Genomic DNA, 112,288 nt, shown 5'->3' on the forward strand with positions numbered 1-112,288 from the left:
TCAACACCGACATGATGCTCGCCGCCGCCACCGCCCTCGCCGACGTCGTCACCGACGACGAACTCAACGCCAACTACATCATCCCCAGCGTCTTCCACCCGGGAGCGACCGAGGCGGTCGCCTCGGCGGTGAAGAAGGCCGCCCTCGCCCTCGGCCAGGCGCAGTGACGGACGCGGTGGAGTGACCGACGGCGTGAGGCGACGGACGCGATCAAGTGACCGGCGCGACGGGGGCCTTGGGGGCCCTCGCCGGTAGGATCCCGCCATGCTGAAGGCCTTCGCGGATCTGTCCACACCCCTGCTCGCCGACGCCTGCGTCCGCGAGAACGTACCGCTGCGCGCCGCACCGCCCGGCATCGGCGCGGTCGTCCCGGGACAGCGCGTCGCCGGGCGTGTGCTGCCGGCGCGGCACTACGGCAGCGTGGACGTGTTCCTGGAGGCCTTCGGCCGGGCGCGGCCCGGTGACGTCCTGGTCGTCGACAACGGCGGGCGGCAGGACGAGGCGTGCGTCGGCGACCTGGCGGTCCTGGAGGCCGAGGCGGCGGGGCTGGCGGGGCTGGTGGTGTGGGGGTTGCACCGCGACACTCCGGAGCTCGTCGAGATCGGCGTTCCGGTGTTCAGCTACGGCAGCTTCCCGCCCGGCCCGATGCGGCTGGACGAGCGGGAGCCCGAGGCCCTGGAGACGGCGCGTTGCGGACCGCACCTGGTGAGCGCGGACGACATCGTCTTCGCGGACGACGACGGTGTGCTGTTCATCGGCGCCGGACACGCCGAGGCGGTGCTGGAGACGGCACACCGGATCCGGCGGACCGAGCGCGACCAGGCGCGCAGGATCCGCGCGGGCGAGACCCTGCGCCGGCAGACGGCCTTCGACGACTACCTCGCGCGGCGGGCCGCCGACCCGTCGTACAGCTTCCGGCAGCACCTGCGGCGCGTGGGCGGGGCGATCGAGGAGTAGCGGTTCGCCGGGGAACAAGCAGCTCAAGCCGGCGTTCCGTCGCGGCGCCGGACGAGCAGGCTGCCCAGGGCGGTGCGCCGGTGCGCGACGGCCCGTCCGGCGCGGACCGTGCTGATCAGTCCCGCTCGGCGCAGCGCGGTGGCGTGGGCGGACGCGGTGGCGTTGCTGACGCCCAGTCGCCGGGCGAGCTCGCTGGTGGTGTGCTCCCGGGCGAGCAGGAGCAGCATGTCGGCGCGGCTGCGGCCGAGCACCGCGGACAGCGCGTCGTCGCTGCCGTCGGGCCCGGCCGGCTGCGGCGGCAGGCCGGGACCGGCCGGGTAGGTCAGGTACAGGGGGCCCTCGGGCGGGTCGGCCACGACGGGGTGGCCGGTCCAGTGGAAGGTGGGCTGCAGCACCAGGCCGCGGCCGCGCGGGTGGACGTCCCGCTCGCCGGGTGCTTCGAGGCCCCAGACGCCGTCGTGCAACCGGCTGCCGGGGACGAGGGTGGTGAGGGCCGTGCCGATGCCGTGCTCGGCGACGGTCAGGGCGTGGCGGGTGAATTCCGCCTGGTGCAGGTCCTGCACCAGGGACCAGACGGGGCGCAGGGCGGTCTCGAAGGCCGCGTGCTGTGCGCGGCGCAGTACCTGCCAGGCGTCGGCGTCCCCGCGGTGCAGGCCGCGGATCCACCGGGGCGCGGGGACAGGGGACTTGGCGTACACCCGCTCGAGTTCGGAGCGGACGAACCGCGGGCTCGAGGCCCGTACGGAGTCCAGCCCCTCCCCCAGGTCGTCGCTGAACTCGTCGAGGAAATGGGGGGCTTGTCCGGCGGGCACCAGGTCTCCCAGTGGCTCGGCGGCGGCCGGGAGGGAGCGCAGCAGCCGGTGTCTCCAGTGGCCGAGGAGCAGGTCGTCGTCACGGTGGAAGAGCGTCATGAAGACGGTGTTCAGCTCCTGCAGCGGGGCCGGCCGGGAGGCGAGGCGGACCCGGGCGAAGTCGTCGGCCGTGAAATGGATCCGGATCACTGCTCTCCCCTGCCCGGCACGCACGTCATGCCCTGCGCATTCACTCAGGGGCCGCCGACGGGCGCAAGGAGCGACGTCACAGGGAACGCGAGGGGAGAGGGAGAGCGTGCGGCCGGTGGGTCACGGCAGCGCGAGGACGCTCGCCGCCAGCAGGAGGCCGATCACGCTGCCCGCCTCGGCAACGGCCCCTGACCGCGCGGCACTCACGGCGTCGGCGAGGGGCATCCACCGCACGGTCATGCCGGCCTCGGCGGGATCCCTGCGCACCTCGCCGCGGTGCAGGTCGGTGGCGAGGTAGAGGTGGGTCACGGCGGACGTCCTCGAGGGAAGCGGATAGTAGGTGGTCAGCAGGCGGAGGGTGGCCGGGCGCCAGCCCGTCTCCTCCTCGCACTCGCGACCCGCCGCCGCCCGCGGGCACTCCCCCTCGGCGACGGCCCCTCCCGGCACATGGAGGAGACGCTCCCCCAGCGGGTAGCAGGCGTCCTCGACGAGCGCGGCCCGGCCGCTCGCGTCGACGGCGACGATCCTGGCGCCGTCGGCAATCGTGAGGTGTTCGTATGTGCTCTCCGCGCCGTCGGGCTGCAGGACCCGGTCGCGGTGCAGGGTGAGGTGCTCGCCGCGATGGACGGCGTGGCCGCTCAGCCGCGTCCATCCGCGCCGCGGCCCGTGGTGGTCGTCCGTCATCTCCCCCGGCCGTTCCTCGTCCCCCGTGCCGGCGCACTCTCGCGCCGCACTGGTGTAACGCCCCGGGACGGGATCCGTTGCGCGCGGAATGGTTGGCTCCGCCCCGGGCCGGCGGTGTCAGTGGTGGCCCGTAGGGTGTGGCCCGACGATCAACGCAACGGGGAGAAGGACCATGGGTCGGCGTGTCGAAAAGGACGGCTACACCGCGGAGCTGACGGACGATCTGGACATCGTCTACCGCAATCCACGAGGACGGAAGCTCCAGCAGTTTCCCGATCGGATCTCCGGTGCACCGGGCCTCGGCGCGATGGTCAGCGCTCAGCAGCACCTGAGGAAGCAGCGCGAGACGTGCCGCGACCGGGCGCGTGAGTGGGCGTCGGAGGGCGTGAGCGTCCCCCGCGCGCTGGCGGACGCCGACGACCAGTGGCGGGAGGCGCTGGCGGACGAGGGCGTCCAGCTCACCGGAGATCCGGGCGAGGGCGGGCTGTTCGCCCGTACCTACACCGGGTTCGACGGCCGCACGGTGACCCAGCTGCTTCCCGAGCAGCTGATCCGCTACCGCGACCTGCTGATGCGCGAGGAGGGGTGGGAGCCGGACGGCCTCTTCTCCACGGGCATACCGGACCGCTCCGACGGTGAGCTCCCCTTCCCCGAGCGGGTGATCGCCGCCCACCCGGGCCGGGAGGAACTCGCCGCCCAGAAGCTCCACGCCCTCAAGCGCGAGACCATCAACTGGAAGTACGTCTTCAAGGACGACGTCAACAAGGTCCTGCTCCCGCTGGAGACGACCGCGCCCGCCCTGCTGGTCTCCCTCCTCGACGAGATGGCCGACTTCGCCCTGCGCGAGAACGACAAGCCCACGGCCACCGCCTGGTTCGGACGTGCACGCAAGACCGAGCGCCTGCAGATGCTCGAGCCCGACCCCGCATGGCTGCGGGACCGCTACCTCGCCTGGGCCGGGAAGGGCGTCCTCTCCGCGACGGCCCTGCGGGCCTGGGCGCGCGAGCTGTCCGTCGCGGGAGTGACGACCGAGGCCGATCTCCGGCGCTTCCGCGAGGTCGCGCTGTGTCACGCCCGAACGACCGGCGAGGCCTACCCGCAGCTGGCCGTCGACGTCCGCAAGCTCGCCAAGGCCGCCGGCCTCGATCCCGAACGGGAGCTTGCCACGCTGCTCTCGGAAATCTTCGCGTCCGGCCCGGTGTCGCTGTCCGACGAGAAGTTCTGGACCGACTGCCTCAAGGGCCGGGCCATGGACCTGCTGGTCGATCGCGGCCCCGAGGCCGCCCGGCGGGTGCTCGGGCTGCGTCCGGGCCGCTTCGGCGACAGCCGCGAGCTGTGGCCGAAGCTCCTCGAGCGCACCGGCGCGCTGGCGCTGCTCACCGGCGAGGTCCCGGGTCTGCCCGACGGCGAGGCCGCCGCCTGGCTGAGCGACTGCGCCCTCAAGGGCGGTGAACGGGACGTCCTGTGGGCCGTCGTGTACGAGCTGGCCGAGAGGATCGCGCCCCGCCTGGCCGCCGACGGCGTCCCCGTCGAGTTCCGCTTCTCCCGGATGGAGGTGCGGCACACCGGGAAGACGCCGCTCGACCTCATCGACCTCCTGCTCGAGCGCGGCGTTCCGGTCGCCGATCCGCCGGCGGCTCTCGGGCCGGCCTCCCTGCGGTCCCTCACGGCGGACCGCCGGCCGGAGCTCACCTACCTGCTCGCGGACGAGCGTTTCGCGCGCGAACTGCGGGCCCGGCTGCGCGCCGTTGTGGAGATGACCATCGTGGACACCGCGTCCAACCGCTGGTACGAGCCGCAGCAGACCAAGGGCTGGCAGCGGATCCCGCAGCTGTTCGACAACCCGGTCGGGCACGAGGAGTTGCGCGCCTGGTGCGAGCGGGAACGCGCCGCGCTACGCGGGGGCGTGGACCTCGACGGGCTGGTCCTGCTGCTGGGCCGCTTCGTGCACGTCGGCGTGGCGGTGGACCTGCTGCTCAAGGACGCCGGGGCGGCGGCCCAGTTCGCGGCGGTGGACGTCCTGCCGCTGGTCATGGCCGAGCTGCCCGAGGGCGTCACGCGTGCGCAAGCGGAGGAGCTGCTGCGGCGGCTCCGGCCCGAGCAGACCACCGGTGACCGGGTGAGCAACCGCACGGTGCTCGCCGCAGCGCTGCCGCAGCTTGCCGAGGCGGACCGCCGGCCGGCCGCCCAGGCCCTGGTCCAGGCCGTCAACTGCCGCGCCGGCCTCGAGCGGCTGGTCAGCCGCTTCTCACCCGCCGAGGAGGAGAGGAGCCCGGCGCCGCAGACGCGGACGGACGATCCCGAGGTGGCGGCGAGCCGCCGGCTGATGGAGCTGGCGACGTCCGACGGCCCTGTCTGGGCAGGCGACCTGTCCCGGCCCAGCGCCGAGTTCGACGGCATCGTCGGCTCCTTCCGGTTCCGCCGCACGCACGCCGATTCCGTGGCCCTCGCGCTGTGCGCCGTCTCGTCGGCCAGCCGCACCGGGACGGGAGGCGACGCGGCGCGGGCGCTGCTGAAGTACGCCGCCTACCCGTTCGTCTCCGGCGAGCCCGGCCGCTGGCGGGTCGTCGACTGCGAGGTGCCGGGCGACCGTGATCCGGTCCGCGATCCGGTCTCCGGCAGCGCGTTCAGGACGGCCACGTCCGCCGCCCTCGTCCTGAGCCGCGGTGGCGCCGACCCTCAGCGGACCCTGTGGGAGTACGCGCCCGACGGTGTGTTCCCCGAGGACGGTCCGCTGGCCGCGTCGGGCGCGAAGCTCACCCGCGCCTGTGTGCTCGAGCCCCGGCGCCCCGGCAGCTGGTTCGTCCGCTTCGCCGCTCTCTACCGCGAGCACGGCCCCGCGCCGGCCCGCCCCGAGCTCGCCCGCGCCCTCGCCGAGCGGCTGGGCCTGTCCGTGGTGGAGGCGACCGTCCTGCTGATGGCGTACGTCCCCGCCGCCGCGCACCAGGTGCCGGAAGCGGGCCCCTACACCCCTGGCCAGCGCTACTACGACTTTCAGCCGTGGGGGATCCGGGAGACGGAGGCCGATCAGGCGGTGGCCGCGCTGACCGCCGCCCTCCCTCCGGAGGCCGTCACCGCCTTCTACGACAGGCTGCTGCCCGACGACCCCGAGCAGCTGTGGACGGCAGGCCCCGACGTGGACCGGGCCGCCGCGTGGTGGCTGGGCGAGCTGGGCCGCCCTCTGCCGGTGCCCACCGCCCTCCTTCCGCTCGCCGCGAAGGAGACGCAGGCGCCCAAGGGCGAGGCCGCACACGCCTGGCGCCGGAGCGAGGACGGCTGGTGGCCGGCCCTGCGGCTCGCGGCGCTCACCGGCCGCGTCGCCGCCGGCGCGGGCTGCCTCGACGCCGACCCCTCGGGCCTGGCGGGCGAGCCCCGTCCCCTGGCCCTGCCGAGGATCGCCGCCTGGCTTGCGTACCGCACCCCGGCGGGCGACCCGCTGCGCCCGGCGATCGGCGCGGCCGTCACCCGGCTGCGGGAGGAACTGGCCTCGGGCCCCGGCCCGCTCACCCTCTTCTCGCTGCAGAGCAATTACCTCATGGGTTCCGCGCCCTCCACCGAGGCCCTCACCGCCCACCCGGCCGTCTCGGAGGTGAGCGACGTCAGCCACGCCATGCGCCACCTGCGGGTGGACCCCGCCCTGCTCAAGGGTGCCGACGACCCGCTGCTGGACGCCCTGGACGCCTACCTCGACACCCCGCTCCCCTCGCAGTGGCTGCCGAGCTCGTCCGGGCTGCCCGCCGTGGCGGATCTGCGGCTGCTGCTGAGCGAGGACTTCGCCGCGCTCGGGGAGCACCTGGCCGCCGACGGCAACCGGCAGCCGGGCTGGGAGCAGCACCCGGGACGTTCGGTGCCGCATCTGGTCGAGGAGTGTGCCGAGGTGTGCGGTCTGGGTGAGGACGCCGCCGCGCTGTATCTGATGCTGCTCGCCCTGCCGGACCCGACCGATCGCAACGTCAAGGTGTGGACGGGCTGGAAGCCGGCCCGCTTCAAGGCGGCGGTGGCGGAACTGGCCGGGGCGCCGGGCCTGGTCGTGCGCGCCGACCGCGCGCGGGCGGGCCGTTCCCTCTTCCTGCCGGGTGCCTGGCAGGAACGCAAGGCGCCGCGCCTGCCCGTCGAGTCGTCGAAGCTCGCCGTGCTGCCGCTGGCCCGGGAACACCGGTCGACGTCCCACATGGCCGCGGTGCCGTCCGGTCCGCTGCCGGCGTTGTTCGCGCGGGTGTGGAAGAGCCTGGGGCAGGGTCGGGCACGCGCGTGAACGGCGAGAGGGGCCGTCATCGCTGACGGCCCCTCTCGCCTTCGCTGTGGAGCTAAGGAGAATTGAACTCCTGACCTCCTGCATGCCATGCAGGCGCTCTACCAACTGAGCTATAGCCCCTTGTTCTGTTTTCGCCCGGTTTCCCCGGCGACACAGAGAACATTACACGGATCTCCCCGCCGTCCGCCAAACCGGGCCCCTCCACCGGCCGGGGCGGAGGGGCCCCGGCAGCAGCGGGGTCCGGGCGGGTCAGGAGGAGGGCGTCGGGCCCGCCATCCGGTCGCTGATCCACTTCATGGGGTCCGCCATGTTGGAGAGGTAGGTGGCGCCGTTGTGGGTGCCGCCCGGTATCTCCCAGAGCTGGGTGTGGACCGGCCCCTTGCCGTACGTGGCCATGAACTTCTTCACGCTGTCGATCATCGTCTTGTTCTCCTTCGTGCCGTACTGGAAGGCGATGTAGACGTCCGGTCCCTTGGCGGCCGCGAGCTGCTGGGCCAGCACCTCGGGGTTGTTCTCCGCCTTCTCCTTCTCGTGGCCCCTCCACAGCGGGGAGTCGGGGACGATGTCCGGGCCGTTGGCGATGGCGGTCTTGAACTTGTCCGGGTGCTTGAGCACCGCCTTCAGGCTCGCGAAGCCGCCGGTGGAGGAGCCCATGTAGCTCCAGCCGTCACGGGACTTGATGGTGCGGAAGTTGGCCTTCATCAGGTCCGGTACGTCCTCGGTCAGCCAGGTGCCCATCTTCGGCTGGCCGGGGATGTCACTGCCGTCCCAGTAGATGCCCTTGTCGTCCGGGCCGGGATTGAGGATCGGCATGGCCAGCAGGAACGGCTTGCTCCTGCCCTCCTGATACCACTTGGAGACGCTCTTCTCCAGCGAGATCTTGTCCTTGCCGAACTCGCCGAGCGACCAGTAGTTGCCGTCGTGGCCGGGGCCGCCGGGCAGGGCGATCATGACGGGGAAGCCGCTCGCGGCGAACTTCGGGTCGTCCGTGTACTCCTTGGGCGCCCAGACCCACACCTTGCCCTTGAAGCCGGACTTCTTGCCCTCCAGGGTGACGACGCTGACGTGGGTGCCGTCGCCCAGGGTCTTGACGTTCTTGAAGCCGGCCTTCGGCCCCGTGGGCATCAAGGTGCCGGAGTCGCCTGCCTTGCCGCCGTTCGATCCGTTCGACCCGTTCGCCCCGTCGTAGCTGACGGGGTCGCCCTTGTCGGTGAAGGGCGGTATCTCGTAGTAGCTCATCACGGGCCAGGCGATCAGCCCGAGCCCGACCAGGGAGGCCACCACGACCAGCCATCGTCTGGCGCGGGATGCACGTCGGTGGCCCCGTGACCGGTAGGCCGCCCCGGTGGGTGTGTTCGTCATCGCGTTGCTCCGGCTGCTGCTGCCCCGAGGGGGACAAGAGGATCAGTTCCGTCTTTCCGGATGAGCGAACCGAGGCCCTGGGTTCCCGACGTATCCGGCAATCTGTTCTTTGGCACGAAACCATCACATGGCGAGCGGCCGGCCTCGTCGTCCGTCGCTGAACCGCAGGGCGTGCTCAGCCGTTCTGCTGCTGCGGCTTCGCCTCGCTCGGCCGGACGATCACGAACCCCTCCCCCTCGAGCTTGAGCTGGACGACCTCGCCCGAGCCGCCGCGCAGCATGGAGCCGAGGCTCTGCGAGCGGTGCATGGAGGTATGGAGGGCGGCCGACCAGCCGACGACGGCGTCGGTGTCCACATAGACCGGGGACTGCGGGGAGACGGGGATGACGATGGGGTTGCCCTCGCATATGACGCCGAGCTTGCCGTGGCCGGTGAAGACGCTGTTGAACAGGCCGCCGCCGCTGATGCCCGCGCCCTTCACGACCTTGATCTCGTAGGAGAGGGTGGGGTCGAAGCACAGGACGTTGCGGCCGTTGACGGTCAGGCTCTCGCCGGGGGCGATGTCGACGACGAAGCAGTTGGCGGCCTCGTGCGCGAACCAGACCTCGCCCCGGCCGCGCACGGCCATCAGCGCCAGCCCCTCGCCGGTGACGGCCCGCTTGATGAACGAGCCCACGCCCTGGCCCAGCTTCTCGAACCGCAGATCGCCGCGGTAGGCGACCATCGACCCCTGCCGGGCGTAGCACTCGCCGTTGACGGCGTAGACGATCGACTTGGCGTTGTGGACCGTCATGCCGGGGGCGGCGGCGGGCTTGGCCATGTTCTCGTGAGCGAAAAGTTCACTATGCATGGAATGCATGATCGCCTGGGGCGCGGGTGTACGGCAACGGCGGACACTGGCGCTCGGGGAGCGCCGCCGGCCTCCCGCACCACCCCTGGGCCGACCGCCGTCTCACGCGTGGTCGTAGACGGTGACGGCGATGTCGCGGGCGCTCAAGGTCCTGCTGATGATCGGTTCGATGCGTTCCCACTTGCCGCCGGCGAGTCCGCAGCCGATGCGGGGCATGTGAACGGAGGCGCCGTGCTCGAGGGCGTGCTCGGCGACGGCGTGCAGGCAGCGCTCGAGGGCGTCGTAGCGGATGGGCGGGCCGCCGCTTCCGGTCTTCATACCGCGCTGGGCGACCATGTTGGCGACCCGGATGTCGGGACGGACCTCGACGACCTGCACCGCGCCGAGGGCGAAGTCATTGCCCGCGCGCTCGCGGTGCCAGCGGCGGTACTCGCGCTCCGGTCCGGGCCAGCGGCGGGAGATCGCCAGGACGAATCCCTTGCCCCATCCGCCGAGGTCGTTGCATATGTGGGCGATGACCTTCGGGCCCTTGGCCTGGGGGTTGGTCGCGTCACCCGCGATGATCTTCAGTGGCTGCACCGCGTCATGCTCGCCCGGCCCCCGTGGGAAGTCCACCGCTTTACCGCCCGGTGCGGCCGGGCGAAGGGTGGTCGTGTCAGCTGACCGCGTTGTAGCGCAGCAGGTAGCCGGCGAAGCGGTCGAGGTCGGTGTCGTCCCACTCGGTGAACCGCTCCTCGAACGCGGCGCGGCGCTGCCGGTGCGCCTCGGCGAGCAGCCTCAGTCCTCCGTCCGACGGGCGCAGGATCTGGCCCCGGCGGTCCTCCGGGTCCTGCTCGCGGACGATGAGGCCCAGCCGGTCCAGGACGGCGATCTGACGGCTGACGGTGGACTTGTCCAGGAGGAAGTGCTCGGCCAGGTCCGTGCCGCGGCAGCCGTCGCTCGCGTCCATGTGGTCGAGCATGCTGTAGGTCACCAGCGACAGTTCCGGGTGGATCTGGGCGGCCTTGTGCCGGGCCCGCCGGGCGAACGCGGTCAGTTCGCGCTGGATGGTGCTGATCGTCACATCGCGGTCGGGCATCGCGACTCCTCCCTATTCAGTTGCATAATACATCCGTAATTGGTTGTATTTACCAACAGAGGAGTCCCCCACCCCATGACAGCTCACGCCGCCCCCGGGCCGCGCCACCACCTCAAGCACGTCGCCGTCCACCTGCTGACCCCGCTCCTGATGTGCCTGGGCATGGGGCTGGCCTACCTGGGCGCCTTCCACGCACCGGAGCCGCACGGCATGAAGGTCGCGGTCGTCGGCGGCTCGGCGCAGGCGCACGCGCTCGCCCGGACCATCGAGGAGCGGGCCGGCGAGGCCCTGGACGTCACCACGGTCGCCGACCGCCGCGAGGCGGTCGGCCTGCTGGAGGACCGGGAGCTGGCCGGGGCCTACGTCCCCGATGCCAGGCACCCCGAGGCGCTGATCGCCAAGGCCAACTCCGACACCACCGCCGTGGCGGTCACGACCGTCTTCCGCTCGGTGTCCGACCGGCAGGGCGTGCCCCTGAAGGTCACCGACCTCTCGCCGCTCACCGAGGGCGACCCGACAGGCCAGGGCATCTTCTTCCTGCTCGTCGCGCTGAGCATCGGTTCGTACGGCAGCGTGGCCGCCATCGGCGCGGCCGGAGCGGCGCTCAGGCCGGGCCTGCGCGCGGCGGCGGGCCTCGCGGCCTCTCTCGCGGTGAGCGTCATCGGCATCGTGCTGGCCGCCCCGGTCTTCCACATCGTCGACCACGACTACGCGACCGTGTGGGCCATGTCCTGGCTCTACTCGGCGGGCGTCATCACCTTCGGCATCGGCCTGCACACCTTCCTCAAGCGCTGGACCACGCTGGCGATGGTGGTGCTGTTCGTGATGCTCAACTTCACCTCCTCGGGCGGCGTCTTCCGGCCCGAGCTCCAGAACGGGTTCTTCGGCGCCCTGCACGCCTTCTGGAACGGCGCGGGCTTCGTCGAGGGGGTGCGCAGCCTGCTCTACTTCGACGGCGGCGCGGGCTTCGGCGGCCGCCTCGTCTCGCTGGCGCTGTGGCTGGTCGCCGGCGCGGCGCTGCTGGCGGTGGCCGCCGCGGCGGAGCGGCGGCGGGCCGCGAGGGCGGTCGCCCCGGCGACCGCCTGACACCGCGGGCGGCGCGGGCGGCCCCGGTGGGCGCCGGGCGCGCTCAGGAGGTAAGCAGGAACCATGCCCCTTCCGCGGAGACGGTTCGGATCCGGCCAGTGGCGGCATGCCGGCCGCTCCCTGGTCTGGGTGCCGCTGGGCATCATCGCGCTGGTCGTGGTGGTCGATCTCCTGACGCCCCCCGACATCCACCTGGGACCGCTCCTGGTCGCCGCCCCGGCGATCAGCGCGGCGATCGGCGGCCCGGCGCTCACCGCCGCCGTCGGGGCGCTCGCCGTGACGGCCCAGGTGGTCGTCGGGATCTTCCACGGCGGCCTGACCACGCCGAACCACCAGGCGCAGGTCGTCGCCCTCCTGCTCATCTCCGTCTTCCTGGTCTTCTTCCGCCGCGTCCACGAGCGTCACGAGCGGCAGCTGAGCCGGGCGCAGTGGGTGGCCGAGGTCGCGCAGCGGGTGTTCCTGCGGCCGGTCCCGGAGCGGATCGGCCCCTTGCGGATCGCCTCGCTCTACGCCGCCGCCGAGGCCGAGGCCCGCATGGGCGGCGATCTGTACGCGGCCGCGCGCACCGAGCAGGGCACCCGCCTGATGATCGGCGACGTGCGCGGCAAGGGCCTCGCGGCGATCGGGGACGCCGCCCTGCTGCTCGGCGCCTTCCGCGCGGCGGCGCACCGCAATCCCCCACTGCCCCGGCTGGTGGCGCATCTGCAGAACGCCGTGTACTGGGACATGGCCGAGTACCCGCACGGCCGTGCGGACGGCGAGGGCTTCGTGACCGCCGCGGTCGTGGACATCCCCGACGACCAGCCGCTGATCCGGCTGGTCAGCTGCGGGCACCCGTCCCCGCTCCTGCTGAGCCGGGGCGAGGTCACGGCCCTGGACGTGACCGACCCGGCCCTGCCGCTGGGCCTGAGCGGCCCGCTGACGGAGGAGGACTACACGTCGGAGACGTTCCCCTACCGGGTGGGCGACGTCCTGCTGCTCTACACCGACGGGGTCGTCGAGACCCGCGACCGCGAAGGACGCTTCTACCCTCTCGCCGAGAGCGTCGCCGCCTGGCAGGAAGCCGGCGAGACCGACGTGCGACGGCTCGTGAAGCACATCCACCACAGCCTCCTCGTGCACGCCGGGGGCCAGTTGGACGACGACGTGGCCATCATGGCCATCGAACGCCTTCCCGCCGCCGGGCCGTTCGGGCAGCGCCCGTCGGCGGGGTTCATGCTGCCCCGGGTGGCGGCGGGCGAGGCCGGGCGGGCGCCCCGGCCCGGACCGGGCGCCGCGTAAGAAAGTTGTAACACGGTGCGTGATGACGTGCTCCGACCTGCGTGATTGGCTTCCGGCATCACCTGACCCGTCACGCTTTCCTTCCCCGGGAGTACCGTGTCCACCGTCTGTCGCCCTGTCCTGCGCCTGCCCGAGCACCGCGCCACCCTCGATGACGTCGTGTCCCACATGGGACGGCAGCACGCGGGACACCCCAGAATCGGCACGGCGTTACAGCTGATGCGCAACACCTCGGTGCGCACCAGATCGCTCGTCGACCCGTTCGAGGAGGTGACACGTCGCAGATCGTTCGGCGAACGCATGCGCCGCTATGCGGAGGCCGGTACGGATCTGGGCGCCGGGGCCGCGGAGGGCGCCCTCGCCGCCGCGGAGACCTCCCTGGAGGAGGTGGACCAGCTGATCCTGGTGTCGTGCACGGGCTATCTGCTGCCCGGCCTCGACGCGCACATCGCCAACCGGCTCGGACTGCGCAGGGACGTGCGCAGGCTGGCCTTCGGCCACGTCGGCTGTGCCGGCGGCGCGTACGCGCTGGCGCGTGCCCGCGAACTGGCCCTCGCCCGCCCGGGATCGGTGACGCTCGTCGTCGCGGTCGAGCTGTGCTCGTTGTCGTACCAGCCGGACGACGACACGATCGCCTCCTTCGTCTCCACCGCGCTCTTCGGTGACGCGGCCGCCGCGTGCGTGGTGCGGGAGGACCGGCCCGGCCTGCGGCTGGACGCCTCGTACGAGGACATGGCGCCCGGCACCCTGGCGCACATCTCCTACGACGTGGACGAACTCGGGTTCCACTTCGACACCAGCCCTCGGATATCGCGGGTGATAGCGGAATCGATGCCCCGTCTCAAGCGGTGGCTCCAGGAGGAGACGGCCGCGTTCGCGCCGCAGCCCGACGTCCTCATCAGCCACACCGGCGGACCGCGGGTGATGTACGAGGTCAGCAAGGGGCTGGGGATACCGCCGGCCATGTTCGAGCTGAGCGAGAACTCGCTGGCCCGGCGCGGCAACACCGCCGCCGTCGTGGTCCTCGACGTGCTGGAGCAGACCTTCGCCGAGCCGCCGCGGGACGGGGCCACGGCACTGCTCGTGGCCTTCGGACCGGGGGTCTCCACGGTCGCCCTGGTGGGCACCTGGACCGACTCCTGACGGGTCGGTCCGGCCGATGCGCGCGAAACGCCCGGCCGCCGTCCCCCGGTGGGGTCGGCGGCCGGGCGGGCCCGGAAAAGTGCGGGCCACCGGGTGCGTACTACCCGGTTACGGCACGACCTTGAGGAGCTTGTTGGGGGTTCCCGCGCCGGGGTTGGTCACCTTTCCGTCGGTGGCGCCCTGTGTCAGCGCGCCCGCGACCTGGTCGGGGGTGGCGTCCTTGTGGCCGCCGAGGTAGAGGGCGACGGCACCCGCGACGTGCGGGGTGGCCATGGACGTTCCGGAGATGGTCTTGGTCCCGGAGTCGCTGTCGTTCCAGTCGGAGGTGATGTCCGAACCGGGGGCGTAGAGGTCGACGACGTCCCCGTAGTTGGAGAAGTCCGACTGCTGGTCGTCCTTGGTGGTGGAGGCGACGGTGATGGCCTCCTTCACCCGGGCCGGGGAGCCCTTGCCGGCGTCGGTGGACTCGTTGCCCGCCGCGACGGCGAAGGTGACGCCCGAGGCGATGGCCTTGCGCACGGCGGCGTCGAGCGCCTCGTCCGCGGTGCCGCCGAGGCTCATATTGGCGACGGAGGGGCCCTTGTGGTTCTTGGTGACCCAGTCGATGCCGGCGACCACCTGCTCGGTGGTGCCCGAACCCTGGGCGTCCAGCACCCTGACGGCGACGATCCTGGCCTTCTTGGCGACGCCGTGCGTGGCACCGGCGATGGTGCCCGCGACGTGCGTGCCGTGGCCGTTGCCGTCCTCGGCCTTGTCGTTGTTGTCGACGGCGTTGAAGCCGTACGCGGCGCGGCCGCCGAAGTCCTTGTGGCTGATGCGCACACCGGTGTCGATGACGTACGCGGTGACGCCCTCGCCCCCGCCGTCGGGGTAGGTGTACTTGCCGTCGCCCTTGGTCTCGGCCTGGTCGATACGGTCCAGCCCCCAGGAGGGTGGGGCCTCCTGGCTGCCGTTGATGCTGAAGCGGTGGTTCTGGACGACCTTGTCGACGGCGGGGTCGGCGGCGAGGCGCTTGGCCTCGTCGCGGTCGAGGCCGCTGGCGGAGAAGCCGTGCACGGCGGAGCTGTACGTGCGGTTGAGCTTGCCGCCGTACCGCTCGGCGAGGTCCTTTCCTTGCGTGGATATGGAGTGCTCGGCAGCCGCCCGCTGACCGTCCTTCAGCAGGACGATGTAGCTGCCGTCGATGGCGCCCTTGGCGTTCGCACCGTAGACGGTGCCTTCGGCGGGCGCCGTGGCACCGGCGGGCAGGGCCAGTACGGTGGCTCCGCCCGCGACGGCCGTCGCCAAGGCTGTCGCCAGCACGAGCCGCCGTTTTCCGGTGCGCTTGTGAGTCGGCATAACGAGGGTTCCTCCTCGTGAGGTTGTGGGGGGGGAATCGCGCGTCGTGGCGTACTGCCGCACGACGTCACCCGGAGCGAAGGGCTCCGTTCCGGGTGTGCAAAACCCTGTCAGCCTTGACGCGCTCAGTTCAACTCCCGCCGGGAGGTGTGTGACATACGCAACGTCCCTGCGTAACTGCAAACACCAATGAACGACGGCAAATTGGACGGGCGCGTCAACGCCCTTTCCTCACAGGGGAATTGGGATCCGGCCAGGAGCGGCCGGATCTTTGTGTTCGCTCGCCGGTATGCGTTCGCCGGTGTCCGCCCGTCAGACCGTGGCGATCGCCGGGTCGCTCACTCCGGGCTCGCCGTTCTCGACATGGCCGGCGAAGCGGCGCAGGAAGGTGCCGTCCGTGTCGGACACCACCGACACGTCGTACCAGCGCTTGCTGCCCCGCAGGTCCACGGTGTGCACCACGCGTCCGCCCCGCCGCACCGTGAAGGTCTCGCGCCGCCCGCCGTAGGCGTTGGTGACCGTGAGGTGACAGTCGGCGCCGCCCGCGTTCGTCATCGTCAGCTCCACGCTTCCGCTCGCGGCGAGGTGACGGGCGGTCACCTCGGGGCCGGCGGTGGCGCCGGGGCCCTTGAAACCGCGCAGGAAGCCGTTCGGGCCGTACACCGTCAGGTCGTAGGCACCCTTGGAGTAGGCCGTGTTCCAGGTGTCGGAGATCTTCCGGCCGGCCTCGGTGGTGTACGTCCACGGGCCGTCCGTGCGGTTGGCGGACGTGACGGTGAAGGACGCGCCGGCCTCGTTCCCACCGCTGAAGGTCAGCGTGAACCGCCCGGTCGAGGGGGTCGCGGCACCGTCCACCAGCGGCGCGTAGCGCAGCGGCCGGGTGGGCCTGGTGCCCCGCTCCTGGCGGGGCAGCGAGGGGTTGGCGGGCGGCTTGGGCACGTAGTCGGGGTGCCGCTCGCGGTCCTTGGGCTCGTAGCCTCCGGTGCCGGGCAGCGCGGCGGCCCCGGTGTCCTTCAGCCCGAAGTCGAACGCCGAGGTGAGGTCGCCGCACACCGCGCGCCGCCAGGGCGAGATGTTGGGTTCGCGCACCCCGAAGCGGCGCTCCATGAACCGGACGACGGACGTGTGGTCGAAGACCTCGGAGCAGACGAATCCGCCCGTGCTCCACGGCGAGACCACGATCATGGGCACGCGCTGGCCGAGGCCGTAGGGGCCGGCGGCGTACCGGGCGTTGCCCCCGAACACGTCGAGGCGGGCGTCCGCGGTCGACAGGCCCTGGGCCGCGGAGGCCGGCGGGAAGGGCGGCAGGACGTGGTCGAAGTAGCCGTCGTTCTCGTCGTAGGTGATGAACAGGGCCGTTCGGCTCCACACCCCGGGGTCGGCGGTGAGGGCGTCGAGGACCTGGGCGATGTACCAGGCGCCGTAGTTGACGGGCCAGTTGGGGTGCTCCGAGAAGGCCTCGGGGGCGACGATCCAGGAGACGGCGGGGAGCCGGCCGGCCGTGACGTCGGCCTTGAGCACGTCGAAGTAGCCGTCGCCCTTCTTGACGTTCGTGCCGGTGCGGGCCTTGTCGTGGAGCGGCTCGCCGGGCTTGGCGTTGCGGTAGGTGTTGAAGTAGAGCAGGGAGTTGTCGCCGTAGTTGCCGCGGTAGGCGTCGTCGATCCAGCCCCAGGAGCCGGCCTGGTCCAGGCCGTCGCCGATGTCCTGGTAGATCTTCCACGAGATCCCGGCCCGCTCCAGCCGCTCCGGGTACGTCGTCCAGTCGTAGCCGGCCTCCTCGTTGCCGAGGACGGGGCCGCCGCCCTTGCCGTCGTTGCCCGTGTGGCCGGTCCACAGGTAGTAGCGGTTGGGGTCGGTGGCCCCGATGAAGGAGCAGTGGTAGGCGTCGCACACGGTGAACGCGTCGGCCAGCGCGTAGTGGAAGGGGATGTCCTCGCGCGTCAGATAGGCCATGGTCCTCGCGGACTTGGCCGGAATCCACTGGTCGTATCTGCCCTTGTTGCGGGCCTTCTGCCCGCCGGCCCAGTCGTGGTTGAGGCCCGCGATGAACTGCATGCCGAGGTTCTCGGCGTCGGGACGGAAGGGCAGCACGTCTCTGCCGCCGTCCGGCTGGTGCCAGACCGTCCGTCCGCTGCCCAGGGTCAGCGGACGGGGGTCACCGAAGCCGCGGACGCCCTTCAGCGAGCCGAAGTAGTGGTCGAAGGAGCGGTTCTCCTGCATCAGGACCACGATGTGCTCGACGTCCTCGATGGTGCCGGAGCGGCGTCCGGCGGGAATGGCCGCGGCACGGTCGATGCTGTTCGACAGCGCCGCGAGGCCCGCGGTCGCACCGGCGATCTGCAGGAAGCGCCGGCGGTTGAGTTCGGCCATGAGTCTCGAGACCTCTTGGAGTCGTGGGGAGGGGGCTGACCGTAATCAGCGGTGTGGTCCAAGACGAACGAGTGCCGGGGAAGGGCCGGTGTCGCCCGCATGACGGGACACGGTCATGGTGACGAACAACCGCGGCGGCGGAAGGACGAGCCGGCGGGCCGGGCCCTACGAGCGGTCGGCGCGGAGGAAGTCCTCCATGACCCGGATCAGTTCGAGGGGGGTCTCGTCCATGGCGTAGTGGCCCGCCGACGGCAGTTCGCGCAGCACGCCGTTGACGAACCACCGCATCCAGGTGAGGTGCGTCAGCTCGGCTGTCACCGCGGGGTCCAGCGCCCCGACGACCGCGAGGGCCGGGGCCTGGGCGCCCTCGACCTCGGTGTGGAAGTCCTCCGTGCTCCAGGACTCCAGCCAGGCGCGGAACGCCTTGGCGTCACTGCGCTCCAGTGAGCGCCGCACCATCCGGTCCAGCCAGTGGGCCGGGCGCTGGCCGCCGGTGGTGACGTCGATGATGACCCGTCGGTTCTCCGCCTCGTGCGCCGCCTCCGAGAACAGCTGCCGTTGCTCGGGCGGCAGCGGCAGTCCCGAGGCGGGGACGGGGGAGATCCCGACGATCCTGCGCGCGCGGCGCGGTGCCGCGGCCAGGACCCGCTGGGCGACGCTGCCGCCCATCGAATGCCCGACCACCGAGAACCGGTCCCAGCCCAGCCGGTCGGCGAGCGCCAGGACGTCGGCCGCTCCCTCGGCGGTGGTGTACGTCCCGCCGGCGTCCCTGGCCTCGCCGTAGCCGCGCAGGTCGACCAGCGCGTACTGGAACGCCACGGGATCCAGGTCCCGTACGACCACGTCGTAGGCCGATCTGTCGGCGAACCAGCCGTGCACGGCGACGACCTTGTGCGGACCGTCGCCGTGCAGGGTGTGGGGCAGTTCAAAAGGGGGCACCGTGACTCCCAACGCGTGAGGGGGCACCTGTCGAGGCGGCTCGCATCGCCGGCTCACCGTAGAGGGTCGGCCGACACGGAGGCGAGGTGCCATTCCGGCCACGCTGCCGGACGGGTGGAGTGTGTAGATCATCCTGTTCACACCTGGTGCGTCCCATTGGTGACCGGGCCACCGCGACGTCGTTAACGCAAGCATGACCAAGCGCATCGCATCCGCTGCCCTCGCCGTCGCCGCTGTGGCCCTCGCCGGGAGCGCCGCCTCGGCCACGGCCGCGCCCCAGCCCGCCCCGGCCCCCGCACCCGCGAATATCTCGGAAACCGCTCAGCAGGCCGCCCCGGCACCCGATGGCGGGCCCGAGAGCGCGCCTGAGGGCGCGCCTGACGGCGTGTCCAACCCCCTGGACCCGGTCCTCGGCCTGCTGGCCCCGGTCACCAGGATCCTGCCGTTCTAGTGCGGGAGCCGTCCCTCAGGGGATCCCGCTCCTGAGGCGGAACGCCCGCACCGTCGCCTCGAAGGCCGGGTCGGCGAAGTAGTTCGAATGCCCCCGGACGGCCGGGTACGACGGGTCTCCCGGTTGGCGCGCGAAGTGCCGCGGGTCGAGGAGTTGCCGGTCGACGGGGGCCGGAACGGGATCGACCGGGTCGCCGGCGCGCGGGAGCCTCGCCGGTTCGAGGACCCAGCTGCCGATCGGGTCGCTCGGACGGTAGAGGTTGCGCCACCGCCAGCGGTCCGGGCCGTCGGCCGGGCCCGGGGCGGTGAGCAGCGCGCCGAGCCGCCCGAGGCTCGTCGCGTTGAAGTAGGCGGGGAAGAACCGGACGAACAGGGGGGTGATCGGGCTGCCGTAGGTGAGCAGACGGACCCGTTCGTCGGCTTCGGAGACGGTCTGCAGCACCAGGGCGGCCCCGATCACCGTCCCCTGCGAGTGGCAGGAGAGCACGACGTGCCCCTGCCGGCCCGGTGCCGCGTTCTCGCCTCCGGTCAGGTACTCCAGCCTGGACAGCAGGTCGGGGACGGTCCGTTCGGCGTAGCAGGGGGGCGCCAGCGGGTGGGTGGCGCGCGGCCAGAAGGTGCCGATGTCCCACAGGATGCCCACCGTCCGGCGGAAGCGGGGGCTCCGATATGCCTGCCGGCCGGCCCACAGCAGCGCCAGGACGCCGATGCTGAGCACGAGGTTGGCGACGAGCAGCAGCGCGGGGTGGTCGACGACGAGGCTCGGGCCGTGACAGAGGAACAGGACGACGCCCGCCACCGTCACGACCCCCGTCCCCACCAGGAAGCACCCGAGGGCTCGTTGCGCCGCTGATTCGAGGGTCTGTGCCCGCGCCCAGGCCTTGGCGATGCCCGTGCGCCGCCGGGGGTCGTCGCGCGTGCCGTCGTAGGCAGCGTCGACCTCGAGGGCGAACCGGCCGCGCGCGCCGCGCAGCGACCGGCACGAGGCCCCCACCAGGGCGATGGCGAGCACGATCAGCAGGAGGGCGCCGGTTCCCTCCCAGAAGTAGGCGTCCGGCACGGCCAGTCGGATCTGCTCGCGGCCGGCGTTCGCGGCGGCGGCCGGTTCGCCCAGGGTCTCGGCCGTGCGCAGCGTCACGCCCGCCGCCAGGGCCTGGGCCATCGCCCACCCCAGGAGCGCGGTGCCGGTGAGCACCAGCCCGTACCACGGTGACCGGGGCAGCCGGGGGAACGAGGGTGCCGGGGCGGGCCGGCGGACGCCGGTCTGCGAGAGGAGCAGCAGGAGCAGGAGTGCCAGCTGGGCGATCAGCAGCACGTGGATCCACGCCACCTCCCACGGCAGTTGCCCGGCGGTCGCCGCGTCCGTGCGCCCGGCGCCCCATGAGGCGGCCACCGCCGCGCCGACGACGAGGGTGAGCCCCGCCCAGGGCAGGATCCGGTATCCGTCGCGCTCGCGCTCGCCGGACCCCGGTTTCCCCGCTCGGGGCCGTGCGCGGTGCGCGGGGCCGGGGAGCGCCACCATGACGACGGCGCATGCCAGCAGCGCCAGGGCCAGGACCAGGGCCAGGCTGCGGAAGAAGGCGGTGCCCATGGTCCAGTTGGCGCCGTCGAGCACGGCGGCCGCGCCCCGCTCGGGTCGTTCGAGCAGCGGGGCGAGCAGGAAGACCGCTGTCAGCGCGAAGGCCCCCGACACGTGCAGCGCGCGCAGGCGGCGGACGGGGCCCCGGCCGTTCCACAGGCGGCGGTCCTCGAGCGGCGTGCGGACGTCGGGGGGCCGATCGCTCGTGCTCTGCGGCACGATCCGCGCCTCGGAGACGCTCCAGGTCTTGTTGCCCAGGTACCAGAGCAGGGCGACGAGGGCGACCGGTACGAGGGCGGTGGCGGCGAGGTGGCGGCCGGTCGTGTCGAGCCAGCCGTAGTGCAGCCACTGCAGCCAGCCCGCGCCTCCCGCGCACTGCGGAACGGGCGTTGTGCTCAACGCCGCGTGGCCGCACTGCCAGCCGATCAGGCCCATCGAGGCGGAGACCGCGGCGAGGACGTAGGTCCCGGTGAGGGAGAAGGCCAGCAGCCGCTGGACGCAGGCGCGCAGGCGCACCCGCCGGCTCGGGCGGTCGACGGTGTGGCCGGGGTCGGTGTAGTAGGCCATGTTGAGGAACATGAACGGCAACAGCAGCAGCCACAGCGCCCGCTGTCCGTTCCCCGAGGTCAGGCCGCCCCACGAATAGGCCTCGCGCCGGAACTCGGCGGTGTCCTGTGCCGTGTCCTTGTTCTCCCACTCACGGCGGTAGAAGCCCGCTCGCGCGTCGCCGGCGACGAGGGTGACGCGGGGGTGTCCCAGCGACGCCTCCGGCGGGGTGCCCGACACCCCGTGGACCCGTAGCTCGGTCCACTCGGTGGTGTCGTGATTGGTGTAAAGGTCCATGACCGCCTCCCGACGAGGCAGACCCCACACCTTCAGGCTCACGCACACCCTCCGTGCCCGCCAGCCGGGTCCGGTCCGGTGGGCCGGTGACGTGTGGTTACCGGCGGCCCGGCCCAGGGGTAGACCGGGCCACCGGGGGGCGTCCGAGGGGAGCGGACGCCCGAACGGAACACTGCCGGGCCGACTGAGGAGGGTTGTCGTCCCATGGCGTTCGTCCACTGGCCCCGGGGCTCGCCGTCGCGAGCGCATCTGCCGGCTGCAGCCCTTCGCAGGCCCGAGCGCCACGAGCAGTAAATATATTTACTGCCGAGTACGCAAGGGTATGAAAAATTTCATGCATGAGAGGGCCTGTGAAAACCCTTGCGGCGGAGCGGGCCGCAAGGGTCAGGGCTCGAGGAAGAAGTCGTGCTGGTCGGCCGCCTGCTCGTACTTCTCCAGCCGCAGCTGCGTGCGCTCGGGGTCGGCGTCCGCCATCGCCTGGAGGATCGCCGCGGACAGCACGCCCGGGGCCGCGTAGGAGTCGAAGACCAGGCGGGATCCGGGGCCGGCGGTGAAGGCGACGTCGGCCTCCTCGGCGAGCGGCCCGAGCGCCATGTCGGTGATCAGCGCGACGCGCAGCCCGGTGCTGCGGGCGGCGCGCAGGGCCGCCAGTGTCTCGTTGGCGTGCCGGGGCATCGCGAAGGCCAGCACCCAGGTGCCGCCCGCCTCCCGCGACTGCAGCAGCGCGTCGTAGGCCACGCTGCCGCCGCGGGAGACCAGGCGCACGTCCGGGTGGATGCGCTTGGCCGCGTAGGCGAAGTACTCGGCGAGCGAGACGGAGATCCGCAGGCCCAGCACGGTCAGGGGGACGGACCTGGCGAACTCGCGGCCGATGTCGAGCACCCGGTCGGTGTCGGCGAAGACCCTGCGCAGGCTCTCCAGGTTCGCGATCTCTGCGTCGACGGCGGCCTGCAGTTCGTTGCGACGGTCCTCCTTGCCCGCGCCGGGGGCGCCGGCGACCGCGCTCAGCGCGATGGGCTGCAGGGCCTCCCGCAGGGCGGGGTACCCGCTGAATCCCAGGGAGGAGGCGAAGCGGGTCACCGACGGCTGGCTGACGCCCACGCGGTCCGCGAGGTCCGTGATGGACAGGAACGCGGCCTCGGTGAGGTGGTCGGTGATGTACTGGGCGATGCGCCGTTGCGCGGGGGACAGCCGGTGGCCGCCGAACAACGCGCGAACCTTGTCCGCCGGGGGCGGCTCCACGCCCCGGGACGGCTTCCCCGGCGTGATCGCGGACGCCTGGGCCCGCGCCCGCTGCTGCCCTGCCGGCACCGTGTGCCCCCTTCTCGCATCTCCCGCTCAACATAGCCCACGGGCCGGCCCCACCGAGCGCGAGCCTCTCCCCCGGCCGTCTCGGCCCGGCGTCCCGTCGGGCCGTCGCCGAATTGCCCGGTCACCGGCCCCGTCCGACGGCCACGAGTGCGACGTCGTCGTCGAGGGAGCCGCCCGCGTGCGCGAGCAGGTCCTGGTGGATGCGCTCGACGAGCCGGTGGGGTTCGCTCTCGCGCCATGTGGCGAGGCGCCGGGCGAGGGGGTAGAAGAGCCCGTCCGCGTCGCGGGCCTCGACGACTCCGTCGGTGTAGAGGAGGAGCAGGTCGCCGGGCCGGTAGGCGAAGGACTCGGCCCGGTAGTCGTCCTCCGAGACATCACCGGCCAGGCCGAGCGGCAGGGCGGGTTCGCTCACCGTCAGGGTCAGGACCTCGCCGTCGCGCACGAGCAGCGGGGGCGGGTGACCGCAGCTGATCAGGTGGACGACGGGCTCGTCGTCCGGGATCTCCAGGACCGCGGCGGTCACGAAGCTCTCCCCCGCCCCGTCCCCCTCGTCGTCGACCCCTTCCACGTCCCAGTAGACGGTGTTCTGCAGGTGGGCGACGAGCCGGGCGAGGGGCGGGAAGCGATGGGCGGCCGCGCGGAAGGCGCCGAGCAGCAGGGCCGCGTCCCCGACGGCCGTCAGTCCCTTGCCGCGTACGTCGCCGATCAGGACGCGGGTGCCGTGCCGGGCGCGTACGGCCGCGTACAGGTCGCCGCCGATCAGGGCCTCCGCCTCGGCGGCGACGTACACCGACGCGATGCTCAGCGGACCGATCCGCGGCGGAAGCGGCCGGAGCAGGACCTTCTGGGCGACGTCGGCCACCAGGCGCGCCTGGTCCAGCTCCTGCTCGTGCCGTTCGTGGACGATGCGGAAGGCCACGATGAGGACGGTGGCCAGGAAGAGGGCACCGGTCTGCGCCAGGTGGTCGGGGGTCGTCGCGCGGCCGAAGACGAACCCCAGCATGATCTGGGCGGCGAGGGCGAGCGCGCCCATGACGGCGGTCAGCCGGGCGCCGCCGAACGCGGCGGTGAGGGCCGGGGCCGCGACGAGCAGGGGTCCGAGGTGGATGTCCGGGCCGGTCGCGAGGTCGATCGCCACAATCGCCACGACGGTCCCCACCGGCACCGCGACCAGTGCGGGGCGGTGCGGACGCGGCCGACCGGGGCGCTGCGGGCGGGACGGAAGGCGCATCCCTCCTGCTTACCTTCCCGGCCCCGGCGGTGCCCCCGCGACACGTCCGGCCGAAGTGTGCACCGTGCGCGGCGGGGCGGGTACCGCGCTGGTCCGGGGGTTTAGACCAGGGTTGAAACACCTGGCAGGGCCGGTGCCGCTCCCCCACCCTGTTGGCCGGGGCCGGGCCCTCCGGCCCGTCGACCGGTACATCCGGCATGTCCGGCACATCCCGAGGGGATCTCATGGCATTGCGCAAAGCGGCCGCGACCCTGTTCGCCGCCGGGACACTCGTGGGAGCGTCGTTGTTCGGTTCCGCTTCGGCTTCCGCCGAGCAGCGGGGCGGCGCCGCGAAGGTCAATCTGGACTGTCCCTACTATTTCGTCTGCGGACAGGCGGCCAACGGCAGCTATTTCCAGTTCAAGACCTGCAACTTCGAATTCCAGCTGCCCAACCTGGTCGGCTCGGGACCGCTCGTCAACAACCAGACCGCGGGCACGGTGGCGAGGTTCTACGGCAAGAACCGCAATCTCCTCTTCACCTCCAGGGCCTATGACTCGCGCACGGTCGACTGGACCCCGGTCTGGTACGTGAGAGCCTGCTGAGGCCACGACTGACGTCGTGTCCGCGCACAACACGCGGCGGGCCCCGCCGGAGGCGGGGCCCGCCGGTCGTGCCCGGGGGACCGTCAGGTGCGGTAGGCGTAGTAGACCGCGTCCGGGTTGGACGCGATGATGCTCGCCACCGACTTACGGTAGGTGTTGGTCGAGTGGTACGTCAGGTACGGGATGCCCGCCCTGCTGCGGTACGTGGTGATCATGGAGTGGTCCTTGGACCCGTCACCGTCGAAGTCCATCTGCATGATGTCGCCGACGTCCATCTTGTACACGTTCGACAGGTTGGTCGCCCGCTTGGCGTTCAGCGTGAACCACGACCACTCGTTGGCGCCCACCCAGGAGGTGGACTGGGCCTTGGAGTCGTACCACCAGGTGCGGTAGTCGGAGGCCGAGCCGGGCGCGTTCTTCCAGCCGCCGGCCCTGAGGGCCTGGCTGATGAAGTTGGTGCAGTCACCGCCGGCGTCGTTGAACTTCCGGTACTCCGGGTTGTAGTTCCGCCAGTACTTCTCGGCGTAGGCGGCCATGGCCCGGTAGTCGTAGCCCGAGCCCGCCTGCTTCCCGGACGGCGTGCGGCCGGGATAGCGGATGGAGGCGGGCGTCGCCTTCGGCATCGAGTTCGCGCTCGGTGCCGCCGCGACCTTCGCCACGGGGGCGTTGACGGGCCTGGGCCCCTGGTCGGTGGGGCGGATGGCCGTCAGCTCCCACTTCCCGCCGGACGCGGCGGTGAAGGTGAGCTCGTGGTGAGCCTTGAAGCCGGTCGTGGCCGGCTCGTCGCCACGGATCTTCTTGTACGTCAGCGTCGTGGTCTCGGTGACCTCGACCGTCACCCGTCCGTCCTTGACGCTGGTACGGCCCGTGGTGACCTTGGTGTCGGCGGCGGTGTACGCCTCCCCCAGGCCGGCGAGCCGGGACTTGCGGGTCCGCAGCGAGGACAGCGCGCCGTCCTCACTGTGCGCCAGGTCGGCGGAGAGCCGCACCTTCTTCTCGCGCTGCGGGGCTATTCGCCCCGAGGACCGGCCGTCCAGGAGCGCCGTCGTGCGGTCGGTCAGAACCGCGCCGGCGAGGCGGCCGAAGGAATCGACCGTCGCGTCGTCGACCTTGACGGGCTTTTTGCCCTCGGCGCCCGTACCGATGGCGGACGGCAGGAATACGGCCGAGACGGCCACGGTGAGTACCGCTCCGATTGCGCATCTGAGCGTTCTTTTGTTCACGAAGTTTCCCCTTGTCACCCGGCCCGAACGGCCAGGGGACGGAATCTTCGCACGAACTTCCACTTCTCCGTGTATGTGTTTGATTCACGCATCCAACGGGAAGTCAGCCGACATTCACGACACAGCCGCCGCGGGGATCTCGCGCCGTCCCACTGATGTCGCGCGGGCACTCTGGCGCCACGGGACCCCTCGCCCTACCGTGACCGCGGCGGACACGCCACCGCACTGGCTTGTCATGCCCCCGTCCGTACGTTCTCGTCAGCCGACCCCAGACAAGAGGTGAGTGGTGTCACCGCACCGCAGACCCGTCCGGCGATTACGCCGGCCGCTCGTCGTCGCCCTGCTCCTCGGCCTCCTGGCCACCGTCGCCGCCGGTACCGCGGGCGCGGCTCCCGACGTCCTCCCCCGGCCGCCGCGCCCCCTCGTCCAGCCGATCGACCCGCAGAACTGGCGCAACCCCGACGACATGACCTGGGCCGAGTACCGCCCGGTCCCCGGCACCGACTGGGCCAACCCCGCCGTCAAGCCCACCAAGCGCATGTTCAAGGGCGCCCTGGTGCTCCTGGACTATCCCGACGAGGAGTTCTCGGTCAGCAAGCCGCCCGGCTCGAGCATCTTCGGCAATCCGCTGCCCGCGGCCTCCAACGTCCCCCGCGACCGGCTGCCGCGCTTCTACCAGGACTTCCTCAACACACCCGGCGCGCTCAACCACGGTCACACCATCAACGAGTACTGGATGGAGGACTCCGGCGGCCGCGTCGGCGTCGACCTGACCGCCTTCGGCGTGTACCGCATGCCGTGGAAGTCCTACCAATACGGCATCGAGCCCGACATGAACCCCGGCGCCTGCCCCCGGGGCGACACCTGCGGCAAGGACATCCGCGCCGACGGCAAGCGCTCCTGGGTCGCCGACGTGGGCGCCGAGAAGGCCGGGCAGTTCGACTTCGTCTTCTACCTCACCGCAGGGGTCGACGAGTCCTCCGCCTGGCAGGAGTTCGGCGCGATGAAATTCGCCTCCGCGCAGGACGTGCCGGCCGCCTGGGGGCCGCCGTCCCCCATCGCCTCCGGGAGCAACGCCGCCAGGACCCGGTACGTTCCGTGGACGTCCTGGCGGGCGGCCGCCCGCATCTGGCCCAACGCCACGAGCGGCTCGTCCACCCAGGCCGAGAGCTCCGGCATGGCCACCTTCGCCCACGAGCTCAGCCACATCCTGGGCATCGGGGACAACTACAACAACCCCTACGGCACTCCGCTCAGCCGCGCGTACACCGGCATCTGGGGCATGCTCTCGCGCGGTTCGTTCAACGGCCCCGGCGGGCCGCACACCCGGTGGCGGATACCGGCCGCCGCCGGCGGCTCGATGGGCGCCCAGCACGTCCTGCGGGACAAGCTCAAGCTGGGCATAGTCGACGAGAAGAACGTCCTGCGCCTGGACCGGGACGCCCTCAAGGACTCCGGCCTCGTCGTCGCCCGCGTCACCGCGCGCTCCGCGCCGCCCGGCGAGAAGGGCCTGACCGGCGTCAACATCACCATGGGGCGCGACCTCTCCCCGGCCTGCGACCGCGCCACCGACCCCCTGTGCGACGGCGGCGGCTACGACAACTACACCGTCGAGGTCGTCGACCGGATGGGCATGGACTCGTTCACTCCGGACCACGGGGTGCTGCTGAGCAAGACCAAGAACGCGGACCGGGCCCCGTTCGCCTGGGTGATCGACGCACACCCCGAGGACATCGGCCTGGTGGACTTCACCCGCCCCGACGGCACCCAGCAGAAGATCACCATGGGTGACTACCGGCAGCTCAGCGACGCCCTCTTCCACGCCGGGGCCGACTCCGGCAGCTCGTACGAGTACGTGGACAAGGCCAACCGTCTGCACTTCTACGTCCTGGACGTGCGGCGCGACGCCTCGGGGGTGCTCTCCTACAGCGTCGGCGTCAAGTCCCTGGACGGCGCCGGGCCGCAGTCCCGCGGAGTGGCGCTGGGCAGGGGCTCGGCCAAGGGCAAGCCGGCCGGCGGCCGGGCCATGTGCACCTTCGCCCTCGCCAACACCGGACGCGCCGCCCCGGCCGGCGGGACCGACCGTCCCGGGTCCACCGGGCCGTACCTGAACTCCGACGTCTACCGGCTGTCCGCCGAGGCCTCCGGTAACGGCTGGTCCGCCTGGCTGCCCAACCGGCTGACCACCGCGGCGTCCGGCACCACGGTCCCTGTCGACGTCGCCGTGACCGCGAAGGCCGGGGCCGACCGCACCGGCAAGGTCACCCTGACCGCGCGCTCGGAGAGCGACCCCGGGAAGACGGCCGAGGCCACCTGCTCGCTCAGCGCGGCGGGCAGGTGAGAAGGCACCGTCCGGCCGGCTGACACCGGTCCGGCCCCCGGGAGGCTCGGGCAGCTCCCGGGGGCCGGTCGGCGGGCCGCGCCGCCACGCGTTCCCCTCGCGGTGACGGGACAGGTGGTGGGATAAAGGAACATGGCCCATGCGATCGAGGACGCCGACGTCGAGATCAAGTTCATCGTTCCGGACGAGGCGGCCGAGGCCGCGTGCCGGCTGCTCGGACTGGAGGCGGACGAGGGAAAGCGCTTCACCGTCTACTTCTGGGACAAACCGCGCGGCGACGGCGGCGAGATCCGGCTCCCGCTGTCGGAGGCCGGAGTCATCATCCGGCTGCGCAAGGCCGCCAAGGGCGACGATGACGACCTCACGGCCAAGCTCCGGCCGTGCGACGTGCACACGCTCCCCGACGGCTGGCGCGCGAACCGGGACGGCGAGGGGTGGGAATTCAAGATCGAGCAGGACTGGACCGGCGACAGCCGCGTCTGGTCGGCCTCGCTGAAGGTGGACGGCGCCTTCGAGCGGCCCGTCTCCCGTGACGGCGGACGGTCACGGCAGCCCCGGCTGACGGAGGATCAGCGCGCCTTGCTGATGAGTGCCGGAGCGGGAGGCGACACCCTGGAGGGGCTCGTGGCACTCGGGCCCGTCGAGGCGCTCAAGTGGAAACCGGCGCGCCGGGACCTGGTCCACCCGCTCACCGCCGAGCTCTGGAGCACCGGGGACGGGACGCGCTTCCTGGAGCTGTCCCTGCGGGCACGGCCCGCCGACGCCCCCGCCGCACAGGACCTGCTGCAGCGGGCGCTGCTGGAGCGGGGCCTGCGGCCGCCCTCGCGGCAGCTGTCCAAGACCCGCACCGTCCTGACCTCCCTGGCCCGCGCGCACCTGGGCACCCCCTAGCGGCGGGCTCAGGCACGCACCTTCAGCGACGTGCCGTCGCAGTGCAGGATCTCCAGGCGCCGGCCGGGGCGGTCCGTCCCGGGGAAGGTGATGTCGAGCGAGCGGCCGCCGGCCGTCGCCGTCCACCGGCCCGGAACGCTGCCGGAGACGTCGCGGCTGCCGATGGGGTGGTCGACGAAGGTTCCGTCGGCGGCGATCTCCATGCCCCGGCGGCCGCGAGCGGGCGGGAAGGGGTAGCCGGCCGGCCGGTAGAACGCCACGCCTTCCGTGTCGTCCTCGTAGGAGTGGACCCAGTGCTGGAAGAGTTCGGCGGGCAGCTCGCTCACGTCCACGTCCGGGCCTTCCTGTCCTCGAGTCGTCCTCTTCACATGATGAGGACCGTTACCGGCATAAGGTAAAGCCCACCATCGGCCACCGGTCAGCGAACCTGGTCGCTCTTGGGCCCGATGCCTTTGATCCTGGTCGGAGTTCCGTCCGGGGCGAACGGGTGGTGGAAGGTGAAGGCGTGCGGCGCGGAGCCGTGGTCGTGGAGGTGCTCCAGCCGGGAAACCCCGTCCTGCCAGGTGGGTATCGCGCCGTCGGAGACCCACCAGAACACGTAACTCGGGTGTCCTGTCCTCTCGAACCAGTCGTAACGCCTGTTCAGCGCCTCACGGTGCAGGCCGGTGTAGATGGCGTCGAAGGCGGGGCGCAGGTCGGTCCAGAGCGAGAGGGTCGCGTCCAGGGCGGCGGTTTCCACCGTACGGCCCTTGTCGTACCAGGTCGGTACGGCGAACGCTCCCCAAGCACCCCAGTCCAGGTCGAAGTGTGAGCCCCGGCTGCGGTCTGCCGCTGCAGCACGAGCGAGGTATCCGGGGTGCCGGCTGATCTTCCGGTAGACGGCCTCGCCGCTGTCGCGGAGTTCGCGCGTGAGAGGTGCGGGATCGGCGAGAGGTGACTTCAGGACGCCGAATGTGTACAGCGCAAGATGGGGCATGCGTCTCTCCCTGGTCGGGGGTGCCTGGGCGACCGTGGGCGATCGCCGAGGACCAGGTGAAGGTAGCTGCCTCCGCGGGCCATGTCGAAGTTGCGTTTTCCCTGTCCAAGTGCCCTCCTGCACCGGTCATTGCGGGGGCCGGGGCGGTGGCCGGCGAGGCGGTCAGGCCTCCTCGAGTGCCTGCTTCCAGTGGCCGGGGATGGTCGCGGTGCGGGCCAGGGCCGCGTCGTACATCAGGGCGCACCGCACGGTGTCCGGTGTGCGGGTGAGGGAGAGGTAGGTGGGCACGTTCTCCTGCATGTTGTAGAACATCGACGCCGCGGTGAGTCTCGCCCCGAAGCAGCTGAACGCCTGGGGGAAGGTGACGCTGCTGGCGCCGAGGGGGACCGACCGGCGGTTGCCCATCGTGCGGACCGTCCAGTCCGCCAGCCTCGGCACCAGCGGCCTGGCGAGGGCGGCGCGTGCGGCGTCGCGCCTGCGGGTGTCGCGGACGGCGGCGGTCTGCCGGTTCACTCGCCCGACGGCTTCCCCGAAGCCCTCCTCGGAGCAGGGCAGCAGCAACCGGTGCGCGGCCACGCGGTTGCCGGGGGTGTGGCGCTCGTGGGGCTGCCGGGTCGACATGGGGATCAGCACGGGCAGGTCGGGGCACGGCCGCGGGTGCGCCGGCTGTTCGTCGCGCCAGGAGCGGAGCGCCACCGCGAGGGCGGCGAGGCAGACGTCGTTGACGCTCGCGCCGTGGGCGTCGGCCAGAGAGCGCAGGTGGGATGCCGCGACGTCCTGGTAGGTCCACGAGGATCGTCCCGTCGACTCCGCTTGGAGGCCGGGCCATTTCCCCTCCGGGCGCAGTGACCGCAGCACGTCCCGCCCGGCGCTGAGCATGCCGGCCACGGTGGGGCGGCGGGCCGGGTGCAGGCGGGGGCCTTCCGTCGCCGTGTCGGCGAGGAGGGCGAGTACGGAGTACGCGGCGCCGACACCGTCCTGGACGGCGTGGTGAATGCGGAAGCAGATCCGGAACGTACCGGAGGTGTCGCCGGCAGGGGTCTCGGCGGGGGTGAGGAGCCAGACGTCCCAGCGGGGGTGGGGCGCGTCCGGCAGCTGTTGGTGCAGCAACTGCCCCGTCGCGGCGTCGAGGCCCCGCTGCCCGGTCAGGGCCGGGCGGTGGTGGAAGTGGACGGCCGGGTCGAGGGCGTCCCCGCCCGCGGTCCACCGGCGCCGGTCCGGGTCGGGGTGCAGCGCGTGCAGTGCCGGAAGGCTTCTGGCGCGGAGCAGGGTTCTGGCCGCCAGTTCTTCGGGGCCGGGCGGCGGGCCGTCGAAGTCGAGGAAGAACCCCGTGGTGGGCAGGTTGGTGCTGACGCGTGACAGGAAGCCCCGGTCGGCCGGCCCGATCCGGTAGCCGGGCGCGTCCCGCGCGTCCCGCGCGGCCCGGCGGCCCGGGGCGCCGGGCGGTCGCGCCGGGTGCCGCCGGTCGGGGGCCAGGACCGTCTCGTTCCGACTCACTGACATGGGCCATCCTCGCGTCGACGGAGATCAGCCCACTGTAGGACGAAATATGCCGATTATCGGTCAACGCGTGTCGCGTCACTCGTCCCGCCCACCCCTTTCGCCCCGCTCATTCCTCCGAGGCGATCGCCTCCTTGGCGACGATGTGGCCGGAGCCGCCGTTGACCCCGTGCCCCGGCCAGGTCGCCGCGCCGACCATGTAGAGGTTGGGCACGACGGTCCGGTGCGACGGCTGGCCCGGCAGCGGCCGCAGCAGGAAGCTCTGGGCCAGTTCGTGGCTTCCGCCGTACGGGTCGCCCGGCCCGCAGTTGGGGTTGAAGCGGGCCAGGTCGGCCGGTCCGATCACATGTCGTCCGGCGATCGTGTCCGGCAGGCCGGGCAGGTGCCGGGCGGCGAGCTCGAGGACCCGGTCCGCGAAGGCGTTCTTCACCGGCTCGCTCCAGCCGTCGCGCGTGTCGATCTCACCGGCCGCGTCCCCGCGCGGCCGCAGCGGCACGTCGAGGATCTGCAGCCTGGCCACGGCCGCCCCCGGTGGGCAGCGCGTCGGGTCGGCGGTGGAGGGGGCATCGAAGGAGATGGTCGGTTCGCCCGGGAGCAGGCCCCGCGTCGCCTCGTTGACCGAGCGGGACAGGGCGTCGAGGCCACCGGTGAGATGGAGCTGCCCGGTGCGGGCGAGCCGTTCGTCGGCGAAGCGGGGCGGCCTGTCGAGCGCGAGGTGGATCTGTACGCAGCCGCGTCCGTAGCGGTACTCGCGGGCCTGCCGCCGGAGTTCCGGTGGCACCTCGGCGTCCGCGTCGGCGAGCAGCTCGAGGTAGAGCTGGTCGGGGTTGACGGAGGCGATGACGGCCCGACCGGCGTGCAGCACCTCGCCGTCGGCCGTGCGCACGCCGGTGGCGCGGCCTTCGCGGACCAGCACGCGATCCACCCAGCGGCCGGTCTCGACGCGGCCGCCGTGCCGTTCGACGAGGGCCACCAGCGTCCGGGCGAGGCGCTCGCTGCCGCCTTCGGGGGTGGGCATTCCGGCCGAGGTCACGGCCAGCAGCACCAGCACCGTCCAGAAGGCGCTGTTCGCCTCGTCCGGACCTCGGCCGAGGTGCAGCGCCCACGGGGCCAGCAGGCCGTGCATCACGGGGGACGAGAAGCGGTGTTCGAGCAGATCCCTGGCGGTGCGCAGGAACAGCTGCGCGAACGTCGAGTAGTGCCCGTCCTCGTGCATCAGGTCGTGGATGACCCGCGCCGAGGCCGGGCTGCTGAGGTCAGCGGCGAACAGGCCGAACACCGGGCCGGCGTACGGCTCGAAGTCCCTCAGCAGGACCGCGAGGGCGGCGCCGTCGCCCGGTGCGAGGCGTTCGGCCTCGGCGATGTTCTCCTCGGTGTTCGTCGACAGTACGGCGGTCCGGCCGTCCGGCATCGACACACCGGTGCAGTAGCGGGAGTCGCGGTATGTCAGGCCCAGCCCGGTGAGCTCGGGGCCCAGCTCGGCATAGGCGGGGCCGCTGGTGAACAGGGGGTGTGCGGAGGAGTAGGTGTCGTGCAGGAAGCCGGGGACGGTGAGTTCGTCGGTGCGGACGAGCCCGCCGGGGCGGTCGTTGCCCTCCAGGACGAGGACGCCCCAGCCCGCACGGGCCAGATACGCCGCCGTGACCAGTGCGTTGTGGCCGCTGCCGACCACGATCGCGTCATATCGCCGCATAGTGGATTCTCGCCCCGGAGCGGCCACGCGGTGAATACGGCGATCGACGCACCCGGCCGGGCGCGCCCGTCCACGCGAAACGGCCGAGGACGACGACCGTCAATCCCCCTTGCGGAACAGCTCCGACATGCGGTTGCCGGTCTCGTGCGACAGCGGACCGGGCGACTCCATGCCGATCAGCCCCGCCAGCTCGCGGGCGTGCACGTCGGCGGCGGCCTCGACGAGGCCGGCCAGCGCCTCGAGGGCGTCCCGCGCGCGGAACCGCGCGACCGTCGCACAGGCCAGCGCCACCAGCGCTGCCGGCCACCACCAGACGGCGACGACCGCGTACATCAGGGCCCAGGCTGCCAGCCGCGCGCCGGCGGCGAAGGAGTCGCGCGCCGACGCCACCTGCTGCTGCGCGGACTCGGCCAGGACCAGCCACAGGCGCGGCCACAGTGCGGCGAGGTCCACCCCGTAGGCGGCGTCGACCCGGGCGGCGGCGGCCTCCATGCGGTCGCCGTACCAGGTGGGGCGGCTGGGCGGGACGAGCGCGACGCGGTCGCGGGCACGGGTGCGGCGTTCGATCCCGGCGCCATCGACACCGGGATCCCTGATGGCCTCGGTGCGTTCACGGTCCCTGCGCTCCCAGCGCGCCCGGCGCCGGCGCGCCTGGGCGCGGGAGAGCGGGTCGGCGGCATCGCGCAGCAGGCAGCGTTCGATGGCCGTGCCGAGGAACTGCGCGGCCATCGACGCCGCCGCGGAGAGCAGCAGGACGGCCGCGACGAGCAACGCGGCCGTGCCGGGCCGTTCGGCGGCGGGCCGGCCGGCCAGGTGGTCCAGGGCGGCGCGCAGCCGGCCGGCGTCGTGCCAGTGGCCGTGGCCCAGCGTCCGGCCGGCCACCGCGATGCCGAGGAAGAGCGCGCCGGGCAGCACGAGCAGGTTCAGCCAGCGCTCGGTCAGTTTGGTGCCGACCGTGGCGAGGAGCGGGTTCATGGCGTGGGCGCGTTCAGGGCGTCAGGGGGCTCGTGCGGAATCGGGGAGGTCATGGTGTCAGCGGTCCCGGGCCAGGCGTTCCTTGCGCATGCGGGCGCCGTGGAGCGGGCACTGGGGGGCCGGCCACAGGTCCCGGGCCGGTTCGCGCCGGGTGCACGGCACCTCCCCCGGGCACAGGGCGACCCTGATCGCCGGCCGGAGGCCGGGAAGCCCCGGTGCGACGACGGCGGCCCGGCTCACGGGCGCGCCGCGGAAGCGGCCGAGCAGCCCGCGCGCGTCGCCCGCCCTGCGCAGCGCGTCGTCCACCGCCCGGAACGCGACCGCCAGTTCCTCCTCGGATCGGGCCGGCGCCCTCAGCAGCGCCACCGCCCTCGCCACCGCTTCGCGCACCCGCGCGTCGCCGTGGCCGTGCCCGTCGGACTCCGCGAGCAGTCCGCACAACGCGGCTGTGCGTTCGGCAAGTTGAAGTTCCCCCTCTGGTGCCACCATGGTCACCAGTGTGCCGGAAAACGCGTGCGCCGGAATGCCGTTCGAGGGGAAGGCGAGGTGGCGGACATGACCGACACGGACCGGGACCGGTCGGTGCGCGCGGTCCACGACCGGGTGCGGCGGGCGGTGGAAGGGGAGGATCCCGGCGCGCTGTTCGGCCAGGAGGCGGACGCCGAGCTGCGCGCGCTGATGACCGCCGCCGACCTGCGGACGGACATGGAGGCGCGGTGGTGTGCCGGCTGGTTCTTCTGGTGCCGCTGCGCCGCGCTCGGCGAGGGGCGGGGCGCCGTCGAGGGCGGTTGCGCGGGCACCCTGCTCCTGCCCGTCTGGGCCGCCGATCCGGAGGCCGTACCGGAGGAACTGGCGGCGGGCTACGCCCGCGCGCCCCGGGACCGCATACCCGATCCCCGGGACGCGGACGGGCCCGGCGAATGGCACGGGCTCTGCGTGGTGTGCACGAGCGCGGTGGAAGGACGGCTCGCGGAACTGCCCTCCGAGGCGCACGGCCTCCTGGCGGAGCTCCGCGCGGAGGCCGAGGCGATCTCGCCTCCGGGGCAGGTGCCGGAGCAGCCCGAGGAGGTGACGGTTGCCATCGCCTGCGGCACCCTGGCCGCGCTCGCCACCCCCGTCGCCGATCCCGCCTATCCCGTCCGCGTCGCCGCCCTCGCCTCCGCCCTGTCGGCGGCCGGCCGCCTGCTGCGCGAGCCTGCGAGCCTCGACCAGGCCGTGCAATTCACCCATCACGCCCTCAAGCACACTCCCGCGACCGATCCGGAACGACTGGACCTGCTGAGCAATCTCGGGCTGGTGCTGCGGGAGCGCTACGAACTCGCGCACGACCCCGGCGACCTGGACGAGGCCATCGGCATCGCCCGCGACGTCGTCGCCCAGGCCGAGGACCACCGCGCCGAGACCCACCGCGCCGGCGACCGCCGCACCGGCCCCGGGCACCCCGGCCTCGCCCGGTACCTCAGCTCTCTGGCGTACGTCCTCCAGCTCCGGCTGCGGCACGAGGGCGACACGCCCGACCGGTACGACGAGGTCGTGGGCCTGTTCCGGCGTGCCGCGCCCGGCGATCCCAACGGCCGTGAGGCGGGCCTGCTGAACCTGGCCGGCGCGCTGGTCCAGCGCTCCACGCGCACGGGCTCGGTGCGCGACCTCGACGAGGCCGTCTCCTTGCTGACCGAGGCGCTGCGGCTGCCGTGCCGCGATCCCCGGCTGCGGGCCGGCCTGACCGGCACCCTGGCGATCGCCCTGCGGACGCGCCACGCGCGCACCGGCAGGGCCGAGGACCTCGAGCGGGCGGCCGCGCTGGTGGGCCCGGACGCGCGGAACGGCCACGCGCGGAAAGGCCACGCGCAGGCAGGCCCGGACGTGGTGGCACGGACGCCCGCGCAGCTGGCCAATGCCGCGCTCGTCCTGCGCGCCCGCTACGACCACGACGGCGACGTCGCCGCACTGCGGGAGGCCCTCGCGCTGCTGCGCGAGGCCGTCGGGGCGCTTCCCGCCGGGCACCCGGACCGGCCCTCCGCCCTGAGCAACCTGGGGAGCGTGCTCTTCTCCAGCCATCAGCACTCCGGCGCCGAGGAGGAACTGGCCGAGGCCGTCGACGTGCTGCGCGAGGCGGTGGCGCGCACCCCGCGGGGGCATCAGCTGCTGGCCGTCCGGCTGCTGAACCTCGGAGGTGTGCTGCGCCTGCGCCACGACCTGACGGGCGACTCGGCCGACCTGCGGGAGTCGCTGCGGTGCCGGCGCGATGCCGCCGGGCTGCCGGATCTGCCGCCCACGGAGCGGGCCGCGATCCTGTCGGCGACCGGCATCGCGACGCTGCGGAGCGCGGGACGGACGCAGGACCCGGCGGACGTCGAGGAGGCGATCGACCGGATGCGGGCCGCCGTGGAGCTGACCCCCGAGGGGGACCGGCGGCTGCCGGCGCGGCGGCTCAACCTGGCCGGCTGCCTCCTCGCCCGCTTCGGCAGAACGGGCCGCCGCAGGGATCTGCGGGAGGCCCGTGCGCTCGCGGACGCGGCGCTCGCGGCACTGCCGGCGGGCAGTGAGGAGCGCAAGGCCGCGCTGGTGGTGGCCGCCGAGGTCCGGGCGGCGGGCTTGCGGGTCCTGTGGTCGCCCGGCGCGCAGCAGGAGGTGACCGGGCTGCTGCGCGAGGCGGTGGACGGCACGCCGGAGGGGCACCCGGCGCGGGCACGGCGGCTGTACGCGGCGGGGAGGGTGCTGCGGGCCCGGCACGACCGTACCCGGCGGCCGGCGGACCTCGAGGAGGCGGCCGGGCTCTTCCGCGACGCGGCGCGGGCGGCGCAGTGCCCGCCCTCCGAGCGGCTGGAGGCGGCCCGGGAGTGGGCCGTCGCCTGCGGGGAACTGGGCCGGATGGAGGCTGCGTTGGAGGGCTGGGTCCTGGCCGTCGATCTGCTGCCCTCCCTCGCGCCGCGCCACCTGGTCCGTCACGACCAGGAGTTCTGGCTGGGCCGGGCCGTCGGGCTCGGCGCCGAGGCGGCGGCCTGCGCGGTCCGGTGCGGTGACCCGGCGCTGGCGGTGACGCTGCTGGAGCGGGCGCGCGGGATCCTGCTGGCGCAGGCCTTCGACGCGGACGTCGATCTCGCGGAGCTGCGGGCCGCGGCACCGGAACTGGCGGGTCGTTTCGTGCGGCTGCGCGAGTCGCTGGACGCCACGACGGGCGCCCACGACCTACTGGACGAGAAGGCCCCGGGCGCGACGGCCGAGGGGATGCCGAGCGCCGAGCCCCGCCGGCGGCTGGCGGCCGAGTGGCGGGAGCTGACGGCCCGTATCCGCGCCGAGCACCCGGAGCTGGGACTCTTCCGGCCGGTCGGCGCGGAGGACGCGGCCGGTCTGCGGGCCGCGGCCGCGGAAGGGCCGGTCGTACTGGTCAACGTCTCGCGGCTCGGCAGCGCCGCCCTGATCGTCACCGAACGCTCCATCGACGCCGAACCGTTGCCGGACCTGACGCCGCAGGAGGTGGCCGCGCGCACGCGGCGCTTCCAGGACGCCCTGGCCCGGCTGGAGTCGCCGGAGTGCACGGGGGACGAGGCCCTGCGGGCCCAGCGGGAGGTGCGGGGGACGCTGGCGTGGCTGTGGTCGGCCGTCACCGGCCCGGTCCTCGCCCGGCTCGGGCTGACCGCTCCGCCCGCCCCCGGCCGGCCGTGGCCGCGCCTGTGGTGGTCCCCGGGCGGGGCCCTGGGCACACTGCCGCTGCACGCCGCCGCTCCCCCCAACGCCTCCCCCGGCGCACTCGACCTGGTGGTGTCCTCCTACACGCCCACCGTTCGGGCGCTGCGGCACGCCCGTACCCGCGAGCGCAGGGCGGGCCGGGAGCCGGCCCGTCTGCTGGCGGTGGCGGTGCCGGAAGCGGAGGGGCTGCCCCCGCTGCACGAGGCGCGGGGCGAGGCGGCGTGGCTGGGCGGGCTGTTCCCCGGCACCACGGTTCTCGAGGGCGCCGCCGCCGGCCGCGCGGCGGTGGAGGCCCGGCTGCGTGACCACTCCTACGCGCATTTCGCCTGTCACACGGTCGGCGATCCGCACGGGCCGTCGGCCGGCCGGCTGGTGCTGCACGGACCCGCCGGGCAGTGGCCGACCGTCCGTGACCTGTCCCGGCTGCGGCTGCCCGCCGCCCGGCTCGCCTATCTGTCCGCGTGCGACACGCTGCGCACCAGCCCCGGCCTCGCCGACGAGGCCGTCCATGTCGTCAGTGCGCTGCAGATGGCGGGCTTCGCCCATGTCGTGGGTTCCCTGTGGCACGTGGACGACACGGTGGGGGCCCGCATCGCCCGGACGGTGTACGAGACGCTGGGCACCGGCGGCGGGGGGCTCGACGCGGGCCGGACCGCCTGGGCGCTGCACCGTGCGGTGCGCCAGGTGCGCGAGGAGTATCCGGCGACGCCCAGCCTGTGGGCGTGCCACGTGCACGCCGGACCGTGAAGGGCGCTGGGCCGGGGTCAGCCTTCGACGCCGGTGGCGTGGTGGGCGGCGCCGACGGGTTTCGATTCGGGTGAGCCGCGCTGGCGGAGGTAGATGGACAGGACGGCCATGGAGGCGACGGCCAGCAGCTCGGACTGCCAGTTCTGCAGGGTGCGGCTCCAGAACTCGGCGCGCAGCAGGTATTCGCTCCAGCTGAGGGGAGCCTGCAGCTGGCGCAGCTGGCGTTCGTTGAACGAGGAGGCGCCGGTGACGGACTGGCTGTACCAGGACAGCAGGAAGAGGCCGCCCATGACCAGGCCGAGCGAGCGGGAGTACACCGTCCGGCGCCAGCCCCGGGCGGCGGCCCAGCGGGGTGAGTCGGCGTGCGCGTGGTCGCCGACCATCTGCCGCTCGTCGGATTCGAGGCCGGCTTCGTGGGTCTGCTTGGACTCGGGTGAGCCGCGCTGGACGAGCCAGACGGTGACGAAGACGTAGAGGAAGAACTGCAGGTACTCCGACTGCCAGTTCTCGGTGACGTCGACCGCGAAGTCGGAGGACGTCAGATAGGCGCTCAGGCTGACCGGCTCGAGGCCGTCGACGATGAGTTCGCTGTTGAACTCGGCCCGGCCGGCGGCCGCCTGGCCCGCGATCGCCAGGACGAACGCGCCGCCGAAGGCGAGGCTGAGCCCGTTGTCGCGGAGGAAGCGCGTGACGCGGCTCATCGGTGCATCAGCCCGAGGGCGATGAAGTAGGCCAGCCCCACGGCGATGACCAGCAGGCACGAGCCGAACACCGTTCTCATGGCGGTGTCACCCCCCTTTGAGTGCGCATCGGTAGGGCTGTTCGCCGCGCGGCCGGCACCCCGCCGCGGTCACCTTCCATCCGTCGGTGAAGTGGGCGAGGAAGAGGGTGTCGTGTGCGAGGACCGCCCGTGCCTGGTCGCCGTAGACGTCGATGTGCCGGACGGGGCCGGCCGCCGGGAGGTCCTCGTCCTCCAGCGCCCGGTCGCAGGGGGTCTTGGCCGACTCCTCCAATTCCTCGCGGGTGCCGGGGGCGAGCTCGGCGCACATCACCGCCCTCTGCCGGGCCTCGAGGGCCTGTTCGAAGCGGTCGGCCGCCGCGCGTGCGTCGTCGCGCCGCTCGGCGACGGTGCCGCAGGCCGTCGTGGCGGCGAGGAGCGTTCCCGCGAGCACGGCGCCGTACGTCCTGGCGCGGCGGCGGGGCCCGTTCACGACGCGATCACGCGCACCACCCTAGAACGCGAGTCCCGGCATTCGGGACATCTCACCCGTGGAGCGTGGGGCCCGTGTCGCTGCTCACGGGCCCCCTGCCGGTCATGGGGTCAGCACCGGCCTCCGTTGACGCCGTCGATCCGGCCGCCGAAGTCGCCCCGGTAGGTGCGGCGCCAGTCGCCGTTGTGCACCTGACGCGTCTCCTTCGGGTTCCAGTTGATGAAGCAGGCGTCGGTGCTCGCCACGAAGGAGCCGACCTTGTCGTGGAGTGAGGGTGGCAGGTCGCGGTAGCCGCTGCTTGCCGTCCACTCCCAGCTGCTGCCGCTGAAGTCCGTTCCGCTGAAGAAGCAGACCGAGCCGCCCGGACAGGGTGGCGGGCCGGCGGGCGGAGCCGCCATGGCGTTCGCGGCCGGCATGAGCAGGGCGGTCAGGGACAGGGCGGCGGCGACGGACCACGTGCGCGGCGCGATGCCGAGGTTCCGCAGCCGGGTGCTGATCATTCTCATGTTCTCTTCCCTTCTGACGGCGGCTCACCGGGAAGCCGCTGGCGATGGAACCGTCCGCGAGTGACGAGGGGTGGCCTGGGGTCCACCCCCGCATCACGGACGGCAACATCCTCCCCACCCTCGGTGATGCCGGCGAAGGGCTTCGAGCGTGATCGAAGGGACGGGCCGCGGGCGGCGGCCCGTCCCCCCGGTGTCAGCGCCGGAGCCTGATCCGGTACACGCGCCGCCGCTCGGGGTGCTCGGCCAGGCACCAGAGCCTGCCCGCGTCGTAGCTGAGGTCCTCGGGCCCGATGGCGAGTGTTCCGCTCCTCGTCGGGCTGCCCCGGCGGCCCTTGTGCAGCCACAGCTGTCCGGCCTTGGGGGCGGCCGGCCCTCTGCCGTCCCCGGGGCCCTTCGTACCGCCGACGTTGGCGGCGTAGTAGGCGTCGTCGCCCACGGCGACCGCGCCCTGGACGTAGGGCTTGGACGTCCAGTCCTCGTCGGACTGCCCGTCGGTCAGGTAGCCGGACGGGCTCAGGTTCCAGCGCACGACCTTGCCCCTGCGGTCCTTGTAGTACTCGCTGACGACGAGGGAGTGGGGTGCGTCGCGGCGTGTGCGGTCCAGCGACAGCTGCGAGTGCCGCAGTGTGCTGCTGCCGCCCCGGTTCTCGTACAGGTGGTGCAGCGGCAGGATGTAGTCGTAGCCGAAGGCCTTGCGCTTGTCCGCCCCCTTCACCTTGACCATCCGGGCGAGGTCGAAGGCGCTCACCCCGCCCTGCTTGAAGGGGGAGAAGTAGCCGGGCAGGTTGGCGACGTAGAGGAAGTTGCCGACCCAGGCCACGCCTCCGGCGTGCATGATCACCGGGTTGAAGCCGGCGGTGTCCGAGCCGTGCAGTTGGGTGGGCTCGACCAGCAGCACATGCTGGTAGCGCGGCCGCTTCGGGTCTCCGGTCACGTCGATGAAGCTGATGCGGGCGCCCCGGTGTTCGTGGTTCTCGTTGCCGTACCAGCTGACCGCGACGATCTTCCTGCCGCCCAGGGTGCCGCCGTAGCCGTCGACAGTGGTGCTGATGCCCTGCGGGTACCACTGAGTGGTACTGCCGTCGAGCTTGCCGTGCGGGTCCTCGGTGTCCGGGTCCCAGGAGAAGCCGTAGTCGAAGCCGGTCGGCTCGATGCCGCTGCCGGGCCCGTCGCGCCAGTTGCCCACGGGGCCGCCGGCGCGCTCGGGACGGCGCAGCACGTCCCCGACCAGGTCAGCGGGTTCCAGGCGGCGGCGGAGGGTGTCGGCAGCGGCGGACCAGTTGCGGTGGTAGTCGTCCGTCGGGCCGAGCCGCATCACGAGGGTGAAGCCGCCGGGTGCGGCGTGTGCCGCGGACGGTGCGAGCAGGCCGCCGGCGGTCGCCGCCAGGGGTGCTGCGGCCAGGCCGCGCAGGATCGCTCTTCGTGTGGTGTCCATGGCGAGGCACCGTAGGGGCGGAGCCCGCCATTCGGTACGGGCGTGACGCCGGCGGCGTCGAGCGGCGTCAGGCCACCGGCGCGGCCCGTGTCACGGCTTGGGGCATTCCTTCCAGGCGAAGTGGTAGAGGGTGTTGATGCTGCCGTCCGTGGAGTCCATCGCCAGGAAGCTGGTGGTCTTGGTGGGGTCGGAGGTGCCCGCGTCGACGCGCAGTTCGGTGTTGATGTTGAAGTAGCGGATGGCTCCGCAGGGCGCGTAGATCAGCTGGTCGATCTCCGTGGTGTCGGTCGTCTGCCAGTTGTCGTTGAGCGGCCCGCCGAAGTGGTGGTTGACGTAGGCCGTCTGCGACATGCCCTGGAAGTAGTAGTTGGCCCGCTCCAGCCCCGTGGCGCCCTTCTCCAGGTGGGCGAAGCCTCGGTAGTCGGCCTGGGCGATGGCGTAGGTGAAGCCCTGGGGGACGTGCACGTTGAGGCTGAGCTGGCAGTTCTTGCGGAAGTCGGTGGGCTTGGCACCCAGCCCCACCTGGGCGACGTAGTTGCTGTAGGAGACGGTGAACGCGGTGTTGTCGGGTGAGACATTGACGTTCGCCGTCCCCGCGGGACAGCCCGATCCGTTGACCGTGACCACATCGATGACGATCTTGTCGGGCGGCGGTACGCCGTCCGTGGCCGCCGAGGGCGACGGGGTCGCGGTGGCCAGGAGCGCCACGGCCGCGCTGGTGATCACCGCCGGTCTGTACATGGCCGGTCCGAACATGGAGCTTCCTCCCACTGGCTGGGCCCGCGCGGCATGGCGCTGCTGACGTTGGGTGTGCCGTGCGGAACCCCGTCAGGGGCATTCCTTCCAGGCGAAGTGGTAGAGGGTGTTGACGCTGCCGTCGGTGGAGTCCATCGCCATGAAGCTGTTGGTCGTCGTCGGGTCCGAGGTGCCCGCGCCGACCCGCAGTTCGGTGTTGACGTTGAGGATCCGCTGCGAGCCGCAGGGGGCGAAGACGAGGGCGTTGACGTCGGTGATGTCGGACGTCTGCCAGTTGTCGCTCATGGGGCCGGTGAAGCGGTGGCTGACCGTGGTCGTGTTGGCCGAGCCCTGGAAGTAGTAGCTGGCCCGCTCCATGCCGGTGGCGCCCGGTGCGAGGTGGGCGAAGCCGCGGTAGTCCGCGCGGGCGATGGCGTAGGTGTAGCCCTGGGGGACGTGCACGTTCAGGCCGAGCTGGCAGTTCTTGCGGAAGTCGGTGGGGCCGGAGCCGGCCCCCACCTGGGCGAGGTAGTTGCTGTAGCTGACGGTGAAGGCGGTGTTGTCCGCCGCGACCGCGACGGCGGCCGTCCCGGCGGGACAGCCCGAGCCGTTGACGGCCACCACGTCGATGACCACCCTGCCCGGCGGGGGCCCGCCGTTCGGGGCGGCCTGTGCCGGGGAGTACGAGGCGGCCGTGAGCACGAGGGCCGCTCCGGCGGTCAGCGCCGGTCTGAGCATGGGAACCCCTCCCACCGTCTGTGCGGGGTCGATTGGTGCGGTCCATACGACCACCACCCTGGGGGCATGTACAGGTCAATGTTTGGCCGACCCCGTACGCCCCCGTCACCCCGCCGGAGCAGGCAATTCCGCCGGATCGGGCCGGAAAGGCACCCTTGCGTGCTACGACAGGGCCATGCCCTCCCCCCTCTCCTCCCGGCGGCGCTTCCTCCGCGCGGCCGCCACGGCCGCCGCCGCCCCGCTGACCCCGGCCGGCACTCCCCCACCGGCGGCCGCCCGCACGCGCGACGACGACCGGTGGACCGGCGACTGGCCGCACCCGCTGCGCTCCGCGGTGCTGCGGGCGATGCCCGCGGCCGTCGAGTACGCCCGCGCGTCGGCCAGATGGCGGTTCGGGGCGGTCCTGGTCGACGCCGCCACGGGCGCGGTGACGGCCGGGGCCGGCAACACCACCGAGAGCGGCGACCCCACGGCCCACGCGGAGGTGAACCTCCTGCGTTCGGCCTCCGCCGCCGGTCTCCACCTGCCCTCGCACGTCCTGGTCAGCACGGCCGAGCCCTGCCCGATGTGTGCCGGTGCCGCCCTGTGGGGCGGGGTGCGCGCCGTGGCGTACGGGACGTCGATCGCCAAGCTGATCGCCGTGGGGATGCCCCAGATCGACGTTCCGCTGACCGAGGTCGTCCGCCGCTCGCGCCTGCCCCGCCCCGCCCTGGGCCGCGATGTGCGGCCCGAGCTCACCGATCCCCTCTACCGCTGAGGCGGCCGACCGACGGCCCGGCCGTCGGTCGGCCCGGCGAACCAGATGTGGACCTGGCCGGTCCCGATGCCGTTCTCGTACTCGCCGTAGCGGCGGCCGGGCGCCTGGCACCCCTCGCCGCCCAACGCGCCCGCCAGCATCAGGTAGTGGCCGAAACGCGCCTCGGGGGCGAACCTCAGATACTCCGGCATGGACGCGATCACCCGGTCGTGCCGGCCCGCCTCGAGCCAGGCGATCCGCCGCTCGTCCGCCGCGCGCGCCTCGGGAGTGACGATGTTGCCGGGATCCCCCGCCATACGGCCGCGCAGCTCCGCCAGCGGCCAGAAGCGGTGGGACAGCCCGCCCGAGGCGATCAGCAGCACCTTGCGGTCGAGCCCGGCGACCGCCTCCCCGACGGCCTCGCCCACGCGCAGGAAGTCCTCCGTGGTGGCCGTCTGGCAGACCGACACCGACACCCAGGGCCTGCCCTCCTGGCCGAGGTAGGTCCACAGGTTGAGCGTCGCGTAGTGGATCGGCAGGTACGGGTCGTCGTTCGCGCTGACCCACAGCGCACGTTTCCGGCCCGTCGCGGCGACGGCGGCGGCCAGTTCGGGGTCGCCGGGGATGTCGTAGGGCAGCCGGCTGATCGCCCCGGGCATCTCGTCCGAGGTGAACAGGCCCGCGCGGCGCGGATGGGCGGTGATCACCACCTCGGTCGTGGTGGCCCAGTGGGAGTCGAACACCACGACGGTGTCGTAGTCGGCCGCCTCGATCTCCTCGGTCCGCAGCCGTCTCAGACCGGTCGCGAGCGTGAAGTCGCGGCCCTTGTTCTCCTTGATCCTCACCTCTTCGGGGAACATGATGACCGGTGCGTGCGAGACCAGGCCGGCACCGACGATGTCGCCCATGGAATGACCTCCTTCGCGGTCGGGGGCATGAGGGGACGAACGGCTACGGGACGAGCAGCAGCTTCCCGGTGGTACGCCGGGCCGCGAGGTCCGTGTGCGCGCGGTGCGCCTCCGCCAGCGGGTACGTGCCGCCGGCGGTGAACCTCAGCGTGCCGTCGGCGAGACCGGCGAACACCTCCCCGGCCCGCCGCTCGAACTCCTCGACGGTGGCCCGGAAGTGCTCGAGGTAGGGGCGCGTCAGCGTCAGCGAGCCGCCCCACAGCAGCCGCATCACATCCACCGGCGGCACCGGCCCGCCCGCGCCCCCGTAGAGGACGAGCGTGCCCCGGGTGCGCAGCGATGCCAGGCTCGCGTCGAAGGTGGGGGCGCCGACGCCGTCGTACACCGCGTGGACCCCCTCCCCGCCGGTCAGGCGGCGCACCTCGGCGGCCAGGTCCTCGGTCTCGGTGTAGCGGACGATCTCGTCGGCGCCGTTGTCCCGGGCCTGCTTCTCCTTCCACTCGGTGGAGACCGTGCCGATGACACGGACGCCGCGGCGCTTGAGGAACTGGGTGAGCAGCAGCCCCACTCCGCCGGCGGCGGCGTGGACCAGCACGGTCTCGCCGGTGCGCCCCGGGTAGGAGTCGTTGACCAGGTAGTGGGCCGTCATGCCCTGGACGAGCACGCCGCCGGCGGTCCGCAGGTCGATCGAGTCCGGGACGAGGATGGCCTTCTCCTGCGGGACGACCACCCGGGTGGCGTAGCTGCCCAGGACGGTGGTCCAGGCGACCCGGTCGCCCGGCTCGAACCGGGTCACGCCGGGGCCGACGGAGAGGACCACTCCCGATCCCTCCTCGCCGGGCACGCTGGGCAGGGGCAGCGGATAGCGGCCCTCGCGGCGGTAGAGGTCGATGAAGTTGACCCCGGCGGCGGCGAGTTCGACGAGTATCTCTCCCGCGCCGGGCCGCGGTTCGGGCTTCTCGACGTAGAGCTGGACCTCGGGTCCGCCGGTCTCGCGGATCTCGATGGCGTGCATCAGTTCGTTCCCTTCACTCCGGTCAGTGCGACCTGGTAGGTGCGTGCCCAGTCGTCCAGGCGGACGGTGGACTCGACGAGGATCCGCTCGAATTCCGACAGGCTGCCGGTGGCGGTGCGCCCGGTGAGCCGCCGCACCGCTTCGCCGTCGAGGAAGGGGCGCAGCGGTGCCCCCTCCTCGCCGGCGGCCGTGGTGAGGCCGGTGATCAGGGCGCGGTCGTAGGCGGGGTCCTGGATGGAGGGGTAGGCGGCCTTCTTGCGGCGCAGCACCGACTCGGGCAGCAGGTCGGCGGCGGCCGCGCGCAGCAGTGCCTTCTCCTCGCCGCTGAAGGTCTTCATCTCCCAGGGGACGTTGAAGACGTACTCGACGAGGCGGTGGTCGCAGAACGGCACCCGGCCCTCCAGGCCGCTCGCCATGCCCATCCGGTCCTTCTTGTCCAGCAGGATGGGCAGCCACCGGGTCAGGGTGAGGTAGCCGAGCTCCCGGGTGCGCCGCTCGGCCGCGTTCTCGCCGTCGAGGTGCGGGACCTCGGCGAGCGCGGTGCGGTAGAGGTCGGCCTCGTAGGTGCCGAGGTCGATGCCGTCGACGAACCAGGGGTGGAAGAGGGAGCGGGGGTCGAGGCCGCGGTGGGCGCCCAGCTTGAGCCAGGGGAAGGTCTCGGCGCGCCGCGCCTCGGGGTCGGAGAACCACAGGTAGCCGCCGAAGACCTCGTCGGCGCCCTCTCCGGACAGGGCGACGGTCGCGTGCTCGCGGACGGCGGCGAAGAGCAGGTAGAGGGAGACGTCGAGGTCCGCGAAGTTGAACGGCAGGTCCCAGGCCCCGAGGACAGTGCGGCGGACGTCCGGGTCGAGGAGCCGGGCGCGGTCCAGGACGACGGGGTGGTGGTCGCTGCCGACGTGCCGGGCGACCTCGAGGGCGTAGGGGCCGTCGGGGGTGGGGCGGATGGCGTCGGCCCGGAAGTTCTCGGTGTGGCCGGTGAAGTCGACGGAGAAGGTGGAAAGGCGGCCGCCCCCGGCGGCGCGGGTGCGGGCGGCGAGCGCGGTGACCGTGCTGGAGTCGAGCCCGCCGGACAGCAGCGAGACCAGGGGCACGTCGGCGACCATCTGGCGCGGGACGATGTCGTCGAGCAGGTCGCGGACGGTGGCGACGGTGGTCTTCAGGTCGTCGGTGTGCGGGCGGGACTCCAGCGTCCAGTACCGCCGTTCGGTGATGCCGGCGCGGCTCACCCGCAGGAGGTGGCCGGGCTTGAGCTCGCGCATGCCGCGGAAGGGCACGCGTCCGGGGGTGCGCAGGAACAGCAGCGCGTCGCACAGCTCCTCCGCTCCCGCCTCGGCGCTCGCCAGGGGGTTGGCGAGGATCGCCTTGGGCTCGGAGCCGAAGAGCACGCCGCCGGGCGTGGGGTGGTAGTAGAGGGGCTTGACGCCCAGCCGGTCGCGGACCAGCAGCAGTTCCTCGCGGGCGGTGTCCCAGATGGCGAGGGAGTACATGCCGTTGAGGCGGTGGACGAAGTCCTCGCCCCACTGCAGGTAGGCGCGCAGTGCCACCTCGGTGTCGCTGCGGGTGGCGAACCGGTGGCCGAGCAGGACGAGTTCCTCGCGCAGCTCGGGGAAGTTGTAGATCTCACCGCCGTAGGTGATCACCGCTCGTGGCAGGTTCCTCGGCCCGTGTTCGGGGGTGCGCATCGGCTGGGCGCCGTGTTCGAGGTCGATGACGGACAGCCGCCGGTGTCCCAGCGCCACGTGCGCGTCCAGCCAGGTGCCGCGGGCGTCGGGGCCGCGGGCGGCCAGGGTGTCGGTCATGGAGTCGACGACCGCGGCCGCCGAGGGGTCGTCGGTGAGGTCGCGGGTGAAGTCGACCCATCCGGTGATGCCGCACATTGCCTTGGTTGCCTCTCGTCTCAGTCGGTGTGCGCCGCGTCGCGCCACGGGCCCCGGCGCCAGCCGTCGAGGTCGTAGTCGTCGAGGCACTGCTGCACCAGCGCTTCGCAGCGGGCGAGGCCGCCGCGCCGGGTCGCCCACTTCAGGGCGTCCAGCCGGACCTGCTCGCCGTTGCCCGAGTAGTTGCGTTCGTAGAGCTCGTGGCGGCCGCCGAACTCGGTGCCGATGGCGTCCCAGGCCAACTTGAGCAGCTTGATCCGGTCCAGGGCGCCGGTGTCCGCGCCGCGGTAGAAGCGGTCGATGAGCGGGCGCAGTTCGGGGTTGGCCAGGTCGCGGGCGCTGGAGGGGACGGCGAGCGGCGCCCCGCCGAGGGTGGTCTCGAACAGCTCGTGGACGCGGTCCCACACCTGCGCGTTGTACATCCGCATCGCGGAGGCGTGCTCCAGGCGGGGGACGACGGTGCCGCCGCTGCCCGGTTCGGGGTCGTGGGCCATCGCCGTGGTCAGGGCCCACACCATGTCGCGCATCGTGAGGATCTCGCCGACGGCGGCCTGGACCCCGCGGAACCCGTCGGTGCCGTTGGCCCGGGTGCCGCGGGCGAGCAGCCCGGCCATGAGGTCGAGCTTGACGCTCAGCCGCGTTCCGGACTGGAAGTTGTAGAGGTTGGGGAAGCCGGAGGTGGCGTAGAAGCCGGTGGCCCGCTCGATGTCGCGGTGGACGAGGACGTCCTCCCAGGGGATGAGCGCCTCGTCGAGCAGCAGGACGCTGTCGTTCTCGTCGAAGCGGCTGCTGAGGGGGGCGTCGAAGGGGCTGCCGGCGTGCTGCGCGTAGGGGGTGCGGCAGACGAGCCTGACCCCGGGGTTGTCCATGCGGACGAAGAACACCAGGGCGAACGGCTCGGCCTTGCCCGGCGCGAGGGCCGCCGAGCCGACGGGTGCGACGAAGCCGGCGTTGGTGATCGCGGAACCGGTGGCCAGCATCTTCGCGCCGCTGACGACCACGCCGGCGTCCGTCTCGCGCACGGCGCGCACGAAGACGTCCTCCATGTCGTGGATGGCGCGCTTGCGGTCGACCGGCGGGTTGATGATGACGTGGTTGAGGTAGAGCGCCCTGCTCGCGAACTCGCGGTACCAGGCGGTGGCGTTGTCCGCGAACGGGCCGTAGTAGTCGGCGTTGACGCCGAGGCCGGCCATGAAGGAGGCCTTGTACTCGGGGGTGCGGCCGAGGAAGCCGTAGCTCATCCGCGCCCAGGTGGCGATCGCCTCGCGGGCCTCGACCAGATCGGCCGCCGACCGGCTGGGCCTGAAGAACTTGTGGGTGCGGATGCCGGTTGCGGCGTCGGTGCCGGTGAGCACGTCGGCGGTGGCCGGGTCGTGCAGGGCGTCGTAGAGGCGGGCGACGGACAGGGCGGAGTTGCGGAAGGCGGGGTGGCGGGTGACGTCCTTGACGCGGTCGCCGTCCAGGTACACCTGGCGGCCGTCGCGCAGGCTCTCCAGGTAGTCCTCGCCCGTCATCATCCGGTTCGTGGTGTCGCTCATCGGACCAGCCCCGGGTTGTCCAGCGGCGGGGTGCCGAGCACCTGGACGCGGCGCAGGTGGCGGGGGGCGCCGCTGGTGAAGGCGTTCCGGCCGTGCAGCAGCGTGTAGTTGTCGGTGACGACGAGGTCGCCGGTGCGCCAGCTGTGGGCGTAGAGGTGCGCCGGGTCGTACAGCGCGGCGCGCAGGGTCCGGTGCGCCTCGGCGATCCCGTCCTCGGGGAGGCCGGTGAAGCGGAGGTCGGGGTGGTTGACGAAGCCGTCGTCGTCGGCCGCCGTGGGCTCGTTGTAGCGGATGACGGGGGTGCCGGTCACCGGGTGGGCGGTGACGACGGGCGAGACGGTGACGCTGTTGTAGAACTCCATCTCGCGGTGGTACGTGCCGGTCACCGCGGACCATGTGGCGACCGTCTGCGGGTCGGTGTTCCGCAGCACGGTGGGGGTGTTGGAGAAGGTCGTCTCGCCGCCGTTGCCCTCGCCGGGCGCGTGGACGCACTGGAAGACCTGGAACTCCGGTATCTGTTCGCGGTACATGCCGTCCCAGTGCATCGGCATGTAGCTGGAGTCGAAGATGTGGTCCTCGGGCTGTTCCTTCTCGACGAGTTCCAGTACCGTGCCGAACGGCCACACGCTGGGCTCGCCCCACAGCTCGCAGTAGGCGGAGAGCTCTTCGGGCGTGGCGAAGGTGCCGAATCCGCGGAGCAGCAGGAGGTGGTGCTCGCGGACGAGCGAGCGCAGGGTGTCGACGGGCAGTTCCGCTACGGGCGTGCCGGGTGCGGTCGCCCGTAGCGCGATGCCGAAGGGGGTTACGGGCGTGACCTCGTAACGGCTGTCGGTGAGGGGGTCTCGGTCACCGGTCATGGTGTGCTCCTGTGCGGGGAGTGGTGGGGGCGCCGGTCGTCTCCCGGCCGGGGGAAGGGGGCATTTCGCCGGGCTGGTCGAGGACGTAGTGGCTGGGGCGGCCGGCCCGGAAGGCGAGCCGGCCACCGGCCTGTTCGGCCTCGGCCCGCTTCATGAGGGTGAAGCCGTCGGGGGTCCGGACGGCGACGCTGTGCCAGGGCGTCAGCCAGGCGTCGGGGGTGTCCGCGAGCAGGATGCCGATCTTGTCCGTGCCGCACGGCTGGGGGTGGATCGACAGGCGGACGGCCGCCGGGAAGAGCTGGTCCAGCAGGCCGCCCCAGGCCCTGCTGCGCTGGATGACGCGGTAGGCGAGGTCGCGGCACTTGCGCTGCAGGGCGGAGCGGGTGCCCGTGTAGTGCGGGCCGGACAGGTCCTCGAGCATGAACCGGGTGATGCCGCGGTACATGGCCAGCGGGGCGCCGCCGGCGCGCACCTCCTCGCGCAGCTCCTCGAGCGTCGGGGCGTAGCCGGCGGACAGCATGGTGCGCATGTCCTCGTGCCCGGCGCGGCTGTAGACCTCGTCGAGGGTGAACTGCTCGAGGTGGCCGGCCCCGATGTCGGTGATCATGCGGTCGAGGGCGCGCACATAGCCGGTGACGTCCTCGTCGCTCACGCCGAGCAGGTCGTTGAAGACCCGTCCGTCGGAGCAGAGGAGGATGGCCGCGCCGGGTGGGTGGATCGCGGCGATGCGCTCGCACAGCGAGTTCAGGAAGCGCAGGGCCAGTTCCTCGGCCAGGTCGGGCAGGGGGCCGAGGACCTTGGCGGGGTTGGGCGACTTGGTGGGGAACGCCGGCAGGACGAATTCGATGCGCCGGCCGCTCTCCATGGCCGCGCGTACGGCGTCCAGGTGGTGCCGGACGCAGCGTGGGCAGACCTCTGAGGTGCAACCGCCCCCGCGCATTCTGCGCTGGTGGGCCAGGACCTCCCGGAGCACTTCGACGGCGGCCAGTTCGATATCGGGTGCGGCCAGGTCGGACACCGCGCCTCCCTTCGTGGACTGGGCACCACCGTGCTCCGTGAGCGCATGAGAAACGCACAAGGGCACGCGGCGCCCGGTCACCGACGGGCCGGGAGGCCTCCGTTCCCGGGGCCGGGGTAGGCGCCGGCGCGCGCGAGGTCGCTGATGGCGAGCCGGGCGCGGTCGGCCCAGTAGGCCATGCCCAGGCCGCGGCATCCGGCCAGTGCGGCGGCGAGGTGGCTGGTGGCGCGTCCGGGGTCGCCGAGCGCGGCGTGGGTCCTGCCCAGCCAGTAGGAGGTGAGGGTCTCGCCGCGGCGTTCGCCGAGGTCGGCGAAGATGGCGGCCGCCTCGCCGAGCGGGGCGAGCGCGCGCGGGGCCTGGTCGGGGCCGAGGCCGACGTGCATCCGGCCCAGGGTGAGCAGGGCGTAGGCCTCGCCGGGGCGGTGACGCACCATCCGGTATCCGGCCAGGGCCCGCTGGGTGCGGCGGGCGGCCCGTCCGAACCGGCCCCGGCCGAGTTCGGCCACGGCGAGCAGTTGCAGGACGTCGGCGAGGAGGAGGGGATGGCCGAGCCGTTCGGCGGCCTCCAGTGCCGGTTCCAGGGCCGCCGCGGCCTCGGCCTGGCGGTCGAGGGCGACGAGGGCGTAGCCGAGGCTGCGCAGGGCGAGGACGTGGCCGTGCGCGTCCCCGAGCCGGTCCATGGCGGCGGCCGCCGCGCGGGCGTCGTCGTGGGCGAGGTCGGCCATGCCGCGGTCGGCGACGGCGAAGGCGCGGTGGGTGCGCAGCCGGGCGGCGTGGTGACTCTCGCCCAGGGCGTCCAGTTCCTCGATGGCGGCCGCCCAGCGCGTCACCGCGTCGTCGACCCGGCCGCGGACGGCCGAGGCCCTGGCCAGGGACCCCTGGGCGACCGCGACGGCGACGGGGTCGCCGGCGGCCGTGCCGCTGTCGAGGGCGGCCTGGGCGACCCGGTCCCATTCGCCCCACCAGTTCCGCAGGTGGCAGATCTCCTCCATGGCGTGGGCGAGATCGGCCGCCTGGGGGGCGAACCCGGACCGTGCGGCGAACTCGACGACGGCGACGAGGCCGGCGCGCTCGCCCTCGAGCCATCCGACGAGGTCGGTCGCCCCGCCCCGTACGGCATCGCCCGTCCCGCCCCGGATGAGCTGGTCGCCGGCCGCCCGTATCCGGGTGAGCCAGCCGTCCAGGACCCGGACGACGGCCGCCCGGCGCCACTCGGGCGACTCCTCGGCCAGGGCGCGTCCGGCGGCGTGGGCGTGCGGCAGTTCGTGCATCCGGTAGCGGGGCCGGCCCTGGGCGTCGACGCGGTCGATCCGTACGAGGTGCGCCTCGAGCAGCGCGTCGAGCAGTGCGCCGGTGGTGGGGTCGGCGTCGTCGAGGCCCAGCAGGGCGGCGGTCGCCCATTCGGGGAACTCGGGCGAGGGGAGCGTGCCCAGGGCCCGGAACGCCCTGGCGGCGTCCGGTGCCAGGGCGCGGTACGCGGCGGTGACGCAGGCCTGGACGGCGAGGTCCTCCGCCGTCAGTCCGGGGTGCTCGGTGCGCGCGTCGGCGATCCTCTCGGCGAGGCAGCTCACCCGCCAGTGCGGGCGGGCGGCGAGCGCGGCTCCCGCGACGCGCAGCGCCAGGGGCAGTCCGGCGCAGCCGGCCAGGACCCACTCGGTGGCCTCCGGTTCCGCCGCGAGCCGCCGGTGCCCGGCGGTGCGCCGCAGCAGCAGGAGTGACTCCTCGTCGTCGAAGGGGGCGACGTCGATCAGGTGCGCGTCCGGTGGGCCGGCCGGCCGTTGCCTGCTGGTGACGAGGACGGCGCAGCCGGGGAGGCCGGGCAGCAGCGGACGGATCTGGGCCTCGTCGTGGGCGTCGTCGAGGAGCAGCAGCACCCTGCGGCCGGAGAGCACGGAACGGAACAGCGCGGCGCGGTCGACCGTCGCCTCGGGGATGGACGATCCGGCGACGCCGACGCTCAGCAGCAGGTCGGCGAGGATCGCGCCGGGCGGGCGGCGGGTGCCGCGGGCGCCGTCGAGGCGCTGGAACAGCAGGCCGTCGGGGAAGGAGTGGCGCAGGAGGTGGGCGAGCCGGGTGGCCAGGGCGGTCTTGCCGACGCCCGGTGGGCCGGTGAGGACGACGACGGGCGCGGCGGTGGGTGCCGTGGCGGGGGTCGAGGCCGGGGGCGGTGCGGCGGCGGGTTCGAGCAGTGCGGCGGCCCGCGACATCAGCAGGTCCCGTCCGACGAAGTCGGCGGTGTCGGGGGGAAGCCGGCTGACGGGCCGCCAGGCGGGTACGGGGCGGGTGGGCCGTACGGGGGGCGCGGTGCCCAGCGCCGGGTCTCTGGTGAGGACGGCGCGGTGCAGGTGTCTGAGCTCGTCGCCGGGTTCGAGTCCCAGTTCCTCGCGCAGGGCGGTGCGGGCGAGGGCGTAGGACTTCAGCGCGTCGCCGGGGTGGTGGCTGCGGTACTGGGCGGTCATCAGCTTGGCCCACAGCGATTCCCGCAGCGGGTGGCGGGCGGCCTGTTCGCTCAACAGGCCCAGCAGTTCGCGGTGTTCGCCGAGGGCCAGACGGGCTTCGGCGTAGTGCTCGAGCGCGGTCAGCCGGGCCTCGTCGAGGCGGGCGGCCTCGAGGTGCAGGGCGTCGTGGTGGGCCAGGCCGTCGAAGGCGCCGCCGCGCCACTGGTCGAGCGCCTTGCCCAGGACGCAGGCGGCTTCCCGGAGTTCGCCGTCGGCCAGGGCGCGGTGGCCGTGCGCGGCGAGGTCCTCGAACCGGCGCAGGTCCAGCTCGTCGGGCTCCACTCGCAGCTGGTAGCCGCGGTGGCCCTGGCTCAGCCGGTCGTCCCCGGCGGCGGGGTTGAGCACCCGGCGCAGGGCGGCGACGTAGCTGCGGACGTTGGCCTGGGCGGAGGCCGGCGGGCCGGCTCCCCAGATCGCGTCGCACAGGCGGTCCGCGGAGAGCGCGGTGCCGGCGTTGACCAGCAGCGTGGCGAGCAGGAGGCGTTGCTTGGGGCCGCCGAGCGGAAGGGAGTGTCCGCCGGCGAGGACTTCCAAAGGCCCCAGCACCTTGAACTCGACGCGCGGAAGCTCCACCGCGTGACCGCCCTTCAGTCGAACAAACGTGAGGCCGTCAACCCTATGGGCTATGTGGTGCACGAACTTCCACTTGGGGCTTCGACCCTGGCCGTCGCCCGGCCCGTGACGCCTCGCGGCGGCGGTCGTTCATCACGGCGGGTGCACGATTGCCTGCCGGGCCGGCGGAATGTTCTCCTGACGGCCCGGCAGGCGCCACCCGAATCGGCTCCGGCTCCCCGGGTGGCCGGCCTCGTCAGTCCTTCGTATCGCCCAGCGATTCCAGCAGACTTCGCAGCGCGCGGGAGATGGTCTCGCGCTCGGCGTCCGTCACGGCGGCGAGCAGCCGGTTCTCGGTGGCGATGTGGTCCGGCAGGACCCGGTCGACGAGGGCACGGCCGTCGTCGGTGAGGGAGACGTGCACGCTGCGGCCGTCCGACGCGCTGCGCGTGCGGAGGACCAGGCCGCGCGCCTCGAGACGGTCGAGGCGCTGGGTGATGGCGCCCGAGGTGACCATGGCCGAGCGCATCAGCTCGGCGGGTGTCAGGCGGTGCGGGGCGTCGCTGCGGCGCAGGGTGGCGAGGACGTCGAACGAGGCGGCGTCGAGGTCGTGCGCGGCGAACGTCCGGCGCAGCTCGGCGCCGATCAGCAGGGAGAGCCGTTGCAGGCGGCCGATGACCGCCATCGGCGAGACGTCCAGGTCGGGCCGCTGCTTCGCCCACTGTTCCAGCACTTGGTCGACGTGATCTGCCACGCCGCCATCCTAACCAATGCCTTAGCGGTGAGATAGATCACGAGGCCGGACCACCCCGGATCGCTTAGCGCTGAGATACATTGGCTTAGTGCTAAGCAATCAGATCAGGATCGCGTCGGCGACCGCGCTGGCCCCCGCCCTGTGGGGCAGCACCTACCTCGTCACCACCGAGCTGCTGCCCCCCGGCCGGCCTCTGCTGGCCGCGACGGTACGGGCGTTGCCGGCCGGGCTGGCGCTGGTGGCGCTCACCCGGCGGCTGCCCCAGGGGCAGTGGTGGTGGCGCGCGACGGTGCTCGGCGCCCTCAACATCGGAGTGTTCTTCGCCCTGTTGTTCATCGCCGCCTACCGGCTGCCCGGCGGGGTCGCGGCCACCATCGGCGCCGTCCAGCCCCTGATCGCGGCCGGACTCTCGGCCGCGCTGCTCGGTGAACGGCTGACACCGCGGACGGCCGTGGCGGGCATCGCGGGAGTGGCCGGCATCGCGCTGCTCGTGCTCCGCGCGAACGCCCGGCTGGACGCGCTGGGAATCGCGGCGGCGTTCGGCGGCGCCGTCGTCATGGCCACCGGCGTCGTCCTCAGCAAACGGTGGACCTCGCCCGCGCCCCTGCTGGCCACCACCGGCTGGCAGCTCACGGCCGGCGGCCTGCTGCTGCTCCCCGTCGCCCTGTTCACCGAGGGACCGCCGCCCGCGCTGAGCACCACCAACCTCGCCGGCTACGGCTACCTCGCCGTCATCGGCACCGCACTCGCCTACGCCCTGTGGTTCCGGGGCATACGGGCCCTGACACCCACCAAGGTCGCCTTCCTCGGGCTGCTCAGCCCCCTGGTCGCCACCGCGCTCGGCCTGCTCGTCCTGGGCCAGGAACTCACCACGCCGCAGGTCGTGGGCGGCCTCGTCGTCATCGCCTCCCTGATCGCGGCCCAGACCGCCTCCCCACGGGCCGCCCGGCCCGCGCCCGCCGCGTCCGCCACGGACGGCACCACCGCACACCGCACCACCACCGACATACGAAAGGGCTGACAGCCATGCGCATCACCGTCTTCGGAGCCGCCGGGAACGTGGGCAGCCGCGTCGTCACCGAGGCACTGTCCCGGGGCCACGAGGTCACCGCCGTGGTCCGCGACGCCGCCCGGGGCCGTGGGCTCCCCGCGGCCGCCACGGTCCGGGTGGGCGACGCGTCGAGCACGGCCGACATCGCCGCGCTCAGCACCGGCCAGGACCTCGTCATCAGCGCCACCCGACCCGCCCCTGGCAGCGAACAGGACCTGGTCACGACCACCCGTGCGCTGCTGGACGGACTCGCCCGCACCGGCGTCCGCCTGCTGCTCGTGGGAGGTGCCGGCCCCCTGACCGTTCCCGGCACCGGCGGCCTCGTCCTCGACGACCCCGCCCTGGTACCGCCCGCCTGGCGGCCCATCGCGCTGGCCTGCACCGAACAGCTCGCGGCCTGCCGCGCGGCGGACGGCGTGGACTGGACCTACCTCAGCCCGTCCGCCCTGCTGGAGCCGGGAACACGGACCGGCAGCTACCGGCTCGGCACCGACGAACTGCTCGTCGACGCCCACGGCACGTCGGCGATCTCCATGGAGGACCTGGCCGTCGCCCTCCTGGACGAGGCCGAGCGGCCCCGGCACCACGGGCAGAGGTTCACCGTCGGCTACTAGGGCCGGCGGCAGTGAACACGCGAAAGGGCGGCGACACCCCGTGACGGGGTGTCGCCGCCCTTTCGGCGTCGGTCCGCTCGGCCTGGATCAGTAGGCGGAGTTGACGTTGTCCATGGAGCCGTACTTGTCGGCCGCGTAGTTGCAGGACGCGGTGATGTTGGCGACCGGGTCGTAGATGTCCCAGGACGTGCCCTCGACGTGGTAGGCCTTGAACGTCGGGTCGATGATCTGCAGCAGGCCCTTGGACGGCACGCCGTTGACGGCGTTGACGTCCCAGTTGTTGATGGCACGCGGGTTACCGGTGGACTCGCGCATGATGTTGCGCTTGATGCCCTCGTACGAGGCCGGGATGCCCTTCGACTTCAGGACGTCCAGGGACTCCTTGATCCAGCCGTCCAGGTTGTCCGCGTAGGCCTTCTTCGCCGGGGCGGCGGGCTTGAGGGCCTGGCGCTCGGTGGAACGGCTCGCGCGCTCGGCGTCGGCCTTGGCGGCGTCGCCGGTCCTGGCTGCGGCGGCGGCCTTCGCCTGCTCGGCGGCGGCGTCCGTCAGCTGGGCCAGCTCGACGGCCTGCGTCTCACCGAACTCGTGGGCGTTCTGCGCGACGGGCTTCACGGCGGCCGAGTGCAGGTCGGCGGCGGAGGCGTTCGGAACGACCGCGAACGCCAGAGCGGCGGTGCCGGCGGCGGCGATGGCCGCGGCGGAGATCTTGTGGGCCTTGGGCAGACGGGTATAGCCGGAGATGGTGGAGCGCATGAAGAGCTGAACCTTCCAATCGCGAGAGTCGCAGTGGCCGTCATGGGCGCAAAAGAAGAGCGCCGTTTCTCGGTCGACGGCGCCGTGCGACTCGGCAATTGTTAGCGGCGGCGAAATCGCCTGGCAAAGGTGTGACCTACTACGGAACGCCGGAGGAGGGCCCGGAAAATCGAGATCAAATGCCCGGATTGCATGTCGGGCGCCGCCACTACCCGCTTTCGTATGTGATCTGGGCCCCATGAGGGGCCTCACAGACCCGTCACCGCTGGGTGGCCGCGGGGGTACGGTGCGTTACAGCCCGGCGAGGGTGCCGTCGACCGTGGCCAGCAGCAGCCGCCGGTCGTCGTGGACCCTGCTCAGGACGCGCAGGCCGTAGTACGTGCTCTGGATCTGGCGGGCCAGGACCCGCGCATCGGACGTCGCGCGGATCTCGCCCGTGTGCTGCCCCGTGGTGACGAGGGCGCACAGCTCGTCCTCCACGCGGTCGAAGTGCCGACGCACCTCGCTCCTGACGTCCGGGTCCATGCTCGCCAGCTCGATGGCCGCGTTGATGGCGAAGCAGCCGCGCGCCCGGGGCTCCCCCGCACCACCGTCGGCGTCGTCATCGGCCAGGTCGGCGTCGACGGCGTGCATCATCATCTCGCGCAGCCGGTCCTTGACCGGGCCGGAGCGGCGCAGGATGGCGATCTGTTCGGTGGTGGTCATCTCGTAGTAGCGGTTCAGGGCCCGCAGGTAGAGCTGCCGCTTGCCGCCGAAGGTGTTGTACAGGCTCGAGGGCCCCAGTCCCGTGCTCTCGCACAGGTCACGGGTCGAGGTGCCCTCGTAGCCCTGGCGCCAGAACGTTTCCATGGCCGCGGTGACGACGCGGCTCTCGTCGAACTCTCGTGGCCTGGCCATGGGGCCACACTAGAGGTTTTGGAACACCCGTACAAAATCTCGTCGCGGCTCGGCCGACCGGGCAGCCGGTATTCGAGCCATGCAGTATTCGGTGGCGCCCAGGAGCCTGGGCGCCGTGAGCGTGCCCGTGATGGGCTGAGCACGTCGAGGAGTACCTCGCCCGGGGCCGCGGCCCTCGTCCGGGCTCTCCTGTGTGCAGTGAGCCGGTGTGCACTCCCCGGCGTGCTGTTTGCACGTTCACCCGCTTTCCTTCCTGCCGGTGGATTAGCCCGGCACTCCTGGCTGTAGGTCACGCGGGTCTGCCTGACTGGACTGCAGGGGGTGGGAGTTCCGCCTCCATGTGACCGGAGGTGATCACTGTGGGGCAGACGCTGCAGGGCATGGAGAGTGAGGACGTCTACGAGCCGCCGCTGCTGGCCGAGGTCGGGCGGTACGCCGAGCTGACCCAGGGCGACATCGGGGACTGGCCCGACTTCCCGGTCGGCTTTTGGCTCTGATGAGCCTGGCGGGTGCCGGTTCGGGCCGTAAGGGCCTGGCCCGGCACCCGGCGCCGGCCCCCACGCTGTCACTCGCCCTCCCACCCTGGAGATGTTGATGGGCGCCACGCCGGCCTGCTGGTTCGTTGTCCTTCCCGACCGGGCTCACGCACCCGGTCTCCTCGATCGCCTGCGCAGCCTCGCCGGTCCGGCCGTGCTCCACCTCGTGCCGCATGCTTCCGGCCGTCCGTGGCTGGTGGGCTGCTGGCCGGACGAGGAGCTGACGATCTGCGTCAGCGGTGACGTGCGCCTGGCGGTCGCCGGGATGTCTTCCCTGCGGCCCGCCGAACTGACCGCGAGAGCTCGGCAGATCACGGACACCACGCACATCGAGCCGGCACTGTCGGGCGCCCATGGCTGCTTTCACGTGCTCGCGTCCGTCGCGGGGCACACGTACGTGCGGGGCAGCTTCTCCGGGCAGCGACGGGTGTACCGGGCCGAGGCCGCAGGCGTCACGGTCTGCGCCGACCAGGCCCGCGTCCTGGCCCGCCTGACCGGGGCGGAGCTGGACACCACGCAGCTGGCGCTGCAGCTCACCGCTGACACCGTTCCGCATCCGCTTGCCGAGGGCGCGCTGTGGCGTGGCGTGCACGTCGTACGGCCCGGCACTGCCATGGAACTGGCGCGCGGCGGCAAGGTGCGCACCCGGCGCTGGTGGCGGCAGCCCGCGGCCGGCCTTTCCCTGGGTGAGGCCGCCACCGGACTGCGGGAGGCACTGGAGCGGGCGGTCGCGTTGCGGGTCCGACCGGGTGAAGTGGTGGGCGCGGACCTGTCCGGCGGGATGGACTCGACCTCGCTGTGCTTCCTGGCGGCACACGCGGGTGCCCGGCTGGTCACCGTCACCCTGGACGCGGGCGCTGCCAACAACGAGGACCGTCTCTACGCCAGCCGGGCCGCAGAGCATCTGCCGGGCATCGAGCATCTGGTGTTCGCCTCGGCCGATCTGCCGGCCTACTTCAGCGGCCTGGACGACCGCGTGGAGGGCGACGAGCCGACCGCGGTCCTGCGTGCACGGGTGCAGCAGCAATACCTGGCCGAGCAGATGCGGGCGCGCGGGGCCCTACTGCGGCTGTCCGGCTTCGGCGGGGACCAGGTCGTCCAGCCCTCACCGGCCTACGTGCACGCCCTGCTGCGGCACTCACCCGCGGCCGGCCTGCGTCACGCGGCCGGATGGCGGGCGCGACACCGCCGGCCCCTCAAGATGATCGCAAGGACGCTGCTCGACCGGGGCTCCTACGCCGCCTGGCTCACCGAGGCCGCCGGGCTGCTGCACACGCCGCCGGCCGGGGACGACCTGCGCTGGGGACTGCGCCCGCATCTTCCGCCCTGGGCGAGCGAGCAGGCCCTGCAACTGTGCGGTGAGCGACTGCGCGCCGCGGCCAGGGACGCCGCCGAACCACTGCACCCCGAACGCGGCCGGCACGTGTGGACCGCAGCCGCGCAGCACGGGGGCCGTGTCGCCGGACATCTGGCCCACAGCGGGGCGCCGGCCGGGCTGCCGCTTCACAGCCCGTTCTGCGACGATGCGGTGATCGAGGCCGCGCTCGCCGCCCGCCCGCACGAGGCCGCGAGCCCCTGGTCCTACAAACCGCTCCTCGCCGCCGCCATGCACGGCCTGGTGCCCGAGACCATCCTGCGCCGCACCACCAAGGACCACTTCGGCTACGAGTGGCTGGGCGGCCTGCGCCGCAGCCGACACGTGCTCGCGACCTGGGCCGAGGACTCCCGCCTGGTGGCCGCCGGACTGGCCGACGAAGACGCGCTGCGCCGCGCCCTGCTCTCGCCCCAACTGCTGATCGGCCAGATCGCGGAGCTCGAGGCCACCCTCGCAGTGGAGGCGTGGCTGCGCGGCCTGGAGCACCAGCACACCCCGGACGGCACGAGGGAGATGAACAGTGCACCGACTGCACGATGATGTCACCGCCTGCGCCACAGGCGACGGCATGGTTCTGCTCGACGAACGCGCCGGGCACTACTGGCAGCTGAACGGCACCGGAGCCCTCATCGTGCAGGCACTGCTGGACGGCGCCACGCCCGCACAGGCCGCCGAACGGCTCGCCGCCACCCGCCCGGTCACCCCTGAGCGTGCCACCGCCGACGTCACGGCCCTGGTCGCACACCTTGCCACGGCGGGGCTGGTGACCGACTCGTGAGCCAGATCCTGGACACCGACGGCCACCGCCCCACGCTTGGCACCCGGCTCACCGTCCACACCGCCGTTGCCGCCGCCCGGCTCCTCACCCACCTGCCGCCGCGCCGCATCCGCGCGGTGCTGGGCCTGGCACGGCGCGGAGCCAGGCCCGCCCGCTACGACGAGGCGCTGCGGGCACGGCGGCAGGTGACAGCCGTCAGCACCCTGTGCGCGGGCCGCTACTGCCTCCCACGCTCCCTGGCCACCGCCCTGCTGTGCCGGATGCGCGGCCACTGGCCCACCTGGTGCAGCGGGGTACGCACCTCGCCGTTCGGGGCGCACGCCTGGGTGGAGGCCGAGGGCAGGCCCGTCGGCGAACCCGAGGACACCGCCACCTACCGGGCGATCATCGCCGTCGCGGATGCATCGGCGGACTCGGCACGGGGCGGCGGCCGATGAAGCAGACCAATGCAATTCATCCCGTTTGCCCGTTCCAGGCGGGCCGCCCACAGGACACCCGCGCATCCCGCGGCGGCCAGCGCGGCACCGACCCAGGCCACGGACGCGTAGCCGTACCCGGCGTCGATGGCGAGGCCGCCCAGCATCGGGGCCAGGGTGTTGCCGACGTTGAAGGCCGCGGTGTTGCCGGCGCCGACGAAGGTCGGGGCGTCGGGGGCCAGGGTGAAGACGCGGGACTGGAGGGCGGGGTTGGTCACATAGCCGGCCAGACCGAGGAGGAAGACGAGCGCGACGACCACTGCCGCGTGGCCCGCGGTCAGCGCGACAAGGGCGGAGGCGGCCACGAGGGCACCCAGCCCCCAGCCCAGGGTTGCCAGCGGCCGGGTTCCGGCGGTGCGCCCGCCGATCACCAGGCCGATCAGTCCGCCGACGCCGAACAGGGCGAGCACGCCGGGCACCCAGCCCTCGGGCACTCCGCTCACCTCGGTCAGCAGCGACGCCAGGTAGCTGAAGGTGACGATGACCGCGCCGAAGGCGAAGGCGGTGATGGCGTACGAGAGCCACAGCCGCGGCCGCGCCATGCCGCGCAGCTCGGCCCGGACCGACGCGGGCCGCCCGGACGCGCCGGTGCGCCCGGCGGGGACGGCGAACCAGGTGCAGACGAGACTGATCACGGTCGCGACGGCGACGCCCCAGAACGCGGCCCGCCAGCCGGAGACCTGGGCGATGACGGTGCCGGCCGGGACGCCCACGATGGTGGCCAGGGTCAGCCCGCCGGCCACCAGGGCCACCGCCCTGCTCTTGGCGGCCTCCGGCACCGCGGCCACCGCCGTGGCCACGGCCACGCCCCAGAACCCGGCGTAGGCCAGCGCGCCGATGACGCGGGTGGCGAACAGCACTCCGTAGCCGGGTGCGAGCGCACCCACCACGTGCGCCAGGACGAAGGCCGCCTGCAGGGACACCAGCGCCGTGCGGCGCGGCCAGCGCAGGGTGAGGACGGCCAGCAGGGGCGCCCCGACGACCATGCCGATGGCGAAGGCCGAGATGAGCAGCCCGGCGTCGGGAATCGACACCCCCAGATCGGCGGCCATCCCGGGCAGCAGCCCGGAGAGCATGAACTCCGAGGTCCCCTGCGTGAAGATGCCCAGCGACAGGACGTAGACGACCAATGGCATGCGAATACCCCTCCCAGTTATTTTGAAGCGACTGCTTCACAATCGGCGCGCGGCGTTCGCCCGCATCGCCCGGAGCCGGACACTAGCACGTTTTGAAGCAGTCGCTTCAAAATCCTGGACCGGCAACCCGGCCCGGGACCTCCGGCGTCTCATGGACCGATGCGCGGGACAGGCGGCGAGCGACGGAGGGCGGCGCCATGGAGCCGGACCGATACGGCACGGTCACACTCGACGACGAACGGTTCGGCCCGGTGACCGTCACGACCCCCCGCGCCACGCCGGGCCGGGTGTCGGTACGGGGCCCGCGGCTGCCGGCCACCACCATCGTCCGGTCCGACGGGGCACCCGATCACGGACAGGCCCCCATCGGCACCCGCGACGCCGCCCGCCTGACGATGACCGTGGGCGAGCGGACCGCCCGGCTGAAGCCCGGCAGCGGGCGCCTGCGCAAGTCGTCCTTCCGCGTCACCGTGGAGACCGCCGGCCTCGCCTACTCCTACGAGGTGCGCGACAAGTCCTCGAGCGTCCTGCGCCGCGACGGGCGGCGCGTCGCGGTCTTCATCTGGACGCGCGACAGCGAGTCCGCCGCCCACTGGTCTCCGGACCCGGACACGCCCCTCCGGGTGGAGGACGCCGCCGTCGGCTACGCCCTGATGGCCGCCTTCGGCACCGGCGCCGCGGGCTGGCCCGGCCTGATCGGCAACGCCCTCAGCGACGCCTTCGACGCCTTTCTGTAGGCCACCAGGCCACTCAATCGCCCCGACCGGCACACCAATCGCTTCATTCCTGCCCGATTCCGGGCAGGAATCTGGCAGTTCATCGCGTCGCGGCCCTACAGTCAGGCTCCATGATCACCATTTCCGCCCTGTGGACCTTCACACTGATCGTCGGACTGCTCACCCTCACTCCCGGCCTCGACACCGCCCTCATCCTGCGCACCGCGGCGCTCGGCCGCCGGCGGCGTGCCTGGGGTGTGGTCCTCGGCATACAGACCGGCACCCTCGTCTGGGGCGTGCTCACCGCGCTCGGCGTGACCGCGCTGCTGACCGCCTCCCACCTCGCCTACGAGATCGTGCGCTGGGCGGGAGCCGCCTACCTGGTGTGGATGGGCGGCCGGATGCTCTGGGCCGCGCGACGGAAGGGCGGCTCCGGCGGGACGGCGGAGCAGGAGGCGGCGGAGGCGGAGGCCGTCGGTGCCGGTGCGCCGGCCGGGCCCGACAGCGGCCGGGACACCCTGCGCGGCGGCTGGCGCCAGGGCACGCTGACCAATCTGCTCAACCCGAAGATGGGGGCCTTCTACGTGGCCGTGCTCCCGCAGTTCATCCCGTCCGGCTCCTCCCATCTGGCCGCCGGGGTGCTGCTGGCCGGGGTGCACATCGTCCTCGCCGTGATCTGGGCGTGCGCCCTGATCGCCTTCGCCCGCGCGCTGCGCGGCCGTCTGCAGCGGCCTTCCGCGCGCCGCGTGCTCGACCGGATCACCGGTACGGTCGTCGCCGCGTTCGGCTTCCGCCTCGCGCTGGGCGACTGAAGCGGCTGAAGGGACGGGTGACAGGGCGGCGGATCGTCACACAAGCCACACCCGTACCGTGCATCCGTGTCTGGAACAACAACCAAGCGGCGTGACCCGGGAGTCGCGCTCGCGCTGACCGCCGTCGTGACCACCGGGCTGGGCGTGGCCGACCCCTGGTGGGGGCTGGCGGCCGCGGCCGCCGCGTTCTTCGCGGGCAACCGCTCGGGGCGCACGCTGCCGATGATGGGCGCGCTGAGCGTGCTGGTCGTGGCCGGTGCCACCGCGCTGGTGACCGTGCCCGCGCTGCTGCCGCTGGGCGGCCTGTTCGTCGTCATGGTGGTGGGGGCCGCGCTGCTGCCGTGGTTCGCCGGGCGGGTCCTGCGCCAGTACCTGGAGCTGGTGCGCCTCGGCTGGAGCCGGGCGGAACAGCTCGAGCGGGAGCAGCGGCTGATCGCGGAGCAGGCCCGGCTGCGCGAACGGGCCCGGATCGCACAGGACATGCACGACGCGCTCGGCCACGACCTGAGCCTGATCGCGCTGTCGGCGGGGGCCCTGAAGCTCGCTCCCGGCCTGACGGACGATCACCGAGCGGCCGCCGAGGAGGTGCGGGCCCGTGCGGCGGGAGCCGTCGAGCGGCTGGGCGAGGTGATCGGCATCCTGCGCGAGGAGAGCGAGCCCGCTCCGGCGCAGCCGGCGGACTTCGGTATCGCGCGCCTGGTCGAGGGCGCCGCCGCGTCCGGTCTGGACGTCGCGCTGCGCGTCGAGGGCGCGCGGGAGGTGCCGGGGGTCGTCGAGCGGGCCGCGCACCGGGTGGTGCAGGAGGCGCTGACCAATGTCGCCAAGCACGCACCCGGCGCGCGGGCGACGGTCCGCCTGACGCACACGGCCGACGCCACCACCGTGTCGGTCGAGAACACCGCCACGGTGTCCCCCGCCGCGCTGCCCGGTGGCGGCCGGGGGCTGATCGGTCTGGACGAACGGGTGCGGCTGGCGGGCGGATCGTTCGCGTACGGCCCGCTGGACGACGGTTTCGCCGTCACCGCGCGGCTGCCGCACGATCCCGCGCGGCAGCCGCCGTCGCCCTTGGCCCGCAGTGCTCCGCGGGCCGTGTCGCCGGAGCACCGGCGGGCCGTCCGCCGGGCGGGCCGGGCCGTGGCCGCCGCGGTCGTCGTGCCGCTGCTCGCCACCGCGGTCCTGGCCGGCGCGCTGATCGCCTGGGCCTCGCTGACGCTGTCCCACATGGTCATCGCCCCTGCCGACTACGCCTCCCTGCGCGTGGGGCAGAATCGCCCGGAGGTCGAGCGTGTGCTGCCCGACCGTCAGTTGCCGTACCGGCCGAGGGCGGCCGAACCGAAGGGCTCCGGGGTCGAGTGCGAGTACTACGCGGTGACGGCCGACCGTTTCGTGGACGCCTCCGGGGACTCGTACCAGCTCTGCTTCCGGCACGGCCGGCTGGTCAGCCGCACCGTCCTGGCGGGGTGAGCGCGCGATGATCCGGGTCCTCATCGCCGACGACGAGCCGATGATCCGCGCCGGGGTGCGGGCCGTACTGGCCGCCGACGGCGGGCTGGAGGTGGTCGCGGAGGCCGGGGACGGGGACGAGGCCGTGGAACTGGCCCGCCGGCACCGGCCCGATGTGGCCGTGCTCGACATCCGGATGCCGCGCGTGAGCGGCATCGAGGCCGCGACGCGGATCCGCGAGGCGGCGCCCGGCACGGGCGTCGTGATGCTGACGACGTTCGGCGAGGACGACTACATCCTGCGGGCCCTGTCCGGCGGCGCCGCCGGCTTCCTGGTCAAGTCCGGGCCGCCCGAGGAACTGATCGCGGGAGTGCGCGCGGTGGCCGGGGGCGCCGCCTGGCTATCGCCCAAGGTCGCCGCCCGGGTGGTCGCCCATCTGGCGGCGACCGGCGCCGGTGGCGCCGCCGGCCGGCGCGCCACCGCCCGGGAACGCGTCGCCGCGCTCACCGCCCGCGAACGGGACGTCCTGGCCCACCTGGGCGCCGGGCTGTCGAACGGTCAGATCGCGCGGCGGCTGCATGTGGTGGAAGGGACGGTCAAGGCGCACGTCAGCTCCATCCTGGCCCGGCTGGGCGTGGACAACCGCGCCGCTGCCGCCGTCGTGGCCCATGAGGCGGGCATGACCGCCGCGCCGGGGCCATCCGGTCAGTGACACCAGCCGGACGGCGAGCCGCCGCAGGGTGAGCATCGCGGCCAGCGCCACGGCACTGCCGAGGACCGCGCCCGCCAGCACGTCGTGCGGGTAGTGCGCGCCGACGGCCACGCGCAGCAGCGCGGCGAGCGCGGCCACCGGCAGGGTCACGGCGGCGAGCCGCGGCCGCAGGACGGCCAGGCCGACCGCGAGGGCGGCGGCGAGGGTGGAGTGGTTGCTGGGGAAGGACCAGTCGCCGGGTTCGGGGCACTGCTTGACGGTGGTGACGCCCGACAGCGCACGGCAGGGGCGCTCCTCGTCCACCATCACCTTCAGGGCCTCGCTGGTCGCGTACGCGGCGACGGTGGCCGCGCCCGCCAGCAGGACGCCGGCGACGCCGGGCACGTCACGCCCGCGCAGGGCGGTCCAGCCCGTCCACACCAGCAGCAGGCCGAGCGCCACCAGCGTCCCCTCGGTGGCGAGCCCGAGCAGCGAGCCCAGCCAGGCGGGCGCGTCGGCGGCCGTTCCGGACAGCGAGCGGTAGGCGGACGCCGAGGGGCCGCCGGTGACCAGCGCCGCCCCGGATGCCCCCGTCCCGGCCGGTGCCAGCCACGCCAGCAGGGCGGCGGCGACCGCCAGCGCCCCCGCGGCCTTCAGCGGTCGCGGCGCCGGCCCGTGGGCGTGGCCTGCGCGTTGTCGTTCGGTAGTGCGTTTCATGCCGCCGAAGTTATGCGGCGGGGGCCGCCCGCACCCGACCCGAAGGGCAGGAGGCGACCCCTGACGATCGTCGGGGTTGCCGGGGACGGGCGGGCCTGCTACCTCGAGCGACGGGCCCGTCGCACGAGCAGCGCCGCGGTGACGGCGACGGCGAGGACGGCGGCCGCGGTGACGGCCATGGCGGCGGTGTCCTTGTCCGCGCCGCCGTCCGAGTCCTCCTCGGCCCGGGACGCGGACTTCGCCTCGGCGGAGCGCGGGGCGGGCGGAGCGGCGGACGGTGTGGAGGACGTGGACGCCGACGCGGACGGCGTGGCGGGCGCGGTGGCTCCGTCGGCGAGCGCGGGGACGTTCACGGTGGCCTCGCCGTGGCCGAGGTCGGGGAACCCGCAGTGCACGGTGATCTTCCAGGTGCCCGGGGTGAGTGCCTCCTTGGTGGTGTACGTGGCCTTGGCGCCCTCGACGGGGACCAGTTGCCAGGGGCCGCGGGTACGGCCGTTGGGGTCCTGGGCCGTCAGCGTGCCGGCGACCGGCTCGTCCACGGGATCGTTGTCGTTCTCCCAGGTCGCCACGGCTCGTACGTGCCCGTCGGGCCGGTCGCCGGTGACGGTGAAGGCGATGGTGTCGCCGTGCGCGGCGGCGGGGGCGGCCGTGCCCAGGACGAGCAGGGCGCCGAGCAGTCCGGCCGCCGGGGCGAGGGCTGTGGAACGGAGGGTCATCGGGTACTCCTGGCGGGGAACAGCGGGGAAAGCCGGGGTGGGGGAAGGGCCGGCGACCGCGTGTGGGGGTTGGTGGGGGTGGGTCGCGGTCGCCGGCCCGGTTCAGGGGATACGGGTTCGAGGGTGCTGTCGGACCGTCAGGAGACCTTGGTCAGCGTCCAGTTCTGGTAGCCCTGCTGGTTGCGCTGCTGGAGTTCGAGCAGCTTGCCCCCGTAGTACCAGCGCTGGCTGATGCCCAGCGCCAGGGAGGAGCCCTGCGGCTGCAGGACGTAGGAGCCCGAGCCGTTGGCGGTCGGCTTCCACTTCTGGGCGGCCGATCCGCCGCACGGCTGCTGGGCGATGTACTGCCCGGCCACCGCCCGGCCGTCGTTGCCCGGCTGCAGGCACTTGCCGGACTGGACCGACTTCACGCGGACGGTGCCGCCGCCCGCGTCCTCGAACGTCCACTGCTGGTTGGCGTAGCCGTGCCGCTGGTAGGCGATGGCGACCGTGCCGTTCGCGGTGGAGCCGCCCCACAGGTCGGCGGCCTGGCCCGTGAGGCTGTTGAGCAGCAGGAACTTGCCGCCGGGCTTGGTCGGGCCGTTGCCGGCGGGCAGGGTGCGGAAGGACGCGGTGCGTCCGGGCGCGGAGACCTTGCCGTTCGCGCCGCGCGCCGCGACGGCGACCTTGTAGGCGGTGTCGGGCGTGAGGCGGACGATCCGGATGGAGGTGTCCTTGACGTCGGCGTGCTTCTTGCCGTTGAGGAGCAGGTCGTAGCCGGTGGCGGAGGCGACCTTCGGCCAGCTGACGAGGGCCGAGTCGGGGGCGATCTGGGTGACCTGCGCGGCGGGGCCCGTGGCCGGGTCGGGGGTGGTGCTGCCGGTCGGGTCCGGCTTGGGGGTGGGGCTGGGGTTGGGGTCGGTGCTGCCGCCTCCCGCTATGAGGAAGCGGTTGTTGGCTATGTTCCAGTGCGTGGCCAGGTAGCTGCCGGGCCGCGGGTTGGTGTGGAAGTAGTCGTCGTGGCCGCAGTCCAGGCGCGCGTCGCTGGTGCGCTCGGGGCAGATGATCTGCATCTTGGGGTAGTGCGGCGCGTCCGAGTAGCACATGATGTCCCACTCGTCGACGCAGTGCGCGGCCTTGCTGGTGTGCGGGGCGCTGTTGTTGACCGCGCCGAGGTTGTGGCCCAGTTCGTGGGCGGGGGTGCTGCCGCCCCAGCAGCCGGAGTCCGTACGTCCGTAGGACGGGCCGAAGTTGCTGAGGTTGTCCGCGCCGGGGCGCTCGTCGCCGTTGAAGGTGCCGATGCCGCAGTAGACCTGGGCGTCGGCGAAGATCATGTACTTGCGGTCGCGGCGGTTGAAGCCCTTGGCGGCCAGCGCGTTGTTCATCGCGCCGAACTCGGCCATCGCGCCGTCGGTCACCTCGACGTTCAGCACGGACGCGGTGCAGTCGGCCTCGGTGACGTAGCGGACGTGGCGTTCGCCGCCGGTCTCCTTGGCGCTCGCGCTGTAGATCATGTCGGTCTCGGCCGCCCACTGCTTGAACGAGGCGGCGTACTGCCCGAACCGGTCGCGGCCGGGTCCGTGGACGTACAGCACCTGGACCCGGTTGCCGGTGGAACCGTCGCCCTCGCAGACGGTCTTCGAGCCGGAGCCGGCCTTGGGTGCGTCGGTGGCGGGGCCGGCGGCCGCGACGTCGCCGGTGCGGGCGTCGAGGGCGGGCGTCGCTCCGCGCAGGGCCTCGGCGGCCGCGGGCGCCTGCTTGCCGTCGCCGGTCAGGGCCGGGGGCTCGGACGTGCCCTGGGCCACCGGCTTGGTGTCCTTGGTGATGTCGACGCCCTTGGGCGGCGCGTCCGGGCCGTGGGTGCACAGGCGGGCGTCGGAGACGCGGTAGACGCCCACGCAGGGGTCGCCCTTGGGCGCCGGGTCGAGGCCCTTGTAGACCATGCCGCGGGCCTTGTCGGGCTTGGGCGTCTCGCTGAGCGGGGTGGGCGGGGCCTTGTGCACGGGCTGCGCGGCGACGGGGACGCCCTTGGCCTCGGGCTGCGGGGTGTCCGTGGTCGTCGCGGAACCGATGCCGATGACTCCGACGGCCAGGGCGGCGGCCGCGGCCGTCGCCGCCGCCGCGACGATCACCCGGCGCCGGGCCTTGCCCCGGCGGTGCCTGTGTCTGGTGCGGTCGTGCGTGGTGCGCATGGTGCAGTTCCCATTCGGTGGAGGGTCGTTACTGCGGGGGCCGTCCGGCCCCGGGAAACCGCCCGGCCCGCGCTCGGTGTGCGTGGGGGGTGGCCGGCCGGCGGCGTGCGGGGCACGCCGCGCCGGCCCGGCGGGCAGGCGGTGGCTCGAGGGGTGCGGTGGTCGCGGTCAGCGGGTGGCGAAGGCCTGGGTCCAGCGCGGTCCGCCGGAGTTGACGGCGACACCGACGCCTACGCCGAACTCGGTGCGCGAGCAGTCGAGTACGGCCTTGCGCTGGCCGGGGGTGTTCATCCACACGGTCACGACGGCGGCGGCGTCCGGCCGTCCCGTGAGCGTGTTGACCCCCGACAGGTGCCACCGCTGCCGGCCGGCGGCCCGGCCGGTGCCGAAGGCTCCCGGCGCGTCGGCGGAGTGGCGCAGTGCCGCGGCGCTCAGCTCGGCGTTGTGGCTCAGGGGGCAGCATCCGGCCCTGGCGCGCTCGGCGTTGACCAGGCGGACGACCTGCTGCTCGAGCCCTTCGCGCGGGCGGGGCGGGGGCGTGTGCCGCGGTGACGCGGTACGGGCAGGGGTGGTGGCAGGGGCCGGCGGGGTCGCGGGCGCGGTGGTGCGGGCGGTCGGCGTCACGGCTCGGCGGCCGGTGGCCGAGGAGCGGTCGGCGGCGACGTCGTCGGTGCGCGCGGGTGCCGGCGAGGAGGGCTCGGGGGTGGTGGCGAGCGGCAGGACGCGAACCTCTGCCGGAACGTTCCGGCTGGGGGCGGCGGCGTCCTGGGGCGCGGTCTGCTCCGGGGCGGAGGTGAGGTAGTCGCAGCCGCTGAGCACCCCGCCGGCGACGACGGCGAGGGCCGCGGCCGCCACGACGGGACGGGCGAGGGCGCGCCGGGGACCGTCAGCGGGGCCGTCCCCGGGCGCGTCCGGCTCTGTGGTGGGGGGCACGTCACAGGAGGTGGGGGCGGCGGGCAGCCGCCGGGTGACCCGGTCGAGGAGTTCCGCCGCGACGGGCACCAGGCCGAGGCCTGCCAGCAGCCCCTCGGCGGGAACCAGGGCGGTCCAGTGCCCGCTGCACCCGGCGCAGCCGCGCGCGTGCCGCGCGATGCGCTTGCGCCACAGCGGGGAGGGGACGCCGTCCCACAGACCCAGGACCGCCGCCAGTTCCCGGCAGCGCGGGGTGGTGGACAGGGCCCGTACGACGGCCCGTGCGGTCTCCAGCTGGATCTTGATGCGCTGGACGCGCACGGCGGTGTGCTGCGGGGAGAGTTCCAGGGCGGCGGCGACCTCGGCGCGGGTGAGTTCACCCGTGGTCTCGAGCCACCACAGGGACAGCACGGCCCGTTCCTCGTCGTCGAGCCAGCGCGTGGCCTCGGCGGCCTGTTTTCGCTGCCCTTCCAGGCTCAGCCGGACGATGGTCAGCCCCACGAAGTCGGCGTCGGGATCGTGGACGTCGCCGGCGTCCTGCAGCCCGGTGACGGGGGCGTCCTGACGCTCCGTGCGCCAGTGGCGGCGTATCTGGTTGACCGTGATCGCGACGAGCCATGACCGGAAGCGGGAGGGGTCGCGCAGTTTGCCGAGGCCGCCGACCATCCTGATCATCGTCTCCTGCACGACGTCGTCGACGTCCGCGTGCCCGTTCAGGGCGCGTCCGACGATGTTGTAGACCAACGGCAGGCACGCCGCCACGAGCTCTTCCCGCGCCTCCGCCTGCCCTGCCTGCGCCGCTTCGACCATGTCGGCCACGTTCGTTCCGGTCACGCTCCGCCCACCTCGTTCCTGCCACGCCACCTTGGCGTCCCGGCGTATGGGAGACCCGGTGCGGAGAGGCGGATAACAAAAAGGCGGCGATTCGATCGACTTTTTGTTCAGGAGGTGTGGCTCACCCGGCTTCTGACGGGGCGTAGTGGGTCTGTCACGGTGACCGCCGAAAGCGTGACGCGGCCCCATATCGGCTCCGACGGCCGTTTCGTCGGCTGTATCGTGCGGATCCGGCTATTTCACCCATCGGGTAATGGGGGGACATTGCCTTTCTCACGACGCCTGTCACGACGCCGGTTCGCCGGCCTCGGTGCGGGTGGCGCGCTGGCCGCCCTCACCGCCGCGACGCTGGGCTCCCCGGGGTCGCGGGCCTTCGCCGCCTCCGCCGCGCGCAAGCACTTCAAGGCCGTCGTCATCGGTTCGGGCTTCGGCGGTTCCGTCGCCGCGCTGCGGCTGGGCGAGGCCGGCGTCGACACCCTGGTCCTCGAGCGCGGCAGGCAGTGGGCGACGAGCCCGACCGAGGCCGTCTTCGCTTCCCAGGAGCGCATCGACGGCCGCATGTTCTGGTTCCGCAGGTTCGCCTCCTGGCCGGCCGTGCCGCCCGTTCCGGTGCGCCCCCAGCCGGGCGTCATGGAGCTCTCCCACCAGAAGCACCTCGACATCGCCTGCGGGGCGGCCGTCGGCGGCGGATCGGTCGTCTACACCGGGGTCACCCTCCCCCCGCCGCGCCCCTACTTCACATCCCTCTACCCCCGGGGCCTGCGGTACGACGAGTTCGCCATGCGCTGGTTCCCCCGGGCCGCGGCCGCGCTCGGGGCGAGCACCATGCCGAAGGACGTCTACGCGTCGGCACCCTTCACCCACTCCCGGCTGTGGGACCGTCATATGAACCGGGCCGGGTACGCCCCCGTCCCCGCCCCCTCGGCGTTCGACTGGGACGTGCTGCGCGCCGAGCTGCGCGGCGCGGTCCGCCCCTCGGCCATCGCCGGGGAGACGGACTTCGGCTGCTCCAACGGGGCCAAGAAGTCCCTGGACCGCACCTATCTGCCGCGCGCCCTGGCCACCGGGCACGTCCAGCTGCGCCCGCTGCACGAGGTCCGCTCCGTCTGGCGGGGGCGCCGGGGCAGCGGTTACGCGCTCGAGGTGCGGCGCATGGACGCCTCCGGCAGAACCGTGGACGTCGACGAGTACACCTGCGACCTGCTGTTCGTCTGCGCGGGCACCCTGAACACCAACCGCCTGCTGGTCGCGGCGCGCGAGCGCGGGGAGCTGCCCGACCTGCCCGCCGCCGTCGGCACCGGATTCGGCGGCAACGGCGACCAGGCCAGCCTGCGCACCAGCCTCACGGACCGCCCCGGACCCTCGCAGGGCGCCCCCTGCGCCTCCACGTACTTCTTCCACCGGCGCTACGCCCAGCCCCTGCGGGCCGAGAACTGGCAGCTGCTGGGCGCCCGCGGCCTGCCGGTCCTGGCCACCTTCATCGTGACCGTCGACCACGACCACCGGGGCACGTTCGTCCTCGACCGCCGCACCGGCTCGGTCGTCCTGTCGGGCTGGGGGCCGGAGCACCAGCGGGCGTCGGCGCGGGCGAGCCGGGAGCACAACGCGGAGATCCTGGCGGCCAACCCCGGCCTGTTGTCCGTCGCCCTCGACTATCCCTTCCCGTTCACCGGCCACCCGCTCGGCGGCTGCGCGGTGGGCCGCTGCACCGATCTCGAGGGGCGGGTGCGCGGCCACCGCGGCCTGTACGTCCTCGACGGCTCGCTGATCCCCGGCAACGTGGGCGGCGCCAATCCCTCTCTGACCATCACCGCCCTTGCCGAGCGCGCCCTCTCGCACATTGTCGCCGCCGGCGGCTGACGTACGACCGGCACCCCGCGCCCGCCCCCCGGGTGTCTCAGGCGGCGGGCAGGGCCTCGAGCCCGGCGGGCAGCGCCCCGGTGTGTATCACGCCCAGCCGCTGGGTCGCGCGGGTCAGGGCGACATAGAGGTCGCTGACCCCGAGTTCCGCCGGTTCCACCACGATGACCGCGTCGAACTCCAGGCCCTTGGCCTGCCGGGGGTCGAGCAGGACGACCGGGCTGGTCAGGTCGGGCGCGCGGCCCGCGGAGGCGGCCGGAAGGGCGGCGGACAGGGCCTCGTGGTGGCGGCGCTCGGCGATGACCGCCAGCCTGCCCTCCGCACGGGTCTCGCGTGCCACGGCCTCGGCCACGGCGCGCGGCAGGTCGTCGGCGCGGTGGGCCCAGGGCCGCACGCCCGTGGAGCGGATCGACGACGGCGGCCGGAACGAGGCGTCGGCGGACCGGGCGACCTCCGCCGCCACCTCCATGATCTCCATCGGTGTGCGGTAGTTGACGCCGAGCCGCACATGCTCCCAGCGGTCGCCGACGTAGGGGGTCAGCGCGGTCTCCCACGATCCGCAGCCGCCCGGTTCGGCGGTCTGTGCCGGGTCGCCGACGAGGGTCATCGAGCGGGTGGGACAGCGGCGCATCAGCAGCCGCCACATCATCGGGGACAGCTCCTGCGCCTCGTCGACGATGACGTGGCCGAACGCCCAGGTCCGGTCGGCGGCGGCGCGCTCGGCGGCGCTGCGGTGGTCGGCCTCCTCGTGACGCTCGGCGAGCCGTTCGGCGTCGACGAGGTCGTGCGCGGCCAGCACCTCGGAGTCCTCGTCCTCGAGGTCCTCGAACTCCTGGGTGCGCGAGCCGTAGGAGAGGTCGAGGACGCCCTGCGCGTAGGCGATGCGCTCCTGGCGTTCGGCCTCGGCGGCGGCGCGGGCCGCCGAGTCGTCCTCGCCGAGGAGTTCGGCGGCCTCGTCGAGCAGCGCCACGTCGGCCGGGGTCCAGTCGCCGCCGGTGCGGCGGATGGCGTCCGCGTCGGCGTCCGGGAGGTGGACGGGGTCGGCGAGGAAGTCGGCGACCAAGCGCTGCGGCGTGAGGACGGGCCACAGCTCCTCGATGGCGGCGTGCACCTCGCGGCTGGCCGCGACCGCCTTGCCGAGCTGGGCGATGTCGTCGGGGCCGAGGAAGTTGGGGCCTCCGTACGGGTCCGCGCCCAGCCGGTCGGCCAGTTGTGCGGTGAGGGCGTCGATGACGCGGAAGGCGAAGTAGGGGCGGGCGAGGTTGTGCGGCAACCGGGTCTCGCGCGCGTGGCGGCGGGCCTCTTCCACGAGTTCGGCGTGCAGCAGCAGTTCGCCGTCCTCGTGGTGGACGACGGTGGCCGGTTCGGGCAGGGTCTGGCGGTCGCGCACGAAGCGGGCCAGGGCGGCGGCCATGGCGGAGCCGCCCTTGACCTCGGCGGCCCTGGGGGTGTCGGTTCCGGTCGCCCGTACGCCGGGGAGGAGTTCGCCGGGCGTGGCGAGCAGGACGCCCGTCTCGCCGAGCGAGGGCAGCACCTCGGCGATGTAGCCGAGGAACGCCGGGTTGGGCCCGACGATCAGCACGGCGCGCCGGGCGAGCTGTTCGCGGTGTGCGTAGAGCAGGTAGGCGGCGCGGTGCAGGGCGACGACGGTCTTGCCGGTACCGGGGCCGCCCTCGACGACGAGGACGCCGTGGTGCGGGGCGCGGATGATGCGGTCCTGTTCGGCCTGGATGGTCTGCACGATGTCGTGCATCCGGCCGGTGCGCGCCGAGTCCAGGGCGGCGAGGAGGACGGCGTCGGCGTCGGTTCCCTCGTGTCCGGTGCGTTCGGTGTCGGTGAGGTCCAGGATCTCGTCGTGCAGGGCGGTGACCCGCCGGCTCTCGGTGGTGATGTGGCGCCTGCGGCGCAGCCCCATGGGGGTGTGTCCGGTGGCGAGGTAGAACGGGCGCGCCACGTCGGCCCGCCAGTCGACGACGAGCGGGGTGCGCTCGGCGTCGTCGCGCCGGATGCCGATGCGGCCGATGTGGTGGTCGCGGCCGTCGCGGAAGGCCAGCCTGCCGAAGCACAGGCCGCGCTCGCCGGCGTCGAAGGCGGCCAGCAGCCCGGACTGCTCGGCGACCACGACGTCGCGTTCGAGCCGGGCCTGGTGGGTGTTGCCGGCGGGCGACAGGGCGGTGCGCACCGCGGCTTCGGCTCCGGACCGCAGCTCGGCGAGGCGGCCGTACAGCAGGTCGAGGAATTCCTGCTCGTGCCGCGTTTCCTCGTTTGACAATTCGACTCCCGCCCGGATATGATGACTTCACAAAGCTTCCCCATGCCCTGATTCGGTCAAGGCATGGAAACCCCCAATATACGCAGGGAAATACCCCGGTCGTCAATGCGGCCGGGGTATTTCTTTATGGGCGCAGGGACAACTCCCGTTCGCCGAGCGGGGCGAAGAAGCGGGCCACGTCCTCGTCGGTGACCTCGGCGAGGGTGGCGGGCGACCAGCGCGGGGTGCGGTCCTTGTCGACGACCTGGGCGCGGATGCCCTCCACCAGGTCCGCGGTGGCCAGGGCCGCGCAGGAGACGCGGTACTCCTGTTCCAGCACGCGCTCCAGCGGACCGAGGTCGCGGGCGCGGCGCAGCGCGGCGAGCGTGACCTTCACGGCGGTGGGGGACTTCGCCAGGATCGTCTCCGCGGCCTCCTTCGCGGCGGGAACGCCCGTCTCGAGGAGGCGGTCCACGATGTCCTCGACGGTTTCGGCGGCGTAGCAGTGGTCGATCCACTCGCGGTGTCCGGCGAGTTCGCCGTCCGGTGCCGGCCGGACGTGGCCGGGCAGGACGTCGGCGGCCGCCTCGTGCGCGAGGCCGGCGAGGAGGGCCGGCAGCAAGCCGGACGGTACGTAGTGGTCGGCGAGCCCGCACAGCAGGGCGTCACCGGCCCCGACCGCGGCGCCGGTGAGGGCGAGGTGGGTGCCGAGCCCGCCGGGTGCGAGGGCGAGCAGGTAGGTGCCGCCGACGTCGGGTACGAAGCCGATGCCGGTCTCGGGCATGGCGACCTTGGAGCGTTCGGTGACGATCCGTACGCTGCCATGGGCCGAGACGCCGACACCGCCGCCCATCACGATGCCGTCCATGACGGCCACGTAGGGCTTGGGGTAGCGGGCGATGCGGGCGTTGAGCCGGTATTCGTCGCGCCAGAAGTCCGCCGAGGCCGCTCCCCCGCCCGAGCTCGCGTCGGCGTGGATGGAGCGTATGTCGCCGCCCGCGCACAGCCCGCGCTCGCCCGCGCCGGTGATGACGACGGTCTCGACGGCGGGGTCCGCCTCCCAGTCGGTGAGCGCCCGGTCGATGCGGCGGACCATGGTGTGGTCGAGTGCGTTGATGGCCCTGGGCCGGTTGAGGGTGAGGCGGCCGGCGCGCCCCTCGGTGTGTACGAGGACGGAGTCGTCGGTCATCGCACGGCCCCCTTTCCGGCCGGCCCACGGGCCACGATCAGGCGCATGATCTCGTTGGTTCCTTCCAGGATCCGATGGATCCGCAGGTCGCGGACGATCTTCTCGCTACCGTATGCGCTCAGGTGGCCGTGGTCGCCGTGCAGTTGAAGGGCCGGGCGCGACGGAGCGCGGTGGGCCGGCAATCCACCGCCGGGCCGACGGCCTGCACCGGCGGGAGTAGTGGAATGATCACTTCTCGCTCTTGAGTCGGATGCCCGGCCCGGCACGGCTGTCTAGCGTGTTGATCATGTTGAGGAAGACGTCCCGGCGGTCGTTCATGGCCGCTGCACTCCTGGCGGCCCTCGCCGCTCCCCAGATCCCCTCCGCCGCCGCGGCCGCACCCCGTCCCGCCGCTCCCGCCGAGGTGCCCGCGCCCACGACGAACACCCCGGTCGGCACCAGAACCCTGCACCTGGTCGACGGCTCACGCCCCGACCCGTGGAAGCCGGCCGCGGGCCACCGCGAGCTGATGGTCTCCCTGTGGTACCCGGCGGCGGTGCGCCACGGGAAGCCGGCGCCCTATGCCTCGAAGGAGCTGTCCAGGAAGATCACCGGCAAGGAGGACCTCGCCGGCGTCCGCACCCACGCGATCGTCAACGCCCTGCCCGCCCCCAAGGCCCGCCCCCTGGTCGTGCTGTCCCCGGGCTTCGGCCTGAGCCGCACCTCGCTCACCGCGCTCGGCGAGGACCTGGCGGCCCGCGGGTACGCCGTGGCCGCGGTCGACCACACCTACGAAGCCCCCGTGGAGTTCCCCGGCGGGCGCGTCGAGGACTGCCTGATCTGCGACAAGCCGAACGTGGGCGACGTCATCGGCAACCGGGCCAAGGACATCGGCTTCGTCCTCGACCGGCTGACGGCCCCCGGCAGCGGCCTGTCCGTCGACCGGCGCCGCATCGGCGTGGCCGGGCACTCCATCGGCGGCGCGAGCGCGGTGCGGGTGCTGCGCGAGGACCCGCGCGTGACCGCCGCGATCAACATGGACGGCAACTTCTTCGCCGAGCCGCCCGCCGAGGGCCTGGGGCGCCCGGTCATGCTGCTCGGCGCCCAGCGCCAGAGGTCCCCGGAGAACCGGGCCGACTGGGACCGCACCTGGCAGCGGCTGACCGGCTGGAAGCGCTGGCTCGACGTCGCCGACGGCGGGCATCTGAGCTTCACCGACTACCCCTGGGTCGTGGAGCGGTTCGGCATGCCCGACCGGATTCCGCCGGAGGCGGTCCCGGGGGCGTTCGGCACCCTGAAGGCGGACCGGGCGACCGCGCTCACCCGTGACTACGCCGCCGCCTTCTTCGACCGCCACCTGCGCGGCAGGTCCGGCGCGCTGCTCGACAGCCCCTCGGCGGCCTACCCGGAGGTCACCTTCCTCGGCTGACGGCGGGTGACGGCGGCACCGCGCGCGTAAACGCCGGAGGCGCCCACCGCGGTCGTGAACCGCGGTGGGCGCCTCCGTCAGGGCCCGGGGCCGATCAGTCGATATGGGGGTTACGACTGCTCGGTGGCCCCGGCCTTCTGCAGCTCGGCCTCGGCCTGGGTACGGGCGACCTTGCCCCGGACCATGAACCAGCCGCCGACGAGCATCGCCACGATGATCGGCAGGCACAGCACCGTGGTGCGGCCGGCGCCGGGCTCGGCGGCCATCAGACCCAGCACACCGGCCAGGAAGACCAGCGTGACGATCTGGGTGTAGGGCGCCCAGGGCAGCTTGTAGCCGGGGCGGGTGACCCGGCCGTCCTGGGAGCGGCGCCAGAACAGCAGGGAGCAGACCATGATCATGCCCCAGGTGCCGATGATGCCGATCGCGGCGAAGTTCAGCACGATCTCGAAGGCGTCCGCCGGGACGACGAAGTTCAGACCGACACCCAGCACACAGAAGAACGCGGTGAGCAGGATGCCGCCGTAGGGCACCTGGCCCTTGTTCATCAGGCCGGTGAACTTCGGCGCGGAGCCGGACATGGCCATCGAGCGGAGGATGCGGCCGGTGGAGTACAGGCCGGAGTTCAGGCTGGAGAGCGCCGCGGTGAGGACCACGAGGTTCATCACGCCGGCCGCGTACGGCACGCCGATCTTCGACAGGACCGTGACGAACGGGCTCTCGCCGGCGACGTACTCGCTGAACGGCAGCAGCAGCGCGAGCAGGACGACCGAGCCGACGTAGAACAGGCCGACACGCCACATGATCGAGTTGATCGCCTTCGGCATGATCTTCTCGGGGTTCTTGGTCTCACCCGCGGCCACACCGCACAGCTCGACGGAGGCGTAGGCGAAGACGACACCCTGGATGACCAGCAGCATCGGCATGACACCCATCGGGAAGACGCCACCGTTGTCGGTGATGTTCGCCAGGCCCGGGGTGCTGGAGCCGACCTCGTGCTGGCTGGCCAGCAGGAAGATACCGACGACCATGAAGAGGGTGATGGCGGCGACCTTGATGATCGCGAACCAGAACTCCATCTCACCGAAGTACTTCACCGAGATCAGGTTCACGGTGAGCACGACCGCGAGGGCGATCAGGGCGAGCACCCACTGCGGGATGTCGCTGAACATTCCCCAGTAGTGGGTGTAGGTGGCCACGGCCGTGATGTCGGCGATGCCGGTGGTGGCCCAGTTCAGGAAGTAGAGCCAGCCCGCCGTGAAGGCGCCCTTCTCACCCATGAACTCACGGGCGTAGGAGACGAACGCTCCGGAGGAGGGGCGGTAGAGAACCAGCTCGCCCAGCGCACGGACGACGAAGAAGGCGAAGAGCCCGCAGACCGCGTACGCGATGAACAGGGAGGGGCCGGCGTTGTGGAGACGGCCACCGGCACCGAGGAAGAGCCCGGTGCCGATCGCCCCGCCGATCGCGATCATGTTGACGTGGCGGGACTTGAGGTCCTTGCTGTAGCCCGCGTCACCGGCGTCGACGTGGGTGGACGTCGAGGCCGGGGCGGCGCCGCCGGGCTGGGTGTCGGCCGCAGTGAGGGTGCGGTCACTCATATATGTCTTCGCCTTCACTGGAGGGGGGAACAGCATGCTCGGGACCCGGCTGGCGAAGCCGAATCCCGAGGGTTGTTCGGAAGGTGCGGACCGGTGCCCATCGGCTATCGGACACGTGGCCCGATCCAGTCCATGAGGTGAATGGTGTGAGGCGCGCCTGTATGCCGTCAAGGCTTTACGGAGAGTTGACTTTATTAATTGCATACGCTAGCCGGGCGCAGAGCCCGGAAACTGGCGCCAAAGGAATCCTGTGTAACGAAAAGGCAACCGGCCGCTCTATGTGGCGACCGTAACAGCAGGAATTACCCTAAGTAATGCCACGCTGACCCTGAGGGGTGAATGTCGAGGCCACCTATTTTTGGAAACAAAAATCCGCAGGAGAGCCGGAACTCTCCTGCGGAGGGGCGCGGTAAGGGGCGCCGAGGGATTTGGCCTGTCACTTCAGCGCGGTGCGCTTCTGCCACTGCTCCCAGGTCTCCTGCCAGACCTCGAGACCGTTGCCGACATCGGTCTGCTTGGTGCTGGTGGTGTTCTTGACCTCGACGGTGGCGCCGATCTGCAGGAAGTCGTAGACCTTCTTGGCGTCGGCGGTGGTCATGCCGAAGCAGCCGTGGCTGTTGTTCTCCACGCCGATCGACTTGTTCCAGGGCGCGGAGTGCAGGAAGGTGCCCGAGGCGGTCAGGTGGGTGACCCACTTGGAGTCGAGCATCCACTCGTTGCCGTGGCCGATGGTGGACGAGTCCATGACCTCGTCCGCGTTCTTGCTGCGGACCGTGTGGATGCCGCCGCGGGTGGGGTCGACCGGGGAACCGGCGGAGCCCTTGATGTCACCGACCGGCTTGCCGTTCTCGTACATCGTCAGGGTGTGCGAGGGCACGTCGATCACGGCCTTGTGGTCGGCGCCTATGGTGAAGCCGAAGGTGTAGTTCTTGGCGAACCAGCCGCCCTCGCCGGAGTCGATGCCGGAGAGGTTCCCCTTCACCGAGACCTTGGTCCCCGACGGCCAGTAGGTCCTGGGCCGCCAGTCGATGCGGTCCTGCCCCGACCAGTCCTTCACCCAGCCCCAGGCACCCTCCACCTTCGGCTCGCTGGTGACCGTCAGGGCCTTCTCTATCTCCGCGCGCTTGCCCTTGTCGATGGGATGGTCGAAGAGGATCGAGACCGGCATGCCCGTACCGACGGTCTGCCCGTTGCTCGGGGCGTTGGTGAGCTTGTTGACGCTCGGGGCCTGCTGGGTGGTGAAGGTGGTGGTCGCCGAGGACTCCTTGCCCTTGCCGTCCTTGCCGCCCTTCGCGGTGGTGCGCACGGTGTAGGTGGTCCGGGGGCCGACCTTGCTGTCCGAGGTCCAGGACGCCCCGTCGTCGGCCAGCCTGCCCTCGACCTTCTGCCCCTTGTCGTCCTTGACCTCCACCCCGGTCAGACGCCCGCCGTCGGCCTTGACCGATATCGGCGAGCCGAGCTTGACGTCCTTGCCGCCCCCCGGCGTGACGGTGACGCGCGCCTCGGCCTTGGAGTCGGCGTCCGAACCCGAGCCCCCGGAACACGCGGAGAGCACCAGGGAACCCATGAGGGCGGATGCCAGCAGGACGGTACGACGGCCCGTTGCGACGTGCACGTGAGTCGACCTTTCTTACAGCAGCGACAGATACGACGCGGCGGGCCACAGCCTTGCCGCCACTGGCGCGACGGCACCCCCCACCACACTTCTAGAGATGATCGACAAGCTTGTACGGTTGCACGAAGAAAGAAACATTTGTTCAGTCCCGATCACCGTCCGACCTCGCTACGTTGCGTACCTGGACGGTCCCGCGAGCGTAATCTCGGGCCCATGGGAGATGACGCGCTGCGCAACGACGTCCTCGAGGAGCTGGGCGAGGACCGCATCCAGGAACTCGCCGGAGAGCTCGGCACCGACTCCGACGGAGCCAGACGGGTCGTCGCGGCCACCGTCTCCGCCCTTCCCGAGGGATTCGGCGACCGGCGCGGCGGCGAGCTGATGTCCTCGGTGCTCGCCGAGATCTCCGGCCCGGTGTCCGACTCCGTCGCGAAGGAGACCGGCCTGCCCGCCCCGGCCGTCGGCCGGGCCCTCGAGCTGCTGCTCCCCGTGATCGTCACGACTGTCGCCAAGCGCCGGAAGGCCTGAGTCCGCGGGCCGGCTCCCGTCCGGGCCCGCGGCGCACCCCGCGTGATCCCCCGTCACGAGTGCGGCGGATCATGGCGGGGTGAACAGCACCACCGCAGGTCGCAAGGTATGGATATGGGCGGCCGTCCGCGCGTCGACGGCCGGGATGGTCGTGGAGCTGGCCTTCGCCTCGGCCGCCCTGTTCCTCTGGGGGCTGGCGCACCCCGGCCCCGAGGGCGACAGCGGCGCGCTCGCCGTCTTCTTCCTGCCCGTCTGGCTGGTGATCGCGACCGCGGTGTCCCTGCTCCTCACGCTGACGCTCGTCATGCCCACCGCCTCGCTCGCGTTCCGGGCGGGCAGACGCTTCGGCGGTGACGACGCCTGGTGGTGGGTGCCGGCCGCGGCGGGGGCGGTGTCGGCGGCGGTGGTGACCGCGGTGGGCCTGTGCGCCGGACTGCTCGGCGGGCACGTGGGGGCGCCCCCGGTCTACGCCTGGTGGTGGCTGGCGATCGCCGTGCTCGTCGCCCCCGCCGGGCTGCTGGCCCGGCTGTCCGCCCACCGCGCGGCCCAGGGGCGGCCGGCGGGGCTGGTCCGTACCGTGCTGCTCAACGGCTGCGGCGGCGTCGTGGCGTTCTTCGTGGTGGTCCTCGTCGTGGCGATCGTGGCGGAGTCCGCCGTCGGGTGACGGCGGACTCCGGCCGGGCGGTCGCGGCGCGACGGACGCGCGTCACGAGGGTCAGTAGAGCTTGTCGACGGCCGTGTGGGTGGTCTTCCTGAAGTCGCTCACCTGTGCGTGCTCGAACGTCCCCATCTGCGCCCAGTGCACGACGGTGACGGTCCTGCCGTCCCGGCCGACCGAGAACAGGTGGACGTCGTTGCCCGTCCAGGCGTGGGTGGTGCGCACCCCGTGGACGCGGGCGCCTTCCTCCACGTCCACCGTGCCGTAGTTCCGCCACTCGGCGGTGGTGTCCGGATCCTGCTGTTCCACCCGTGCCGCGCAGGTCCTGACGGCCTGGTTCAGCAGCTCCGCGAGGGTCTTCGCTCTCGCCTCGTCGCGCTCGACCACGGTGATCTGCCGGGCGTTGGTGTCGAACTCCGTCCAGTACTGGCGGTAACGCGAGGTGGCGCCCGGCAGGGTCTCCCCCACACAGAACGGCAGCGGGTCCGGCACCCCGCTCGTCACCGGCCCTGCGTACCAGGCCGACGCCGGGTGCGGCGGCAGCTGCGCGGGCTCCAGGAAGGCGGGCACGGCGCCCCCGGCGGCGAGTGCCGGGGTTCCGGTCAGGGCGATGGCCGCCGTCGCGACGGCGGTGAGGGCGGTTGCTGCGGCGCGGCGCGCGGGCGCGCGTCCGGTCCGGTCGGTCATGGGGATCCCCCGCTGGTGATGGCGAAAGCCGGTACGACGAGTACAGCTTCCGACGACCGCGCCGCCCGGGACAATGGGTCGAACCGCCGATATCCGTTCGACACCGAGCACGGCATGACGGCTGATTGCCACCCGGTGCGAACGCGGCAACGATATGCGCCATGGCGAGCACGGAGAGAATCGATCCCGGGCGGGCCCGGGACACGGGGGAGTTCGTCGCGCTCATGCGGAAACTCAAGGAGCGCTCCAATCTGACGTTACGCCAGCTCGAACAGCGCGCGGCCGAGCGGGGTGAGGTACTGGCGCGCAGCACGCTCTCCGATGCCCTCGCGCGGGAGGCCCTCCCGCGCCCGGAAGTGCTCACCGCGTTCGTGCGCACCTGCGGGGAGGGCGAGCGGCTGGGGGCGTGGCTCGAGGCCCGGGACCGGATCGCGGCGGCCGAGCCCGCTGACGCCGTTCCCGTTGACCGGCGCCCGGAGCCTGAGCCTGAGCCGGGCCCGGAAGCAGAGGCGGAGGCGGAGGCGGAGGACGGGCCGGAGGAGGCCTCGGACGCGCAGGAGCCTGCGCCGAAGGCGGCGGCCCGGCGGGCCCGGCTGTTGCCGGTCTCGGCGGTGACGGTGCTGCTGGCACTGGCCGCCGTGGGCTACTGGCTGCTGAGCGGGGCGCGCCACCCGTCCTCCGGAGCCGCGCACTCCGATCCGTCCCGGCCGCCCGCGGCCTCGGCCGCCTCCGCCACCTCCGCGGCCGGGACCGCGAAAGGACGCGGCCCCGTCTTCAGCCTGTTCGAGGGCAGGAGCACCAACGGCACGACGCTCGCGAGCGTGGGGTACCGCTACTGGGACACCGGCGACGGCTGGTACGGCATCGAGTACGTCGTGCCGTACTCCAGGGACGACCGCGACGCCTACGGCGACGGCTGGGGCGGCCGGCTGCGAATGCACTACGAGGACCGGTACGGCGCTCACACGATCGATCTGACGGACAATCCGGACGGCGAGCAGGACGCGGGCAAGGACAACATCCGCTACGGCCTGAAGAACGCCTGGTTCGAGGTGTGCAACTCGGACGGGCGTGAGCTGCGCGCCTGCGAACGCCTGCGGAAGGCGCGCAGCTAGGGCGTGTCCGGGACCGGCGACCCGCTGATCATGAGCAGGTCGGCATCGGCGACAATTGGCGAGGCACTGACGGCCCGGAACTCCCGATCGTTGTGTAAGTGGTGGGCCCGCGCCATGGTCGGCAGGCGGGCCGCAGCACGGACTGAGGAGTACAAGTGGGGAATCCAGCGCAGACCGACGATCCCGTCGACGCGGGCGGCGACGCCCGGGACGACGGCGACCGGCCGGGCGGCAGGCGGGGCGGGCGGCGGACGGAGAGGAAGCAACGTTCCTTCTGGAAGGAGTTGCCGTTCCTCATCGGGATCGCCCTCGTGCTGGCGCTGCTCATCAAGACCTTTCTGATGCAGGCGTTCTCCATCCCGTCGAACTCGATGCAGAACACGCTGCAGATAGGCGATCGTGTCCTGGTCGACAAGCTGACGCCGTGGTTCGGCTCCAAGCCCGAGCGCGGCGAGGTCGTGGTCTTCCGCGACCCGGACCACTGGCTGCGCGGGGTGCCGACGAGCGAGCCCAACGCCGTGCAGAAGGCCCTCGGCTTCGTCGGTCTGATGCCGTCCTCCGACGAGGAGAACCTGATCAAGCGGGTGATCGGGGTGGCGGGCGACACGGTCGAGTGCTCGGGCACGGGACCGGTGAAGGTCAACGGCAAGGAGCTCGTCGAGCCGTACGTCTTCGCCGGGAACACCCCGTGCAGCGACGACAAGGGTGGCCAGTTCAAGGTCACCGTGCCCGAGGGCAAGCTCTGGGTGATGGGCGACCACCGCCAGGACTCGGCGGACTCCCGCTACCACCAGGAGGACAGGAACCAGGGCTTCGTGCCCGTCGGCAAGGTCGTGGGCCGGGCGTTCGTCATCGCCTGGCCGATCACCCGCTGGGACACCCTGCCGGTCGCCGACACCTTCGACCAGCCGGGCATCAACGCGGCCGCGGACGTCGCACCGGGGGCCCTGGCCTTCACGGCGGCCCTGCCGGTGATGCTCCGGCGCCGCCGGCGCTGAGATGCGACGGCGCTGACGGCGCCGCCTCTCCCGGGCGCCCCCCGGGAGTGGCGGACCGTGCGTCGGTGAGGTGACCCGATGTCAGGCCGCCGCCGGCCGGTTGGTGCTCTCGTGGCCACCGTGACCGCCGTGCCGGACCAGGTCACGGTCGGCGGGCCCCGCGGCCGGGGGCGCCAGGCGCAGGGCCGCCTTGGCCTCGGCCGCGTAGGTGTCGACGTACTCCTGTTCCGAGAGCTTCAGGATCGCGTACATGATCTCGTCCGTGACCGCTCGCAGCACCGCGCGGTGGTCCTCCATCCCGGCGTAGCGGGAGAAGTCCAGCGGCTCACCGAACCGGATGGTGATCGGCACGAGACGGGGCAGCAGACGTCCCGTCGGCTGCGCCTCGAACGTCCCGATCATGGCGCAGGGGATCACCGGTGCCCCCGACTTCAGGGCCATGGCCGCCACGCCGACCTTGCCCTTGTACAGCCGCCCGTCGTGCGAGCGCGTGCCCTCGGGGTAGATGCCGAGCAGCTCGCCCCGCTCCAGCACCCCCAGCGCGGTGTCGACCGCCGCCTGCGCCGCCTCCTTGCCCGAACGGTCCACCGGAATTCCGCCGATGCCGCGGAAGAACGCGGCGATCAGCCGGCCCTTGAGTCCCTTTCCGGTGAAGTACTCCATCTTGGCGAGGAAGGTGATCCGGCGTTTGACCATCACCGGCATCATGAAGTGGTCCGAGAACGACAGGTGGTTCCCCGCGATGATGGCCGCACCGGATTGCGGCAGGTACCCCATGCCTTCGACCTTCGGCCTGAAGACCCACCTCAACAGCGGTATCAGAACCACGTTCTTGAAGAAGTGATAGAACATTCCGGCATGCCCCTTGTCCGAGCGACCTGACCCCCGCGCCGAGGCACGCTAGCCAAAGAGCGGGATCATGAGGAGAGCGTCTTTTCGGCCGCGGCAACGGGATCCGGCTCCACCCGGCGCGGCGACACCAACCAGGCCGCATGGCGCAAACACCCGCGCAACGGCTCCTGCGGCGGCACGCTGGGTGCGTAGCGAAAGATCCGCACACCACTGGAGGCAGAGATGGCCGGATTCCTCGACCGCGCCAAAGAGCAGGCCCAGAACGCCCTCAACCAGGGAAAACAGAAGGTCGACGAGGTGCAGCAGCAACGAGCAGGCAATGAATTGCTGAAGCGTCTCGGCGCCGCCTACTACGCCGAGCAGCGCGGGACGGGGACCGGGCAGGCGACCCAGGACGCGCTCAACGCCCTGGAAGCGCACATCGCGGTGCACGGCGACGGGTTTCTGCGCGGGTGATCCGCGGCACCCGGTGAGTCACGGCGCCGGCCGGGTGTCCCCCGGCCGGCGACCGCACCGCACTGCACCGCACCAAAAGGCTGATATTTAGGCCGATTTAAGTGCGTGGCGATAGAAATCAGATCATGCATCAGGGGCGAATGAGTGAGCGTTCGAAACCTCGGGAGGCGGCCGGAGTTACCCAGGTGACTGCCCTTCCCCGGGTTGCCCTCACTGATCGAAGGACACAGACGTGCTCAAGAAAGCTCTCGCAACGGCCGTTCTGACGGCCTCCGCGGTCGGACTCGTCGGCGGCCCCGCCATGGCGAACCCCGGCGACAGGCGGGACACCCTCAACGGCAACGGCTCGGAGAGCGAGTACGGCAAGACGGAGACCGGGGGCAAGGAGAGCCCCCAGATCAGCGCGGTCCAGGGCTCGCTCAACAAGCTGTGCATCGGCGTCGGCAAGCTCGGCGTCCAGTCGCTGCTCGCGCTGATCAACGTCGGCGTCCAGGACGTTCCGGTCCTCACCTCTCAGCAGCAACAGCAGTGCACCGAGAACTCCACCATCGCCGACGGCGACGACCCGCTGTCGCACCTGCTGGAAGAAATCCCGATCATCTCGGGCAACGGATCCGCCAACGGCTGAGCCGGTACCGGCCACCCGCCACTGCGGGCGGGTGGCCGGCCCGCTTCCCACCGGGACCGCTTCCCACCGGGACTACGACTCCGTCGTCATCCGCGGCATCTCGCCCTTCGTCGACCCCGTGTCGATCACGGCGAAGGCCGCACCCTGCGGGTCGCTCAGCGCCGCGAACCGCCCGAACGGACTGTCCATCGGACCGAAGTGCAGCCGGCCCCCGCGCTCGGTGGCCTTCGCCACCGCCGCGTCGCAGTCGCCCACCGCGAAGAACACATTGATGTACGGCGGCACTTCGGGCGGGAAGTCGTCGGTCATCCGCATCCGCCCCAGGACCGACCGGCCGCCCAGGTCGAAGAGCTTGAAGTCGACCGCGTCGTCCTCCAGGCGCCGCACGGTGAAGGGGAACACGGCCGGGAAGAAGGCGTCCGCCTCCGCGGGCGCGCGCGTGAAGACCTCGGCCCAGCAGTACGACCCCGGTGTGTCGCGCTTCTCGAACCCCTCGTGCCGGCCCGGCTGCCAGACGCCGAACACCACTCCGCCGGGATCCCGCGCGACCATCAGGGAGCCGAACTCGCCCACCCGCATCGGCTCCACCAGGACCTCGCCGTCGTTGTCGCTGATCTTCCGGGCGGTCTCGGCGATGTCGGGCGAGGCGAAGTACAGGCACCAGGCCGACCGGTTGGGCTGGCCGGGCATCTGGGGGTAGACGGCGGCCACCGCCTTGCCGTCGGAGTAGGCCTGCGTGTAGTCGCCGTATTCCGCGTCGCTCTCGCCGAAGGTCCAGCCCAGCACGCCACCGTAGAAGTCCTTCGCGCCCTCGAGGTCGGCGAACATCGCGTCGGCCCAGCACGGCATGCCCTCCGGTGGTGCGGCCATCACGGCGGCCCCTTCCCGTTCGGTGGATGATCCGGCCTCACGCTAACCGGACAACCGCCGATCCCCGCGTACACACGACCGAAGCACCGATTCCCCTTGCCCCGTACGGGCGACACGGGGCTTGTCCGGAAGGGCGCGGGGGCAGGCACTGATATGTCAAAACCGATGACCGGATAAGAGGTACTTCATGCGCCGTACCGCCGTCATGACCCTCGGGACCGCCGCCGTACTCGGTTTGCTGGGCGGTCCGGCCGCCCCTGCGGACAGGGCCGGCTGTGCGCCCGGCATCCCGGCCGCCCGGACGCCGAGGGGCGATTCGGCCGACCGGTCCTTCGCCCCCGCCGCGGAGGCGAAGGACCGGCGCCTTGGGGCGTAGCTCCGGACGGCCCCGGCCGGGCCCCGCTAGCGGCCGTCCTCGCCGCGGATGAGGGTGCGCACCATCCGGCAGGTGATGTCGGAGGGCCGGTGCACCCCGATCTCGGCCGCGACGGTCCGTATCCTGCGGTTGCTGGCCGTCCTCGGGCGGTAGACGCCGGAGTGGAGCAGCGCGATGGCCAGGCGCATGGCCTTCAGCCGGCGGTTGTGCGACTCGTACCAATCGCGCGGGCGCCCGGCGGGCAGCCGCTTCTTCGGCAGGGTCGCAAGGCTCGGCAGCTCGGTAAGGGACGTTGCGGCTACAGCCATCGGCATCCTCCTGACGTGGTCGTGCGCTCTTTCTCAACTCCCTCCATTTTACGGCGGGGCACTGACAATCGACCTGGTCAGAGCGCGTCCCGGCCAAGCGGGAAGCCGCCCTTCGGCGCACCTCGTCCGGTGCGTTTCCCGGCGCGGTGACCGGCGCGTGTTCGGCACGGTGCGGAAGTGACGGCGTAGCAGGCCCGGGGTGCCGGGGTGCGGCGTACGGGTGAGGACGGGCGCGGACGGGCGTGCCGCCCGCGGCCTCGCCCGTCGGCGCCCGTATACCCGGGACACGACCCCCGACGTGGACGGAACGGTGAAGGAACATGGTGGTGCGGTGGGTGACGAGCCGTCCGTGGCGGGTGATCGTCGGGGCCGCTCTGCTGAGCGCGGCCCTCGGCCTGTGGGTCCTGGGGGCACGCCCCGGGTTCTCCGGCGGCGGTTACGCGGCCACCGGCACGGAGGCCGCGCGGGCCGACGCGGTGCTGGCCGAGTGGTTCCACGCCGGCCCGCCGGACCTCGTCCTGCGGGCCGACGCGGACGTGCCCGCCACGTCCGAACAGGCAGGCCGGGCCGGGCTCGGCCTGACCGCCGACCTCGCCCGGCAGCCGGGCGTCGAACGCGTCCGCTCCTACTGGAACACCGGCGCCCCGGAGTTGTTGAGCCGGGACGGGCGGGGCGCGCTGATCGTGGCCGACCTGGCGGGGGACGACGCGGCCGCGGCGCGGACCGCCGCACGCCTCGTCCCGCGCTTCACCGGCGTCCACGGACCGCTGCGGGTCTCGGCGACCGGCACGGCCCATGACTCCTCGCGGTATACCGACGTCAGCCGGCACGAGCTGCTGCGGGCGGGGCTGCTGGTCGTGCCGCTGACGGCGGCGGCGCTGGTAGTGGCCCTGGGCACGCCGGTCGCGGCCCTGTTGCCGGTGCTGACCGGCCTGTTCGCGGTGCTGGGCGGCTACGCGCTGATGTGCGCGCTCGGCGAGGCGATGCCGGTGTCCGCGCTCGCCACGAACGTGGTCACGGCGCTCGGCTTCGCGGTGGCCGTCGGCTACGGCCTGTTCCTGATCAGCCGCTACCGCCGGGAGCTCGGGGCGGCCGGTGGCGACGGCCAGGAGGCCATGGCGCGCACCCTGCGTACCGCGGGCCGCACGGTGTTGTTCTCCAGCGGCACGATCGCCGTCTGCCTGACGCCCATGCTGCTGCTGCCCGTTCCGTTCGCACGCTCCCTGGCCTGCGGGGCCATCGCGGTCGTGGTGTGCGCGGGGCTCGCCACGACGCTGGTGCTGCCCGCGTCGCTGGTGCCGCTGGGCCAGTGGCTCGACCGCGGTGACCCGTTCGCCCGGTGGCGCCGGGGGCGGACGGACGGGAGTCCGCTGTGGCGGCGCGTCGCCGGGGTGGCCACCGGCCGGCCCGTACTGGCCGCCGCTTGCTGCGTGCTGCTGCTCGCCGCGGCGGCGCTGCCCTTCACGCACACAAGTCCCGGTGTTGCCGACGACGGTCCGCCCTCGGCCGGGCCGGCGTCCCGCACCGTCGCCGCGGGAATCGCGCGGGACTTCGCGCTTCCCTTCGACCGGGCCGTCACCGTCGTGCTGCCGTCCACCGACGCCGTCGAGCAGGAGGCGGAAGTGGCCGACTACGCCCGCCGGTTGTCCCTGCGCCCGGACGTGGCGCGCGTGGTGACGGGGCTGGGCACGTACGCCGACGGGCGTGAGGCCGCCGGTCCCACGCCCGGGTCGCTGGTGCACATCACCATGGGTGCGACCTGGCTGGCGGTGACTGGTTCGGGTCCGCCGTCGGACGACGCCGCTCTGGTACGGACGCTGCGCGCGCTGCCCGCCCCGGGCCCGCACCTGGTCACCGGTTCCCCGGCACGGGAGCTGGACACCGGGGCGGCCCTGGCCCGCTCACTGCCCGTCGTCGGCGCCCTGCTGATCGGCGGTGTGCTGGTGCTGCTCCTGCTGTTCACCGGTTCGGTGGTCGTTCCGCTCAGGGCGGTCGTGCTGGCCGCGCTCGGTATGGGCGCCGGCCTCGGCGTGACGGTCCGCCTCTTCCAGGAGGGCCGTCCGCTCGGGCTGCCGGTCCCGTTCGCGGTGCCGGACGGGCCGGCGGCGTCCATGGTGGCGGCGGTGATGTTCTGCTTCGCCTTCGGGGCCGCCGTGGGCTACGAGCTCTTCCTCGTCGCGCGCGTCCAGGAGGAGTACCGGGCCGGTGCCGGCTGCCGCGACGCGGTGGTCGGCGGCATCGCCCGTACCGGACGGGTGGTCACCACGGCGTCGGTGCTCGTCGTGATCGCGGTGCTGCCGCTGCTGGCCTCCTCCGTGGCCCTGCTGCGGATGGCCGGCTGCGGCATCGCGCTCGCCGTGCTCGTGGACGCCACCGTTGTACGCGGCGTCCTCGTGCCCGCCCTCATGCGGCTGGCCGGCCTGGCCAACTGGTGGGCGCCGGCGCCGCTGTCGCGCCTGCACCGGCGGCTGGGGCTGGACACCGCGTTCCTGCCGTCCGCGCCCGCGGGTGCCGTACCGGCGCAGCAGAAACAGACCGAGAGGAAGAGGATCCCGACATGACCGTCACCCAGCGTCCGCGCATCGCCGCCGTCCTCTCGGCCGTCGGCGTCCTGCTGCTCGGTGTCCTGGCCACCACGACCGGCCAGAGGGCCGGGGCCGCCGCGGCCGCGCCGGCGCCCGCGCGGAGCCTGGCGCGCACCGCCCTGACCTGCGCCCTGCAGACCGCCCCCGGACGGCCCATCACCTTCCGCCCGAGCGTGACGGGGCGGCTGCGCCAGGTCTCGGCGACGGGCACGGTCCTGCTCGACCGCTGCACCTCCCCGGACGGCAGCCAGCGCGGCGTCCGGTCCGGACGGCTCGTCCTGCACGGCGCCGGCATGGCCAACTGCCTCACCGCCGACCGGCTCGAGGGGTCGGGCACCATCACCTGGTACCACGGCTGGGACCGGCGCGGCTACAAGGCCGGCACCACACGGTTCACGCCGGCCGGGCGCGGCAGCGGCTACACCCCCGCCGACGCGTTCCTCAGCGGGAACGCCGTCGCGGGGCGGATGGCGCACCGCCACGTCCACGGCCGGGCGGTGCCCACCGCCGATGTGACCGGCTGCGCGGCCCGCGGTCTGCGGGCTGTCGCGGGGCGGGGCAACATCTCCTTCGGCTGAGGTTGCCCCGGCCGGTCGTCCGTCGTCCGGTCAGCCGCAGGCCTGGGTGGCGCAGAGTTCCCACGTGCCCCAGGACCGGAAGCGCTCGCGCTCGGTGATCTGCCAGTAGCGGTCGCGGTTCCACTCGCGGGCGACGACGCGCAGCCGCCCGTCGGACAGTTGGACGACGGAGGACGGCGCGCCGAGGCCCACGAAGGGGTCGGGCACCTTGCCCAGGCTCCGCACCGGCCCCCACGCGTCGGAGGAGGCGTCCTCCTGGCTGCGCACCTGCATCGAGTCGGCGCCGGTGGAGCCCGACGCGAAGGCGTGGAGCCGCCCGTCGGCCTCGGTGAACAGCACGACGCCGCCGTGGTAGGGGGCGGGGTTCAGCCCGAAGCCCTCCGTGGGGCCCCAGCCGTCCTCGTCCGGATCCTGCACGGTGTGGCAGAACGCGCCGTAGGAGGGGAAGAACACCTCCAGCCGTCCGCCGCGGTTCTCGGCCGCGGTGACCTGGTAGAGCTTCGGCCCGACGGGTGTCGCGCCGACGCGCCGCCACGGGCCGTACGAGCCGCCGGGCTCGTCCTGCGCCTGGTGCCAGACGAAGGGCAGGTGCGAGCTCGGGCCCGGGGTCTCGTAGAACAGCTGGAGGCGGTCCACGCGGCCGTCGTCCCGTCGTACCTCCACCGGGTCGCCCGACGCCTGGGCGCGGTGGCCCTGGGCGGTGGGGTCCGGCGCGCACACGGCCGCGGCCTGGGCCGCGGGGGCCGCGGCCACCGCTCCCCCGCAGGCGAACACGGCGGCCATCAGGCCGTACAGCAGTCCACGTAACGGTCTTCGGTACACGATCGGCGAACCTCCGGAGCCGGTGGTGCGGGCGGAAAGATCCGAACTGACGCGGGAACATCCTCACGCACGGCGACGGCTCTGGCCAGAGCGCCGCCGGGCGTCGTGGCTCGTTCTCCATGTCATGAAGAAGTCCGTCTCGCAACGCGCCCTGCGGGCATCCGCCGTGGCCCTCGCGCTCGCCGCGCTCTTCACCTCGCCGTCGGGAGCCGCCCCGGCCGCCGGGCCGCCGCGCGTGGTGGACGTGCGCCCGGCGCGGGCACTGGACGCGGCGTTCGGGGCGTACGCCGACCGCGGCCGCTCACCGGATCACTGGACGGGCGGGGACAGCACGTACTCCGTGCCGACGCCGGCGGGTGAACTGTGGGTGTTCTCGGACACCTTCCTCGGCACGGTACGGCCCGACGGCTCCCGCTCCCCCGTCGTCGGCGAGGGCGGGACGACCCCCTTCGTGCACAACAGCTTCGTGCTGTGGACCGCGCACGTGCCGCGCACGGTGACCGGCCGGGACCGGACGGGCCGGCCCGCGGCGCCCGTCTCCGTCCCCGGCTCCGGGCACTGGTACTGGGCGCGGGCCGGCATCCCCGACGGGCACGGCGTGAGCGTCGTCTACGCCCGCTACGCGCGTACCGGGAGCGGGCCGCTGGACATCGCCTGGCGCGGCAACGTACTGGCCAGGTTCCGCGCGGGCGCCTACGCCCGGCCGGTGTCGCTCACCCCCCTGCCGTCCTCGGCCCGTATCGCGTGGGGCGCGTGGCTGGAGCGGCAGGGCGGGCACACCTACATCTACGGGACGGAACGCACTCCTGAAGGCAGCAGCCACCTGCGGCTGGCCCGGGTCTCCGGCTCCGACCTGCGGCGGCCCTGGCGGTATCGGACCGCGCGCGGCGGCTGGTCCGGCCGCGAGGCGGACGCCGCCCGGCTGGCCGGCCCCGGGGGTGTCGCGCTGCGCACCTCCGACGAGGTGAGCGTGGTGCGGCACGGCTCCTGGTACGCGCTGGTGACCCAGCGCGCGGACGTGTCGTTCAGCGCGGAGACGCAGATCGCCTGGTCCCGCTCGCCCGGCGGCCCGTTCACCCGGCCGCTGACGGTGTACACGGCGCCCGAGGCCGGGCCGCGGGGCACGTACCGCGACCCGGACGTCTTCGCCTACAACCCCCACGAGCACCCGGAGCTCGCGCGCCGCGGCCACCGGGAGCTCGTGGTCTCCTACAACGTCAACAGCCTGGACCCGGGTGACGTCATCCGCCGCGCCGGCATCTACCGGCCGCGGTTCCTGCGGCTGACGCTCTCCCGGGCCACCGGGGCCCGCTGAAGGGGTCGGCTACTTGGCCGTGCCGAGCTCGGCAGCGCCCGCGCGGGCGTACTTCTCGTCCAGGTCACCGCTGGGCGCGCCCGCGACGCCGATGCCCGCGACCGGGGCGCCCTTGGCCTGGACCGGGGTGCCGCCGGGGAGGAAGAGGGTGCCGGGGATGTCCTTGAGGTTGGGGGCCTGCTGCAGGCGCTTGACGAGCTCGGACGTGGGGGCGTTCCAGGAGACGGCCGTGTACGCCTTGCGCTGGGCGGACTCGTAGGACTGCGGGCCCGCGCCGTCGCCGCGCAGGGTCACCAGGGTGTTGCCGTTGCGGTCGACGACCGCGACGGTCACCTTCTGCCCGTCCTTCCTGGCGGCCGCCAGCGCCGCCTGGGCGACCTTGGTGGCCGCGTCCACCGACAGGTGCGAGGACTGGGTCAGGGCGCCGCCGCCGACCTGCACGGGAGCGGCCTGGTCCGCCGCGGGGGAAGCGGTCGCCGAGACGGCGCCGAAGGTGCCGGCGCCGACGGCGGCGGCCGCCGCGATGCCGGTCAGCACGCGGGCACGGGTGGACAGACGACGGGAGGAACGCCGGGTGGTCTGCATGGGGACTCCTTGTCCGAGGGACCAACGAAGGGAACGTCTTCATCCTCGGAGCCGGGCCACCCCTGGTGGATCATCGTTCCGGCTGCTCCGCCGAGGCGGAACGGACGACGCCGTGTCAACCGATCGGATGATGCGGACGGGCTCCGCACGGTTTAGGACAGAGACGGAGGCATCGGCGGGACGGCCCGCCGGGAAGCGAAAGGAGACGACGTACGTGCACGCCGACGCAGCGCACACAGCCGGCCGGGAGCCGGGTCCGGGCCGGGAGCCCGACGCCTGGTGGCTGGCCGCCGTCCGGCACACCGCGTTCTTCCTGCTCCTGGGTGCCTCCCTCGTCCGCTTCCTGATGCGCCACCCCGGCGACCCGCGGACGCTGTGGGTGATCGCCCTGAGCGTGGTCCTCGCGCTGCTGTACGCGGCCGGCCGGGACGGCACCGGCGGGGTCCTCGACGCACGGCTGTGGCTGGGGGCGCTCGTCGTGGTGTGGGTGGTGCTCGTCGTGCTGGCGCCGAGCTTCGCGTGGTGCGCGATCCCGCTGGTCTACACGGGCCTGCGCGCGCTGCCCACGCGCGCCGCCCTCGCCCTGATCGGCGTCCTGACGCTCTTCGTCGTGGCCGCCCAGATCAGCCTGTTCGGCTTCGACCCCAACCTCGTCGTCGCCCCGCCCACGGTCGCCGCAATGGCCACGGCTGTCTTCGTCCACATGGAACGGCAGGCGGCCCGGCAGCAGGCGCTGATCGACGACCTGCTGCGCACCCGCCGCGAACTGGCCGCGACCGAGCGGCGCGAGGGCACGCTGGCGGAGCGGCAGCGGCTCTCGATGGAGATCCACGACACGCTGGCCCAGGGCCTGTCCAGCCAGCGGATGCTGCTGCAGGCGGCCGACCGGGTCTGGGACGCCGACCCGGCGACGGCCCGCGCCCATGTCCGCACGGCCGCCGAGGTCGCCGCCCGCGACCTGGCCGAGGCCAGGCGCTTCGTCCACGACCTGGCGCCGCCGGACCTGGCCGCCGGCGTACCGCTGGCCAGGGCCCTGCGGGCCCTGGCCGAGCGGGAGTCGACCGGCACCCTGACCGTGCGCTTCCACCTGGAGGGCACGCCCGGCCCGCTGCCGGAGCGCGTCGACGCGGCCCTCTTCCGCATCGCCCAGGGCGCGCTGGCCAACGTCCGTGAGCACGCCGGCGCCCGGACGGCCGCACTGACCCTCACCTGTCTCGGCGACCAGGTGGTCCTCGACGTGGCCGACGACGGACGCGGCTTCGACGCCCGCGCGGGGCGCCGGCAGGGCGGGGGCCGCGGGCACGGCCTGCCGGCCATGCGCGCCCGTGCCGAGCGGGTGGGCGGCCGGCTCAGCGTGGAGTCGGCGCCCGGCGAGGGCACGGTGGTCTCCGTCTGTGTCCCCCTGTCCGACCAGCCCTCCCCGGAGTCCTCATGAGCACGCCCGTACGTCTTCTGCTGTGCGACGACCACGTCGTCGTGCGCGCGGGCCTGCTGGCCCTGCTGGCCAGCGAGCCGGGCATCGAGGTGGTCGGGGAGACCGGCAGCGGCGAGGAGGCGGTGGCGCTGGCCGCGCGGCTGGAGCCGGACGTCGTGCTGATGGACCTGCAGCTGGGCCCGGCGGGTGCCGGTGCGGGGGACGGCATCGACGGGGTGGAGGCCACCCGCCGCATCACCGCCGAGCCCGCCGGGCCCTATGTGCTGGTGCTGACCACGTACGACACGGACGCGGACGTCAGGCGGGCGATCGAGGCCGGGGCCACCGGCTATCTGCTGAAGGCGGAACGCCCGGAGGAGCTGTTCGCCGCGATCCACGCGGCGGCCCAGGGACGTACCGCCTTCTCGCCGCCCGTCGTCGGCCGGGTGATGGCGCGGATGCGCGGGAGCGGCCCGGCGGCCGCCAGGCTCACCGAGCGGGAGCACGACATTCTCGGTCAGCTGGCCAGGGGGCTGGGCAACCGGGAGATCGCGCGGGCGCTGTTCATCAGCGAGGCGACGGTCAAGACGCACCTGGGCCGCATCTACGCCAAGCTCGGCGTGGACACCCGCGCGGGCGCGGTGGCGGTGGCCAAGGAGCAGCGGCTGCTGCCCTGACTCACGGCCGCGCCGCGCTCGCGTCGGGCAGCGGGTCGTGGTGGATACGGTCCGCGGGCAGTCCCATGCCGGTCAGTTGCCGCACGGTGGCGGCGACCATCCGGGGCGGACCGCTGACGTAGGCCGTCCGGTTGGACCAGTCGCCGCGCTGGCGCTCGAGGGCGTCGACCACGCTGCCGGTGCGGCCCGCTCCGGGGCCTTCACCGAGCACCGGCACCACGCGCAGCCAGGGGTTGGCCTTCTCGAGTTCGGCGAGCCGGTCCGCGTGGTAGAGGTCGGCGCGGTTGCGGGCGCCGACGAGGAGGTGGACCAGGCGGTGGCCCGACGGGCGGGCGGCGAGTTCCTCCAGCAGGGCGGTGACCGGTGCCAGGCCCGTGCCGCCCGCCACCAGCAGCAGGTCGCGCTCGAGCTCCCCGTCCAGCGTCATCGCGCCGGTCGCGGGCCCCAGCCGCAGGGTGTCCCCCACGCCGGTGCGGTCGACGAGCGCTTCGCTGACTCCGCCGGTGCCGGTGCGCCGGACGTGGAACTCGATGACGTCGTCCGGCCGGGGCGCGCACGCCATGGAGTACGGGCGCCAGGCGTGCGGCAGCAGCGGCGACTCCAGCGCGCCGTACTGTCCGGCCCGGTAGGGGTAGTGCTCATGGGTCCTGACGCGGATCACGGCGAGGTCCGGGCGGCGGAGTTCGTGGCCGGTCACCCGGCCGTGCCAGGAGGGCGGTTCGCCGATGGCGGCGTCCGCGCCGGCGACCATGGCCTCGACGGCGGTCCTGAGCATGCGCAGCCAGGCCTGTTCCAGCTCCACGGTCCACCGCGGGCCGAGGCGCAGCCGCAGGGCCTCGCACAGCGAGGCCTCGAAGGCCTCGTAGTGCGCCGGGCGGACGCCGAGTTTGCGGTGGTCGCGGCCCAACCGGGTGAAGGTGGCCGTCACTTCCTCGGGGCGTTCCAGATGGTCCGTCAGGTAGTGGAACATGCGGGCGAGGTGCTCCCGCTGGAAGGCCATGGACTCGGGGAAGAGGGACCGCAGGTAGGGCCAGCGGCGGAACATCACCTCGTACAGGTGGGTGATGAGCTCTTCGAAGGGCGTGACCAGCGGGAGCTGCCGGAGGATCAGCTGCCGGTCGGCCTCGTCGGGGGCGTCGGGCCGCGACGGGGACGGCGGGCCGGAGGGTAAGGACCCGGGCGAGAGCAGCCGCCGGCGCAGCCGCATCGCGTCGTGGCGCGCCAGCAGCGCGTAGTAGTCGTTGCCCCTGGTGGTGCTGTTCACAGGCCGGATCTCCGCTGACGGGGGGTGGGATGGCACCGCAGTATGCCAGCGCGCCGAAGTGCCCTTTCGGCCCGGGGCGAGGGGGCCGAACGGCCCTGTTCCGGCGGGCGCGCGCCGGTGGCCGGTGGCACGCTGGCCGGACACCGCCGAGGACTCCGGAGGCCACGCCATGATCACCACTGATTTCCGTCCGGGCTCCCCCTGCTGGATCGACCTGGGTACGCCGGACGTGGCCGCGACGGCGGCCTTCTACCGTTCCGTGTTCGGCTGGGAGTTCGAGTCGGCGGGCGCCGAGATGGCCGGCTACGGCGTCTTCAAGCTCGGCGGACGGACCGTGGGCGGGCTCGGGCGGCTCACGGAGGAGGGGGCCCGGTCGGCGTGGATGATCTATTTCAACACCTCGGACGTCCACGCCGTGGCACAGGCCACCGAGCGGGCGGGCGGCAGGGTGCGCGTCGCACCGGTGGACGCCGACGGCGAGGGCTGGATGGCACAGCTGACCGATCCGCAGGGCGGCCGGTTCGCGGTGTGGCAGCCCGGCACGAGCCAGGGCCTGGAGGCGGTCGACGAGCCGGGCACGCTGGCCTGGACCGAGCTGTACACCACGGACGACGCGTCGGCGAAGAGCTTCTACGGCTCCTTGTTCGGCTGGCGGACCTCGGACATCCCGCTGCCGGGCGGGGGTGGGACGTATTCGCTCGTCACGCCCGCGGGCTGCGGCGAGGAGCGCATGCAGGGCGGCATCATGCGGCTCGCCTCGAAGGACCTCGCGCTGAACAACGGGCTGCCGTACTGGCACCCGGTGTTCGCCGTGGCGGACTGCGATGCCACCGTCGCCGCGATCACGGGCAACGGTGGCAGCGTGCAGATGGGGCCGGAGGACGCGGAGGGGGTGGGGCGGCTGGCCGTCTGCCTCGACCCCTCCCGCGCGGACTTCGTCGTGCTGGCGCCCGCCTCAGAGGTCGGCGAGGGGTGAGCGGACGTAGAGCCGGCCGCTCGCTTCCTTGGGGATCTCGTCCTTGACCATCGAGGCGGCCTGGCCGACGGGCGCGGCGTCCACGGAGGTCAGGCGGGAGACCCGGTCGGCCAGCGGGGTCGGCGCGGCCCCGCTCTCGTCGGCCGCCTGAGCGGTGCCCGCGCACAGGGCGAGGCCGCAGGCGGCGAGGAGGACCGAGCCCGCCGTGACACGCATGGTGTGGTGATTCTTCATGCTTTGCTCAACGATCACCCCCCATTCCGGACACTGTCCGCGTCGCTCGCACCTCCTTCGCCGCTCCCGGCCCGCAGCACCCGCTTGTGCCGGGCGTCCAGGACCGCGATGACCGCGAAGGCGACGATCATCACGGCCACGGCCGCGATGTGGCACCAGGGAGCGGGCAGGTAGTTCACCGCCGTCATCACGCTGGGCTCCTTGTCGGTGAACACCCGGAAGACGATCGCCATCACGCCTTCCCAGAATCCCGCCACGAGCACGAGCAGCATGCCCAGCCTGTACCAACCCTCGTCCATTGCCGCCTCCGGCTCCCGTTTGCCGACGTCCTACGTTACGACCGTAACAATCACGGGAGTCGAAAGAGCGCCTTTTCCCTGCTCAATACCGTTTTGCGTCACACATTCTTGAAGTTATCCTGCGGGAGTGCGTGACGAAAAGAAGCCGGTGTGCCAGGTCTGCGGCACGCTCCTGCGCCCGGCGGCCCGCGGCCGGCCGCCCGCCTACTGCTCGCGCGGCTGCCAGGCCAGGGCCTACCGGCGCCGCAGGAACCCGCCCGTGCCGCAGGCGGCCGACGCCGGTACCGCGGCCGCGGCCGCGCCTTCCGGGCGGCGCCGGCAGATCGTCGAGGCGGTCTGGCGCGTCGCCGCCGAGCGGGGGCTGGACGCCGCCTCCCTGCGGACGATCGCCGCGGAGGCGGGAGTGTCCCTGCGCGTGGTCCAGTACCACTTCGACAGCAAGCACCAGCTGCTGGTCACGGCCCTGCGCATGCTGCACGAGGAGAACGACCGCCACGCCCGCGCACGGGCCGGGGCCCTGCGCGATCCCACCGACCCCCGCGCCCTGCTGCGCACGGTCCTGGAGGAGTTCCTGCCCCTGGACGACCAACGGCGCACGGCCCTGCGGGTGTTCGCCGCCTACTACGCGCGCAGCCTCACCGACGACCGGCTGGCGGCGGTCTTCCTGCACGACGCCCAGCCGCTGGAGGAGCTCGTGGCCGGCCTCATCGGGCCGCCGGGGTCCGGCGGGACCGCGCCCGACCCGCGCCGCGAGGCGGACCTGCTGGTGGCCGGCGTCACCGGCCTGGGCATCGACGTCCTCCACGGCCGCCGCACCCTGGCCGACGTCCGGCACACCATCGACTACCACCTCGACCGGATCTTCGCCGCGCACCCACGGTGAGAACGTCCCGCGCCGGGACGCCGACCCGAGAACGACAGTGAGAAACGGCACGAAACGGCCGGACCGGGAAACCGACCGGACCGTCGGAACGTCTCCCCAGCTGTCGGCACACCTGTCGACGACCGGCAGGGACAGGGGACGGCAGTGAGCGATACAGGCGGCTCGGCCACGGCGGTGGCGAGGACCGCGCCGACGGGCGAGCCGGGGTTACGTCCGCGCGGTCTGGTCGATCTGCGGGGGCCTGGGCCCGTACCCGGCGTACTGGCCTATCCACCCGGTGCGGTGGTCGTCGTCTCCGGACTGCCCGGCAGCGGCAAGTCCACCCTGCTGCGCCGCTGGTCCGCGGCCGCCCCGGTGATCGACCCGCGGACCGTGCACGTCGCCTGCGAGTCGGTGATGCCCGCCCGGCTGCCGTACGCGGTCTACCGGCCCTGGGCCCGCCTGGAGCACTTCCGGTGGCTGCGCACGGAGGTGCGCGCCGGCGGGCCGCTCCTGGTGCACGACTGCGGCGGCCGGCCCTGGATGCGCCGCTGGCTGGCGAGGACCGCCGGGCTCCAGGGCCGTGAGCTGCACGTGGTGCTGCTGGACGTGGGAACGGCCGAGGCCCTGGCGGGCCAGGAGGCGCGCGGCCGCCGGGCCCCGGCCCGCGCCTTCGCCCGCCACCGGCGGGGCCTCGACCGGCTGCTGCGCACCCTCGCCGGGGACGGCCGCCACCCGGCGGACGCGGCCCCGCTGCCGGAGGCCATAGCGGAGGCGGCCTCGGTGGTGCTGCTGGACCGGGCGTCGCGCGAGGGCGTGGCGGCGGTGGAGTTCGCCGGCCCGTAGTCACCGGGCCGGCGGGCCGTCAGCCGACGGGGGCGCGCTCGAGGACGAACACCGGGATCTCCCGGTCGGTCTTGGCCTGGTAGTCGTCGTAGTCGGGGTACGCCTCGACGGCGCGCCCCCACCACAGGGCCTTCTCCTCGCCCGTCACCTCACGGGCGACCATGTCGTGCTTGACCGGGCCGTCCTGCAGCTCGACGTGCGGGTTGGCCTTGAGGTTGTGGTACCAGACCGGGTGCCTGGGCGCGCCGCCCAGGGAGGCCACCACGGCGTAGTCGCCGTAGTGCTCGATCCTCATCAGGGGGGTCTTGCGCAGCTTGCCGGACCGCGCCCCGACCGAGGTCAGAACGATCACCGGCATGCCGCGCATCGTGGTGCCCTGTGTGCCGCCGGAGCTCTCGTACAGCTCCACCTGCTCGCGTACCCACTGGGCGGTACTCGGCTCGTATACACCGTCAAGAGGCATGTCCCCAGTGAACCTCACGTGCCGCCGGGCCACCAGTAGCCACACTCCGCGGCCGGCCCGGGGCGCCTGTCACAGGGGGTCACAGGGGTTCGTCCGGAGCCAGGCGGCGGACGCCCGGCAGGTGGTCGTCCAGTTCGCCGGGCTCGAACCGGCACATCCCGACCACGTGCCAGAACTCGCCCGCGACGTCCCCGTCGAACTTGTAGCCGCCCGAGGGGGACAGCGCCGCCCAGCCGCCCGGCACCCCGATCAGGGTGGCCCGCGCGGTCGGTGTGCCCTCGGCCGGGACCGTCCACAGCCGTACGGTGCCGTCCTCGCCGCCGCTGGCCAGCAGCGTGCCGTCGGGGCTGAAGGCGAGGGTGAGGACGCGGCCCGTGTGGCCCGTCAGACGGCCGGTCTCCCGGCCGGTCAGGGGATCCCAGAGGCGGATGCTCCGGTCGTCGCCGGCCGTGGCCAGCAACGGGCGGGCGGGGTGGGCGGCGGCGGTCCACAGCCTGCCGGAGTGGCCGCGCAGCCGGTGGCGGAGGACGCCGTCCTGCCAGACGATGGCCTGCCCGTCCCAGGAGGCGCTGGCCAGCCAGGCGTCGCCGGGGCCGTGGACCACCGCGTACACGCGGTCGGTGTGGCCGGGCAGTTCGGCGACCGGGCGGCTCGCGGCGAGGTCCCACAGGCGGACGAAGCTGTCGTCGCAGCCGGTGGCCAGCATCGAGCCGTCGGCCGTGAAGGAGATGGAGCGCACCCGGCCGCGGTGCTGGTCGAGGGTGGTCACGTGCGCGCCCGTGCTGCGGTACCACAACCGCACGGTGTCGTCGTCGTTGGCGGTGGCGAGGATCTGCCCGTCGGCGCTGAACGCCTCGGCCCAGACGTGGTCGGTCTCGGCGTCGATCTCGCGCTGGTACTCGCCCGTGGCGGCGTTCCACAGGTAGACGTCGCCGTCGCTGCTGGGCGTGGCGAGCAGGGGTGTGCCGGGGGTGAACACGGCCGAGACGAGGCGGTCGTTGTCCCCGGTGAGCTCGCGCAGCCCGCGGCCGGTGGCGGGCTCCCAGAGGCGGACCACTCCGTCGTTGCCGCAGGCCGCCAGGTGCGTCCCGCCGTCGTCGAACGCCAGGCCGACGACCTTGCGGCCGTGGCCGCGCAGGATGTTCCCGCCCCGGCCGGTGGCGGTGTCCCACAGCCGCACCGCCCCGTCGTTGCCCGCGGAGACCAGCAGCGGGGCGGGCTCCTGGCCGCCGGTGCCGCCGTGCGGGCGGAACCGGCAGGCCCATACGGACCCCTGGTGGTCGGCGGGCTGGCGGCGCAGTGCGGTGGCCGACCAGCCGGGGCCGCCCGCCGGGTCCTGGGTGACCCGCCACAGACGGACGGAGCCGTCGCTGCCGCCCGCGGCCAGCATGCCGCCCTCGGGGGCGAACACCACTTGGTAGACGGCCCCGTCGCTGCGCAGCGGGGCCCCGGCGGAACGTCCGGTGCGCGGATCCCACAGCAGGACGTGGCCCTCGGTGTCGCCGCTGGCGAGCAGTTCGCCGGAGGGGTGGAAGTCGAGGGTGTAGACGCGGCCGGGGTGGCCGGCGCAGGCGTGGCGCAGCCGGCGGGCGGCGACGTCCCAGACGCGGACGGTGCCGCGGCCGTCCTCGCCCATGTCGCCGGTGGCGAGCAGGGTGCCGTCGGGACTGAAGGAGGCGCGGAAGACCGCTCCCTGGTGGCCGGCGAGTTCGCCGAGCGGCCGGCCCGAGCGGGTGTCCCACAGGCGGACGGCCGCGGCGGCGTCGCCGGTGGCCAGGACCGAGCCGTCGGGGCTGAACACGGCGGTGTAGACCGGTGCCCGGTGGCCGGGCAGCCGGTGGACGGGCGTGCCGCTCGCGACGTCCCACAGGGTGACGGTGCCGTTGGCGTCGCCGGTGGCCAGGGTCGTCCCGGTCCGGTCGAGGGAGACCGGCCACACTCCGCCGGGGTGCACCTCGAGCCGGTGCAGGCAGGCGCCGGAGACCGGGTTCCACAGGCGTACGGTGCCGTCGGCGCCACCGGTGGCCAGGACCGAGCCGCGGAACTTCACCGCGTAGACGCGGCCCATGTGGCCCTGGAGGGTGCGCAGGGCGGTGCCGGTGGCGGCGTCGCACACCAGGACGCCGCCGTCCTCGCTGCCGAGGGCGAGGAGTTCGCCGCCGGGGCTGAAGGCGACGGGTTCCGGCAGGCGGCTGGTGCGCATGTCGAAGCCGTAGGGAACGCCGACGGCGGGGGGCCGGAAGCCGGGCTCGGCGGGCAGGCCGGGGGCGACGGCGGCGGCCCGCAGTTCGGGGGTGTCCAGGACGTCGGGGCCGGCGAGCGCGTTGATGAGGGCGGCGCGGTGCCATCGGCTGCCGGTGACACGGGCGCCGCGCAGGTCGGTGCGGACGAGCCGGGCCCGGCGCAGGTCGGCGCCGCGCAGGTCGGCGCCGGAGAGGTCGGCGTCGTCCAGTCGGGCTCCGGACAGGTGGGCCTCGCGCAGGACGGCGCCGGAGAGGTCGGCGCCGACCAGGCCGGCGTCGGTGAGGTCGGCTCGGGTGAGGTCGACGCCGGAGAAGTCGCGGTAGGAGAGGTCCTCGCCGGCCAGGACGGCGCCGCGCAGGTCGGTGTGGGCCGGCACCCGCAGCCTGCTGAGGATCTTGACGGCGTTGGCGCGGGCGGTCTCGCCGACGGCCCCGTCCGCCGTGCCCACCTCGCCGGCCAGCGCCCGTTCGGCCCACTGCTGGCAGGTGCGGTGGTCGGCGAGGTCGCACAGGAACTCCACGGCCAGCCGGCTCAGCGGGTGGCGGGCGAGGAGGTCGGCCTCCCCCTGGTCGCCGCGGCCGAGGCGGGCCCCGGCCTCCCGGGCGACCAGCCATTCGACGACGGAGCCGTGGATGAAGCGGAAGAGGCCGTCGTCGGTGCGCACCAGCAGGCTGCCGGAGCCGACGGCGTGCGCGGCCTGGGGCACGGACATCCTGGTGCCGGCGAGCTCGGTCAGCACCTCGGCCACGTCGTGGAGTTCGTCCAGTCGCAGGGCGCTCTCGCCGCTCTCCCACAGGCGCAGGGCGAGCGTGGTCACGGCTCGCCACAGCTGGGCCAGGGTCAGGCCGGGCGGGCTGCCGGGGGCGCCCTGGCCGCGCCGCTCCTCGAACCGCAGCCAGGAGGTGAAGACCTCCTCGTACAGCCCGGCCGGGCTCAGGGCGCGCCCGGCGCCGGCGACGGCGCGCAGCCGCTCGTGGTCGAGGTCGGCGACGAAGCTGAGCAGGCGGGGGTTGCGGCAGAGCGCGAGCAGGTCGGGGATGCCCTCCAGCAGCCGTACGCGGCGGTCGGCGGCGTGCTCGTCGCCGTAGCGGTTGACGAGGTAGGAGCGGATCTGTTGCGGGGTGAACTCCTGGACGGCCAGGACGCGGCGCTGCGGAAGCAGGCCGACGCGCTCGCCGAGGGCGGTCAGCACCTGGGCCCGGGAGCGGAAGTGCTGGGTGCGGCTGCTGACGACGATCTTCGCGCTGTCGACGGCGGCGTCGAGCAGTACTTGCAGGTGGTCGGCGGCGCGGTCGTAGCTGACCTGGTTGACGAGTTCGTCGAAGCCGTCGAAGAGCAGGACGATGCGGCCCTGGCGGAGCATGTAGCGGAAGGCGCGCAGGTCGATGGTGTCGACGCCGTGGCCGGCCAGGTGGGCGGCGACGAGGCCGTCGAGGGTGTGGGCCTTGTCGAGGGCGCTGAGCTGGATCAGCAGGGGCACGAGGTGGGGCAGTTCGCCGGGCAGGCGGCGGGCCAGCTCGCGCAGGGCGAAGGTCTTGCCGTGCCCGAAGTCGCCCAGGAGCAGCAGGAACCGGCCGTGGTCGGCGTCGAGCAGGCGCAGCATGTCGTCGACGAGGCCGTCGCGTTCGACGCCTGCGGGGCGCTCGAGTTCGCGGTAGCGCTGGGGGAGGTAGAGGGCGGGCCGGTACTGGGGGTCGTCGGCCAGCCGCCGGGTCTGGGCGGCGACGTAGCCGCGCAGGTCGAGCAGGCCCTGGAAGGCGGTGAAGCTGCGGACGAGGACGCCGCGGCGGCGGGCGCGTTCGCGCAGCGCGCGGTCGGGTGGCGGCCCGTCGTGGACGAGTTCGGCATCGGGTTCGGTGTCGGAGGCGTGGATGTGGTCGATGAAGCGGTCGACGTCCTCCTCGCCGGGGGTGCCGGAGCAGACGCCGACGCGCTGCTGGCGCACGAAGCCGGCCTCGGTCCAGGTGACGAGCAGGCTGGGCGGGTCGCCGGGGATGCGGCGCAGCTGGACGCCCTGGTGGCGGATGCGGCAGACGTCGGCGACGCGTTCGACGAGCGCGTCGAGGGGGCCCTGGACGGCGCGGGTCTCCGGCCCGGGGCCTGTCGCGGCGGCCTGCGCGGCGGGGTCGTCGGTGCCCGCGGGGTGCGTGGGGGTGTCGTCGCCGGAGGCGGGCGGGAAGGCGTGGTGGGCGGCGCGCCAGGCGACGGCGTGGGTGCGGGGTGTCCCCTCGGGGTTCTCCGGCCAGCGGGTGAGGCCGTCGCGGGTGAGCTGGAGGAGCCGGTGCCGGGCGGGGGCGGCGGTGCCGAGGACGGGCAGCTCGCGGGAGGCGAGGGGCAGGAGGGTGGCGGAGGCGGTGGGCGTGCCGGCGGTGCGGTGGTCGCCGGTGGGGCCGTGCAGCAGCAGGTGCAGGCGGGGGGCGGTGAGCCGGGCGAGGACGTCGGTGTCGCGGAGGGGCGGCGTCGCGGCTGGGCGCCGCCCGGGGCCCGCGCCGCGGCTGCCGTCGAGGCCCAGGGGGCGTCCGGGGCCGCGCGGGGTCCTGGGGCCGGTGCCGTCGGCGGGTTCCGGGCCCGCGTCGAGCGGGCGGGTGGTCTCCGGGGGGTGGCGCAGGGCGCCGAGGCGCAGCCAGCCCTCCTGTTCGTAGGGGCGCAGCGCCTGGGCGAACCAGGCGGCCTGTTCGGGGCCGATCCAGCCGTACTGGTCGTCGGTCCGGTGGCTGTAGGCCATCGAGGAGTTGATGCCGGCGACGACGGTGCGCAGGGCGGGGACGGGGAACAGGCTCCAGGGCTGGTCGCTGTCGAAGACGATGCCGAGGCCCTGGTAGAGCTCCTGGAACAGCCGTGCGTAGTGGCGCCACTTGGGCCAGTAGGGCGGGCGGGGCTGCATCTCGTCGGCTTCGCAGGTGCTGAAGTAGGCGCGGCAGGCGGCCTGGTTGACGTCCTGGCCGCCGGGTACGACGGCGAGCCGGTCGGCGGCGAGGCCGAGGCGGGAGCGCAGGCCGGTGAGGAAGTTCAGTGCCTGGTCGCACTCGCGGGGGCTGCCGGAGGCGGTGAGGTCGCCGGTGACGACAAGCAGGTCGGGTGCGGGGGCGCCGGCGTCGGTCAGTTCGACGAGGTCGCCCCAGATGGCGGCCTGGAGTTCGGCGGGGTCGGCGCCGCGGCCGAAGCTGGGCCCGGCGAGGTGGAGCACGGTGACGCCTTCCCCGGCGCGGCCTCCTTCGGGTGCCTGCGGGTAGCCGGGCGGGCTTGCGGGGCGGCGGCGGCCGGCCCAGCCGGGGCTGCCGGGCTGCCGGTCGGGCGGTGCCGGCGGGGCGCTCGGCACGGCGTGGGTTGGGTCGTTCGGGTGGCCGGGGAAGCGGGGGTGCCGTTCGGGGCGGGCCCGGCCGTCGAGGGCGTGGCCGACGCGGGTGAGCAGCAGCTCGCGGGCGGCGGCGGTGTCCTGGACGCCGACGAGGTCGACGTAGGTGATGGTGGCGAGCAGGCCTTCGACGGGGATGTCCTCGACGCGGACGGTGATGAGTCGGCGTTCGGGGGCGTCGGGGTCGGCGCGCAGCGCGGCCTGCCATTCCATCCGGCCGTAGCGGGAGCGCTCGTAGTTGCGGGAGAGGACGGCGATGACGGCGACGGACTCGCTGACGCCGCGGTCCATGAAGTCGACGAAGTTGGTGCCCGGCACGAAGTCCCAGGCCTGCAGGACCGTGCGGTAGCCGGCCTCCTCCAGGGTCCAGGCGATCCAGGCCGCCCAGCGTTCGTCGGCGGGCGAGTAGCTGATGAAGAAGTCCAACAGCCGGTGCTGCCCGGCGACTTCCTGGCGTGCGACCATGGCTCCCATCCTAGGAACGGTCTCCCCCGGGGTCACTGTGTTCGCACGAATGCGATGCTGTGCGATGCTCTTGCCCGTGTCCGCCTTACGACGTCTGCATGTGCTGGACTGGTTGGCCGGTGGGGTGCTGGTCTGCGGTCTGTTGTGCCTGGCCACGGGTCTGCTGCCGGCGGCGCCCGCGGGGGAGGCGATGGTGCGCATCGCCCCGCTGCTGGCCTTCCTCGGCACGGTGATCGTGCTGGCCGAACTGACCAGCCGTGCCGGGGTCTTCGACGTGGTGGCGGCCTGGGTGGCGCGGGCGGGGCGCGGGAGTTACCCGGTGCTGTTCGTGTTGTGCGTGGTGTTCGCGTCGGTCACGACGATCACGCTCAACCTCGATACGACGGCGGTGCTGCTGACGCCGGTGATGCTGGCGCTGGCGGGGCGGGTGGGGATCGCGGCGGTGCCGCTGGCGATGACGACGGTGTGGCTGGCCAATACGGCCAGTCTGCTGCTGCCGGTCTCCAATCTGACGAACCTGCTGGCCGCGGACCGGGTGGCGTTGTCGCCGATGGGCCTGGCGGCCAGGATGTGGGCGCCGCAGCTGGCGTCGGTGGCGGTGACGATGATCTGCCTGTGGCTGTTCTACTGGCGGCGCGGCGCCCGCGGTGCCGATGCCTATGTGCCGCCCGCGCCGCACCGTCCCGCGGACCGGGTGCTGTTCCGGGTGTGCGCGCTGGCGTGTGCGGGATTCCTGCTGGCCATCCTGATCGACGCGGTGCCGCTGTGGACAGCGTCGGGCGCGGCCGCCGTGGTCGCGGTGGGTGCCTTCGCGGTGCGGGAGCGGGCGGTGCTGCGGCTGTCCCTGGTGCCGTGGCGGCTGCTGGTGCTGGTGCCGGGGCTGTTCCTGGTGGTGGAGACCGTCGACGTCAACGGTCTGCACGAGGTGCTGGCGTCGGCGGTGGGGCCGGACGGCGGGCTGCTGGGCATGCTGCGGGCGGGGGCGGTGGGCGGCGGGCTGTCCAACGTGCTCAACAACCTTCCGGTCTATCTGGCCGGGGAGTCGGCGGTGCCCGTGGACAATCACGACCAGCTGCTGGCGCTGCTGATCGGCACCAATGTGGGGCCGGTGGTGACGCCGTGGGCGTCGCTGGCGACGCTGCTGTGGTTCGAGCGCTGTCACGCGCAGGGGGTGCGGGTGTCGTTGCGGCGCTTCACGGTCACGGGCCTGGTGCTGGCGCTGGCCGCGGTGCCGGCGGCCGTGGTGGCGCTGGCGGTCAGTGGATGACGGCGGCGGGGCGGCTGTTGTCCGTCCGGCGCGCGACCAGGTCGAGGAGGTAGGGGATGTCCTCGCGGCGGCCAGCGACGAAGCTGCGGTCGGTGTCGGGGCCGTGGACGCCGCCGTGGAACGCGCCGCCGTCCAGCGCCCGGATCTCCAGGCCCGCCTCGGCCGCCAGCAGCATGCCGGCGGGCAGGTCGATGGCCTCGGCGCGGTAGCCGACGAAGCCGTCGATGTCGCCGCGGGCGAGCATGGCCCAGGCCAGCAGGGGCGCCCACAGCTGCAGCACCCGGCGGCAGCGCCCCTCCAGCGCGTCCTTGAGGGCGCGCGCCACGGGGTCGCGGCGGGCGACGGAATGCCCCTGGGTCCAGGCGAGCAGCGGCCCGGCCGGCGACAGCGCACGGCGGGGGCCGGTCAGCCGGCCGTGGGGGCCGTACGCGCCGCCGCCCGCCGACGCCGTCCACGTCCGCCGGGTCACCGGGTCGTGGACGACGCCGACCACGGCGCGTTCGTCGACGCACAGGGCGACGCCGACGACGTAGGCGGGCAGGCCGATGACGACGTTGTTGCTGCCGTCGAGCGGGTCGACGAGCCAGGTGCGGCGGGTGTCCGCGGCGGCCGGGCCGACGGCTCCCGACTCCTCGGCCAGGATCCGGTCGTGCGGATAGTGCTCGCGGATGCGGCGCACCACCACGCGTTCGGCCATCAGGTCGAGGTCGGTGACGACATCTCCCCCGTCGCCCTTGGCCCGGACGCCGTAGTCGTCGTCGAAGCGCGAGCGCAGCAGCGTTCCGGCCTCGCGGGCGGCGGCCACGGCGACCCGGCACTCCGCCGCGAAGGGGTCGGAGGGGGAGCCGGGGTGCCGGGAGGGTGTGCCGTCGTCATCGGGAATGGCGCCCATCGATCCTCCTGAGGACAGTGCGGGCGGTCCGGGCGGTGTGCGCGACGTCGCATGTCTGTCGTACCACCCGGTGGAGGGTGCCATGCAGCGGCCCGAGGCTCAGGTCGCGGCGGCCGGGCAGCGACCGGCCGAGGAGGAGGGTGGCCGCGGCGGTGCCGGGCGGCACGACGGTGGCGTGGAAGTGCCCCGCGGGAAGGGTGTAGATCTCGCCGCCGGTGCTGGTCTCCTCGGGGCCGGCCTCGTACGTCACCAGCCGTTCGGTGGGCCGGATCTCGTCGGTCGCCGAGGCGTCGCTGCGCACTTCGAAGACGCGGTGGGTGGGGGCCTCGGGCCGGTCGTGCACCCGGACCCGCAGATTGCCGACCCTGCCGTACAGCACACAGCTGGCCAGGTCCCAGCTGTGCGCGTGCACCGGTGAGGTGGTCAGGCCCGGTGCCGCCCGGCGCGCCTCGGCGTCGAAGACGTGGACGCACACGCCCCGGTCGTCCTGCCGGTGCACGGGCAGGCAGAGGAATCCGAGCGGGTGGCGGACGGCCCGCAGGCCGCTCCGGCCGGAGGCGATCTCCTCGAGGGCCCCGGAGGCGGCGGCGAGGAGATCGCCGGGCGGCGCGCTGCCGTCGCGGGCCCGGCTCATGGTCTCTTCGAGCAGTCCGTAGTCCACGGGACGTCGCACGGGTCACCTCCGGTACGGGTTCTCCGCGTGCAGTGCCTTGTCGATGATGTCGCCGACGTCGCGGTCGGTGAAGGCCACCGGCAGCGGCAGGGCGAGGCCGTCGAAGAGCCGCAGGACCTCGTCGACGGTGGGTTCCTCGCTCAGCGGCGCGGTGCGGCTGAGGTCGAGGGTGACGGCCTGTTCGCGGCTCTGGTGGAGCTCGGTGACGTAGTAGTCGTAGAGCGGGCGGTCCCTTTCCACCAGCAGGTTGACGCGCTGGGGGTCGTCCTGGGTGATGATCAGGCAGGAGGCGGACAGGTCGAAGCGGAGCGTGGGGACGACCGAGGAGAGGTAGAGGTCGACCTCCAGCGTGTCCAGCCGCTGCCGGTACCAGCAGGCGGCGAGCACCGTGGCGAAGGCCTCCTTGCGGGTGCGCTCGGCGCTCCAGGCCTCGGCGGGCACGGCGTGCATCCGGTGGGCGAAGGTCTGGCGGAAGCGGGCGTAGGCCGCGCAGGCCTGTTCGTCGGCGGGATTGACGATGTCGATCTTCATGGTGAGGGAGCGGCGCTGGCGCTGGGCCTCGCGGACGCAGACCGGCAGGGTCACGGCGCGCAGGTAGGTGCCGGTGCCGCCCTTGAAGACCCAGCGGTCGGTGTTCTGGCGGGCCCGCTCCAGGGCGCTCTCGAGCTCGGCGCCGGAGAGGGAGCGGACCATGGTGAGGTCCTCGAGCGCGTGCCGGGTGCCGCTCATGGCCTGCCGGATGTCGGTGACCCGGCGCCGGCGTTCGGTCAGGGTGCCGAACACCAGCGCGGCCAGCACCAGCAGGATCGCGCCCGAGGTGATGTTGCTGTCGATCTTCTGGTCGAGGATGTCGAGGGTGCCGATGGTCAGGGCGGCGGCCATCGCGAGGACGCCGTCGAGGTTTCTCAGCGTCCAGGCGACGGCCTGCTCGACCCCGCGTCCCAGATCTCTCGCTCCGCGCGCCATCGGCCCCGCCCTTTCCCCCGGTTACGGCAATCGTAGGAGCGGTGCCCGGCCGGGGGCCAGGCTGTGGATCAGCCGTTGACGACCCTCAGGGTCGCCGGCCAGCCATTCCTGTCCAGGGTGCGGTAGAGACTTTTGATGTCCCGTGGGCTGAGCTTGACGCAGCCGTGGGAGGTGTAGTCGGCGTCGCCGTCCCAGCGCCGGTCCTCGGCGGCGCCCTGTCCGCCGCCGCGCGTCATCTCGCTGTGGATGAACAGCTCGGTGCGGTTGACGCCCTGATAGCAGAGCTTGTTGCCCAGTTCGACGGCGTAGCCCTTGATGAGGCTTCCGTCGTAGGCGGTGTGGTGCCGGCCGAGCGGGTACGTCCCGTTGGGCAGCCAGCCGCGGCCGCGTTGGCACTCCTTGTCGTTGACGCCCGACCCGGCGCGGTAGACCGCGATCGTCCGGTTGTTGCGCACGACGCTCAGCCGGGAGTCGGTCGGCGAGTACTTGGTGAACTGCAGCCGGGTGGCCTGCGGGGCCGCCCCCGCGTCGGCGGCGGGGGCGAGCAGGGCGACGGCGGCGAGCGCGGCGATCGCCGCGCCGCCCTTCACGACGGACGTCACCCGCGAGGGCGAGGTGGTGGGCATCGTCATCAACTCCTGGGGTCGACGCGGACGCGGAGGCTGCCGAAGGGGTCCCCTCACTCCCCCGTTTCGGGATGCGTGGGGGGCTCGGTGGGGGTC

At 73.1% G+C, this 112,288-nt stretch carries 97 protein-coding genes, 1 tRNA gene and 2 pseudogenes (1 of these 100 cut by a window edge); 38 read left to right on the forward strand and 62 right to left on the reverse strand.

What is annotated here, in order from left to right:
* The first annotated feature begins 264 nt into the window (after positions 1–264).
* Positions 265–957 (forward strand): RraA family protein, encoded by a 693-nt coding sequence (locus ACIG36_RS11145; protein WP_399925421.1) that lies wholly within the window; start codon positions 265–267, stop codon positions 955–957.
* Positions 958–980: 23 nt separating this feature from the next.
* Here ACIG36_RS11145 and ACIG36_RS11150 read toward each other — a convergent pair whose 3' ends face one another.
* On the reverse strand, positions 981–1,958 hold the full coding sequence (locus ACIG36_RS11150; RefSeq protein WP_399925423.1) for an ArsR/SmtB family transcription factor: 978 nt from the start codon (positions 1,956–1,958) through the stop codon (positions 981–983).
* Positions 1,959–2,078: 120 nt separating this feature from the next.
* The gene (locus ACIG36_RS11155) at positions 2,079–2,642 is read right to left on the reverse strand and encodes an NUDIX domain-containing protein (RefSeq protein WP_399925425.1); all 564 of its coding nucleotides are present in this window, start codon (positions 2,640–2,642) and stop codon (positions 2,079–2,081) included.
* 172 nt (positions 2,643–2,814) lie between these two features.
* Here ACIG36_RS11155 and ACIG36_RS11160 point away from each other — a divergent pair, with 172 nt between their 5' ends.
* Positions 2,815–6,897, forward strand: a complete 4,083-nt coding sequence (locus ACIG36_RS11160; RefSeq protein ID WP_399925427.1) for a hypothetical protein — start codon at positions 2,815–2,817, stop codon at positions 6,895–6,897.
* A gap of 47 nt (positions 6,898–6,944) precedes the next feature.
* Here ACIG36_RS11160 and ACIG36_RS11165 read toward each other — a convergent pair.
* From ACIG36_RS11165 to ACIG36_RS11185, 5 genes are all read right to left on the reverse strand, one after another.
* Positions 6,945–7,017 (reverse strand) — tRNA-Ala (locus ACIG36_RS11165).
* A gap of 129 nt (positions 7,018–7,146) precedes the next feature.
* Positions 7,147–8,187 carry an alpha/beta hydrolase gene (locus ACIG36_RS11170; protein WP_399926433.1) on the reverse strand — a complete coding sequence of 347 codons (1,041 nt, stop codon included), beginning with the start codon at positions 8,185–8,187 and terminating at the stop codon, positions 7,147–7,149.
* 247 nt (positions 8,188–8,434) lie between these two features.
* A complete protein-coding gene (locus ACIG36_RS11175; protein WP_399925428.1) occupies positions 8,435–9,109 on the reverse strand; it encodes an AIM24 family protein in 675 nt (224 codons plus the stop codon).
* Positions 9,110–9,211: 102 nt separating this feature from the next.
* On the reverse strand, positions 9,212–9,688 hold the full coding sequence (locus tag ACIG36_RS11180; RefSeq protein ID WP_399925431.1) for a macro domain-containing protein: 477 nt from the start codon (positions 9,686–9,688) through the stop codon (positions 9,212–9,214).
* A gap of 76 nt (positions 9,689–9,764) precedes the next feature.
* Positions 9,765–10,187, reverse strand: coding sequence for a MarR family winged helix-turn-helix transcriptional regulator (locus ACIG36_RS11185; RefSeq protein WP_399925432.1), 423 nt, complete (start codon positions 10,185–10,187; stop codon positions 9,765–9,767).
* Positions 10,188–10,262: 75 nt separating this feature from the next.
* On the opposite strand from ACIG36_RS11185, the gene ACIG36_RS11190 reads away from it, so the two are divergent.
* The 3 genes from ACIG36_RS11190 (at position 10,263) to ACIG36_RS11200 (ending at position 13,697) form a co-directional block, all read left to right on the forward strand.
* Positions 10,263–11,273: a hypothetical protein gene (locus ACIG36_RS11190; protein ID WP_399925434.1), complete on the forward strand. Its 1,011-nt coding sequence runs from the start codon at positions 10,263–10,265 to the stop codon at positions 11,271–11,273.
* A gap of 63 nt (positions 11,274–11,336) precedes the next feature.
* Complete coding sequence (locus ACIG36_RS11195; protein WP_399925436.1) at positions 11,337–12,554, forward strand: PP2C family protein-serine/threonine phosphatase; 1,218 nt, start codon at positions 11,337–11,339, stop codon at positions 12,552–12,554.
* A 96-nt stretch (positions 12,555–12,650) separates the two neighbouring features.
* Positions 12,651–13,697, forward strand: coding sequence for a type III polyketide synthase (locus ACIG36_RS11200; RefSeq protein WP_399925438.1), 1,047 nt, complete (start codon positions 12,651–12,653; stop codon positions 13,695–13,697).
* A 108-nt stretch (positions 13,698–13,805) separates the two neighbouring features.
* Here ACIG36_RS11200 and ACIG36_RS11205 read toward each other — a convergent pair whose 3' ends face one another.
* The 3 genes from ACIG36_RS11205 to ACIG36_RS11215 form a co-directional block, all read right to left on the reverse strand.
* Positions 13,806–15,035, reverse strand: coding sequence for a S8 family peptidase (locus ACIG36_RS11205; protein WP_399925440.1), 1,230 nt, complete (start codon positions 15,033–15,035; stop codon positions 13,806–13,808).
* Between the two features lie 312 nt (positions 15,036–15,347).
* Positions 15,348–17,405 carry a phosphocholine-specific phospholipase C gene (locus ACIG36_RS11210; protein ID WP_399925442.1) on the reverse strand — a complete coding sequence of 686 codons (2,058 nt, stop codon included), beginning with the start codon at positions 17,403–17,405 and terminating at the stop codon, positions 15,348–15,350.
* 165 nt (positions 17,406–17,570) lie between these two features.
* Positions 17,571–18,344: an alpha/beta fold hydrolase gene (locus ACIG36_RS11215; protein ID WP_399925444.1), complete on the reverse strand. Its 774-nt coding sequence runs from the start codon at positions 18,342–18,344 to the stop codon at positions 17,571–17,573.
* Between the two features lie 193 nt (positions 18,345–18,537).
* Between ACIG36_RS11215 and ACIG36_RS11220 the strand changes: the two genes are divergently transcribed.
* Positions 18,538–18,795: a hypothetical protein gene (locus tag ACIG36_RS11220; protein ID WP_399925445.1), complete on the forward strand. Its 258-nt coding sequence runs from the start codon at positions 18,538–18,540 to the stop codon at positions 18,793–18,795.
* A 15-nt stretch (positions 18,796–18,810) separates the two neighbouring features.
* Here ACIG36_RS11220 and ACIG36_RS11225 read toward each other — a convergent pair whose 3' ends face one another.
* From ACIG36_RS11225 to ACIG36_RS11235, 3 genes are all read right to left on the reverse strand, one after another.
* Positions 18,811–21,216 (reverse strand): hypothetical protein, encoded by a 2,406-nt coding sequence (locus tag ACIG36_RS11225; protein ID WP_399925447.1) that lies wholly within the window; start codon positions 21,214–21,216, stop codon positions 18,811–18,813.
* A 384-nt stretch (positions 21,217–21,600) separates the two neighbouring features.
* Positions 21,601–22,527 (reverse strand): MurR/RpiR family transcriptional regulator, encoded by a 927-nt coding sequence (locus tag ACIG36_RS11230; RefSeq protein WP_399925449.1) that lies wholly within the window; start codon positions 22,525–22,527, stop codon positions 21,601–21,603.
* A 121-nt stretch (positions 22,528–22,648) separates the two neighbouring features.
* Positions 22,649–23,758 (reverse strand): PP2C family protein-serine/threonine phosphatase, encoded by a 1,110-nt coding sequence (locus tag ACIG36_RS11235; protein WP_399925451.1) that lies wholly within the window; start codon positions 23,756–23,758, stop codon positions 22,649–22,651.
* A 224-nt stretch (positions 23,759–23,982) separates the two neighbouring features.
* Between ACIG36_RS11235 and ACIG36_RS11240 the strand changes: the two genes are divergently transcribed.
* Entirely contained in the window at positions 23,983–24,342 is a 360-nt protein-coding gene (locus ACIG36_RS11240) for a hypothetical protein (protein ID WP_399925452.1), read from the forward strand.
* An 83-nt stretch (positions 24,343–24,425) separates the two neighbouring features.
* Here the strand turns inward: ACIG36_RS11240 and ACIG36_RS11245 are convergent, their stop codons facing one another.
* Positions 24,426–25,565 carry an amidase domain-containing protein gene (locus tag ACIG36_RS11245; protein ID WP_399925454.1) on the reverse strand — a complete coding sequence of 380 codons (1,140 nt, stop codon included), beginning with the start codon at positions 25,563–25,565 and terminating at the stop codon, positions 24,426–24,428.
* A gap of 283 nt (positions 25,566–25,848) precedes the next feature.
* Between ACIG36_RS11245 and ACIG36_RS11250 the strand changes: the two genes are divergently transcribed.
* Both ACIG36_RS11250 and ACIG36_RS11255 read left to right on the forward strand, forming a co-directional pair.
* The gene (locus ACIG36_RS11250) at positions 25,849–27,906 is read left to right on the forward strand and encodes a M6 family metalloprotease domain-containing protein (protein WP_399925456.1); all 2,058 of its coding nucleotides are present in this window, start codon (positions 25,849–25,851) and stop codon (positions 27,904–27,906) included.
* Positions 27,907–28,038: 132 nt separating this feature from the next.
* Positions 28,039–28,797 carry a hypothetical protein gene (locus ACIG36_RS11255; RefSeq protein WP_399925458.1) on the forward strand — a complete coding sequence of 253 codons (759 nt, stop codon included), beginning with the start codon at positions 28,039–28,041 and terminating at the stop codon, positions 28,795–28,797.
* Between the two features lie 8 nt (positions 28,798–28,805).
* Here ACIG36_RS11255 and ACIG36_RS11260 read toward each other — a convergent pair whose 3' ends face one another.
* The 6 genes from ACIG36_RS11260 to ACIG36_RS11285 all read right to left on the reverse strand — a co-directional run bounded on the left by ACIG36_RS11260 (position 28,806) and on the right by ACIG36_RS11285 (position 34,430).
* A complete protein-coding gene (locus ACIG36_RS11260) occupies positions 28,806–29,129 on the reverse strand; it encodes a hypothetical protein (protein ID WP_399925460.1) in 324 nt (107 codons plus the stop codon).
* A gap of 86 nt (positions 29,130–29,215) precedes the next feature.
* Positions 29,216–29,773 (reverse strand): DUF3291 domain-containing protein, encoded by a 558-nt coding sequence (locus ACIG36_RS11265; protein WP_399925462.1) that lies wholly within the window; start codon positions 29,771–29,773, stop codon positions 29,216–29,218.
* A 162-nt stretch (positions 29,774–29,935) separates the two neighbouring features.
* Positions 29,936–31,276 carry a wax ester/triacylglycerol synthase domain-containing protein gene (locus ACIG36_RS11270; protein ID WP_399925464.1) on the reverse strand — a complete coding sequence of 447 codons (1,341 nt, stop codon included), beginning with the start codon at positions 31,274–31,276 and terminating at the stop codon, positions 29,936–29,938.
* A 106-nt stretch (positions 31,277–31,382) separates the two neighbouring features.
* Complete coding sequence (locus ACIG36_RS11275; RefSeq protein ID WP_399925466.1) at positions 31,383–32,966, reverse strand: phytoene desaturase family protein; 1,584 nt, start codon at positions 32,964–32,966, stop codon at positions 31,383–31,385.
* A 99-nt stretch (positions 32,967–33,065) separates the two neighbouring features.
* The gene (locus tag ACIG36_RS11280) at positions 33,066–33,941 is read right to left on the reverse strand and encodes a hypothetical protein (protein ID WP_399925468.1); all 876 of its coding nucleotides are present in this window, start codon (positions 33,939–33,941) and stop codon (positions 33,066–33,068) included.
* Between the two features lie 57 nt (positions 33,942–33,998).
* Positions 33,999–34,430: a hypothetical protein gene (locus ACIG36_RS11285; RefSeq protein ID WP_399925470.1), complete on the reverse strand. Its 432-nt coding sequence runs from the start codon at positions 34,428–34,430 to the stop codon at positions 33,999–34,001.
* A 66-nt stretch (positions 34,431–34,496) separates the two neighbouring features.
* On the opposite strand from ACIG36_RS11285, the gene ACIG36_RS11290 reads away from it, so the two are divergent.
* Positions 34,497–38,378: a CHAT domain-containing protein gene (locus ACIG36_RS11290; protein WP_399925472.1), complete on the forward strand. Its 3,882-nt coding sequence runs from the start codon at positions 34,497–34,499 to the stop codon at positions 38,376–38,378.
* 17 nt (positions 38,379–38,395) lie between these two features.
* Here ACIG36_RS11290 and ACIG36_RS11295 read toward each other — a convergent pair whose 3' ends face one another.
* The 6 genes from ACIG36_RS11295 to ACIG36_RS11320 all read right to left on the reverse strand — a co-directional run bounded on the left by ACIG36_RS11295 (position 38,396) and on the right by ACIG36_RS11320 (position 43,003).
* Entirely contained in the window at positions 38,396–39,079 is a 684-nt protein-coding gene (locus tag ACIG36_RS11295) for a DUF6766 family protein (protein ID WP_399925474.1), read from the reverse strand.
* Between the two features lie 87 nt (positions 39,080–39,166).
* Entirely contained in the window at positions 39,167–39,589 is a 423-nt protein-coding gene (locus tag ACIG36_RS11300) for a hypothetical protein (protein WP_399925476.1), read from the reverse strand.
* 110 nt (positions 39,590–39,699) lie between these two features.
* A complete protein-coding gene (locus ACIG36_RS11305) occupies positions 39,700–40,095 on the reverse strand; it encodes a peptidase inhibitor family I36 protein (RefSeq protein WP_399925478.1) in 396 nt (131 codons plus the stop codon).
* A gap of 193 nt (positions 40,096–40,288) precedes the next feature.
* Positions 40,289–41,530, reverse strand: a complete 1,242-nt coding sequence (locus ACIG36_RS11310) for a hypothetical protein (RefSeq protein WP_399925480.1) — start codon at positions 41,528–41,530, stop codon at positions 40,289–40,291.
* A gap of 90 nt (positions 41,531–41,620) precedes the next feature.
* Positions 41,621–42,286, reverse strand: coding sequence for a DUF4360 domain-containing protein (locus ACIG36_RS11315; RefSeq protein ID WP_399925482.1), 666 nt, complete (start codon positions 42,284–42,286; stop codon positions 41,621–41,623).
* 72 nt (positions 42,287–42,358) lie between these two features.
* Positions 42,359–43,003, reverse strand: coding sequence for a DUF4360 domain-containing protein (locus ACIG36_RS11320; protein ID WP_399925484.1), 645 nt, complete (start codon positions 43,001–43,003; stop codon positions 42,359–42,361).
* Positions 43,004–43,178: 175 nt separating this feature from the next.
* Here ACIG36_RS11320 and ACIG36_RS11325 point away from each other — a divergent pair, with 175 nt between their 5' ends.
* Positions 43,179–43,760, forward strand: a complete 582-nt coding sequence (locus ACIG36_RS11325) for a nucleoside deaminase (protein WP_399925486.1) — start codon at positions 43,179–43,181, stop codon at positions 43,758–43,760.
* Here ACIG36_RS11325 and ACIG36_RS11330 read toward each other — a convergent pair.
* From ACIG36_RS11330 to ACIG36_RS11365, 8 genes are all read right to left on the reverse strand, one after another.
* Positions 43,751–44,647 carry a catechol 1,2-dioxygenase gene (locus tag ACIG36_RS11330; RefSeq protein ID WP_399925488.1) on the reverse strand — a complete coding sequence of 299 codons (897 nt, stop codon included), beginning with the start codon at positions 44,645–44,647 and terminating at the stop codon, positions 43,751–43,753. The genes ACIG36_RS11325 and ACIG36_RS11330 overlap by 10 nt on opposite strands.
* Positions 44,648–44,690: 43 nt before the next feature.
* Positions 44,691–45,662: a quinone oxidoreductase family protein gene (locus tag ACIG36_RS11335; protein ID WP_399925490.1), complete on the reverse strand. Its 972-nt coding sequence runs from the start codon at positions 45,660–45,662 to the stop codon at positions 44,691–44,693.
* Entirely contained in the window at positions 45,662–47,539 is a 1,878-nt protein-coding gene (gene asnB, locus ACIG36_RS11340; RefSeq protein ID WP_399925492.1) for an asparagine synthase (glutamine-hydrolyzing), read from the reverse strand. Before asnB ends, ACIG36_RS11335 begins: the two co-directional genes overlap by 1 nt.
* Positions 47,540–47,559: 20 nt before the next feature.
* Complete coding sequence (locus ACIG36_RS11345) at positions 47,560–49,077, reverse strand: 4-hydroxyphenylacetate 3-hydroxylase family protein (RefSeq protein ID WP_399925494.1); 1,518 nt, start codon at positions 49,075–49,077, stop codon at positions 47,560–47,562.
* Positions 49,074–49,934, reverse strand: coding sequence for a TauD/TfdA dioxygenase family protein (locus ACIG36_RS11350; RefSeq protein ID WP_399925496.1), 861 nt, complete (start codon positions 49,932–49,934; stop codon positions 49,074–49,076). Before ACIG36_RS11350 ends, ACIG36_RS11345 begins: the two co-directional genes overlap by 4 nt.
* A complete protein-coding gene (locus ACIG36_RS11355; protein ID WP_399925498.1) occupies positions 49,924–50,952 on the reverse strand; it encodes an L-tyrosine/L-tryptophan isonitrile synthase family protein in 1,029 nt (342 codons plus the stop codon). The genes ACIG36_RS11350 and ACIG36_RS11355 overlap by 11 nt, the downstream gene beginning before the upstream one ends.
* A 77-nt stretch (positions 50,953–51,029) precedes the next feature.
* Positions 51,030–54,023 (reverse strand): BTAD domain-containing putative transcriptional regulator, encoded by a 2,994-nt coding sequence (locus ACIG36_RS11360; RefSeq protein WP_399925500.1) that lies wholly within the window; start codon positions 54,021–54,023, stop codon positions 51,030–51,032.
* 235 nt (positions 54,024–54,258) lie between these two features.
* A complete protein-coding gene (locus tag ACIG36_RS11365) occupies positions 54,259–54,756 on the reverse strand; it encodes a MarR family winged helix-turn-helix transcriptional regulator (protein ID WP_399925502.1) in 498 nt (165 codons plus the stop codon).
* An 88-nt stretch (positions 54,757–54,844) separates the two neighbouring features.
* On the opposite strand from ACIG36_RS11365, the gene ACIG36_RS11370 reads away from it, so the two are divergent.
* A complete protein-coding gene (locus ACIG36_RS11370; protein WP_399925504.1) occupies positions 54,845–55,777 on the forward strand; it encodes an EamA family transporter in 933 nt (310 codons plus the stop codon).
* 5 nt (positions 55,778–55,782) lie between these two features.
* On the forward strand, positions 55,783–56,421 hold the full coding sequence (locus ACIG36_RS11375) for an NAD(P)-dependent oxidoreductase (RefSeq protein ID WP_399925506.1): 639 nt from the start codon (positions 55,783–55,785) through the stop codon (positions 56,419–56,421).
* Positions 56,422–56,508: 87 nt separating this feature from the next.
* On the opposite strand, the gene ACIG36_RS11380 is transcribed toward ACIG36_RS11375, so the two are convergent.
* Entirely contained in the window at positions 56,509–57,174 is a 666-nt protein-coding gene (locus tag ACIG36_RS11380; RefSeq protein ID WP_399925508.1) for a transglycosylase SLT domain-containing protein, read from the reverse strand.
* Between the two features lie 291 nt (positions 57,175–57,465).
* A complete protein-coding gene (locus ACIG36_RS11385) occupies positions 57,466–58,071 on the reverse strand; it encodes a TetR/AcrR family transcriptional regulator (protein ID WP_399925509.1) in 606 nt (201 codons plus the stop codon).
* 359 nt (positions 58,072–58,430) lie between these two features.
* Between ACIG36_RS11385 and ACIG36_RS11390 the strand changes: the two genes are divergently transcribed.
* The 4 genes from ACIG36_RS11390 (at position 58,431) to ACIG36_RS11405 (ending at position 61,197) form a co-directional block, all read left to right on the forward strand.
* Entirely contained in the window at positions 58,431–58,568 is a 138-nt protein-coding gene (locus tag ACIG36_RS11390; protein ID WP_399925511.1) for a lasso RiPP family leader peptide-containing protein, read from the forward strand.
* A gap of 97 nt (positions 58,569–58,665) precedes the next feature.
* Positions 58,666–60,522 carry an asparagine synthase-related protein gene (locus tag ACIG36_RS11395; protein WP_399925513.1) on the forward strand — a complete coding sequence of 619 codons (1,857 nt, stop codon included), beginning with the start codon at positions 58,666–58,668 and terminating at the stop codon, positions 60,520–60,522.
* On the forward strand, positions 60,503–60,760 hold the full coding sequence (locus tag ACIG36_RS11400; protein WP_399925515.1) for a lasso peptide biosynthesis PqqD family chaperone: 258 nt from the start codon (positions 60,503–60,505) through the stop codon (positions 60,758–60,760). The genes ACIG36_RS11395 and ACIG36_RS11400 overlap by 20 nt, the downstream gene beginning before the upstream one ends.
* Positions 60,757–61,197: a lasso peptide biosynthesis B2 protein gene (locus ACIG36_RS11405; RefSeq protein ID WP_399925516.1), complete on the forward strand. Its 441-nt coding sequence runs from the start codon at positions 60,757–60,759 to the stop codon at positions 61,195–61,197. The genes ACIG36_RS11400 and ACIG36_RS11405 overlap by 4 nt, the downstream gene beginning before the upstream one ends.
* Here ACIG36_RS11405 and ACIG36_RS11410 read toward each other — a convergent pair.
* A complete protein-coding gene (locus ACIG36_RS11410; protein WP_399925519.1) occupies positions 61,134–62,372 on the reverse strand; it encodes a Cmx/CmrA family chloramphenicol efflux MFS transporter in 1,239 nt (412 codons plus the stop codon). The two genes, ACIG36_RS11405 and ACIG36_RS11410, sit on opposite strands and share 64 nt — an antisense overlap.
* 197 nt (positions 62,373–62,569) lie before the next feature.
* On the opposite strand from ACIG36_RS11410, the gene ACIG36_RS11415 reads away from it, so the two are divergent.
* The 4 genes from ACIG36_RS11415 (at position 62,570) to ACIG36_RS11430 (ending at position 66,055) form a co-directional block, all read left to right on the forward strand.
* On the forward strand, positions 62,570–63,109 hold the full coding sequence (locus tag ACIG36_RS11415) for a hypothetical protein (RefSeq protein WP_399925521.1): 540 nt from the start codon (positions 62,570–62,572) through the stop codon (positions 63,107–63,109).
* Between the two features lie 110 nt (positions 63,110–63,219).
* Positions 63,220–63,900 (forward strand): LysE family translocator, encoded by a 681-nt coding sequence (locus tag ACIG36_RS11420; protein ID WP_399925523.1) that lies wholly within the window; start codon positions 63,220–63,222, stop codon positions 63,898–63,900.
* Positions 63,901–63,966: 66 nt separating this feature from the next.
* Positions 63,967–65,364 (forward strand): sensor histidine kinase, encoded by a 1,398-nt coding sequence (locus ACIG36_RS11425; protein WP_399925524.1) that lies wholly within the window; start codon positions 63,967–63,969, stop codon positions 65,362–65,364.
* Between the two features lie 7 nt (positions 65,365–65,371).
* Positions 65,372–66,055, forward strand: a complete 684-nt coding sequence (locus ACIG36_RS11430; protein WP_399925526.1) for a response regulator — start codon at positions 65,372–65,374, stop codon at positions 66,053–66,055.
* Positions 66,056–66,091: 36 nt separating this feature from the next.
* Here ACIG36_RS11430 and ACIG36_RS11435 read toward each other — a convergent pair.
* The 4 genes and pseudogenes from ACIG36_RS11435 to ACIG36_RS11450 form a co-directional block, all read right to left on the reverse strand.
* Positions 66,092–66,751 (reverse strand): annotated as a pseudogene (locus tag ACIG36_RS11435) (phosphatase PAP2 family protein); the annotation flags it as partial.
* A 98-nt stretch (positions 66,752–66,849) separates the two neighbouring features.
* Entirely contained in the window at positions 66,850–67,467 is a 618-nt protein-coding gene (locus tag ACIG36_RS11440; RefSeq protein ID WP_399925528.1) for a hypothetical protein, read from the reverse strand.
* A gap of 137 nt (positions 67,468–67,604) precedes the next feature.
* Positions 67,605–69,638 (reverse strand): RICIN domain-containing protein, encoded by a 2,034-nt coding sequence (locus tag ACIG36_RS11445; RefSeq protein WP_399925530.1) that lies wholly within the window; start codon positions 69,636–69,638, stop codon positions 67,605–67,607.
* Between the two features lie 168 nt (positions 69,639–69,806).
* On the reverse strand, positions 69,807–71,384 hold the full coding sequence (locus ACIG36_RS11450) for a sigma-70 family RNA polymerase sigma factor (protein ID WP_399925532.1): 1,578 nt from the start codon (positions 71,382–71,384) through the stop codon (positions 69,807–69,809).
* 264 nt (positions 71,385–71,648) lie between these two features.
* Here ACIG36_RS11450 and ACIG36_RS11455 point away from each other — a divergent pair, with 264 nt between their 5' ends.
* Positions 71,649–73,244, forward strand: a complete 1,596-nt coding sequence (locus tag ACIG36_RS11455; protein ID WP_399925534.1) for a GMC oxidoreductase — start codon at positions 71,649–71,651, stop codon at positions 73,242–73,244.
* Positions 73,245–73,281: 37 nt separating this feature from the next.
* On the opposite strand, the gene ACIG36_RS11460 is transcribed toward ACIG36_RS11455, so the two are convergent.
* The 3 genes and pseudogenes from ACIG36_RS11460 to ACIG36_RS11470 form a co-directional block, all read right to left on the reverse strand.
* Positions 73,282–75,516, reverse strand: coding sequence for a HelD family protein (locus ACIG36_RS11460; RefSeq protein ID WP_399925536.1), 2,235 nt, complete (start codon positions 75,514–75,516; stop codon positions 73,282–73,284).
* 124 nt (positions 75,517–75,640) lie between these two features.
* The gene (locus ACIG36_RS11465; protein WP_399925538.1) at positions 75,641–76,684 is read right to left on the reverse strand and encodes an enoyl-CoA hydratase/isomerase family protein; all 1,044 of its coding nucleotides are present in this window, start codon (positions 76,682–76,684) and stop codon (positions 75,641–75,643) included.
* Positions 76,681–76,836: pseudogene (locus tag ACIG36_RS11470) on the reverse strand (acyl-CoA dehydrogenase family protein); the annotation flags it as partial. The gene ACIG36_RS11465 and the pseudogene ACIG36_RS11470, both read right to left, overlap by 4 nt.
* A gap of 164 nt (positions 76,837–77,000) precedes the next feature.
* On the opposite strand from ACIG36_RS11470, the gene ACIG36_RS11475 reads away from it, so the two are divergent.
* On the forward strand, positions 77,001–78,092 hold the full coding sequence (locus ACIG36_RS11475) for an alpha/beta hydrolase family protein (RefSeq protein WP_399925540.1): 1,092 nt from the start codon (positions 77,001–77,003) through the stop codon (positions 78,090–78,092).
* A gap of 110 nt (positions 78,093–78,202) precedes the next feature.
* On the opposite strand, the gene ACIG36_RS11480 is transcribed toward ACIG36_RS11475, so the two are convergent.
* Both ACIG36_RS11480 and ACIG36_RS11485 read right to left on the reverse strand, forming a co-directional pair.
* Complete coding sequence (locus ACIG36_RS11480) at positions 78,203–79,693, reverse strand: amino acid permease (RefSeq protein WP_399925542.1); 1,491 nt, start codon at positions 79,691–79,693, stop codon at positions 78,203–78,205.
* 436 nt (positions 79,694–80,129) lie between these two features.
* Positions 80,130–81,308 (reverse strand): Ig-like domain-containing protein, encoded by a 1,179-nt coding sequence (locus ACIG36_RS11485; protein ID WP_399925544.1) that lies wholly within the window; start codon positions 81,306–81,308, stop codon positions 80,130–80,132.
* A gap of 213 nt (positions 81,309–81,521) precedes the next feature.
* Here ACIG36_RS11485 and ACIG36_RS11490 point away from each other — a divergent pair, with 213 nt between their 5' ends.
* The gene (locus ACIG36_RS11490) at positions 81,522–81,836 is read left to right on the forward strand and encodes a DUF937 domain-containing protein (RefSeq protein ID WP_399925546.1); all 315 of its coding nucleotides are present in this window, start codon (positions 81,522–81,524) and stop codon (positions 81,834–81,836) included.
* 79 nt (positions 81,837–81,915) lie between these two features.
* Positions 81,916–82,500: a hypothetical protein gene (locus tag ACIG36_RS11495; protein ID WP_399925548.1), complete on the forward strand. Its 585-nt coding sequence runs from the start codon at positions 81,916–81,918 to the stop codon at positions 82,498–82,500.
* Positions 82,501–82,551: 51 nt separating this feature from the next.
* On the opposite strand, the gene ACIG36_RS11500 is transcribed toward ACIG36_RS11495, so the two are convergent.
* The gene (locus ACIG36_RS11500; RefSeq protein WP_399925550.1) at positions 82,552–83,181 is read right to left on the reverse strand and encodes a hypothetical protein; all 630 of its coding nucleotides are present in this window, start codon (positions 83,179–83,181) and stop codon (positions 82,552–82,554) included.
* Positions 83,182–83,342: 161 nt separating this feature from the next.
* Between ACIG36_RS11500 and ACIG36_RS11505 the strand changes: the two genes are divergently transcribed.
* Positions 83,343–84,296, forward strand: a complete 954-nt coding sequence (locus tag ACIG36_RS11505; RefSeq protein ID WP_399925552.1) for a hypothetical protein — start codon at positions 83,343–83,345, stop codon at positions 84,294–84,296.
* Between the two features lie 155 nt (positions 84,297–84,451).
* Positions 84,452–85,294: a signal peptidase I gene (lepB, locus tag ACIG36_RS11510; RefSeq protein ID WP_399925553.1), complete on the forward strand. Its 843-nt coding sequence runs from the start codon at positions 84,452–84,454 to the stop codon at positions 85,292–85,294.
* Between the two features lie 81 nt (positions 85,295–85,375).
* Here the strand turns inward: lepB and ACIG36_RS11515 are convergent, their stop codons facing one another.
* Entirely contained in the window at positions 85,376–86,146 is a 771-nt protein-coding gene (locus ACIG36_RS11515; protein ID WP_399925555.1) for a lysophospholipid acyltransferase family protein, read from the reverse strand.
* 222 nt (positions 86,147–86,368) lie between these two features.
* On the opposite strand from ACIG36_RS11515, the gene ACIG36_RS11520 reads away from it, so the two are divergent.
* Together ACIG36_RS11520 and ACIG36_RS11525 are read left to right on the forward strand one after the other, a co-directional pair.
* Positions 86,369–86,602: a hypothetical protein gene (locus ACIG36_RS11520; RefSeq protein ID WP_399925558.1), complete on the forward strand. Its 234-nt coding sequence runs from the start codon at positions 86,369–86,371 to the stop codon at positions 86,600–86,602.
* Between the two features lie 232 nt (positions 86,603–86,834).
* Entirely contained in the window at positions 86,835–87,230 is a 396-nt protein-coding gene (locus tag ACIG36_RS11525) for a rodlin (protein ID WP_399925560.1), read from the forward strand.
* Between the two features lie 72 nt (positions 87,231–87,302).
* On the opposite strand, the gene ACIG36_RS11530 is transcribed toward ACIG36_RS11525, so the two are convergent.
* Together ACIG36_RS11530 and ACIG36_RS11535 are read right to left on the reverse strand one after the other, a co-directional pair.
* Positions 87,303–88,100 (reverse strand): VOC family protein, encoded by a 798-nt coding sequence (locus ACIG36_RS11530; protein ID WP_399925562.1) that lies wholly within the window; start codon positions 88,098–88,100, stop codon positions 87,303–87,305.
* A gap of 402 nt (positions 88,101–88,502) precedes the next feature.
* Positions 88,503–88,784, reverse strand: coding sequence for a hypothetical protein (locus tag ACIG36_RS11535; RefSeq protein ID WP_399925564.1), 282 nt, complete (start codon positions 88,782–88,784; stop codon positions 88,503–88,505).
* A gap of 335 nt (positions 88,785–89,119) precedes the next feature.
* Between ACIG36_RS11535 and ACIG36_RS11540 the strand changes: the two genes are divergently transcribed.
* Positions 89,120–91,345 carry an MMPL family transporter gene (locus tag ACIG36_RS11540; RefSeq protein WP_399925566.1) on the forward strand — a complete coding sequence of 742 codons (2,226 nt, stop codon included), beginning with the start codon at positions 89,120–89,122 and terminating at the stop codon, positions 91,343–91,345.
* On the forward strand, positions 91,342–91,947 hold the full coding sequence (locus ACIG36_RS11545) for a hypothetical protein (RefSeq protein WP_399925568.1): 606 nt from the start codon (positions 91,342–91,344) through the stop codon (positions 91,945–91,947). The genes ACIG36_RS11540 and ACIG36_RS11545 overlap by 4 nt, the downstream gene beginning before the upstream one ends.
* Before the next feature lie 30 nt (positions 91,948–91,977).
* Here the strand turns inward: ACIG36_RS11545 and ACIG36_RS11550 are convergent, their stop codons facing one another.
* Complete coding sequence (locus ACIG36_RS11550) at positions 91,978–92,769, reverse strand: hypothetical protein (protein WP_399925570.1); 792 nt, start codon at positions 92,767–92,769, stop codon at positions 91,978–91,980.
* Between the two features lie 124 nt (positions 92,770–92,893).
* Here ACIG36_RS11550 and ACIG36_RS11555 point away from each other — a divergent pair, with 124 nt between their 5' ends.
* Positions 92,894–94,084: a hypothetical protein gene (locus ACIG36_RS11555; protein WP_399925572.1), complete on the forward strand. Its 1,191-nt coding sequence runs from the start codon at positions 92,894–92,896 to the stop codon at positions 94,082–94,084.
* A 9-nt stretch (positions 94,085–94,093) separates the two neighbouring features.
* Here ACIG36_RS11555 and ACIG36_RS11560 read toward each other — a convergent pair whose 3' ends face one another.
* On the reverse strand, positions 94,094–94,669 hold the full coding sequence (locus ACIG36_RS11560; protein ID WP_399925574.1) for a heme-binding protein: 576 nt from the start codon (positions 94,667–94,669) through the stop codon (positions 94,094–94,096).
* A gap of 214 nt (positions 94,670–94,883) precedes the next feature.
* Between ACIG36_RS11560 and ACIG36_RS11565 the strand changes: the two genes are divergently transcribed.
* Together ACIG36_RS11565 and ACIG36_RS11570 are read left to right on the forward strand one after the other, a co-directional pair.
* Positions 94,884–96,104 carry a sensor histidine kinase gene (locus ACIG36_RS11565; protein WP_399925576.1) on the forward strand — a complete coding sequence of 407 codons (1,221 nt, stop codon included), beginning with the start codon at positions 94,884–94,886 and terminating at the stop codon, positions 96,102–96,104.
* Positions 96,101–96,760: a response regulator gene (locus ACIG36_RS11570; RefSeq protein ID WP_399925578.1), complete on the forward strand. Its 660-nt coding sequence runs from the start codon at positions 96,101–96,103 to the stop codon at positions 96,758–96,760. The genes ACIG36_RS11565 and ACIG36_RS11570 overlap by 4 nt, the downstream gene beginning before the upstream one ends.
* Position 96,761: 1 nt before the next feature.
* Here ACIG36_RS11570 and ACIG36_RS11575 read toward each other — a convergent pair whose 3' ends face one another.
* On the reverse strand, positions 96,762–98,024 hold the full coding sequence (locus tag ACIG36_RS11575; protein ID WP_399925580.1) for a globin domain-containing protein: 1,263 nt from the start codon (positions 98,022–98,024) through the stop codon (positions 96,762–96,764).
* 169 nt (positions 98,025–98,193) lie between these two features.
* Between ACIG36_RS11575 and ACIG36_RS11580 the strand changes: the two genes are divergently transcribed.
* Positions 98,194–99,000, forward strand: coding sequence for a VOC family protein (locus ACIG36_RS11580; RefSeq protein ID WP_399925582.1), 807 nt, complete (start codon positions 98,194–98,196; stop codon positions 98,998–99,000).
* Here the strand turns inward: ACIG36_RS11580 and ACIG36_RS11585 are convergent.
* Entirely contained in the window at positions 98,980–99,234 is a 255-nt protein-coding gene (locus ACIG36_RS11585) for a hypothetical protein (RefSeq protein ID WP_399925584.1), read from the reverse strand. The two genes, ACIG36_RS11580 and ACIG36_RS11585, sit on opposite strands and share 21 nt — an antisense overlap.
* 14 nt (positions 99,235–99,248) lie before the next feature.
* The gene (locus ACIG36_RS11590) at positions 99,249–99,533 is read right to left on the reverse strand and encodes a hypothetical protein (protein WP_399925586.1); all 285 of its coding nucleotides are present in this window, start codon (positions 99,531–99,533) and stop codon (positions 99,249–99,251) included.
* Positions 99,534–99,660: 127 nt separating this feature from the next.
* On the opposite strand from ACIG36_RS11590, the gene ACIG36_RS11595 reads away from it, so the two are divergent.
* Both ACIG36_RS11595 and ACIG36_RS11600 read left to right on the forward strand, forming a co-directional pair.
* A complete protein-coding gene (locus ACIG36_RS11595) occupies positions 99,661–100,416 on the forward strand; it encodes a TetR/AcrR family transcriptional regulator (protein WP_399925587.1) in 756 nt (251 codons plus the stop codon).
* A 144-nt stretch (positions 100,417–100,560) separates the two neighbouring features.
* On the forward strand, positions 100,561–101,241 hold the full coding sequence (locus tag ACIG36_RS11600; protein ID WP_399925588.1) for an AAA family ATPase: 681 nt from the start codon (positions 100,561–100,563) through the stop codon (positions 101,239–101,241).
* 19 nt (positions 101,242–101,260) lie between these two features.
* Here the strand turns inward: ACIG36_RS11600 and ACIG36_RS11605 are convergent, their stop codons facing one another.
* Both ACIG36_RS11605 and ACIG36_RS11610 read right to left on the reverse strand, forming a co-directional pair.
* On the reverse strand, positions 101,261–101,704 hold the full coding sequence (locus tag ACIG36_RS11605) for a nitroreductase family deazaflavin-dependent oxidoreductase (RefSeq protein ID WP_399925590.1): 444 nt from the start codon (positions 101,702–101,704) through the stop codon (positions 101,261–101,263).
* A 79-nt stretch (positions 101,705–101,783) separates the two neighbouring features.
* Positions 101,784–107,768, reverse strand: coding sequence for a TIR domain-containing protein (locus ACIG36_RS11610; RefSeq protein ID WP_399925592.1), 5,985 nt, complete (start codon positions 107,766–107,768; stop codon positions 101,784–101,786).
* Between the two features lie 64 nt (positions 107,769–107,832).
* Between ACIG36_RS11610 and ACIG36_RS11615 the strand changes: the two genes are divergently transcribed.
* A complete protein-coding gene (locus tag ACIG36_RS11615) occupies positions 107,833–109,035 on the forward strand; it encodes an SLC13 family permease (RefSeq protein ID WP_399925594.1) in 1,203 nt (400 codons plus the stop codon).
* On the opposite strand, the gene ACIG36_RS11620 is transcribed toward ACIG36_RS11615, so the two are convergent.
* The 5 genes from ACIG36_RS11620 to ACIG36_RS11640 form a co-directional block, all read right to left on the reverse strand.
* Positions 109,025–109,927: an inositol monophosphatase family protein gene (locus ACIG36_RS11620; RefSeq protein WP_399925596.1), complete on the reverse strand. Its 903-nt coding sequence runs from the start codon at positions 109,925–109,927 to the stop codon at positions 109,025–109,027. The genes ACIG36_RS11615 and ACIG36_RS11620 overlap by 11 nt on opposite strands.
* The gene (locus ACIG36_RS11625; RefSeq protein WP_399925598.1) at positions 109,908–110,600 is read right to left on the reverse strand and encodes a hypothetical protein; all 693 of its coding nucleotides are present in this window, start codon (positions 110,598–110,600) and stop codon (positions 109,908–109,910) included. The genes ACIG36_RS11620 and ACIG36_RS11625 overlap by 20 nt, the downstream gene beginning before the upstream one ends.
* A gap of 3 nt (positions 110,601–110,603) precedes the next feature.
* Positions 110,604–111,566 carry a hypothetical protein gene (locus tag ACIG36_RS11630; RefSeq protein ID WP_399925600.1) on the reverse strand — a complete coding sequence of 321 codons (963 nt, stop codon included), beginning with the start codon at positions 111,564–111,566 and terminating at the stop codon, positions 110,604–110,606.
* Positions 111,567–111,634: 68 nt separating this feature from the next.
* Positions 111,635–112,192, reverse strand: a complete 558-nt coding sequence (locus ACIG36_RS11635; protein ID WP_399925602.1) for a L,D-transpeptidase — start codon at positions 112,190–112,192, stop codon at positions 111,635–111,637.
* A 53-nt stretch (positions 112,193–112,245) separates the two neighbouring features.
* Positions 112,246–112,288, reverse strand: the 3' portion of a protein-coding gene (locus ACIG36_RS11640; RefSeq protein ID WP_399925604.1) for an NAD(P)/FAD-dependent oxidoreductase. 1,397 nt of this gene lie beyond the right edge of the window; only the last 43 of its 1,440 coding nucleotides appear in the window; its start codon lies off the right edge, out of view; the stop codon is at positions 112,246–112,248.

Origin of the sequence: Streptomyces sp. NPDC053048, assembly GCF_044547045.1 — a bacterium.
Taxonomy (GTDB): domain Bacteria; phylum Actinomycetota; class Actinomycetes; order Streptomycetales; family Streptomycetaceae; genus Streptomyces.

What these genes read in the sequence shown, in the direction of transcription:
- ACIG36_RS11395 (WP_399925513.1), top strand. Translation starts at nt 58,666, where the DNA reads ATGGGCGCCACGCCGGCCTGCTGGTTCGTTGTCCTTCCCGACCGGGCT.
- ACIG36_RS11500 (WP_399925550.1), bottom strand. Translation starts at nt 83,181, where the DNA reads ATGACCGACCGGACCGGACGCGCGCCCGCGCGCCGCGCCGCAGCAACC.
- ACIG36_RS11285 (WP_399925470.1), bottom strand. Translation starts at nt 34,430, where the DNA reads ATGGTGGCACCAGAGGGGGAACTTCAACTTGCCGAACGCACAGCCGCG.
- ACIG36_RS11320 (WP_399925484.1), bottom strand. Translation starts at nt 43,003, where the DNA reads ATGCTCAGACCGGCGCTGACCGCCGGAGCGGCCCTCGTGCTCACGGCC.
- ACIG36_RS11620 (WP_399925596.1), bottom strand. Translation starts at nt 109,927, where the DNA reads ATGGGCGCCATTCCCGATGACGACGGCACACCCTCCCGGCACCCCGGC.
- ACIG36_RS11375 (WP_399925506.1), top strand. Translation starts at nt 55,783, where the DNA reads ATGCGCATCACCGTCTTCGGAGCCGCCGGGAACGTGGGCAGCCGCGTC.
- ACIG36_RS11555 (WP_399925572.1), top strand. Translation starts at nt 92,894, where the DNA reads ATGAAGAAGTCCGTCTCGCAACGCGCCCTGCGGGCATCCGCCGTGGCC.
- ACIG36_RS11570 (WP_399925578.1), top strand. Translation starts at nt 96,101, where the DNA reads ATGAGCACGCCCGTACGTCTTCTGCTGTGCGACGACCACGTCGTCGTG.
- ACIG36_RS11175 (WP_399925428.1), bottom strand. Translation starts at nt 9,109, where the DNA reads ATGCATAGTGAACTTTTCGCTCACGAGAACATGGCCAAGCCCGCCGCC.
- ACIG36_RS11270 (WP_399925464.1), bottom strand. Translation starts at nt 31,276, where the DNA reads ATGTCAGTGAGTCGGAACGAGACGGTCCTGGCCCCCGACCGGCGGCAC.
- asnB (WP_399925492.1), bottom strand. Translation starts at nt 47,539, where the DNA reads ATGTGCGGCATCACCGGATGGGTCGACTTCACCCGCGACCTCACCGAC.
- ACIG36_RS11345 (WP_399925494.1), bottom strand. Translation starts at nt 49,077, where the DNA reads ATGAGCGACACCACGAACCGGATGATGACGGGCGAGGACTACCTGGAG.
- ACIG36_RS11585 (WP_399925584.1), bottom strand. Translation starts at nt 99,234, where the DNA reads ATGAAGAATCACCACACCATGCGTGTCACGGCGGGCTCGGTCCTCCTC.
- ACIG36_RS11490 (WP_399925546.1), top strand. Translation starts at nt 81,522, where the DNA reads ATGGGAGATGACGCGCTGCGCAACGACGTCCTCGAGGAGCTGGGCGAG.
- ACIG36_RS11610 (WP_399925592.1), bottom strand. Translation starts at nt 107,768, where the DNA reads ATGGTCGCACGCCAGGAAGTCGCCGGGCAGCACCGGCTGTTGGACTTC.
- ACIG36_RS11410 (WP_399925519.1), bottom strand. Translation starts at nt 62,372, where the DNA reads ATGCCATTGGTCGTCTACGTCCTGTCGCTGGGCATCTTCACGCAGGGG.
- ACIG36_RS11430 (WP_399925526.1), top strand. Translation starts at nt 65,372, where the DNA reads ATGATCCGGGTCCTCATCGCCGACGACGAGCCGATGATCCGCGCCGGG.
- ACIG36_RS11190 (WP_399925434.1), top strand. Translation starts at nt 10,263, where the DNA reads ATGACAGCTCACGCCGCCCCCGGGCCGCGCCACCACCTCAAGCACGTC.
- ACIG36_RS11505 (WP_399925552.1), top strand. Translation starts at nt 83,343, where the DNA reads ATGGCGAGCACGGAGAGAATCGATCCCGGGCGGGCCCGGGACACGGGG.
- ACIG36_RS11185 (WP_399925432.1), bottom strand. Translation starts at nt 10,187, where the DNA reads ATGCCCGACCGCGATGTGACGATCAGCACCATCCAGCGCGAACTGACC.
- ACIG36_RS11220 (WP_399925445.1), top strand. Translation starts at nt 18,538, where the DNA reads ATGACCAAGCGCATCGCATCCGCTGCCCTCGCCGTCGCCGCTGTGGCC.
- ACIG36_RS11280 (WP_399925468.1), bottom strand. Translation starts at nt 33,941, where the DNA reads ATGAACCCGCTCCTCGCCACGGTCGGCACCAAACTGACCGAGCGCTGG.
- ACIG36_RS11305 (WP_399925478.1), bottom strand. Translation starts at nt 40,095, where the DNA reads ATGAGAATGATCAGCACCCGGCTGCGGAACCTCGGCATCGCGCCGCGC.
- ACIG36_RS11580 (WP_399925582.1), top strand. Translation starts at nt 98,194, where the DNA reads ATGATCACCACTGATTTCCGTCCGGGCTCCCCCTGCTGGATCGACCTG.
- ACIG36_RS11515 (WP_399925555.1), bottom strand. Translation starts at nt 86,146, where the DNA reads ATGTTCTATCACTTCTTCAAGAACGTGGTTCTGATACCGCTGTTGAGG.
- ACIG36_RS11155 (WP_399925425.1), bottom strand. Translation starts at nt 2,642, where the DNA reads ATGACGGACGACCACCACGGGCCGCGGCGCGGATGGACGCGGCTGAGC.
- ACIG36_RS11440 (WP_399925528.1), bottom strand. Translation starts at nt 67,467, where the DNA reads ATGACCCTCCGTTCCACAGCCCTCGCCCCGGCGGCCGGACTGCTCGGC.
- ACIG36_RS11350 (WP_399925496.1), bottom strand. Translation starts at nt 49,934, where the DNA reads ATGACCGGTGACCGAGACCCCCTCACCGACAGCCGTTACGAGGTCACG.
- ACIG36_RS11445 (WP_399925530.1), bottom strand. Translation starts at nt 69,638, where the DNA reads ATGCGCACCACGCACGACCGCACCAGACACAGGCACCGCCGGGGCAAG.
- ACIG36_RS11205 (WP_399925440.1), bottom strand. Translation starts at nt 15,035, where the DNA reads ATGCCGACTCACAAGCGCACCGGAAAACGGCGGCTCGTGCTGGCGACA.
- ACIG36_RS11380 (WP_399925508.1), bottom strand. Translation starts at nt 57,174, where the DNA reads ATGCGCTCCACCATCTCCGGCTATACCCGTCTGCCCAAGGCCCACAAG.
- ACIG36_RS11315 (WP_399925482.1), bottom strand. Translation starts at nt 42,286, where the DNA reads ATGTTCGGACCGGCCATGTACAGACCGGCGGTGATCACCAGCGCGGCC.
- ACIG36_RS11325 (WP_399925486.1), top strand. Translation starts at nt 43,179, where the DNA reads ATGCCCTCCCCCCTCTCCTCCCGGCGGCGCTTCCTCCGCGCGGCCGCC.
- ACIG36_RS11615 (WP_399925594.1), top strand. Translation starts at nt 107,833, where the DNA reads ATGCTCTTGCCCGTGTCCGCCTTACGACGTCTGCATGTGCTGGACTGG.
- ACIG36_RS11235 (WP_399925451.1), bottom strand. Translation starts at nt 23,758, where the DNA reads ATGCGCCTTCCGTCCCGCCCGCAGCGCCCCGGTCGGCCGCGTCCGCAC.
- ACIG36_RS11240 (WP_399925452.1), top strand. Translation starts at nt 23,983, where the DNA reads ATGGCATTGCGCAAAGCGGCCGCGACCCTGTTCGCCGCCGGGACACTC.
- ACIG36_RS11535 (WP_399925564.1), bottom strand. Translation starts at nt 88,784, where the DNA reads ATGGCTGTAGCCGCAACGTCCCTTACCGAGCTGCCGAGCCTTGCGACC.
- ACIG36_RS11480 (WP_399925542.1), bottom strand. Translation starts at nt 79,693, where the DNA reads ATGAGTGACCGCACCCTCACTGCGGCCGACACCCAGCCCGGCGGCGCC.
- ACIG36_RS11290 (WP_399925472.1), top strand. Translation starts at nt 34,497, where the DNA reads ATGACCGACACGGACCGGGACCGGTCGGTGCGCGCGGTCCACGACCGG.
- ACIG36_RS11275 (WP_399925466.1), bottom strand. Translation starts at nt 32,966, where the DNA reads ATGCGGCGATATGACGCGATCGTGGTCGGCAGCGGCCACAACGCACTG.
- ACIG36_RS11560 (WP_399925574.1), bottom strand. Translation starts at nt 94,669, where the DNA reads ATGCAGACCACCCGGCGTTCCTCCCGTCGTCTGTCCACCCGTGCCCGC.
- ACIG36_RS11385 (WP_399925509.1), bottom strand. Translation starts at nt 58,071, where the DNA reads ATGGCCAGGCCACGAGAGTTCGACGAGAGCCGCGTCGTCACCGCGGCC.
- ACIG36_RS11635 (WP_399925602.1), bottom strand. Translation starts at nt 112,192, where the DNA reads ATGCCCACCACCTCGCCCTCGCGGGTGACGTCCGTCGTGAAGGGCGGC.
- ACIG36_RS11145 (WP_399925421.1), top strand. Translation starts at nt 265, where the DNA reads ATGCTGAAGGCCTTCGCGGATCTGTCCACACCCCTGCTCGCCGACGCC.
- ACIG36_RS11265 (WP_399925462.1), bottom strand. Translation starts at nt 29,773, where the DNA reads ATGCCCCATCTTGCGCTGTACACATTCGGCGTCCTGAAGTCACCTCTC.
- ACIG36_RS11310 (WP_399925480.1), bottom strand. Translation starts at nt 41,530, where the DNA reads ATGGACACCACACGAAGAGCGATCCTGCGCGGCCTGGCCGCAGCACCC.
- ACIG36_RS11210 (WP_399925442.1), bottom strand. Translation starts at nt 17,405, where the DNA reads ATGGCCGAACTCAACCGCCGGCGCTTCCTGCAGATCGCCGGTGCGACC.
- ACIG36_RS11415 (WP_399925521.1), top strand. Translation starts at nt 62,570, where the DNA reads ATGGAGCCGGACCGATACGGCACGGTCACACTCGACGACGAACGGTTC.
- ACIG36_RS11225 (WP_399925447.1), bottom strand. Translation starts at nt 21,216, where the DNA reads ATGGACCTTTACACCAATCACGACACCACCGAGTGGACCGAGCTACGG.
- ACIG36_RS11475 (WP_399925540.1), top strand. Translation starts at nt 77,001, where the DNA reads ATGGCCGCTGCACTCCTGGCGGCCCTCGCCGCTCCCCAGATCCCCTCC.
- ACIG36_RS11195 (WP_399925436.1), top strand. Translation starts at nt 11,337, where the DNA reads ATGCCCCTTCCGCGGAGACGGTTCGGATCCGGCCAGTGGCGGCATGCC.
- ACIG36_RS11605 (WP_399925590.1), bottom strand. Translation starts at nt 101,704, where the DNA reads ATGCCTCTTGACGGTGTATACGAGCCGAGTACCGCCCAGTGGGTACGC.
- ACIG36_RS11330 (WP_399925488.1), bottom strand. Translation starts at nt 44,647, where the DNA reads ATGGGCGACATCGTCGGTGCCGGCCTGGTCTCGCACGCACCGGTCATC.
- ACIG36_RS11520 (WP_399925558.1), top strand. Translation starts at nt 86,369, where the DNA reads ATGGCCGGATTCCTCGACCGCGCCAAAGAGCAGGCCCAGAACGCCCTC.
- ACIG36_RS11295 (WP_399925474.1), bottom strand. Translation starts at nt 39,079, where the DNA reads ATGAGCCGCGTCACGCGCTTCCTCCGCGACAACGGGCTCAGCCTCGCC.
- ACIG36_RS11545 (WP_399925568.1), top strand. Translation starts at nt 91,342, where the DNA reads ATGACCGTCACCCAGCGTCCGCGCATCGCCGCCGTCCTCTCGGCCGTC.
- ACIG36_RS11420 (WP_399925523.1), top strand. Translation starts at nt 63,220, where the DNA reads ATGATCACCATTTCCGCCCTGTGGACCTTCACACTGATCGTCGGACTG.
- ACIG36_RS11335 (WP_399925490.1), bottom strand. Translation starts at nt 45,662, where the DNA reads ATGCACGCCATCGAGATCCGCGAGACCGGCGGACCCGAGGTCCAGCTC.
- ACIG36_RS11530 (WP_399925562.1), bottom strand. Translation starts at nt 88,100, where the DNA reads ATGGCCGCACCACCGGAGGGCATGCCGTGCTGGGCCGACGCGATGTTC.
- ACIG36_RS11590 (WP_399925586.1), bottom strand. Translation starts at nt 99,533, where the DNA reads ATGGACGAGGGTTGGTACAGGCTGGGCATGCTGCTCGTGCTCGTGGCG.
- ACIG36_RS11630 (WP_399925600.1), bottom strand. Translation starts at nt 111,566, where the DNA reads ATGGCGCGCGGAGCGAGAGATCTGGGACGCGGGGTCGAGCAGGCCGTC.
- ACIG36_RS11160 (WP_399925427.1), top strand. Translation starts at nt 2,815, where the DNA reads ATGGGTCGGCGTGTCGAAAAGGACGGCTACACCGCGGAGCTGACGGAC.
- ACIG36_RS11465 (WP_399925538.1), bottom strand. Translation starts at nt 76,684, where the DNA reads ATGACCGACGACTCCGTCCTCGTACACACCGAGGGGCGCGCCGGCCGC.
- ACIG36_RS11255 (WP_399925458.1), top strand. Translation starts at nt 28,039, where the DNA reads ATGGCCCATGCGATCGAGGACGCCGACGTCGAGATCAAGTTCATCGTT.